91 protein-coding genes and 1 pseudogene (1 of these 92 running past the window's edge) are annotated in these 115,343 nt (G+C 73.9%); 64 read left to right on the top strand and 28 right to left on the bottom strand.

Going from position 1 to position 115,343, the window contains the following annotated elements; genetic code table 11:
• The 9 genes from ACPYO4_RS10650 to ACPYO4_RS10610 all read left to right on the top strand — a co-directional run.
• Positions 1-1,032 carry the 3' portion of a glycosyltransferase gene (locus ACPYO4_RS10650; RefSeq protein ID WP_425709214.1) on the top strand. 78 nt of this gene lie to the left of the window's left edge, so the window shows 1,032 of its 1,110 coding nt (coding positions 79-1,110); its start codon lies beyond the left edge, outside the window; it ends in the stop codon at positions 1,030-1,032.
• Positions 1,029-2,168, top strand: a complete 1,140-nt coding sequence (locus tag ACPYO4_RS10645; protein WP_425709213.1) for a glycosyltransferase — start codon at positions 1,029-1,031, stop codon at positions 2,166-2,168. Before ACPYO4_RS10650 ends, ACPYO4_RS10645 begins: the two co-directional genes overlap by 4 nt.
• A 56-nt stretch (positions 2,169-2,224) precedes the next feature.
• The gene (locus ACPYO4_RS10640) at positions 2,225-3,520 is read left to right on the top strand and encodes a nucleotide sugar dehydrogenase (protein ID WP_425709212.1); all 1,296 of its coding nucleotides are present in this window, start codon (positions 2,225-2,227) and stop codon (positions 3,518-3,520) included.
• A complete protein-coding gene (locus ACPYO4_RS10635; protein ID WP_425709211.1) occupies positions 3,521-5,551 on the top strand; it encodes a DUF6541 family protein in 2,031 nt (676 codons plus the stop codon).
• Positions 5,552-5,650: 99 nt separating this feature from the next.
• Complete coding sequence (locus tag ACPYO4_RS10630; RefSeq protein WP_425709210.1) at positions 5,651-7,744, top strand: DUF6541 family protein; 2,094 nt, start codon at positions 5,651-5,653, stop codon at positions 7,742-7,744.
• Positions 7,741-9,930: a DUF6541 family protein gene (locus ACPYO4_RS10625; RefSeq protein ID WP_425709209.1), complete on the top strand. Its 2,190-nt coding sequence runs from the start codon at positions 7,741-7,743 to the stop codon at positions 9,928-9,930. The genes ACPYO4_RS10630 and ACPYO4_RS10625 overlap by 4 nt, the downstream gene beginning before the upstream one ends.
• A 64-nt stretch (positions 9,931-9,994) precedes the next feature.
• Positions 9,995-10,984 (top strand): UDP-glucose 4-epimerase GalE, encoded by a 990-nt coding sequence (gene galE, locus ACPYO4_RS10620; protein WP_425709208.1) that lies wholly within the window; start codon positions 9,995-9,997, stop codon positions 10,982-10,984.
• Complete coding sequence (locus tag ACPYO4_RS10615; RefSeq protein WP_425709207.1) at positions 10,969-11,865, top strand: glycosyltransferase; 897 nt, start codon at positions 10,969-10,971, stop codon at positions 11,863-11,865. The genes galE and ACPYO4_RS10615 overlap by 16 nt, the downstream gene beginning before the upstream one ends.
• A 542-nt stretch (positions 11,866-12,407) precedes the next feature.
• Positions 12,408-13,157, top strand: coding sequence for a hypothetical protein (locus ACPYO4_RS10610; RefSeq protein WP_425709206.1), 750 nt, complete (start codon positions 12,408-12,410; stop codon positions 13,155-13,157).
• Positions 13,158-13,316: 159 nt separating this feature from the next.
• Here the strand turns inward: ACPYO4_RS10610 and rfbB are convergent, their stop codons facing one another.
• Together rfbB and ACPYO4_RS10600 are read right to left on the bottom strand one after the other, a co-directional pair.
• A complete protein-coding gene (gene rfbB, locus ACPYO4_RS10605; RefSeq protein WP_425709205.1) occupies positions 13,317-14,309 on the bottom strand; it encodes a dTDP-glucose 4,6-dehydratase in 993 nt (330 codons plus the stop codon).
• Between the two features lie 29 nt (positions 14,310-14,338).
• Positions 14,339-15,661, bottom strand: a complete 1,323-nt coding sequence (locus tag ACPYO4_RS10600; RefSeq protein WP_425709204.1) for a UDP-glucose dehydrogenase family protein — start codon at positions 15,659-15,661, stop codon at positions 14,339-14,341.
• Positions 15,662-15,731: 70 nt separating this feature from the next.
• On the opposite strand from ACPYO4_RS10600, the gene ACPYO4_RS10595 reads away from it, so the two are divergent.
• From ACPYO4_RS10595 to ACPYO4_RS10570, 6 genes are all read left to right on the top strand, one after another.
• Complete coding sequence (locus ACPYO4_RS10595) at positions 15,732-17,900, top strand: N-acetylmuramoyl-L-alanine amidase (RefSeq protein WP_425709203.1); 2,169 nt, start codon at positions 15,732-15,734, stop codon at positions 17,898-17,900.
• A 338-nt stretch (positions 17,901-18,238) separates the two neighbouring features.
• Entirely contained in the window at positions 18,239-19,432 is a 1,194-nt protein-coding gene (locus ACPYO4_RS10590; protein WP_425709202.1) for a C40 family peptidase, read from the top strand.
• A gap of 171 nt (positions 19,433-19,603) precedes the next feature.
• The gene (locus ACPYO4_RS10585) at positions 19,604-20,437 is read left to right on the top strand and encodes an ABC transporter permease (RefSeq protein WP_425709201.1); all 834 of its coding nucleotides are present in this window, start codon (positions 19,604-19,606) and stop codon (positions 20,435-20,437) included.
• Positions 20,434-21,816, top strand: a complete 1,383-nt coding sequence (locus tag ACPYO4_RS10580; RefSeq protein ID WP_425709200.1) for an ABC transporter ATP-binding protein — start codon at positions 20,434-20,436, stop codon at positions 21,814-21,816. Before ACPYO4_RS10585 ends, ACPYO4_RS10580 begins: the two co-directional genes overlap by 4 nt.
• Positions 21,813-23,177: a glycosyltransferase family 4 protein gene (locus tag ACPYO4_RS10575; RefSeq protein ID WP_425709199.1), complete on the top strand. Its 1,365-nt coding sequence runs from the start codon at positions 21,813-21,815 to the stop codon at positions 23,175-23,177. The genes ACPYO4_RS10580 and ACPYO4_RS10575 overlap by 4 nt, the downstream gene beginning before the upstream one ends.
• A 342-nt stretch (positions 23,178-23,519) precedes the next feature.
• Complete coding sequence (locus ACPYO4_RS10570) at positions 23,520-24,680, top strand: calcium:proton antiporter (RefSeq protein WP_425709198.1); 1,161 nt, start codon at positions 23,520-23,522, stop codon at positions 24,678-24,680.
• 9 nt (positions 24,681-24,689) lie between these two features.
• Here the strand turns inward: ACPYO4_RS10570 and ACPYO4_RS10565 are convergent, their stop codons facing one another.
• Positions 24,690-26,330: a glycosyltransferase family 2 protein gene (locus ACPYO4_RS10565; protein ID WP_425709197.1), complete on the bottom strand. Its 1,641-nt coding sequence runs from the start codon at positions 26,328-26,330 to the stop codon at positions 24,690-24,692.
• Complete coding sequence (locus ACPYO4_RS10560) at positions 26,327-26,716, bottom strand: hypothetical protein (RefSeq protein WP_425709196.1); 390 nt, start codon at positions 26,714-26,716, stop codon at positions 26,327-26,329. The genes ACPYO4_RS10565 and ACPYO4_RS10560 overlap by 4 nt, the downstream gene beginning before the upstream one ends.
• Before the next feature lie 60 nt (positions 26,717-26,776).
• On the opposite strand from ACPYO4_RS10560, the gene ACPYO4_RS10555 reads away from it, so the two are divergent.
• Positions 26,777-29,473, top strand: coding sequence for a glycosyltransferase (locus ACPYO4_RS10555; protein ID WP_425709195.1), 2,697 nt, complete (start codon positions 26,777-26,779; stop codon positions 29,471-29,473).
• Between the two features lie 414 nt (positions 29,474-29,887).
• Here the strand turns inward: ACPYO4_RS10555 and ACPYO4_RS10550 are convergent.
• Together ACPYO4_RS10550 and ACPYO4_RS10545 are read right to left on the bottom strand one after the other, a co-directional pair.
• Positions 29,888-31,180, bottom strand: a pseudogene (locus tag ACPYO4_RS10550) (glycosyltransferase family 39 protein); the annotation flags it as partial.
• Positions 31,177-32,544 (bottom strand): hypothetical protein, encoded by a 1,368-nt coding sequence (locus ACPYO4_RS10545; RefSeq protein ID WP_425709194.1) that lies wholly within the window; start codon positions 32,542-32,544, stop codon positions 31,177-31,179. The gene ACPYO4_RS10545 and the pseudogene ACPYO4_RS10550, both read right to left, overlap by 4 nt.
• A 150-nt stretch (positions 32,545-32,694) precedes the next feature.
• Between ACPYO4_RS10545 and ACPYO4_RS10540 the strand changes: the two genes are divergently transcribed.
• The 3 genes from ACPYO4_RS10540 to ACPYO4_RS10530 are packed head-to-tail and all read left to right on the top strand — an operon-like array spanning position 32,695 to position 36,055.
• Positions 32,695-33,978 carry a glycosyltransferase family 2 protein gene (locus tag ACPYO4_RS10540; protein WP_425709193.1) on the top strand — a complete coding sequence of 428 codons (1,284 nt, stop codon included), beginning with the start codon at positions 32,695-32,697 and terminating at the stop codon, positions 33,976-33,978.
• The gene (locus ACPYO4_RS10535) at positions 33,975-35,075 is read left to right on the top strand and encodes a glycosyltransferase family 4 protein (RefSeq protein WP_425709192.1); all 1,101 of its coding nucleotides are present in this window, start codon (positions 33,975-33,977) and stop codon (positions 35,073-35,075) included. Before ACPYO4_RS10540 ends, ACPYO4_RS10535 begins: the two co-directional genes overlap by 4 nt.
• Positions 35,072-36,055, top strand: coding sequence for a lysylphosphatidylglycerol synthase domain-containing protein (locus tag ACPYO4_RS10530; protein WP_425709191.1), 984 nt, complete (start codon positions 35,072-35,074; stop codon positions 36,053-36,055). Before ACPYO4_RS10535 ends, ACPYO4_RS10530 begins: the two co-directional genes overlap by 4 nt.
• Before the next feature lie 36 nt (positions 36,056-36,091).
• Here ACPYO4_RS10530 and ACPYO4_RS10525 read toward each other — a convergent pair whose 3' ends face one another.
• Complete coding sequence (locus tag ACPYO4_RS10525) at positions 36,092-38,158, bottom strand: SpoIID/LytB domain-containing protein (protein WP_425709190.1); 2,067 nt, start codon at positions 38,156-38,158, stop codon at positions 36,092-36,094.
• Positions 38,159-38,331: 173 nt separating this feature from the next.
• Here ACPYO4_RS10525 and ACPYO4_RS10520 point away from each other — a divergent pair, with 173 nt between their 5' ends.
• Positions 38,332-39,633, top strand: a complete 1,302-nt coding sequence (locus tag ACPYO4_RS10520; RefSeq protein WP_425709189.1) for a hypothetical protein — start codon at positions 38,332-38,334, stop codon at positions 39,631-39,633.
• 67 nt (positions 39,634-39,700) lie between these two features.
• Here ACPYO4_RS10520 and ACPYO4_RS10515 read toward each other — a convergent pair whose 3' ends face one another.
• Positions 39,701-40,657 carry a glycosyltransferase family 2 protein gene (locus ACPYO4_RS10515; RefSeq protein ID WP_425709188.1) on the bottom strand — a complete coding sequence of 319 codons (957 nt, stop codon included), beginning with the start codon at positions 40,655-40,657 and terminating at the stop codon, positions 39,701-39,703.
• Complete coding sequence (gene rfbC / locus ACPYO4_RS10510; protein WP_425709187.1) at positions 40,654-41,268, bottom strand: dTDP-4-dehydrorhamnose 3,5-epimerase; 615 nt, start codon at positions 41,266-41,268, stop codon at positions 40,654-40,656. The genes ACPYO4_RS10515 and rfbC overlap by 4 nt, the downstream gene beginning before the upstream one ends.
• 133 nt (positions 41,269-41,401) lie before the next feature.
• On the opposite strand from rfbC, the gene rfbD reads away from it, so the two are divergent.
• Positions 41,402-42,250 carry a dTDP-4-dehydrorhamnose reductase gene (gene rfbD, locus ACPYO4_RS10505; protein ID WP_425709186.1) on the top strand — a complete coding sequence of 283 codons (849 nt, stop codon included), beginning with the start codon at positions 41,402-41,404 and terminating at the stop codon, positions 42,248-42,250.
• Between the two features lie 15 nt (positions 42,251-42,265).
• Positions 42,266-42,682, top strand: coding sequence for a hypothetical protein (locus tag ACPYO4_RS10500; protein ID WP_425709185.1), 417 nt, complete (start codon positions 42,266-42,268; stop codon positions 42,680-42,682).
• A gap of 24 nt (positions 42,683-42,706) precedes the next feature.
• On the opposite strand, the gene ACPYO4_RS10495 is transcribed toward ACPYO4_RS10500, so the two are convergent.
• The 3 genes from ACPYO4_RS10495 to ACPYO4_RS10485 all read right to left on the bottom strand — a co-directional run bounded on the left by ACPYO4_RS10495 (position 42,707) and on the right by ACPYO4_RS10485 (position 45,208).
• On the bottom strand, positions 42,707-43,543 hold the full coding sequence (locus tag ACPYO4_RS10495) for a hypothetical protein (RefSeq protein WP_425709184.1): 837 nt from the start codon (positions 43,541-43,543) through the stop codon (positions 42,707-42,709).
• 92 nt (positions 43,544-43,635) lie between these two features.
• Positions 43,636-44,505, bottom strand: coding sequence for a glucose-1-phosphate thymidylyltransferase RfbA (gene rfbA, locus ACPYO4_RS10490; protein WP_425709183.1), 870 nt, complete (start codon positions 44,503-44,505; stop codon positions 43,636-43,638).
• 4 nt (positions 44,506-44,509) lie between these two features.
• On the bottom strand, positions 44,510-45,208 hold the full coding sequence (locus ACPYO4_RS10485; RefSeq protein ID WP_425709182.1) for a TIGR03089 family protein: 699 nt from the start codon (positions 45,206-45,208) through the stop codon (positions 44,510-44,512).
• Between the two features lie 127 nt (positions 45,209-45,335).
• Between ACPYO4_RS10485 and ACPYO4_RS10480 the strand changes: the two genes are divergently transcribed.
• From ACPYO4_RS10480 to ACPYO4_RS10470, 3 genes are read left to right on the top strand one after another with little or no spacing between them, the layout of a single operon-like run.
• Positions 45,336-45,647, top strand: a complete 312-nt coding sequence (locus tag ACPYO4_RS10480) for a WhiB family transcriptional regulator (RefSeq protein ID WP_425709181.1) — start codon at positions 45,336-45,338, stop codon at positions 45,645-45,647.
• Positions 45,648-45,650: 3 nt separating this feature from the next.
• Positions 45,651-49,280: a glycosyltransferase gene (locus ACPYO4_RS10475; RefSeq protein WP_425709180.1), complete on the top strand. Its 3,630-nt coding sequence runs from the start codon at positions 45,651-45,653 to the stop codon at positions 49,278-49,280.
• Positions 49,277-50,842, top strand: coding sequence for a DUF5719 family protein (locus ACPYO4_RS10470; RefSeq protein ID WP_425709179.1), 1,566 nt, complete (start codon positions 49,277-49,279; stop codon positions 50,840-50,842). The genes ACPYO4_RS10475 and ACPYO4_RS10470 overlap by 4 nt, the downstream gene beginning before the upstream one ends.
• Positions 50,843-50,888: 46 nt before the next feature.
• Here the strand turns inward: ACPYO4_RS10470 and ACPYO4_RS10465 are convergent, their stop codons facing one another.
• Positions 50,889-51,365: a metallopeptidase family protein gene (locus ACPYO4_RS10465; protein ID WP_425709178.1), complete on the bottom strand. Its 477-nt coding sequence runs from the start codon at positions 51,363-51,365 to the stop codon at positions 50,889-50,891.
• Positions 51,366-51,502: 137 nt separating this feature from the next.
• On the opposite strand from ACPYO4_RS10465, the gene ACPYO4_RS10460 reads away from it, so the two are divergent.
• Together ACPYO4_RS10460 and ACPYO4_RS10455 are read left to right on the top strand one after the other, a co-directional pair.
• Positions 51,503-51,946 (top strand): DUF3499 domain-containing protein, encoded by a 444-nt coding sequence (locus ACPYO4_RS10460; protein ID WP_425709177.1) that lies wholly within the window; start codon positions 51,503-51,505, stop codon positions 51,944-51,946.
• On the top strand, positions 51,943-52,245 hold the full coding sequence (locus ACPYO4_RS10455) for a Trm112 family protein (protein WP_425709176.1): 303 nt from the start codon (positions 51,943-51,945) through the stop codon (positions 52,243-52,245). The genes ACPYO4_RS10460 and ACPYO4_RS10455 overlap by 4 nt, the downstream gene beginning before the upstream one ends.
• Before the next feature lie 24 nt (positions 52,246-52,269).
• Here ACPYO4_RS10455 and ACPYO4_RS10450 read toward each other — a convergent pair whose 3' ends face one another.
• Positions 52,270-53,160 carry a hypothetical protein gene (locus ACPYO4_RS10450; RefSeq protein WP_425709175.1) on the bottom strand — a complete coding sequence of 297 codons (891 nt, stop codon included), beginning with the start codon at positions 53,158-53,160 and terminating at the stop codon, positions 52,270-52,272.
• A gap of 164 nt (positions 53,161-53,324) precedes the next feature.
• Here ACPYO4_RS10450 and ACPYO4_RS10445 point away from each other — a divergent pair, with 164 nt between their 5' ends.
• Complete coding sequence (locus ACPYO4_RS10445; protein ID WP_425709174.1) at positions 53,325-54,329, top strand: cation diffusion facilitator family transporter; 1,005 nt, start codon at positions 53,325-53,327, stop codon at positions 54,327-54,329.
• Between the two features lie 46 nt (positions 54,330-54,375).
• Here the strand turns inward: ACPYO4_RS10445 and ACPYO4_RS10440 are convergent, their stop codons facing one another.
• The 3 genes from ACPYO4_RS10440 to ACPYO4_RS10430 form a co-directional block, all read right to left on the bottom strand.
• Positions 54,376-55,248 (bottom strand): 1,4-dihydroxy-2-naphthoate polyprenyltransferase, encoded by an 873-nt coding sequence (locus ACPYO4_RS10440; protein ID WP_425709173.1) that lies wholly within the window; start codon positions 55,246-55,248, stop codon positions 54,376-54,378.
• Positions 55,249-55,298: 50 nt separating this feature from the next.
• Positions 55,299-56,597, bottom strand: a complete 1,299-nt coding sequence (locus tag ACPYO4_RS10435) for an AMP-binding protein (protein WP_425709172.1) — start codon at positions 56,595-56,597, stop codon at positions 55,299-55,301.
• A 61-nt stretch (positions 56,598-56,658) separates the two neighbouring features.
• Positions 56,659-57,627: a 1,4-dihydroxy-2-naphthoyl-CoA synthase gene (locus ACPYO4_RS10430; RefSeq protein ID WP_425709171.1), complete on the bottom strand. Its 969-nt coding sequence runs from the start codon at positions 57,625-57,627 to the stop codon at positions 56,659-56,661.
• A gap of 108 nt (positions 57,628-57,735) precedes the next feature.
• Here ACPYO4_RS10430 and ACPYO4_RS10425 point away from each other — a divergent pair, with 108 nt between their 5' ends.
• Together ACPYO4_RS10425 and menD are read left to right on the top strand one after the other, a co-directional pair.
• Entirely contained in the window at positions 57,736-58,728 is a 993-nt protein-coding gene (locus ACPYO4_RS10425) for an o-succinylbenzoate synthase (protein ID WP_425709170.1), read from the top strand.
• The gene (gene menD / locus ACPYO4_RS10420) at positions 58,725-60,443 is read left to right on the top strand and encodes a 2-succinyl-5-enolpyruvyl-6-hydroxy-3-cyclohexene-1-carboxylic-acid synthase (protein WP_425709169.1); all 1,719 of its coding nucleotides are present in this window, start codon (positions 58,725-58,727) and stop codon (positions 60,441-60,443) included. The genes ACPYO4_RS10425 and menD overlap by 4 nt, the downstream gene beginning before the upstream one ends.
• On the opposite strand, the gene ACPYO4_RS10415 is transcribed toward menD, so the two are convergent.
• Entirely contained in the window at positions 60,440-61,315 is an 876-nt protein-coding gene (locus tag ACPYO4_RS10415) for a LysR family transcriptional regulator (protein ID WP_425709168.1), read from the bottom strand. The genes menD and ACPYO4_RS10415 overlap by 4 nt on opposite strands.
• A gap of 123 nt (positions 61,316-61,438) precedes the next feature.
• Here ACPYO4_RS10415 and ACPYO4_RS10410 point away from each other — a divergent pair, with 123 nt between their 5' ends.
• The 7 genes from ACPYO4_RS10410 to ACPYO4_RS10380 all read left to right on the top strand — a co-directional run bounded on the left by ACPYO4_RS10410 (position 61,439) and on the right by ACPYO4_RS10380 (position 69,146).
• The gene (locus ACPYO4_RS10410; protein WP_425709167.1) at positions 61,439-62,683 is read left to right on the top strand and encodes an FAD-dependent oxidoreductase; all 1,245 of its coding nucleotides are present in this window, start codon (positions 61,439-61,441) and stop codon (positions 62,681-62,683) included.
• Between the two features lie 28 nt (positions 62,684-62,711).
• Positions 62,712-63,575 carry an NAD-dependent epimerase/dehydratase family protein gene (locus ACPYO4_RS10405; RefSeq protein WP_425709166.1) on the top strand — a complete coding sequence of 288 codons (864 nt, stop codon included), beginning with the start codon at positions 62,712-62,714 and terminating at the stop codon, positions 63,573-63,575.
• Positions 63,572-64,351, top strand: coding sequence for an ABC transporter ATP-binding protein (locus ACPYO4_RS10400; protein WP_425709165.1), 780 nt, complete (start codon positions 63,572-63,574; stop codon positions 64,349-64,351). Before ACPYO4_RS10405 ends, ACPYO4_RS10400 begins: the two co-directional genes overlap by 4 nt.
• Complete coding sequence (locus ACPYO4_RS10395) at positions 64,348-65,262, top strand: ABC transporter permease (RefSeq protein WP_425709164.1); 915 nt, start codon at positions 64,348-64,350, stop codon at positions 65,260-65,262. Before ACPYO4_RS10400 ends, ACPYO4_RS10395 begins: the two co-directional genes overlap by 4 nt.
• A gap of 28 nt (positions 65,263-65,290) precedes the next feature.
• Positions 65,291-66,310 (top strand): ABC transporter substrate-binding protein, encoded by a 1,020-nt coding sequence (locus tag ACPYO4_RS10390; RefSeq protein WP_425709163.1) that lies wholly within the window; start codon positions 65,291-65,293, stop codon positions 66,308-66,310.
• Positions 66,311-66,663: 353 nt separating this feature from the next.
• Complete coding sequence (locus tag ACPYO4_RS10385; RefSeq protein ID WP_425709162.1) at positions 66,664-67,698, top strand: isochorismate synthase; 1,035 nt, start codon at positions 66,664-66,666, stop codon at positions 67,696-67,698.
• Positions 67,699-67,841: 143 nt separating this feature from the next.
• Positions 67,842-69,146: a S1C family serine protease gene (locus tag ACPYO4_RS10380; protein ID WP_425709161.1), complete on the top strand. Its 1,305-nt coding sequence runs from the start codon at positions 67,842-67,844 to the stop codon at positions 69,144-69,146.
• A gap of 33 nt (positions 69,147-69,179) precedes the next feature.
• On the opposite strand, the gene ACPYO4_RS10375 is transcribed toward ACPYO4_RS10380, so the two are convergent.
• Both ACPYO4_RS10375 and ACPYO4_RS10370 read right to left on the bottom strand, forming a co-directional pair.
• Positions 69,180-69,509 (bottom strand): hypothetical protein, encoded by a 330-nt coding sequence (locus ACPYO4_RS10375; protein ID WP_425709160.1) that lies wholly within the window; start codon positions 69,507-69,509, stop codon positions 69,180-69,182.
• Between the two features lie 9 nt (positions 69,510-69,518).
• Positions 69,519-69,698 (bottom strand): hypothetical protein, encoded by a 180-nt coding sequence (locus ACPYO4_RS10370; RefSeq protein ID WP_425709159.1) that lies wholly within the window; start codon positions 69,696-69,698, stop codon positions 69,519-69,521.
• A gap of 162 nt (positions 69,699-69,860) precedes the next feature.
• Here ACPYO4_RS10370 and ACPYO4_RS10365 point away from each other — a divergent pair, with 162 nt between their 5' ends.
• From ACPYO4_RS10365 to ACPYO4_RS10275, 19 genes are all read left to right on the top strand, one after another.
• Positions 69,861-70,556, top strand: coding sequence for a demethylmenaquinone methyltransferase (locus ACPYO4_RS10365; protein WP_425709158.1), 696 nt, complete (start codon positions 69,861-69,863; stop codon positions 70,554-70,556).
• Positions 70,557-70,749: 193 nt separating this feature from the next.
• On the top strand, positions 70,750-72,048 hold the full coding sequence (locus ACPYO4_RS10360; RefSeq protein WP_425709157.1) for a geranylgeranyl reductase family protein: 1,299 nt from the start codon (positions 70,750-70,752) through the stop codon (positions 72,046-72,048).
• Between the two features lie 157 nt (positions 72,049-72,205).
• Positions 72,206-72,568, top strand: a complete 363-nt coding sequence (locus ACPYO4_RS10355) for an NADH-quinone oxidoreductase subunit A (protein ID WP_425709156.1) — start codon at positions 72,206-72,208, stop codon at positions 72,566-72,568.
• Positions 72,569-72,632: 64 nt separating this feature from the next.
• A complete protein-coding gene (locus ACPYO4_RS10350) occupies positions 72,633-73,187 on the top strand; it encodes a NuoB/complex I 20 kDa subunit family protein (protein ID WP_425709155.1) in 555 nt (184 codons plus the stop codon).
• A complete protein-coding gene (locus ACPYO4_RS10345; RefSeq protein WP_425709154.1) occupies positions 73,184-73,903 on the top strand; it encodes an NADH-quinone oxidoreductase subunit C in 720 nt (239 codons plus the stop codon). The genes ACPYO4_RS10350 and ACPYO4_RS10345 overlap by 4 nt, the downstream gene beginning before the upstream one ends.
• On the top strand, positions 73,903-75,246 hold the full coding sequence (locus ACPYO4_RS10340) for an NADH-quinone oxidoreductase subunit D (protein WP_425709153.1): 1,344 nt from the start codon (positions 73,903-73,905) through the stop codon (positions 75,244-75,246). The genes ACPYO4_RS10345 and ACPYO4_RS10340 overlap by 1 nt, the downstream gene beginning before the upstream one ends.
• A complete protein-coding gene (nuoE, locus tag ACPYO4_RS10335; protein ID WP_425709152.1) occupies positions 75,243-76,058 on the top strand; it encodes an NADH-quinone oxidoreductase subunit NuoE in 816 nt (271 codons plus the stop codon). Before ACPYO4_RS10340 ends, nuoE begins: the two co-directional genes overlap by 4 nt.
• Positions 76,055-77,380, top strand: coding sequence for an NADH-quinone oxidoreductase subunit NuoF (gene nuoF / locus ACPYO4_RS10330; RefSeq protein WP_425709151.1), 1,326 nt, complete (start codon positions 76,055-76,057; stop codon positions 77,378-77,380). Before nuoE ends, nuoF begins: the two co-directional genes overlap by 4 nt.
• Complete coding sequence (locus ACPYO4_RS10325) at positions 77,377-79,980, top strand: NADH-quinone oxidoreductase subunit G (RefSeq protein WP_425709150.1); 2,604 nt, start codon at positions 77,377-77,379, stop codon at positions 79,978-79,980. The genes nuoF and ACPYO4_RS10325 overlap by 4 nt, the downstream gene beginning before the upstream one ends.
• An 11-nt stretch (positions 79,981-79,991) precedes the next feature.
• On the top strand, positions 79,992-81,356 hold the full coding sequence (gene nuoH, locus ACPYO4_RS10320; RefSeq protein ID WP_425709149.1) for an NADH-quinone oxidoreductase subunit NuoH: 1,365 nt from the start codon (positions 79,992-79,994) through the stop codon (positions 81,354-81,356).
• 1 nt (position 81,357) lies between these two features.
• Positions 81,358-82,080, top strand: coding sequence for an NADH-quinone oxidoreductase subunit NuoI (gene nuoI, locus ACPYO4_RS10315; protein ID WP_425709148.1), 723 nt, complete (start codon positions 81,358-81,360; stop codon positions 82,078-82,080).
• Positions 82,077-83,069: an NADH-quinone oxidoreductase subunit J gene (locus tag ACPYO4_RS10310; protein ID WP_425709147.1), complete on the top strand. Its 993-nt coding sequence runs from the start codon at positions 82,077-82,079 to the stop codon at positions 83,067-83,069. The genes nuoI and ACPYO4_RS10310 overlap by 4 nt, the downstream gene beginning before the upstream one ends.
• Positions 83,066-83,365 carry an NADH-quinone oxidoreductase subunit NuoK gene (gene nuoK / locus ACPYO4_RS10305; protein ID WP_425709146.1) on the top strand — a complete coding sequence of 100 codons (300 nt, stop codon included), beginning with the start codon at positions 83,066-83,068 and terminating at the stop codon, positions 83,363-83,365. Before ACPYO4_RS10310 ends, nuoK begins: the two co-directional genes overlap by 4 nt.
• A gap of 11 nt (positions 83,366-83,376) precedes the next feature.
• The gene (gene nuoL, locus ACPYO4_RS10300; protein ID WP_425709145.1) at positions 83,377-85,344 is read left to right on the top strand and encodes an NADH-quinone oxidoreductase subunit L; all 1,968 of its coding nucleotides are present in this window, start codon (positions 83,377-83,379) and stop codon (positions 85,342-85,344) included.
• Positions 85,345-85,368: 24 nt separating this feature from the next.
• Positions 85,369-87,078 (top strand): complex I subunit 4 family protein, encoded by a 1,710-nt coding sequence (locus ACPYO4_RS10295; RefSeq protein ID WP_425709144.1) that lies wholly within the window; start codon positions 85,369-85,371, stop codon positions 87,076-87,078.
• Positions 87,075-88,664 (top strand): NADH-quinone oxidoreductase subunit NuoN, encoded by a 1,590-nt coding sequence (nuoN, locus tag ACPYO4_RS10290; protein ID WP_425709143.1) that lies wholly within the window; start codon positions 87,075-87,077, stop codon positions 88,662-88,664. The genes ACPYO4_RS10295 and nuoN overlap by 4 nt, the downstream gene beginning before the upstream one ends.
• A complete protein-coding gene (locus ACPYO4_RS10285) occupies positions 88,661-89,656 on the top strand; it encodes a polyprenyl synthetase family protein (RefSeq protein WP_425709142.1) in 996 nt (331 codons plus the stop codon). The genes nuoN and ACPYO4_RS10285 overlap by 4 nt, the downstream gene beginning before the upstream one ends.
• Before the next feature lie 239 nt (positions 89,657-89,895).
• The gene (locus ACPYO4_RS10280) at positions 89,896-90,228 is read left to right on the top strand and encodes a transposase (protein ID WP_425709141.1); all 333 of its coding nucleotides are present in this window, start codon (positions 89,896-89,898) and stop codon (positions 90,226-90,228) included.
• 139 nt (positions 90,229-90,367) lie between these two features.
• A complete protein-coding gene (locus ACPYO4_RS10275; RefSeq protein WP_425709140.1) occupies positions 90,368-90,811 on the top strand; it encodes an OsmC family protein in 444 nt (147 codons plus the stop codon).
• Here the strand turns inward: ACPYO4_RS10275 and ACPYO4_RS10270 are convergent.
• Entirely contained in the window at positions 90,721-92,304 is a 1,584-nt protein-coding gene (locus ACPYO4_RS10270; RefSeq protein ID WP_425709139.1) for an MFS transporter, read from the bottom strand. The genes ACPYO4_RS10275 and ACPYO4_RS10270 overlap by 91 nt on opposite strands.
• A 41-nt stretch (positions 92,305-92,345) precedes the next feature.
• Positions 92,346-93,242, bottom strand: coding sequence for an ABC transporter substrate-binding protein (locus ACPYO4_RS10265; protein ID WP_425709138.1), 897 nt, complete (start codon positions 93,240-93,242; stop codon positions 92,346-92,348).
• 228 nt (positions 93,243-93,470) lie between these two features.
• Between ACPYO4_RS10265 and ACPYO4_RS10260 the strand changes: the two genes are divergently transcribed.
• From ACPYO4_RS10260 to ACPYO4_RS10240, 5 genes are read left to right on the top strand one after another with little or no spacing between them, the layout of a single operon-like run.
• Entirely contained in the window at positions 93,471-95,096 is a 1,626-nt protein-coding gene (locus tag ACPYO4_RS10260) for an ABC transporter substrate-binding protein (RefSeq protein ID WP_425709137.1), read from the top strand.
• A gap of 4 nt (positions 95,097-95,100) precedes the next feature.
• Entirely contained in the window at positions 95,101-96,168 is a 1,068-nt protein-coding gene (locus tag ACPYO4_RS10255) for an ABC transporter permease (protein ID WP_425709136.1), read from the top strand.
• Positions 96,158-97,024 (top strand): ABC transporter permease, encoded by an 867-nt coding sequence (locus ACPYO4_RS10250; RefSeq protein WP_425709135.1) that lies wholly within the window; start codon positions 96,158-96,160, stop codon positions 97,022-97,024. The genes ACPYO4_RS10255 and ACPYO4_RS10250 overlap by 11 nt, the downstream gene beginning before the upstream one ends.
• Positions 97,021-98,610: a nickel ABC transporter ATP-binding protein NikE gene (gene nikE / locus ACPYO4_RS10245; protein WP_425709134.1), complete on the top strand. Its 1,590-nt coding sequence runs from the start codon at positions 97,021-97,023 to the stop codon at positions 98,608-98,610. The genes ACPYO4_RS10250 and nikE overlap by 4 nt, the downstream gene beginning before the upstream one ends.
• Before the next feature lie 23 nt (positions 98,611-98,633).
• Entirely contained in the window at positions 98,634-100,664 is a 2,031-nt protein-coding gene (locus tag ACPYO4_RS10240) for a thioredoxin domain-containing protein (RefSeq protein WP_425709133.1), read from the top strand.
• A gap of 154 nt (positions 100,665-100,818) precedes the next feature.
• Here the strand turns inward: ACPYO4_RS10240 and ACPYO4_RS10235 are convergent, their stop codons facing one another.
• From ACPYO4_RS10235 to eccCa, 3 genes are all read right to left on the bottom strand, one after another.
• Positions 100,819-101,808, bottom strand: coding sequence for a carbohydrate kinase family protein (locus tag ACPYO4_RS10235; RefSeq protein ID WP_425709132.1), 990 nt, complete (start codon positions 101,806-101,808; stop codon positions 100,819-100,821).
• Positions 101,805-103,196: a mannitol dehydrogenase family protein gene (locus ACPYO4_RS10230; RefSeq protein ID WP_425709131.1), complete on the bottom strand. Its 1,392-nt coding sequence runs from the start codon at positions 103,194-103,196 to the stop codon at positions 101,805-101,807. Before ACPYO4_RS10230 ends, ACPYO4_RS10235 begins: the two co-directional genes overlap by 4 nt.
• Before the next feature lie 120 nt (positions 103,197-103,316).
• On the bottom strand, positions 103,317-107,405 hold the full coding sequence (gene eccCa / locus ACPYO4_RS10225) for a type VII secretion protein EccCa (RefSeq protein ID WP_425709130.1): 4,089 nt from the start codon (positions 107,403-107,405) through the stop codon (positions 103,317-103,319).
• Positions 107,406-107,607: 202 nt separating this feature from the next.
• On the opposite strand from eccCa, the gene ACPYO4_RS10220 reads away from it, so the two are divergent.
• Both ACPYO4_RS10220 and ACPYO4_RS10215 read left to right on the top strand, forming a co-directional pair.
• A complete protein-coding gene (locus tag ACPYO4_RS10220) occupies positions 107,608-108,987 on the top strand; it encodes a hypothetical protein (protein WP_425709129.1) in 1,380 nt (459 codons plus the stop codon).
• Positions 108,988-109,658: 671 nt separating this feature from the next.
• A complete protein-coding gene (locus ACPYO4_RS10215; protein ID WP_425709282.1) occupies positions 109,659-110,924 on the top strand; it encodes an RDD family protein in 1,266 nt (421 codons plus the stop codon).
• A gap of 129 nt (positions 110,925-111,053) precedes the next feature.
• Here the strand turns inward: ACPYO4_RS10215 and ACPYO4_RS10210 are convergent, their stop codons facing one another.
• The 3 genes from ACPYO4_RS10210 to ACPYO4_RS10200 form a co-directional block, all read right to left on the bottom strand.
• Positions 111,054-112,193 (bottom strand): hypothetical protein, encoded by a 1,140-nt coding sequence (locus tag ACPYO4_RS10210; protein WP_425709128.1) that lies wholly within the window; start codon positions 112,191-112,193, stop codon positions 111,054-111,056.
• A 63-nt stretch (positions 112,194-112,256) separates the two neighbouring features.
• Positions 112,257-112,565: a hypothetical protein gene (locus tag ACPYO4_RS10205; protein WP_425709127.1), complete on the bottom strand. Its 309-nt coding sequence runs from the start codon at positions 112,563-112,565 to the stop codon at positions 112,257-112,259.
• Positions 112,566-112,705: 140 nt separating this feature from the next.
• Positions 112,706-112,936: a hypothetical protein gene (locus tag ACPYO4_RS10200; RefSeq protein WP_425709126.1), complete on the bottom strand. Its 231-nt coding sequence runs from the start codon at positions 112,934-112,936 to the stop codon at positions 112,706-112,708.
• 1,189 nt (positions 112,937-114,125) lie between these two features.
• On the opposite strand from ACPYO4_RS10200, the gene ACPYO4_RS10195 reads away from it, so the two are divergent.
• Positions 114,126-115,312 (top strand): IS3 family transposase gene (locus ACPYO4_RS10195; RefSeq protein WP_425708379.1). Its coding sequence is split into 2 segments (ribosomal slippage): positions 114,126-114,405 and positions 114,405-115,312, totalling 1,188 coding nucleotides; the frame shifts between segments, so codons are not numbered across the junction.
• Positions 115,313-115,343 lie beyond the last annotated feature (31 nt).

Genomic DNA, 115,343 nt, shown 5'->3' with positions numbered 1-115,343 from the left:
CACGCGATGGCCTCGCGCGGCGACACGGTCGACGTCGTCCACCTCGTGCCCGCGCACCAGGACGACGGCACCCGGCACGTGCGCCACGAGGGCCTCAAGGTGCTGCGGCTGCCGATGACCCCCTCGCGCCCCGACCAGATCGCCCAGGTCGCGGCCGCGCTGCCGTCCGTCCTCGACGGCGCCGACGTCGTCCACACCACCGCGATCTCCGCGCTCCTGCCGTTCTCGGTCGGCCGCCCGCGCGCGCCCTGGGTCCACACCGAGCACTACTCCGGCCTCACCAGCCCGGAGAACCTCGGGCTCGGCACCCGCGCCGTGCTCCCGCTCGTGCGCAGCCTTCTGGGCAGGCCCGACGTCGTCACCGCCGTCTGCGACTTCCTCGCCCGCCCGATCCGCGCCGTGCGGGGCGAGGCACCCACCGTCGTCGTGCCCTGCATCGTGCCGCCGCTCGCCGACGTGCCCGGTCGGCCCGCACCGGACGGCGAGCTGCGGCTGGTCAGCGTCGGCGGGCTCGTCGAGCGCAAGGACCCCCTGCTCGCCGTCGACGTCGTCGCCGAGCTCGGCCGGCGTGGGCACCCCGCGCACCTCACGCTCGTCGGCGACGGTCCGCTGACCGGAGCGGTCCGCGACCGCGCCGACGAGGTCGGCGTGGCCGAGCGGATCCACCTCACCGGCACCCTCGACCGGGACGGCGTGCTCGAGCAGCTCGCCGCCGCCGACCTGTTCCTCGGCCCGACCCGCGGGGACAACTTCTTCGTCTCCTGCGCCGAGGCCCTCGTCGCGGGCCGCCCCGTCGTGGTCGGCTCGACCGGCGGGCAGGGGGAGTACATCGACCCGCGCGTAGGGGCGCTGGTGGACCGCCAGGAGGCGGGCGCCTACGCGGACGCGGTCCTCGATGTCCACGACCGCACGGCCGACCTCACGGCGGCCGAGGTCGCCGCGACGATCGGGGAGCGGTTCTCCGTGCCCACCGTCGCGGCGGGCTACGCGGGCGCGCACGCCCTCGCGGCGGACGTCCGCGCCGGCCGATGAGCACGGGCGGCCCGATGACCTCCGAGCTGCCCGGCGCCGGCCGGACGATGGTCTTCCACGCGCCCTACCCGCTCGGCGAGGGGTCGACGTCGGGCTCCGGCATCCGTCCGGTGCGCATGCTCGGTGCGTTCCGCGAGCTGGGGTACGACGTGATCGAGGTGACCGGGCACGGCAAGGAGCGCGCGGCCGCCGTGCGCGATCTCGCCCGGCGGCTCAGGGGCGGGCTGCGGGTCGACCTCGCCTACGGCGAGTCCTCGACGATGCCGACCGTGCTGACCGAGCCGCACCACCTGCCGACCCACCCCGTCGTCGACCTGCGGCTCGCCCGGCTGCTGCGGCGCCACGGCGTGCCGACGAGCGTGTTCTACCGGGACATCTACTGGCGCTACCCCGAGTACACGGAGCGCGTACACCCGGTCGTCGCGGCCGGGACCCGCACGCTCTACCACGCCGAGCTGCGCGCCTACCGCCGGCTGCTCGACAGGGTCTACGTGCCCTCGCGGGAGATCGCCGAGCACGTCCCGCACCTGCGCCCCGAGCAGATGGCGCCGCTGCCGCCGGGCGGCGCGATCCGCGACGTCCCGCGCACCGACGGCCCGCTGACGATCCTCTACGTCGGCAACGTCACCTCCTACTACCGGATGCACGAGCTGCTCCGCGCGGTGCGGGACACCGACGGCGTCCACCTCCTGCTGTGCACGCCGCAGGACTCCTGGGACGCGGCCCGCAGCGAGTACGCCGACCTGCTCGGCGACCGGGTCGAGGTCGTCCACGAGCGCGGCGACGGGCTCCTGCCGCTGTTCGGCCGGGCGGACCTGTGCTCGATCGTCGTCGAGCCGTCCGAGTACCGGGACTTCGCCGCCCCGGTCAAGCTCTACGAGTACATCGGCCACGGCAAGCCGGTGCTCGCCACCACGGGCACGCTCGCCGGCCGCACGGTCCGCGGCGGCGACCTGGGCTGGACGGCGGACTACGACGCCGAGGATCTCGCGCGGGTGCTCGCCCGCCTGCGCGACCACCGCGGTGAGGTCGACGCCGTCGCCGCGCACGTCCGCGAGGCCCGCCACGAGCACACGTGGGCCGCCCGGGCCCGCACGGTCGCCACCGACCTCGCGGGGCTCGACCGGCGGGGCTGACCCCGCGCGAGGCGCCTACCATGGGAGCCTCGCCGCACCGACTCGAGAGGACCCTCATGCGCATCGCCGTCGTCGCCCTGGGAAAGATCGGGCTGCCGCTCGCCGTGCAGTTCGCCGACGCGGGGCACGAGGTGATCGGCGTCGACATCAGCTCCACCACCGTCGACGCGGTCAACGCCGCGCGCGAGCCCTTCCCGGGCGAGGCCCACCTCCAGGACAAGCTCACCGAGCTCGTCCCGGCCGGCCGCCTGAGGGCCACCACCGACTACGCCGAGGCGATCCCCGGCGCCGACGCGATCGTGCTCGTCGTCCCGCTGTTCGTCGACGACGCCACGTGGGAGCCCGACTTCGACTGGATGGACGCCGCGACGCGCTCGCTGGCCGAGCACCTCACCCCCGGCACGCTCATCTCCTACGAGACCACGCTCCCGGTCGGCACCACCCGCAACCGGTGGAAGCCGCTCATCGAGGAGATCTCCGGCCTCACCGAGGGCACCGACTTCCACCTCGTGTTCAGCCCCGAGCGCGTGCTCACCGGCCGCGTGTTCGAGGACCTGCGCCGCTACCCCAAGCTCGTCGGCGGCCTGAGCGAGGAGGGCACGCGCCGCGCCATCGAGTTCTACGAGGCCGTCCTCACCTTCGACGAGCGTCCCGACCTCGCGCGTCCCAACGGCGTGTGGGACATGGGCGGGGCGGAGGCCGCCGAGATGGCCAAGCTCGCGGAGACGACCTACCGCGACGTCAACATCGGCCTGGCCAACCAGTTCGCCCGCTACGCCGACACGGTCGGCATCGACGTCATGACGGTCATCGAGGCGTGCAACTCCCAGCCGTTCAGCCACATCCACCGCCCGGGCATCGCCGTCGGCGGCCACTGCATCCCCGTCTACCCCCGCCTGTACCTGTCGACCGACGCCGACGCCACCATCGTGCGCACCGCCCGCCAACTCAACGCCTCGATGCCCGCCTACGTCGTAGGTCGCCTGGAGTCCATGCTCGGCGACCTCACGGGCCGCCGCGTCGCCGTCCTCGGCGCGAGCTACCGCGGCGGCGTGAAGGAGACCGCGTTCTCCGGCGTCTTCGAGACCGTCACCGAGCTGCGCGCCCGCGGCGCCGAGGTGGGCGTCCACGACCCGATGTACACCGACGAGGAGCTGGCCGGCTTCGGCTGGACCCCCTTCCACCTGGGCGAGGCCGTCGACGCCGCCGTCGTCCAGGCGGACCACGCCGAGTACAAGGAGCTGACCCCGGCGGACCTGCCGGGCGTGCGGATCCTCGCCGACGGCCGCAACGTCACCGACCCCGCGCTGTGGGCCGGGACCCCTCGCGTGACGGTGGGCGGCGGGCAGTAGTTGGACCCCAGCGGAGCCACGCTGGGAGGGATCGCCGGGACCTCGGCGCTCGCGCTCCTCGCTCTGCTCGGCCCCGGCCTCGCGATCGGCCACGCGTGGCTGGGGCTGCGCCGACTCACGCTCCTCGCCGCGGCGCTGCCGCTGACGGCGGGGGTCGTCGGCGTGCTCACGCTGCTCGTGCCCCCGCTCGGTCTGCCGTGGACGGCGACGACCGCGGTCGTCCTGCTCGCCGTCACGATCGCCGCCGTCGCCTCGGGCGTGCGACGACGACGCCGCAGGACCTCGGCAGTGCCGCGCGGGGCGGCCGACCCCGATCCGGACCTCGGCCGAGGGGACCGCCTCGTCACCGGCCTCGCGCTCGTCGGCGCACTCGTCGTCCTGCTGGCGGTGGTGTCCTCCGGGCTCGGCGGACTCGGCATCGGGCAGCCGATCGAGCACCGCGACGCGATCTTCCACTACTCCGCGACCGCCCTGGTCGCCTCCGGGGACGGCAGCCCGTTCCCGCTGGGCGGCCTGGACGCGCTCTTCCCCGGCGAGAGCGGCGTCTACTACCCCTCGCTGTGGCACGGCCTCGTGGCGCTGCCGGCTCTCGCGTCCGACCCCGTGGTCGCGTCCCACGTCGTCGTGCTCGTCGTCGCCTGGTCGTTCCTCCTGGGTGTCGCCGCCCTCGCCAGGGCCGCCGCTCCGCGCGTGCCCTACGCCGCCGGCCTCGCCGTCGTCGTCGCATCCGCGTCCGTCGCCTTCCCCTACTACTCCATGCACTTCCACGGCCAGTGGCCATGGGCACTGTCGTTGGTCCTCACGCTGCCGGCCCTCGTCCTGGGCCTGCGCTGCGCGGACCGCCCACGCGACGCGCGCGCCTGGGTGGCGTTCGGCGTGGCCGGGCTCGGCGCCACGCTCGCCCACGGCTCGGCGCCGGCCGTCGTCGTCGTGGGCGCCACCGCGTGGGGCATGGCGCTGCTCGCCCGCGGGATCGGTCGCGGACCCGCCCCGCACCGGGTCGGCTCCGGCCTCGCCGTGGTCGCGCTCCCGCTGCTCGTCGCCGCGCTCGCCTGGATCGCGGTGACCACCGTGCCGCTCCTGTCCTCGATGGGCGACTTCGAGCGGATCTCGCTCGACCAGCGCGGCGAGGTGACCCAGACCCTGCAGTACGCGGTCCCGGTGCCGCCGCTGACCGGGGTCCAGGACCCGGCCTGGGTGCTCACGGCGCTGGCCGCCCTCGGCCTGCTCGTCCTCGTGCAGCACGTGCGGGGCCGGTGGATCGTCGCGACGGCGGTGCTCCTGCTCGTCCTGCGGGTCCTCGCCGCCGGCCCCGACGGGCCGCTGCGCGACCTCACGGCGCTCTGGTACAAGGACTACGACCGGCTCGAGGCCCTCCTCGTCGCTCCGATGGCGGTGCTCGCCGGCGCCGGCGGGGCCGGCCTCGTCGCGATCGTCCGGCGGCTCGTCGCCAGGGGGTCGGACGGCCCCGGTGCGGGTGGGCACGGGTCGGCATGGCCGCAGAGCGAGGTGACCGCCCCGGCCGTCGCGGCCCTGTCCCTGACCGCGGTCACCGCCGCCGTCGTGCTCGGGACGGGGGGCCTGCACGCGCCGGTGTCCGCCGAGACCGTGCGTCAGGGGCCACGCCAGGCGGTCCCGGACCGGCCGTACTCGATGGGCGTGGGGGAGGCCGCGTGGCTCCGGTCGCTCGCCGGCGAGCTGCCCGAGGGGGCCCGGGTGCTCGGCGCACCCGCGAGCGGCGCCGTCCTCGCCCCCGCGCTCGCCGGCTGGGACGTCGTGCCCCGGCCGCTGTACCCGGTGGCCGGGGACCCGGCCGACGAGCTCCTGTACGACCTCGAGCGGCTGGGGGAGGACCCGGGCGTCTGCGAACGGGTCGCCGAGCTCGGCGTCACCCACGTCTACCTCGACACCCCGGGCCACATGCTCCTGGGCTGGAGCTACCCGGACCCGCTCAGCCTGCCCGACGGAACGCTGCGCACGGTCGCCGCCCACGAGGACGCCCGGCTCATGGAGATCGCCGCCTGCGAGTGATCCCCGGACGGCGGGCGGTGTGATCAAGGCGACCGGACCCCGGCCCGTCCGCGTGGGCGCCGCGCCCCACAATGGCGAGGCCGACCGGATAGGAGAGCGATGACCTGGGCACAGTTCGCGGCGCCGACGACCCTCATGCTGGTGACGTCGATCCTGCCCGGCGCCCTCATGCTCCTCGCCGTCGGCGTCCGGGGCCTACTCGCCGTCGGGGGCGGCGCCGTCCTCACGATCTCCGCGGCCGCCGGTCTGGGCATCATCTTCGACCTCGTCGGCGTCCCGTACACGACGGGCACCCAGGCGATCGGGCTGCTCCTCTGCGTCGGAGCCGCCGCAGCCATCGGGCACGGCCTCGGTACCGCACCGTGGGTCCGGGGCCCGCGGGCCCGGCCGATCGTCCAGCCCGCCGCGCTGGGGCGCACCGCGACCGCGGTCCTTGCCGCCATGGTCGTCGTCGGCACGATCGTCCACTGCGTGAGCCTTGCCCGCGGCATGGTCGCACCCGGCCAGCCCGTCCAGACCTGGGACGGCGTCTTCCACCTCGGCGCGATCCGTACGATCGCCGACACCGGCAACGCCTCGGTCCTCGGCGGGCTCGCCCCCATGTACGACGAGCTGACGAGCCCCTTCTACCCGGCCGTCTGGCACGGGTTCGTCGCCGTCTCGCCCGGGTTCGACCTCCCGTCGACGGCGGCCAACGCCTCCTCGTTCGTCATGGGCCCGATCTGGCTGCTGTCGAGCGCCGCCCTCGCCCGCGCCGTGTGGCCGCACCGACCGGCGGCGGCCGTCGCCGCCCCGCTGGTGGCGGCCTCCTTCGTCACGACGCCCGTCGTGCTGCTCGGGGTCGTCTCGCTGTGGCCGTACGCGGCGGCCCACGTCGGCATGCCCGGCCTGCTCGCGCTCGTCGCCCTCGCGGTGCGGCAGCTGCCGCACGCCGGCCCGACGGCGGCGCTCGCCGTGCCCGCCCTCGTCGGCTTCCTCGGGGTCGGCCTCACGCACGGGTCCGCGGCGTTCACGATGATCCTGCTCGCCGGGCCGCTCGTGGCGGTGGGCATCTACCGGGCGTCGAGGCACGCGTGGCTCGCCGGCCACCGCAGACCCGTGTACATCACGCTCGGTGTCCTCGCCGCCGGGCTGGTCGCCGTCGTGGTCGCCCTGACCGTATTCCCGGTTCTCGACATGGTGCTCGGCTTCGAGCGCGGCGGACAGGACTCCTACTGGCCCGTCGCCGGCCAGCTGCTCATCGACAACCCGATGGTCTACAGCTACGACTGGACACAGTCCGTCGGGCAGGTCGCCGTCACCGCCCTGACCGTGGTCGGCGTCGTCGCCGCGTTCGGCCTGCGATCGGGCCGCTGGGTCGCCGTGGGCTGGGCGTGCGCCGTCGTGCTCACCCTGCTGACCGCCGGCCCGGAGGACAACCCGCTGCGCGCGATCGGCGGGTTCTGGTACACGCAGCCGAGCCGGGTGGTCGTTCTCGTCGGCCTCATGGCCGTGCCGCTCGCGGCGCTCGGCGCCTCCGTCGTCGCGCGCTCCCTGGCTGCGCTGTGGGCCTCGGTGACCGGCAGGGACGAGGCGGTGGAGGACCTCCGGGACGACGACGCGCCGGAGCCGGCCACCGCGCGGACCACGGAGCCGCGGCCCGTGCTCGTCGCGCTCGTGGCCGTCCTCGGCCTCGTCGTGCTCGTCACCGGCGGCCTGCGAGCCGACCTGAGGACGCAGAACATCGTCAACGCCTACGTCCCCGACCGCATCGCCTGGGGCACCATGCTCAGCCAGGAGGAGATCGACCTCGTCACCCGCGCGGGCGACGTGCTGCCCGACGACGCCGTCGTCATCGGCGACCCCTTCTCCGGCGCCGGCTACCTCTACTCGCTCGGCGGCGTCAACGTGCTCTACCGTCAGCTCGGCCAGTGGGACAGCGAGGAGCTGACCACCCTGGGGACGAGCTTCGACGACATCTACACCGATCCCGAGATCTGCGAGATCGTCCGCGACCTCGGCGTCACCCACGTCTACACCGACACGGACCCGCGCGGCCCCCAGGAGGACCAGCAGAAGTACTCCTACCGGACCGAGGGGTTGGCCTACGTGCAGCCCGCCGAGGGCTTCGAGCTCGTCGACAGCGCCGGGACCACGTCGATCTGGCGCCTCACCTACTGCGACGACCCGGCGGGTACCGGCGGCGGCGGATGAGCTGGGCGCAGACGCTGCCCGGGCTGATCGCCATGACGGTGCTCATGGTGGCCCCCGGGTGGCTGCTGCTGCGACTCCTCGGCCTGCGCGGGATCGTCGCTCTCGGCCCCGCCGCCACCCTGACGATCGCCCTGTCGGCCGGGTGGGCGGTCCTGCTCGGAGCCGCCGGCGTGCCCTGGAACCTTGGCACCCTCGCGCTGGGGCTGCTCCTCGCCGTCGCCGCGTGCGCGGGCCTGGGGCACCTGTTCGGCACGGCGCCGTGGCGCGGTGCGGGCGACGCCGAGGAGACCGAGCGGGCGGGGCCCGCACCCGAGGCCCGCGGGCTGCGCACGCCTCCCGTGGCCCGGCGAGCCCGTCCCGGGCGGGGCGGCGCGACCGTCGCGGCGCCGGCGCGTGGTGTGCTCCTGCAGCCGGCGCCCCTGGCACGCCCGCACCTGCTGCTCCTTGCCGGCGTGGCGGCCGTCGCCACCGGCCTGTACGTCCTGGCGATGGCCCGCGGCATCGGCGTGCCCGAACGGCCGAGCCAGGTGTGGGACGGGGTGTTCCACCTCAGCGCGATCCAGGCGGTCCGCGAGCACGGCGACGCGTCCTCCTTCGGTGGGCTGGCCTCGCTCTACGACTACGGGTACGCACCGTTCTACCCGGCCGGCTGGCACGGGATCGTCGCCGTCGTGCCGTTCCTCGGACCGGTCCCGGCCGCGGTCAACGCCTCGATCCTCGTCGTCGGCGTGCTGTGGACGCTGTCGATCACCGGCCTCGTGCGGGCGACCTGGCCGCGCCTGCCCGTCGCGGCCGCCGTCGTGCCCGCGCTCGCGCACTCCTTCCTCGCGCTGCCCGTCGGGCTCATCACGCAGATGGGCCAGTTCCCCTACACGTACGCCCACGTCCTGCTGCCCGGCCTCCTCACCCTCGTCGTCCTCGCTGTGCGTAACTTGCCCGACCTGCGTGCGACCGCCGCACCCGCCCTCCCGGCGGCGGTGGCGGCGTTCGGCCTCGCGCTGGTCCACGGGTCCGTCTGGTTCTCCACGCTCCTGCTCGTCGCCCCGCTGCTCGTCGCCACGGCTGCAGGGGCGTTCCGGCGCCTGCGGCACACCGGCGCGCGCCTCCCGCTCGCCGTCGCCGCGTGGTGCGCCCTGGGGCTCGCCGTCCTCGCCTCGGTCCCGCTGCTCGCCGGCGAGGTCGTCGACTCGGTGCAGGCCTTCGAGCGCGAGGGCGACGACGGCTACCGGTGGATCCTCACCTCCCTGCTCGTCGACCGACCCCTGCGGTCCTTCGGCGGGTACGACCTCGGCGGGGTCGCGACCGTGGTCCAGGTCGTCGTCGCCGGCCTCGCGATCGGCGGCGCCGCCCTCGTGTGGTGGCTGCACCGCGGACGGTGGATCGCCGTCGGGCTCGTCACGAGCGTCGCGCTGACCGCGATCTCCTGGGGGCCCGCGGACCATACGCTGCACTGGGCGACGGGGGTCTGGTACTCGGAGACCATGCGGCTCGACGCGCTCGTGATCGTCTGCGCCGCGCCGCTGGCCGCGGCGGCGCTCGCCGTGCTCGTGCGTGACGGCGTCGAGGTGGTGCGCGGGATCCGCCCGCGGGAGTCGGCGCTCGCCGGGCAGGGAGCGTCGGTCCGGCAGGGTGCGCCGCTCCGGCAGGGTGCGCCGCTCCGCGAGGCGGTCGTGGCGGGCGTGGCCGTCCTCGCGATGGTGCTCGCCTCCGACGGCCTGCGCAACACCCTGCGTACGTACCACGCGGTCGAGAGCTTCGTGCCCGATCACCTCCCGTTCCGGATGCTCGCGAACGACGCCGAGCTTGAGCTCTTCCGGCGCGCGGGGGAGGAGCTGCCGGACGACGCCGTCGTCCTCGGGGCCCGGTTCCGGGGGACGCCCTATGTGTACTCGCTGGGCGGTGTGGACGTCGTCTACCCGCACCTGGCCGGCCCCCGCTCCGCGGACGGCCGGCTGCTGCAGGCGGGCATCGACGAGATCGGCACCGACCCGGCGGTGTGCGCGGCCGTCGAGCGCCTCGGCGTCACCCACTTCTACACGAACACGCGGGACACCGGCCCCGAGCCCTGGCACCAGATGGCGCCGCTGGGCGACGCCACGCTGTTCACCTTCCGCCCCGGCGAGGGGTTCGAGCTGCTCGACACCGGTGGGCTGGGCGAGCTGTGGGAGATCACGGCCTGCGACTGAACCGGGCCCTGCCACACGCATGCGCCTGCTCCGCGCGGGGCGTCGGCGCGGATAGCCTGACGCCATGGCTGTCCTCATCACCGGCGGTGCCGGCTACATCGGCGGGCACGTGGTTGCCCAGCTCCGGGAGCGCGGTGAGGAGGTCCTCGTCGTCGACGACCTGAGCACCGGCGTCGCCGAGCGGATCGACGGCGTCACCCTCGTCACGCTCGACCTCGCCGCCGACGGGTCCGAGGAGCTCCTCGCCAAGGTCATGGCGGAGCGGACGATCGACGCCGTCGTGCACTTCGCCGGCCGCAAGCAGGTGGGGGAGTCCGTCGAGCGGCCGACCTGGTACTGGACGCAGAACGTCGGCGGACTGCTGACCGTCGTGCGCGCGATGGAGTCCAGCGGCTGCCGACGGATCGTCTTCTCGTCGTCGGCGTCGGTGTACGGCATCTCCGAGGACGACCTGCTCACCGAGACCGCCCCCACCCAGGCGCTGAGCCCGTACGGCCGCACCAAGCTCGTCGGGGAGCAGATCCTCGACGACGCCGCCGCCGCGGGCACGCTCGACCCGATGTCGCTGCGCTACTTCAACGCCGCCGGCGCCGCCGGGCCGCTGCTCGGCGACACCGCGGTCCAGAACCTCATCCCCATGGTCCTCGAGCGGCTCGACGCGGGCGAGCCGCCGCGGATCTTTGGGGACGACTACCCCACGCCGGACGGCACGTGCGTGCGGGACTACGTGCACGTCGTCGACCTGGCCCGCGCCCACCTCCTCGCGCTCGACCACCTCGTCGGGGCCGACGAGCGGCGCGCGGCGGGGGAGCCCGCCTCGCCGACGGTGGTCAACGTGGGCACGGGGGTGGGCAGCTCCGTGCGCGAGGTGCTCGCCGCGGTGCGCGCCGTCACGGGTGACGAGACGCAGCCCGTGGTCGTCCCGCGACGCCCGGGCGACCCGCCGCGGTCCGTGGCCGACGTGACGCTGGCCCGCGAGCTCCTCGGCTTCACCGCCGAGCTCGGCCTGGTCGACATGGTCGACTCGGCCTGGAAGGCGTGGCGGAGCCGGTGAACGCCGGCCGGCCCGGCGGCCGGGAGGCCGCGGCCGACGTCCACGTCGTGACGATCGCCTACAACCCGGATCGGCGCGAGCTCGCGACCTTTGCCGCCACGCTCGCGGACGCCACCGCCGCGCGCGTGCGCCTGACGATCGTCGACAACGGGCGGGCCCACGAGGCCGTCGACGAGGTCGCGGCGGCCCACGGCGCCGAGGTCGTTCGTCCGGGCGCCAACCTCGGGTACGGGACGGCGGCCAACCTCGGCGCGCGCGGGGGCGTCGAGCCGTGGCTGGTCGTCGTCAACACCGACGTCGAGTGGCGCGCGGGCTCGCTCGACACGCTGCTGGAGGCGGGGGAGCGCCACGCCCGCGCGGGAGCGCTCGGGCCGACGATCCTCAACCTCGACGGGACGGTCTACGCGTCGGCGCGCGCGCTGCCGAGCCTCGTGGTGGGTGGCGGTCACGCCGTGCTCGCGCCGATCTGGCCGGGCAACCCGTTCACCGCGCGGTACCAGCAGCGCTCGGGGATGGGGGCGCGCGAGGAACGCGCCGTCGGCTGGCTCTCCGGCGCGTGCCTGCTGCTGCGGCGCTCCGCGTTCGACGCAGTCGGCGGCTTCGACGAGGGCTACTTCATGTTCTTCGAGGACACCGACCTCGGGGACCGGCTCGCACGGGCCGGCTGGGACAACGTCTACGTCCCGTCCGCGCAGGTCGTCCACGACCAGGGCGCGAGCTGGCGCGAGCGACCGGCCCCGATGGTGCGCGCGCACCACCGCAGCGCGGAGCGCTACCTGCGCGCCCGGTACGACGCCTGGTGGCAGCTGCCGGTCCGGTCCGCCCTCGCGGGCGGCCTGCGGGCCCGCGCCCGCCTCCTCACCCGCCACTCCGGCGAGTGAGGGGATTCTTCGTGACGAATGAGGGGAGTTCTCCTCACGAATGAGGGGGGTTCTTCGGTCATTGATCGGTCGCTGGGCTCGGCGCACCCGTTGACCGGCCTCACGTCGCGCCAGCTCCTCAGGCCCGCCCGACGCATGTCCGTCCACAGCCACGAGGCACGGGCGGGCAGCAGGTGGCCCGTGCGCGCAAGTGTCTCGCCGTGCCCTTCTTCGACGACAGACGCGGTCTCCATCTCCCGACCCTGCTCTCCGAGCATCGGCACCGGATCGGCTCCACCCTGGCTCCGCCGGAGCCAGGCCATGAGCGCCTCCTGGTCCGACGCGCGACGGCGGTCGACCTCCCGGAGGACCAACCGACGTACGAACGCCGCGCCTCGATCATCGCCGCACGAGCAGTCGCCGTCAGCCGGCGCACCACGACGAGGCACGCCCTGAGTCACACGTCGGCCGCCCTTCTCCACGGTCTACGCATCCGCTCGTTCCCGGTCCTCCCGGAGCTCACCGCGCCGAGTCACACGAGCACCCGGGACACTCCGGACCATGTGCGGCACACCCTTCCGCTGCCCGACGAGGACATCGTCGAGATCGACGGCGTACCTGTCACCTCGATGGACCGCACGATCATCGACCTGTCCCGGTTCACCGTCCCGCTCGATGCGCTCGTCAGCGCCGACCACGCCCTCGCCCTCGGCAGCGCCGTCGACCGCTTCGACCGGGCCGGGACCGAGAGTCGCGCCCGAGCGATCCGCACCCGGTGGCGTCGCCGCCTCGAGAACCTCCCGGTGCGCGCCCGCGGCGCCCGGTCCGCACGGAGCGTGATCGACTGGTCCGTCGCGTGGTCCGAGTCCGCGCGCGAGACGTGGTTGCGATGGGTGGTCCTCACCTGGGGGCGTCGGGACGTCGTCGCCCAGTGCCCCGTCGTCGTGCCCGGCACCACCTACTTCACCGACCTGGCCCTCCGAGACGGGCTCCTGCCGGACGGATCTCCGCGATGGTCCCACCAGGAGTACGACGGCGAGGGCAAGTTCGGCATGACCGGGCTCGAGCGACGGACCGTGCTCCACGAGCAGGAGCGCCGTGAGCGCGCCATCACCGCGCTCGGTCACGATGTCGTCCGGTTCGATCGCGACGACGGCATCTCGGCGACCGACGCAGTTCGACGCATCAGAGCGACGCTCCGGCACTCGCTCGAGCATCCGCTCGAACCCGTCGCCGATCTACTACCGCGCCGGTCCCAGCTTGCTCGTACGCGGTGGACGGCTCCCGAACCGATCGTCCTCCGCCAGGACTGACCAACGCGCGTCGTCGAGCTCGAACCACACGGGACCGAGCGGTCTCCCACGCGTGGTGCGCCGCGGAGCCGGCCGAAGCAACGGTCCGGCTGCGTCGACCGTGAGGAAGACTCCCCTCATTCGTGAGGAAGTATCCCCTCACTCGTCGGGAGGTCGCGGTCAGTGGCCCTGCGCCGCGTACCTCGCCTCGACCGCCGCCTTCTGCGGCCGCCACCAGTCCTCGTTGTCCCGGTACCAGTCGATCGTGGCGCGCAGCCCCTCCTCGAAGCTCGTGAACCGCGGCTCCCAGCCGAGCTCGGTGCGCAGCCGGGTGGAGTCGATGGCGTAGCGCAGGTCGTGCCCGGGCCGGTCGGTGACGTGGTCGTAGTCGCCGGAGTCGCGGCCCATCTGCGTGAGGATGAGCTCGACGACCTCCTTGTTCGACCGTTCGCCGTCGGCCCCGATGAGGTAGGTCTCCCCGGGGGTGCCCTTCTCGATGATCGTCCACACGGCCGCGTTGTGGTCGTCGACGTGGATCCAGTCGCGCACGTTGGCCCCCGCGCCGTACAGGCGTGGGCGCACGTCGTCGATGAGGTTGGTGATCTGGCGGGGGATGAACTTCTCGACGTGCTGGTAGGGCCCGTAGTTGTTCGAGCAGTTCGAGATCGTCGCGGTGATGCCGAAGGAGCGTACCCAGGCGCGCACGAGCAGGTCCGAGCCCGCCTTCGTCGCCGAGTACGGGGAGGACGGGTTGTACGGGGTGCTCTCGACGAAGCGCTCAGGGTCGTCCAGCTCGAGGTCGCCGTACACCTCGTCGGTCGAGATGTGGTGCAGGCGCACACCGTGGCGACGCACGGCCTCGAGCAGCTGGAACGTGCCCACGAGGTTGGTGGTGACGAACGGGCTCGGGTCGCCGAGCGAGTTGTCGTTGTGCGATTCGGCGGCGAAGTGCACCACCAGGTCGGCCTCCGCCACGAGCGGGTCGACCGTGTCCCGGTCGGCGATGTCGCCCGTGACCAGACGGGTCCGCTCGACCCCGGCGAGGGAGGCGGTGTGGCCCGCGTAGGTGAGCTTGTCGAGGACGGTGATCTCGGCGTCGGGCCGCTCGGCGACGGTGCTGCGCACGAAGTTCGCGCCGATGAAGCCGGCTCCGCCGGTGACGAGGATCTGCATGGTCTCTCCTGATCTTCGGTGGCGGGCGGTCAGGGACGACCGATGCCGTAGTACGTCCAGCCGGCGGCGCGCCAGCGGGCCGGGTCCAGGGCGTTACGGCCGTCGACGATGATCCGCGCGGGGGCGACCTCGGCGAGCTCGTCGGGATCGAGCTCCTTGAACTGCTTCCACTCGGTGAGCAGCATGACGACGTCGGCACCGTCGGCGGCCTCGCGGGCGGAGTCCACGACCTCCAGCCGCGTGCCGCGCTTGCGCAGCACCGGTCCCGCGGCGGGGTCCGTGACCTTGACGTGGGCGCCCTCGTCGTGGACCCGGCGGGCGATGTCCAGGGCGGGGGAGTTGCGCATGTCGTCGCTGTCGGGCTTGAACGCCGCGCCGAGCACGGCGACCGTCTTGTGCCGCAGCCTGCCGCCGACCGCGCGGCGCGCCAGGTCCACCGCGTGCAGCCGCGTGCGATCGTTGATGAGGTCGACCTCGCGCAGGAACGTCAGCGCCTGGTCGGCCCCGAGCTCGCCCGCGCGGGCCATGAACGCCCGGATGTCCTTGGGCAGGCAGCCCCCACCGAACCCGATCCCGGCGCGCAGGAACTTCTTCCCGATCCGGTCGTCGTGCCCGATGGCCTCGGCGAGCGTGGAGACGTCCGCCCCGGTCGCCGTGCACAGCTCGGCCATCGCGTTGATGAACGAGATCTTCGTGGCGAGGAAGGAGTTGGCGGCCACCTTGACGAGCTCGGCGGTGGCGTAGTCGGTGACGACCAGCGGGATGTCGCGGGCGAGAAGCTCGGCGTAGACCTCGTCGAGGACGGCCTTGGCCTCGGCGGCGTCGGACTCGTCCTTCGACAGGCCGTAGACGATCCGGTCCGGATCGATCGTGTCCTGCACCGCGAAGCCCTCGCGCAGGAACTCCGGGTTCCACACGAGCAGGCCACCCGCGGGCTCGACCTGGGCGGCGAGCCGCTCGGCGGTGCCCACCGGCACGGTCGACTTCCCGACGACCAGGGGACGACGCCCGTCGACCGGCCCGAGGTGCGGCAGCAGCGAGGCGACGGCGGCGTCGACGTAGGTGAGGTCCGCGGCGTAGCCACCCTCGACCTGGGGCGTGCCCACGCCGATGAAGTGGACCAGGGCGCCCGCGACCTCGGCCGGGTCGGTCGTGAAGGTCAGCCGACCCGAGTCCACCTGCTCCTTGAGCAGCTCGTCGAAGCCCGGCTCGTGGAACGGAGCCTGGCCCGAGGAGAGCAGCGCGACCTTCGCCTCGTCGACGTCGAGGCCGACCACCTCGTGCCCCAGGCTCGCCATGCAGGCTGCGTGCACGGCGCCGAGATAACCCGTTCCGACTACAGACATTCTCATGTCTGCACGGTACCGTCGCGCGCGGCAACCGCCATATTCCACCCCGTCCTTCCCCCGAGGTGTCGTACCGATGTCTGCTGCGCAGCGCCCAGCCGTCCACTTCCTCCGACGACCACGACGGGCGGTGCTCGCGTCCGCCCTGGTCACCGCCCTGAGCGTGCCGGCGATCCTGAGCCCCGCCGTCGCCGAGCCCGACGACTCCACCACGGACGCGCCCGCCGCGCCCGCCACCACTGCCCCGGGCGCCGAGACGCCGCAGGGCGAGACGCCGCAGGGCGAGACGCCGGAGGGCTCCCCGGCCGCCGGCTCCGACCCGACGCCGCTGCAGGTGCTCACCCTGACCGACGACTCCGGTGCACCCACGGCCTCCGCCGAGGCGGGCGTGGCGGACCCCGGCCGCGTGTCCGCGAGCGCGCTGCCCGGCGGCGCCGCCCCCAACGCCGTCGACGCCGAGGTGGTCGGCGCGCAGGAGGCCGGGGAGCTCAGCGTCCTCACCGAGGAGCTCGACACCGAGGGCTTCAACCTGGCCGGCGTCACGTGGGCAGCGGGCGAGATGATCGCCCAGGACGCCTCGATCTACGTCCGTACGCGGGCGGGCGGCGAGTGGTCCTCGTGGTCCGACCTCGAGCCGGAGTCGCCGGGTGACGACACGCTGCCCGGCGGCACGGAGCCGTTCCTCACGACCGAGTCCGACGGCGTCCAGGTGCAGGTCGACCCGGGCTCGGGCGAGCTGCCCGCCGACCTGCGGCTCACGCTCGTCCCGACCGACGTGGACGGCGCCGTCGAGCTCGCCCCGGGGGGCCCGGGCACGCCGACCGTCGCCGTCGAGGAGCAGTCCGTCTCGGGCGCGCCCGCCTCCGCGCAGAGCCTGCCGGGCACCCCGGACGCGCAGGGTTCGCCGGACGCGCAGAGTGCCCCGGACGCGCAGAGCGCCCCGGACGCGCTCGCCCAGCCGGACGTCATCGCGTCCCGGCCCGCGATCATCTCCCGCGCCGGATGGGGCGCCGACCCGGCCCACTTCTTCTGGCCGCCCGTGTACGCCGAGCTGCGTGCGGCGGTCGTCCACCACACGGCAGGGACGAACACGTACACGTACGCCGAGGCGCCGGGCGTGGTGCGGAGCATCTACTACTACCACGCGCAGACCCGCGGCTGGGGGGACATCGGCTACAACTTCCTCGTCGACCGCTGGGGCCGGACCTACGAGGGGCGGACCGGCTCGCTCGCGGCAGCGCCCGACCGGATGACCATCGGCGCGCACGCGGCTCCGGCCAACCAGAACACGGTCGGCGTCTCGATCATGGGCGACTTCAGCTACGGCCCCGCGCCGCAGGCGGCCATGGACGCCGTCCGCGACGTCATCGCATGGCGCTTCTCGCTCGCCGGGGTCGACGTCGACGCCCCGACCGGCATCACCTCGCGCGGCACGGCCTATGCCTACGCCGGCCAGCCGATGCCGGCGATCATGGGCCACCGCGACGTCGCCTACCAGACCCGCACCATCTGCCCGGGCCCCTACGTGGCGGCGGCCCTGCCAGGCATGATCGCGGAGATCCGCGACATGGTGGGCAACCGGTTCTTCCTGTCGAACTCGTGGTCCACGACCGCGGACGTCGAGTTCGAGTTCGGCGAGCGCGGGCTCGAGGTGCTCGTCGGCGACTGGACCGGCAACGGCCGGGACACGGTCGGTGTCCGGCACGGAAGCACTATCGAGCTGACCAACGGCCACGACCCGGTCCCGGACATCGTCCTCGACTACGGCCGACCGGGCGACGAGCTCCTCGTGGGCGACTGGGACCGCGACGGCGTCGACACCCTCGGCGTGCGCCGCGGCAACGTGCTCTACCTGCGAAACGACCTCCGGTCCGGGGCCGCGCACGTCGAGTTCGCCTACGGCCGGGTCGGGGACGAGCTCCTCGTGGGCGACTGGACCGGCAACGGCCGCGACACGTTCGCCGTGCGCCGGGGCAACCGGTACTTCCTCACCAACGGGTTGGCTGCCGGCCCCGCCTCGACGGTCCTGGACTACGGCCGGGCCGGCGACCAGGTCGTCGTCGGCGACTGGGACGGCAACGGGACGGACACGTTCACGGTGCGCCGCGGCGCGCAGTACTTCATGCGCAACGCCCTGACCTCCGGCACGGCGGACCGCACCGTGACGTTCGGACGGGCCACCGACCGGGTCGTCGTCGGCGACTGGGACCGCAACGGCACCGACACCCTCGGGGTGGTGCGCTGACGCGCAGCCCCTCCCGCGACGACGGCGGCCCGGCAGCTCCTGCCGGGCCGCCGTCGTCGTTCGCGGTGGGTCCGCGCCTCCCACACGAGTCCCATTTGCCTCATGAGCCCCGGTGGTGTAGTGGAGGTCCATTACCGCGGATCGGAGTGTCCGCCGCGTGACACGCCGATACTTTTTCGTGATCCTCCTCACGAACACCACCAGTCACGGAAGTATCACCGTAGGGTCACGTTCGAAATCCCCCCATGCCGAGCCGGACGACCAGATCCGTGCCCGGACCGCCACTGCGTGAACCACGTCCGCCCCGGACGAGGTCGCCGGAACGAGGAGTGTCTCTGGTGCGAACGTCGAGCCGGCTCACCGCAGCCACCGTGACCGTGATGGCAGCCGCCGTCGTCCTGGCCCCCGCAGCGACCGGGGCAGCCGGCGGCGACATCGGCGGCAGCGGCGCCGAGTACCACCTCAGCGGCTCCACGCCCGGGACCACCGCCGTGACGATGACGTTCGGCCACCCCGACGGCGCGGCGTACGTCGGCGACTTCACCGGCAACGGGGTCGACACCGTGGTGGTGCGCCGTGGTGCGGAGTTCGCCGTCACGACGTCGAACACCTCCCGTCCCGCCCACACGACGATCTACTACGGCCGCGCGGGTGACGAGGTGTTCGTCGGCGACTGGGACGGCGACGGCGTCGACACCCTCGCCGTGCGCCGCGGGAACCAGTTCCACATCCGCAACTCCGTGACCTCCGGCCCGGCCGACCAGGTCGTGCACTACGGCCGCGCGGGCGACGACGTGCTCGTGGGCGACTTCAACGGCGACGGCGTGGACTCGATCGCCGTGCGCCGCGGCAACCAGTACTTCCTGCGCAACACCCTCACCACGGGTGTCGCGGACGCGGTGGTCGACTACGGGCGGTCCGACGACCAGGTCGTCGTCGGCGACTGGAACGGTGACCGGGTCGACGGCCTGGGTGTGCGGCGCGGCGTGCAGTACCACCTGCGCAACTCGCTGAGCAACGGCGTCGCGGAGCAGGTCGTTAGCTACGGCCGCACCGACGACGTCGTCATGGTGGGCGACTGGGACGGCGACGGCGTCGACACGCTCGGCGTGCGCCGGGACACCCGCACCGCCGCACCGCCGTCGCGCAGCGAGGAGCGCGAGGAGGCACCCGCCACCGACTGGCGGGGCGACCGCGTCGTCGACATCGCGCGCTCCTACATCGGCGCCCCGTACCGCTGGGGCGGCACCACGCCCGCGGGCTGGGACTGCATCGGGTTCGCCCACTACGTGTACGCCCAGCTCGGCGTCACCATCCCGCGGACCACCATGTGGGGCGCCTTCGCGCACTACGAGCAGGTGCCCGCGAGCGAGGCGCGCCCGGGCGACCTCATCTGGTGGCCCGGCCACGTCGCCATCAACCTCGGCGACGGCCAGAACGTCGCCGCCTGGAACCCGAACATGGGTACCCGGGAGGGGCCGAACTCGTGGGTCGGCGGCGAGCCGGTCTACCTGCGCGTCCTGCCCTCCTGACCGCCCTGCGCTCCTGACCCGCGGGCCCGACGCCCGGGGCGCGCCGCCGCCGCCCGCGGGCGCCCGACCGGACCTCCGCCCCGTCGCAGCCGTGCGGCGGGGCGCTGGTCTACCCTGGTCGGTGCCCCGCGCCCGCGGAGCACCGGCGGCACCACGGGAGGACGGACGCACGTGCGGTTCCTGACCGACCTGCGCGGCTCGAGGGAGCTGCTGGTCAACCTCACGATGCGAGAGGTCAAGGGCAAGTACAGCCGGACGGCGCTCGGCCAGCTGTGGTCGCTGGCCAACCCGCTCGCCGCCATGGCGATCTACACGGTCGTCTTCGCCTTCATCATCCGCATCCAGCCGGACCCGGGCGACCCGTCCGGACTGAACATCTTCGCCATCTGGCTGCTGTGCATGCTCCTGCCGTGGACGTTCTTCACCAACGTCGTCACCGGCTCGATGAACGCGCTCGTCGGCAACGAGAACCTCATCAAGAAGGTCCACTTCCCCCGCGGCGCCCTCATCGTGTCCACCGTGGCGTCGTGGATGTTCACCTGGTCGATCGAGATGGGTGTCCTCACGGTCGTGCTGCTCGTCGTCGGCGCGAACCCGCTGCCGCTCCTGCCGCTCGTGATCCTCGCGATGGGGGTCTTCGCCGTCTTCGCGACGGGCGCCGGGCTGCTGGCGTCGATCGCCAACGTCTACTTCCGGGACACCCAGCACTTCGTGACGATCCTGTTCCAGATGTGGTTCTACCTCACGCCGATCGTCTACCCGGTGCGCCTCGTGGCCGAGCAGTCGGACCGGATCGGCGACCTGGTCGGGCCCGTGTCGATCCTCGACCTCTACCTGCTCAACCCCCTGGTCCAGTTCGCCGAGGTCTTCCGCAACCTCCTGTACGACAACCGCCTGCCGGAGCTGAGTACCACGCTGGTGGTCCTGGCCTGGGCCGTCGGCGCCTTCGTCGTCGGCGCGCACCTGTTCTCCCGGCACGAGAAGGGACTGGCCGAGGCCCTGTGAGCATCCCGACCGGCGGCGCCGCCGCGATCACCGTCGACGACGTCTCGAAGAGGTTCCGCGTGTACCACGAGCGCAACCAGACGCTGAAGGCCGCCGTCATGCGCCGCCGGCGCTCCGTCCACGAGGACTTCTGGGCGCTGAAGGACGTCTCGCTGGAGATCCCCGAGGCGTCGACGTTCGCGCTCGTCGGCGACAACGGCTCGGGCAAGTCCACCCTGCTCAAGTGCCTGGCGAAGATCCTCTACCCGACGTCGGGGAGCATCACCGCCCGCGGACGGATGGCCGCGCTCCTCGAGGTCGGCTCCGGTTTCCACCCCGAGCTGTCCGGGCGGGACAACATCTACCTCAACGGCTCGATCCTGGGGATGAAGAGGCCGGAGATCGACAAGAAGTTCGACGACATCGTCGAGTTCTCCGGCGTCGAGCAGTTCATCGACCAGCCGGTGAAGAACTACTCCTCGGGCATGTACGTCCGGCTCGGGTTCTCCGTGGCGATCCACGTCGACCCCGAGATCCTCGTCGTCGACGAGGTCCTCGCCGTCGGCGACGCCGCCTTCCAGGAGAAGTGCGCCGCGAAGTTCGCGCAGTTCCGCCGGGAGGGCCGCACCGTCGTGGTCGTCTCGCACTCGATGCCCACCCTGCGCACCATGGCCGACCAGGCCGCGTGGCTCGACCACGGCGAGCTGCGCGCCGTCGGCCCGGCCTCCCACGTGCTCGAGCGCTACCTCGACTCCACGCACGCCTCGACCCGGCTCGACGAGCACGGCCGCACCCACTGGGGTTCCGGCGAGCTGACCATCGAGGAGGTCGAGGTCTTCGGGCCCGGTGGCCCGGGCAGCCCCGTCAAGCAGGGCGAGGACATGACCGTCCGGGTCCACTACGACGCGCACGAGCCCGTCACCGACCCCGTCATGGGCATCGGGGTCGAGCACACCGACGGTACGTACCTGTGGGCGTCGAACACCTTCGACCACGGCCCGCGCCTGGGGACCGTGCGCGGCCGCGGCGTCATCGACTGCGTGGCGCCACGCGTGGCGTTCGCGCCCGGCGGCTACGTGGTCGTCACCTCGCTGACCGACTCGACGACGCAGCACACCTACGACCAGGTGCGCGACTCCGCCCGGTTCGTCGTCGAGAACGGCGCCGAGCGCTGGTGGGGCGGCTACATCCAGTCCGACTCGGGCTGGCGGGTCCCCGACGGGGCTCCGGAGCCGCTTGAGCCGTCCGGGTCGAGCGGGCCGTCCGGGTCGAGCGGGCCGTCCGGGTCGAGCGGGCCGTCGGGGTCGAGCGGGCCGTCGCCGGTCGTGCCCATGGAATCGGTCGACCCGACCCCCGACCTGCCCGCGCACGGGGCCCGAGAGAGCGGAGAGACGCGATGACCGAGCGCCGACGCATCCTCGTCGTCACCCTGGACACTCTCGCCGAGCGGATGGCCGGCCCCGCGATCCGGGCGTTCGAGATCGCCCGCGCGCTGGGCCGCGAGCACGACGTCCGTCTCCTCACGTTCGGCGGGTGCTCGCGCGAGGGCGAGGGGTTCGAGACGGCGCGGACCACCGTCGAGGGCTTCCGCGCCGAGGTCGAGGCGGCCGACGTCGTCGTCGTCCAGGGGTATGTCGTCTCCACGTTCGACTGGCTGCAGGACTCGGGCGTGGTCCTCGTCGTCGACCTCTACGACCCGTTCCACCTGGAGTCCCTCGAGGTCGAGCGCTTCCGGCCCGCAGCCGAGCGGCACGCGGCGCTCGCCCGCGCGCTCACCGAGCTCGGCGCCCAGGCGCGGCGCGGGGACCTGTTCCTGTGCGCGTCGGACAAGCAGCGCGACCTGTGGATCGGCCACCTCGCGGCCGCCGGCCGCGTCAACCCCGACACCTACGACGCCGACACCTCCCTGCGCTCCCTCATCACCGTCGTCCCGTTCGGCATGGACGCCGCGGCCCCCGTGCAGCGCGCGCACGGCATCAAGGGAGCGGTCGACGGTATCGCGGCCGACGATCCGGTGATCCTGTGGGGCGGCGGCGTCTACAACTGGTTCGACCCGCTCACCGTCATCCGGGCGGTGGACCGCGTGCGCGAGGCCGTGCCGAACGTCAGGCTGTACTTCCTCGGGATGAAGCACCCCAACCCGGACGTGCCCGAGATGGCGATGGCCGTCCGCACCCGCGAGCTGTCCGACGAGCTCGGGCTCAGCGGCCGCCACGTGTTCTTCAACGAGGACTGGGTGCCCTACGAGCGGCGCGCCGACTACCTGCTCGACGCCGACGTCGGCGTCTCCGCGCACTTCGACCACGTCGAGACCGCGTTCAGCTTCCGCACCCGCATCCTCGACTACCTGTGGGCGGGCCTGCCGATCGTGTGCACCGACGGCGACCACTTCGGGGCGCTCGTCACCGCCGAGGATCTCGGCGCCGCGGTGCCGGCCGAGGACGTGGGCGCGCTCGCGGACGCCCTGAGCGGGCTGCTGACCGACGAGGCGCGCGCGGCCGAGGTGCGCGCCGCCGTCGGGCGGGTGGCCGAGGCACAGACGTGGGAGCACGCGCTCGCCCCGCTCGTGGAGTTCTGCCGGGACCCGCGCCGTTCCGCGGACGCTGAGCGGCTCGCGGCCGAGCGGGCCGCCGGAGTGGAGCCCGGGCAGGTCTCGCGGGCCACCAGGCTTCGTGCCGACGCCGGGGGAGCGTGGCGGACGCTGCGCCGCGACGGAGTGGGCGGCGTGGCACGGAAGGTCCGGCGGCGCCTCGGGCGGTAGCGGGAGCGGGAGCGGCTCCGGCGGCTCGCTTCCGACGAGTGAGGGGATCCGGCGGCTCGCTTCCGACCAGTGCGGGGGTCTGCCGACGAGTGCGGGGATCGGATCCCCTACCTCATGGGCGGATCACCGAACTCGGCGCCGGGGCCCGGGGCCCGGGCCCGGGGGCTGGGCGCATGGCGCTGAGGCCGTACCTGCGCGCAGCCGGTGGTGACCGGCGATACGGACACCTCCGCGGGAGTGTCGTAACCTGCCCGGTGCGTGCGCAGGCACGGCCACGGACGGGACGGCCCGTCGGTGTCGCACGGCACGGGGACGGCCCCGTGGAACGGGACAGATCAGCTGATGTCCACCACGGTCCGGACGGTCCTCACCCCCACCGCCATCGGGCGCCTCGCGATCGGGTGGTTCGCCGTCGTCGCTCTCGCGCTCGCCGGCCCCCTGCTCGAGCCACCCGTCCCCGCCCCGCTGCTCGCCGGCGCGCTTGCGGCGATCGTCGGCGTCATCCTCCTGTGCGCGTTCGGCGTGGTCCGGGAGGCCGAGCACCTCGCCCGGCGCCTCGGCGACCCGTACGGCTCGCTCGTCCTCACGCTGTCGATCGTCGTCATCGAGGTCGTGCTCATCTCGGCCGTCATGCTCGGCCCCGGCGACCACACGACGATCGCCCGCGACTCCGTCATGGCGGTGGCGATGATCATCCTGTGCGCCGTCGTCGGGCTGTCCCTGCTCGCCGGCGGGCTGAGGCACGGGGACCTCGAGCACAACCGGACGGGGACGTCCGCGTACCTGGCGATGCTCGTGGTCCTCGCGGCACTGGCGTTCGCCCTGCCGGCGACGATCGGCGACGGCGGGTCGTACACCGGCGGACAGGCGGTGGTCGTCGTCGGGCTGACGGTGGTGCTCTACGCGTTCTTCCTCTGGCGCCAGACGGGTGCGCAGGCGAACGACTTCCGGGAGGTCGACCCCCGCGTACGGCCCGGGGCGGACCGGGACGCCGGCGCGCACCGGGACGCCGGCGGACCGTCGAACCTGGCCGAGACCTTCGCCGCGCACCGCACCGAGATCCTCCTGCGGTTCGCGCTGCTCGTCGTCACCGTCCTGCCGATCGTCCTGCTCTCGCACGACATGGCGGCGCTCCTCGACGACGGCCTGGGCCGCCTCGGCGCGCCCGTCGCCCTGTCCGGACTGCTCATCGCCTGCATCGTGTTCCTCCCGGAGTCGATCACCTCGGTCCGAGCGGCGCTCGCCGGCGAGGTGCAGCGCGTGAGCAACCTCTGCCACGGCGCGCTGGTGTCCACGGTCGGGCTGACGATCCCGGCGGTCCTCGTCATCGGCGCGGTCACGGGGCAGCAGGTGGTGCTCGCAGAGTCGCCGGCGAACCTCCTGCTGGTCGGCGTCGCGCTGGCGCTGTCGGTCACGACGTTCTCCGGGCGGCGCGTCACCGCGATGCACGGCGCGGCCCACCTCGTGCTCTTCGCGGTCTACGTGCTGGCCGTCTTCGCGTGACGCGCCTGGTCACACGCCCCAGTACCAGGGGTCGAGCGCCGTGATCCCGGACCACCACGTGACCGCGGCGTGCTCGCGGTCGGTCACGGTCGCGTCGCGCGTGACGGACTCGTGGTGGATCACGCGCACGCCCCCGGCGCACACCGTCCGCAGGCCGACCGTGCGCAGCTTGAGGCAGTAGTCCACGTCGTTGTAGCTGAGCGGGAGCTCCTCCGACAGGCCGCCGACCTGCTCGAACGCCGCCCGCGGCGTGAGCAGGCAGGCCGCCGTGACGGCGAGGTGCTCGAGGTCCGCGCTGCCCACCCCGAGGCGCGGGACGCCGTCGGGCTCGTGGGCGAGCAGGTGCGACGGCGTGCGGTCGGCGCTCATGACGATCCCGGCGTGCTGGATGGTGCCGTCCCCGTAGAGCAGGCGCGCGCCGACGGCGCCGATCCCGTCCTCGAGCCCGATCGCCACGAGGTCGCGCAGCCAGGTGGGGTCGACGATCTCGGCGTCGTCGTTGAGCAGGAGGACGAGCTCGCCGCTCGCCGCGCCGACGCCTGCGTTGATCGAGCGCGAGAAGTTGAACGGCCCGCCGGCCTCGACCACCGAGACGCGCGGATCCAGGGCGCGGCAGTCCTCCGCGACGCCTGCCTCGGTCCCCTCGGAGGTCACGACGACGACGTCGTAGTCGGGATAGTCGGTGCGTGCCAGGAGCGTCTCCAGGACGACGTCGACCGAACGGACCGTGCCCGCGGGCGTCTCGCGGTGCCCGCCGCCGGTGGGGATCACGACGGACACGCGCGGCGTGCGGGGCAGCGGGCGCTCGAGGACGAGGTGGTCCGACGGCGGGGGGGCCGGCGCCGTGTCGACGGGCGCCTGCTCGTCGGTGCTGTCCGGCGCGGTCGCGTGCGGACGCACCACGACGGCGGACGAGCCACGCCTGGCCAGCGACCGCTCGACGGCGGCCGCGCCGGCGTCGAGGAGGTCGGCCGGGTCCGTGGCCCGGGCGAGGGAGGTCAGCGGCAGGTGGAGGACGTCGGGGCTCGGCGCGAGCGGGTCGCCCGCGCCGAGGTGCTCGGCGAGGCGCAGGTGGAGGTCCCACTCGGCGGCCTCCTCGTCGGTGAGGCCCCCGACCTCGGCCATGAGGTCGGCGCGGACGAGGGTGAGGCGGCCGAGGACGTCGAGCTGTTCGAGCGCCCGGGGCATCCAGGAGGGCTTGGCGTGGGTGCGGCCGTCAGGGAGGCGCTCGTCAGCGTGGACCACGCGGACGTCCGGCGCCGCGTCGATCGCCGAGAGGATGGTGGCGAGCACGCCCGGCTCGAGGGAGTCACCGGCGCCGAGGACACCGATCCACTCACCGCGGGCCGCCGCGGCCGCGGCCGGCAGGTCGGGGTGGCGAGGAGGCAGTGGGGGAGCGTCCTCGTCGTCGGCGCCGATCGTGTCGTCGGCGGTGTCCGTGTTCGCCGGGGCGTCGGCGGCGGGGCCGGTCTCCAACAGCTCCCACGGTCCCTCGCTCTGCGCCTCGAGCGAGGCTCGGGTGTGGATCAGCTCGTCCTCGGTGCCGGGCAGGACGAGGAGCGAGATCCGCGGCGGGGGCGCGTCGGCGGTGGCGTCGCCGTCGGGGATCGTCGTGCTGCCGTCCGGCCCGGGGCTGTCCGTCCCGGTCACGCGGCGCCGCCGGGCAGCCGGCGGCGGACCGCGCGCAGCGCCCGCGCCGGATCGGTGACGGCGACCTTCGCCCGGCCCGGCACGGAGGCGACGAACCGGCGGGCCCGCGACGGCGCCGCGGCATCCCCCGGCATAGCCGTCGACCCGGGGTTCTGGAGCTCGCGGATGTCGTCCTCGAGCTCGACGTGCCGAGCGGCGAGGTCGCGCAGGAGCCGGTCCTGGAGGGTGATCGTCGCGCGGGCCTGCCCGAGCGCGGCCTCGGCCTCGATCGTGCGGCGCGACCAGGCGTCCCGGCCGAGGAGCTCGATGCGTCCGGCGAGCGAGGCGTGCAGCTCGGCGTCCGTCGCGGCGAGGTCGTCGAGCCAGGTGGAAGGGGTCTCGGCCATGCGCCACACGCTAGTGCGCCGGTCCGGCCGCCGCCCGCACCCCTGCCTAGGATCGAGATCATGCGCGTCGCCCAGGTCTCGGCCCACTACCCGCCGAACTTCGTCTCCGGCGGCACGCTGGTCCCGCGGCGCATCGCGCGGGCGCTCGCCGCCGCCGGGCACGAGGCGCACGTCTACGCCGGGCACCTCGACGACTCCCGACGCGCCCTGTCGACCTGGGACGATACCGACACCGGCGAGCACGGCACGGTGCGGGTGCGCTGGATCGAGACCCACCCCTACACCTCCTGGTCGGACCGGAAGAACTGGGCCAACCCCGCCGTCGAGGCCGACTTCCGTGGCTGGCTCGAGCAGGTGCGGCCCGACGTCGTGCACCTGCACTCCCTGCAGACCCTGGGCGGCTCGCTCGTCCGGGCGGCCAAGGAGTCGGGCGCGGCGGTCGTCGTCACGGCGCACGACTGGTGGTGGCAGTGCACGCGCCAGTTCCTCGTCGACCGCGACCTGAGGCCGTGCTCGCTGGTCGTCGGCTGCGGGGTGTGCCGGTGCGAGCGGGGCCGCGACGACGCCGACGCCCGCCTCGCGGCGCTGGCCCCCGAGCTCGCCCACGCCGACGTCGTGCTCGCCCCGTCGGCCTCGGCCGCCGCCACGTTCCTCGCCAACGGCGTGGCCCCCGAGCTGCTCGAGGTCGACGAGAACGGGCTGCCCGGCGTCGGCGAGGGCGTCGGCGCGGGCGACCCGGCGCCGGAGCCGCGGACGGGCGACGGGCCGCTGCGCCTGCTCTTCGCCGGCGGGAACGACGCCGTCAAGGGCGGGCCGCTCCTGCTGTCTGCCGCCCGCCGCCTCGCCGCCGAGGACCCTGGGGCTGGGTGGACCCTCGACATGTACGGCACTCGCGCCGACGCCGACGCCGGCGGCCCCGTGCCGCCGCAGATCCGGCTGCGCCCCCCGTTCGCCCCCGAGGACCGCGCCGGGGTGCTCGCCGGCGCCGACGTCCTCGTGCTGCCCTCGATCATGCGCGAGTCCCACTCGATCCTCACCCGCGAGGCGCTCGGGGCCGGCCTCGCGGTCCTCGCGACCGACACCCTCGGGCCGGAGGAGGCCGTCGCGGAGGACGTCAACGGGTGGATCGTCCCCGCCGGCGACGAGGACACGCTGCTCGCCCGGCTGCGCGGCCTCGTGGCCGACCCCGCCCGCGCCCGTGCCCGCACGGGGCAGGGATCGGCGAGCCCGGTCCTCGCCCTGTCCGACCAGGTCGACGGCCTCATCGCGCGCTACGCGGCGATGTGCGGGAAGCCGGCCGGGACGGCGGAGGCGGCGTCGCCGGGTGTGTCGCCGGCGTCGCCGGGGGAGGAGGCCCACGTGCCCGACGACGAACCGCACGCTCGAGGACCGAGAACCGCACTCTCGGCGACGGCGGACTCGGGGGCGCGGGACGCCGAGCACGCCCTCATGCGCCGCGTCCTGTTCGTCAGTGGCATCCAGGGGGCGCCCCAGCGGTACCGCACCCAGCTCGCCGCCGAGGCGCTCGGGCTGCACGGCGTCTCCGCGCGGGTGCGCCACTACCGCGACCCCCGCCTGATCGAGGAGGCGCGCCGCTGCGACGCCCTCGTCCTCTACCGCGTGCCGGCGACCGACCAGATCGTGGACCTGGTGGCCCAGGTCCGGGCACGGCCCCGCGCAGTCCCGGTCCTGTTCGACATCGACGACCTCATCTTCGACCCCGCGCTCGAGGGCCAGGTTGACGGGCTGGAGGGCATGCCCGCCGACGAGCTCGCCCTGTGGTGGCGCGGCGTGCGCCGCTACCGCACCTCGATGGAGCTCGCCGACGCCTACGTCGGCTCCACGCAGACGCTGTGCGAGCACGCCACCGCGGTGACGACCATGCCGTCCTACCGGTTCCCCAACGGCGTCGGCACCCTGCTCGCCCGCCGCTCGGACCGGGCGCTGCGCCGCGAGCGCACCGAGGGGCCGGTCCGCATCGGCTACTTCTCGGGCACCACCACCCACGACGCCGACTGGGCGATGGTCGAGCCCGCCGTCATCGACATCCTCGAGCGCCACCCGTCCGTCGAGCTGTGGCTCGGCGGCCACCTGCGGCCCACCGGGGCGCTCGCCGCCCACGCCGAGCGCGTGCGGCGCCTGCCGTTCGTCCCCTGGTACGACCTGCCGGGCCTGCTGCGCGACGTCGATGTCAGCCTCGCCCCGCTCACGCCCGGGTCGATCTTCAACGAGGCGAAGTCGGCGATCAAGTGGCTCGAGTCCGCCCTCGTGGAGACGCCGGTCGTCGCGTCGCCGACGCAGCCGTTCCGCGAGTCCGTGACCGACGGCATCACCGGGTTCCTCCCGGGCGACGTCGACGGCTGGACCGCGGCCCTCGACGCGCTCGTCACGGACCCGGCCCTGCGGCGCCGGATCGGCGCCCGCGCCCGCCGCGAGGCCCTGCTCGCCTGGTCGCCGCACGTCCAGGGGCGCACCTACCTCGACCTCCTCGTCGACGCCGCGGCACGGGTGCGCTCGGACGGTCCGCGCGAGTCGGTCGGGTGGAAGCCGGTCACCGACGACGAGCCGTTCGACGCGGCCGGCGCCCACGTGGAGCCGTACGCGCTGCCGCGCTCGGGGCTACGCGTCCCCGCGGCGCTCGCCGGGAGCAGGGCCGTCCGTCTGCTCGGCTCCGCCCGTCGCGTCCAGCGCGACGCCGGCACCCGCGAGGTCCTGCGCCGCGGGGTCGGGAAGGTTCGCGGCAGGCTCGGTCGCTGAGCCCGCGGGACCGTCCGCGGAGCCGGCCTCCGGGGCCGCCAGGCCGGCTGGTTCCGCCGAGCCGACCAGGCCGGGGCCGGCCACGCCGTCGCGCGCGTCGCGCGCGGCCTGCACCCCGAGGAGCAGCAGCGAGCCGAGCGCGGCCGCGAGGGTCGCGGCCGTGAGCGCGAACAGCTTCGGCACGCCCACGTGGCTCCAGTTGTTCCACCGGCTCAGGCCGGTGGAGAACGTCTCGTAGAACTCGACGTAGAACGCGCTGAACCCGAACCACAGGCCGTAGACGGCGAGGGCGAGGCACACGAGCGCGGCGCCGACGCGGGCCGCGACCATCGGGCGGACGGCCAGGCCCCGGGTCGTGCGCTCGAGGACGATCGTCACGGCCACGATCAGCCCGACGACTGCGACGTACAGGTAGCGGCCCTGCAGGCCGGCGTGCAGCCCGGTGGAGTAGTACTCGTTGAGCGCCCCGTACAGGACGACACCGAGCACGCCGACGCTCGCCGCGACCAGGACGAGCAGGTGGCGCCGGAACCGGCCCGCGAGGACGACACCGACCACGACCAGCGCGATCGTCACGTAGCTGAGCACGTGCTGGAACCACTCCGGCAGCGGGGACTCGAGCCAGCCGTAGTTGCCCCACGAGCTGTTGACGATGCTGCGCTCGGCGCCGATCGCGAAGTCCCACAGGTTGAGGCCGAGGTGGGATGTGTCGTCCAGCGGCTCGCGCCCCGGATAGCCGTCGGGCTGGAACGTCCCGTGCACCACCAGGTTCTTCAGCCACCACCAGCCGCCGATGACGAAGGCCACCGCCAGCGACCAGAACGCCGCGAGCGCCCTCCGCCCGAGCGCCCGGTCCGTGCCGGTGGACAGCAGGAACGCCAGCGCCACGATCGGGATGAACCCGAGCATGAAGCCCTTCGTCATCAGGCCCGCGCCGAGCACGGCGCCCAGGCCGAGCACGTGGCGCCAGTCCCAGCGGCTCGTGAGCACCACGGCGCTGAGCGCGAGGACGCCGGCGCCGCACAGGTTGAGCAGGGCGTCGTTCGTCACGGCGGAGCCGACGAACAGCAGCTGGGAGGGGGCCGTGACGGCGAACGCGCCGACCAGCGAGGCCGACCGGGAGGCCCCGAGCCGCCGGGCCGCGACCACCGCGAGCGGGACGATCCCGGACATGAGCACGACGTCGAGGAGCCGCAGCGCGAGGAGCTGGCTGTCCCACGTCCACCCGTCGGCGCCCAGGACCGTGAGGTAGCCGGCGGCGAGCGCGTAGTAGCCGGGCGGGTGCTGCGTCATCTGGTCGACCTGCTCGAACAGGGTGACGCGGTTGTCGACGTCGAGGATGACCGTGCGGTCCTCGACATCGACGGGGTCCGGGACAAGGAGCACGAACGGCTCCTGGCCGGTGCTGACGGACGCCCCCGGGTGCGAGTGGGAGTTCTGCCGGATGAGCTCCAGCCCGGTGTCGACCCAGCCCGCCTCGTCCGCGGCGACATGCATGCCCTGGAGGAACGTCTGCTCGCCGGGCGCGGGCCACCCGCCGCCGTCCGCCAGGCGCAGGACCGTGTTGACGTGCTGCGGCTCGTCGGGAGCACGGAACCCGGGCGTGAGCACGGCCCACAGCGCACCGATGCCGGCCACGAGGAGGGTGACGGCGACCACCGCGACGGTGAAGACGTCCTTCGGACGCCGACGCGGGGTGGTGGTCATAGAACTCCTCCAAGCGAGAGCCACATGATGCCGACGGAGAGCCCGACGGCCACGTGCAGGGCCGTGGCCAGCCGCCGGTGGTGCAGCGACACCGCGAACGCTGCCACGGTGATCGGCAGCAGCGTGATCGCGTACCGGCCCGAGATGAGCCGGAAGGCGTGGTCGGAGGTGATCACCTCCTGCGCCTGGACGATGATGCCCGCCCCGACGGTCCCCGCGACGGCGGCGAGGCCGAGGAGGCGCTCGGCGCGTCCTGTGCCGAAGGCCACGATCGCCATGAACGGTGCGGCGGTGAGCAGCACCCACCACACGGCGGTGACGGTGTCGAGCTGCCAGCCGGTGAGCTCGCCGGGGAACTGGGAGGACTTCACGAGCCCGAACGCGTCGAGCAGCGTCGGCACGGTCTCGTCCCACGGGCTGCCCTCGACCGGCCGGGTGCTGATCCCGTACAGCGGGTTGTCCCAGGCCTGCGAGCCGCGCCCGTCCTGGAAGCGGGACCAGGCGAGCATGCACGCGCCGACGACGGCGATCGGGGAGAGGACGGTGGCCGCCCGTCGGCCGAGGGTGCGCCAGTCGCGGCGCCGCACGTCCGCCACGGCCATGAGGCCGATGAGCCCGACGACGGCGAGGAGCCCGACCGCGCTCATCACCTTGGTGCTCGCCGCCAGCAGCGCGACGAGCGTGGGCCACAGCCAGCCGATGCGGCCGTGGAGCGCCCACCGGCCGAGTACCCACAGGGCGCCGGCGCCGACGAGCATGGCCGGTCCGTCGTTCGTCACCTGCCAGCCGGAGACGATGACGGGCTCGAAGGCCAGCAGCAGCGCCGACGCGGAGAAGGCCCAGGGTCTCGGCAGTCGCCACGTGCGCAGGGCCGCGTAGACGGCGACGACGCCGGCGGCCAGCCACAGGGCGTTGGCGAGCCGGGCGCCGGTGGAGAACTCCAGCCCGACCGCCTCGGCGACCAGTCCGGTGGCCGCGGGTGTGACGTAGTAGGCGGGCGGGTGGAAGGAGTTGTAGTTCTGGCCCAGCGCCGGGTACTCGGTGGGTTCGACCTCGTCGGCGAGCGCGTCCTCGCAGGAGGGCAGGTCCGGAAGGTTGGACTGGCCGCGGCACGACCACTGGTCGAGGACGTAGTCGGAGAGCCGGTCGCCGTCGGCCGGGAGGTTGCCGTGCGCCACCTGGTAGGCGTAGTCCAGGTGCGTTTGCTCGTCGAGGGCCGACAGGGAGGTGCCGAAGAAGATCGCCGTCAGGCTCATGAGCAGGGCGAGAACGCCGACGCCGCCGGCCCAGGGCAGCTCGGGCCGCAGGCGGGCGGTCCAGGGACGGCTGTCCGTAGCCGGCTCCTCGGCACCCCTGTCATCCACGTCTCGCGCCACCAGTGATCTCCCCTTCACGCCGAGGGGTCGTCCCGGCCTCGCGCGGCCCCTACGGTACCCTGGCGTCGTTCCGGGCCAGCCCGACCGCTGCCTCGCGGGGCAGCCGCGGATGCGCCGCGACCGACACCCGAGGTACCCATGAAGCTGTTCGTCCAGATCCCGTGCCTGAACGAGGAGGAGACCCTCCCGCTCGTCCTGGCCACGATCCCGCGGGAGATCCCGGGGATCGACGAGGTCCACATCCTCGTCGTCGACGACGGGTCGACGGACCGCACCGTCGAGGTCGCGCGCAACCTCGGCGTCACGCACTTCGTGCGACACGCCCGCAACCAGGGACTGGCCCGCTCCTTCCGGGACGGCGTCGACTACGCGCTCGCGCACGGTGCGGACATCGTCGTCAACACCGACGGCGACAACCAGTACCCGCAGGAGGTCATCGGCGAGCTCGTCCAGCCGATCGTCCACAACGAGGCGGACATCGTCATCGGCGACCGGCAGACCGCGACGATCGCCCACTTCTCACCGTTCAAGAAGGCGATGCAGAAGGTCGGCTCCGACGTCGTCAACCTCGCCGCCGGCACGAAGCTGCCGGACGCCGCCTCCGGGTTCCGGGCGTACTCCAAGGAGTCGCTCATCCGGCTCAACGTCGTCACGCAGTTCTCCTACTGCATGGAGACGATCATCCAGGCGGGAAACAAGCGCCTGCGGATCGCCTCGGTGGCCATCGCCACGAACCCCAAGACCCGTGAGTCCCGGCTGTTCAAGAACATCTGGCAGCACATGTTCAAGTCGGGCACGGCGATCGTCCGCTCGTACCTCATGTTCAAGCCGCACGCGATCCTCGGCACCGTCGGTGCGATCCTGCTCATCGCCGGGCTCGTGCCGTTCGTCCGGTTCCTCGTCCTGTTCCTCATGGGCGACGCCGGGGGGCACGTCCAGTCCCTGATCTTCGGCACGGCGGCCCTCGTCGGGGCCCTGCTGAGCATCGCCCTGTCCGTCATCGCCGACCTGCTGCGGACCAACCGCGTGCTCATGGAGGAGAGCCTGGAGCGCGTGAAGTCGCTGCAGTACTCCGAGAACGCGATCGCGGCCCGGCTCGGCCAGCGGCCGACCGCCGTGACGGACGGGCCGTCGGTCGTGCTCGACGGGCGACCCGACCCGTCGTCGATGCCGGTCGGCTCGGCGGAGGTCCGCGGCCGGGCAGACATCGGGTCCGGTGCTACCGGCAGGCGCGAGCGCCTCGGTGAGGTCGCGCCCTCCGCGGACACCGCCCCCCGGGCGGACGCGCGCCCCGTGGGTGTGGCGCCCGGCGTCGACCGCAACGGCGTCCCGACGGACATCGGCGCCGGACCGGCACGTGCGAACGGCCACGACTACCAGGTGACGCCGGAGGAGCTGTCCCAGGGGCGTCCGGGCCGGTGAGGGTCCTCGGCTTCGGCACGTACGACACGTCCGTCCATCCCCGCGCCGGGGTCCTCCTGCAGGGACTCGCCGAGCGCGGCGCGACGGTCCGCGAGCTCGACCGCCCGCTCGGGCTGAGCACGGCCGACCGGGTCGACATGCTCCGCCGGCCGTGGCTGCTGCCCCGGCTCGCGGCCCGCCTGGCCTCCCGCTGGGCCGGACTCGTCGACGGCTCCTTCGCGTTCGCGGGCGAGCGTGCGCCCGACGTCGTCGTCGTCGGGTATCTCGGTCACTTCGACGTGCTGCTCGCGCGGGCGCTGTTCCCCCGGGCGACCCTCGTGCTCGACCACCTCATCTTCGCCGCGAGCACCGCCCGCGACCGCGGCGTCGACGGCCGGCTGCGCGGCGGGGCGCTCACCGCCCTCGACCGGGTCGCCACCGGCGCGGCGGACGTCGTCGTCGTCGACACGGAGGAGCACGCCGAGCTCGCGGCCCCCGCCGTGCGCGAGCGCACCGTCGTCGTCCCCGTCGGCGCCCCGGACGCCTGGGCCGAGGCCGGCCGGAACCGTGCCGGCTCCTCCGGCGGGACCCCGAGCATCGCGTTCTACGGCCTGTTCACCCCGCTCCAGGGGACTGTGACGATCGCCCGGGCGCTCGCCGAGCTGCACCGGCGCGGCACGGAGCTGCGGGTGACGATGGTCGGCACGGGCCAGGACCACGCCGAGGCCCGTGCCGTCCTCGCCGGCGTTCCCGGGATCGAGTGGCTCGACTGGGTCGCGCCCGAGAAGCTGCCGGACCTCGTCGCCGCCCACGACATCGGGCTCGGCATCTTCGGTGACACCGACAAGGGCCTGCGGGTCGTGCCCAACAAGGTCTACCAGTCCCTGGCGGCCGGCTGCGCCGTCGTCACCTCCGACACCCCGCCGCAGCGCCGGTTCCTCGGCGACGCCGCCCTCCTCGTCCCGCCCGGCGACCCGGCCGCGCTCGCCGACGCGCTCGGCGCCCTGATCGACGACCCGGCGGCGGTCGCCGACCTGCGCGCGTGGGCGAGCGAGCGCGCCCGCGACCTCACGCCGTCCGCCGTCGTCGGGCCCCTGTGGGACGTGCTGACCGCGTGAAGAAGATCCTCGCGGCGCTGCGGTCCCCGTGGGTGCGCGGACTGTTCCTCGTGGCCGCCATCGGGGCGGCCGTGCTCGCGGTCGCCAACCAGTGGGACCTCGTCAGCGACGCTCTGAGCCAGATGCCCTGGTGGATCATCGGGGTCAGCCTGCTCGTCTCGATCACCTACGTCGTGGCCACGATGCTCTCCTGGCGCGAGGTGCTGATCGACCTCGGCTCGCGACTCGGGCTCGCGCCCGCGGCGCGCCTGTTCTTCGTCTCGCAGGTCGGCAAGTACCTGCCCGGAGGCGTGTGGAACATCGTCGCCGCCGCCGAGATGGGCAAGGACATCGACATCCCGCGGCGCCGCTCGGTGTCCGGCATGGTCGTCTCCCTGCTGGTCTCCATCGTCACGGGCCTGGCCCTGGCCGCCGGGGCCGTGGCCTTCGACCCCGCGGTGCGCTCCGAGGTCGGCTGGGTCGTCTGGTTCCTGCCGGTGTTCGTCGTCGTGCTGCTCCCGCCCGTGCTCAACAGGATCCTCGGCGTCGCCCTGCGGCTCATCCGCCGACCTCCGCTCGAGCACCCGCTCTCGGCGGGCGGCGTGCTCAAGGCGTCCTTCTGGGCGGTCGTCGGCTGGCTGCTCGCGGGCACGCAGGTCTGGCTCATCGCCACCGCCGTCGGGCTGGACCCGACCCCGGGGACGTTCGCGCGCGCCGTCAGCGGCTACGCGCTGGCCTGGGTGGTGGGGTTCCTCGTCGTCGTCGTGCCCGCCGGGGTGGGCGTGCGCGAGAGCATCCTCGGCATCATGCTCGCGGGGCTGCTGAGCTCCGGCGGCGTGCTCGTCACCGTGCTCATGTCCCGCGTCCTGCTCACCGTCGTCGACCTCGGGCTCGGCCTCGGCACGGGGGTACTCGTCAGGCGCCGAGCCCCCGACGACGCGGCGCAGGTGCCGGTGGACGAGGCCGGGCCGGTCCCGCCGGAGAGCCCCACCGAGCGCTGAGGCGGGTGCGGCGGCGCAGCGGCGCGGGGCCCCCGGTTACCAGGTCTCGACGCGGTGCACGCCGAGGGTGTCCTCGGAGTCGCCGTCCCAGTCGCCGACCACGACCGAGTCGCTCGCCCGCCCGTAGTCGAGCTCGATGTCCGCGACGCCGGTGGTCAGCTCGTTGCGCACGAGGTAGGTGTTGCCGCGGCGGACCGCGAGCGTGTCGATCCCGTCGCCGTCCCAGTCGCCCACGAGCACCACGTCGCCGGCCCGGCCGTAGGTCAGCTCGCGGTCGGCGGGGCCAGAGGCGAGGGAGTTCGCGATGAAGAACCGGTTCCCGCGCCGCACGGCCAGGGTGTCGACGCCGTCCCCGTCCCAGTCGCCGACGAACACCTCGTCGCCCGCGCGGCCGTAGTCCACCACGGTGTCCGCGACCCCGGAGGTCAGCGCGTCACGCAGGAAGTACGTGAAGCCGCGGCGCACGCCGAAGCTGTCGACACCGTCGCCGTCCCAGTCGCCCACGAGCAGCGCGTCGTCGGCGCGGCCGTAGTCGAGGACGGTCGTGCCGACGCCGGTGTGGTCGTCCGCCAGGGTGAGGCGGTTGCCGTCCCGCACGCCGACCGTGTCGGTGCGGTCGCCGTCCCAGTCGCCCGCGAGCGGGGAGGACGTGGCCGCGCCCAGGGGGACCTCGTGGTTCGCCCACGCGCTCCAGGCGTCGTTGAGGAAGAACACCGACGGGTGCTCCTCGGGGACGGGGCGCCACCAGCTCGAGCGCATCCCGAGGCGGCGGGCGAACTCCGTGCTGACGTCGACGCTGCCGGTCGTGCAGTCCAGCCGCAGGCCGGTGATGCGCCCGCCGAGGTCACCCCGGCCGTCGCGCGCCGTGACCACCAGGGCCTCCACCCGGCCGCCCGCGGCACACCGGGCGTCGACGTCGGTCGCGGCCAGCGTGGTCGACCAGCTGGTCACCGGGTCGCCCGGCGCGGTGCCGGACCACGGGTCCGGCCGGGCGACGAGGTAGGGGCGCGAGCCCGCCACCGAGTAGCCGCCGTTGGAGGAGGAGAACTGCGTGAAGGCGGGGCCCCACGCGCCCCCGGGCGTCGTCTGACCCTCGAGGATCCGGCCGCGGGTGGAGGCGATCGCGGCGTCAGTGCGCGGGTGCTCGTGGCCGGTGACCCCGCCGGTGGCCGTCACCGCGGCGCGGCCGGCGTAGACCTGGCAGGACGTCGTGTCGCACAGGTCGTACGTGCCGCCGCCACGCGTCTCGTGCCGGGCGTACGTGCGGGCGGCCACCGACTGGGCCTCGAGCGCGGCGGGGTGCCAGGAGGCCGGCGACTCGCGGGGCACCACGGAGCGCAGGTAGTCCTCCATGGGCACGTGGTTGACGACGTCGAGGGTGGCGGACGTCGGCTGCACGGCGGCCTGGCCGCGGTACCAGGTGCCGCCGCCGGTCGTCGAGGTTCCCAGCACCACGCCGTCGTTCGTGGCGAGCGTGACCGGAGTCGGCGTGGTCGTCGACCAGCCCACGCTGCCGCCCCGGGTGGCCCGGTGCTCGAGGCGGAACCCGGTCGACGTTCGGGTGACGGTGAGCCGCCCGCCGGTCGGCACGCCGAGGTTCGCGCCGCCGGCGGTGGCGCGCAGGGTCTGACCGGACGGCGCCCAGGCCGTCATCGAGGTGCGCCCCGAGAGTCCGAGGAGCCGGATGCGCATCGTGGGGTCACCGATGTTCGCCTGCCGGGTACCGGGATAGTAGAAGGCGAGGATCGAGGAGCTGGAGACGCCCTGGAGGGCCGCACCCTGGGCGCCCCACTGGGACATCCCGATGCCGTGGCCCCAGCCGTGGCCCTCGATCTCCCAGGTGCCGTCGGCCGGGCGCGGGTAGACCTCGGTGGCGGTGGTGCTCGCGTCGGCGGACGCGTCGGGCAGGGCGCCGGCGTCGGGCGCGCCCACGCCGTCGGGCGACCCCACGCCGTCGGGCGAGGCAGCCCCGTCGGTGGTGGCGACGCCGACCGGTTCTACGGGGTCGGGCGTCGCGACGGCGGCGGACGGGAGGGCGAGCAGCGCGCCCGCGGTGGCGAGCGCGAGCCACGCGGTGGCACGGCGACGACGGGGGAAGGACATCGTGAGCTCCTCAACGAGCGGGACGACCGGTCGGGCGTCACCTGCAGGATTGTCTCCCACCGTGGCGCCCTGTCCAACGGTTCCGTGAAACTCGTCCGGATGTCAGTGTTCGCCCATACTCTCCTACCGTCCGGCGACGTCGGGTCGCCGCACCGAGATCGGAGTCGTCTGACATGAGATGGAGAACGGTGGCCTCGGCCGCCGCGGTGGCGATGCTGGCCGGTGCCGGCCTCGTGGGCGCAGGTGCACCGGCGGTCGCCAAGGGTGGCGATGTCGGCGGCTCCGGCCAGGAGTACTTCCTCAACGACCAGTGGACAGCGACCGCCAACATCAGCTTCACCTACGGCGCAGCGAGCGACGAGGTGTACGTCGGTGACTGGGACGGCAACGGCACGGACACCTTGGCGATCCGTCGAGGCGCGACCTTCCACTTCAGGAACACCAACTCGAGCGGCCCGGCCGACGTCCAGGTCACGTACGGGCGCCCGGGGGACACGGTCCTCATGGGTGACTGGGACGGCAACGGCACGGACACCTTCGCGGTCCGTCGTGGCGCCGAGTACCACGTGCGCAACGAGCTGGCCGGCGGTGCCGCCGACCGGATCTTCATGTACGGCCGGTCGAGCGACACGGTCCTCGTCGGTGACTGGGACGGTAACGGAACGGATACCTTCGCGGTCCGTCGTGGCGCCGAGTACTTCGTGCGCAACGAGCTCGCCGACGGCTGGGCCGACGACCAGGTCGTCTACGGCAGGCCGGGGGACGCCGTGTACGTGGGCGACTGGGATGGCGACCGTAGGGACACGTTCGCGGTGCGTCGAGGTGCGGAATACTTCGTCAAGAACTCGATCTCGGCTGGCGCGGCCGACCTGACGCTCGTCTATGGCCGCACCACCGACGTCACTCTCGTCGGAGACTGGAACGGCGACGGCACCGACACCCTCGGCGTCCGGCGCGCAGCAGCGTCCTCGACGCCTCCATCGGCGGGGGCGCGCACGTTCGGGGACGGCACGCACTCGGTCGGCCGCAACGGCGTGGCGCCAGGGACCTACCGCTCGACGTCGACGGACGGCAGCTGCTACTGGGCGCGGCTCAGCGGATTCTCCGGCTCGGACTCCGACATCATTGTCAACGGCTTGGGCGTAGCTCGTCCGATCGTCAGGATCGAGTCCGCCGACGTCGGCTTCGAGAGCGACTGGTGCGGTACATGGGTGCCGGTCGGTCAGACATATCCGGCGAGCCCGGCGACTCGTTTCGGTGACGGCCACTACGTCGTCGGCGAGCACATCGCACCCGGTACGTACCGTACTTCCGGGGGCGAGTACTGCTTCTGGGAACGGCGAGCCGGTTTCAGCGGAGAGTGGGACGAACAGCTCGGGTGGGGTGGAGGAAACGGTGCCCAGACCGCCACCATCCGGTCCAGCGACCAGGGTTTCGTGACCAGCGGCTGCGGCACCTGGACGCGTATCGGGTGACCGCGAGCGCGAGCGCGAGCGCGGGCGCGGGCGCGGGCGTCGGTGTCAGGCTGCCGCCCGCGCCGAACTACGTCGGAGCGGGACCGGTGCGGCCGAGCACTCCGTCGGCCACACCGCGCATCATCCTCCGAAACCGGTCGATCCGGCCAGGGACGACCAGGGAGTTGAACGCGACGTACTTGCCCAGCCACACCGCGTAGCCGACCGCCCACGCCGGCGGCAGCAGCCCGGAGCGCAGGAGCAGCACCGTGTTTCGGGCGAGGAAGTAGGTGCGGAAGGCGGAGTGCACGTGCACCTCCTGGGCGCGACCCGGGAGCTTGACCAGGCTGTCCCCGAGCGAGTGGTCGAGCCGCGCGGACGTCACGGCGAGCAGCCGGTAGCCCGCCCGCCGGGCGCGCAGGCCCCACTCGAGGTCGACGTGGTCGATGAACCAGTCGTCGTTCATCGCCCCCACGTCGTGCAGCGCGGCCGCCGGCAGCAGACACCCCGACGCGATGAGGAAGGCGGCGTCGATCAGGCCGTCGTCGTCCACGTCCGTCGGCAGCGCACGCCGGGGCCCCCACCGGCGCGGGACGTACACCAGCTCCTCGGAGGCGGACCGCACGTCGCCCGCTACCGGCCCCACCGCCCCGACGGGCCCCCGCCCCTGCTCCGCCCCGCGCTCGAGGCCGGCGAGCAGCTCGGGGACCATGTCCGGCGCGGGCAGGGAGTCCTGGTCGCTGAGCAGCACGTGCGTGGCCCCGGCCGACACCGCCCGCTCGATCCCGACGTTCTGCGCGTGCGCGATCCCGGTGTTCCCGCCGAGCGCGACGAGCTCGGCGCCGCGACGCTCGCACAGGTCCGCGAGTCCCGACCCGCCCGGACCGTTGTCGACGACGACGACACTCGCGCACTGCTCGCCGAGCCCGGCGACCAGCGGGTCGAGCCGGTCGAGGTCGGGGGAGTAGGTGACGACGACGGCGCACACCGCGGTCGACGTCGGGGCCGGGGTGTCGCCCCCAGGGCGCACCGGCCCGGCGCTCACCTCAGGCTCGCGTAGAAGTCGGCCGCCTCCTGGGCCGTGGGCAGCAGCCCCTGCTCGGCGACCTCCTCGAGGGTGGGCGCCGCCGAGTCCTTGTCCGAGAGCAGGAGCTCCATCGGGTTCCCGGCGCGGTCCGTGGTGGGCCACTCGATGCCGATCTCCGGGTCGAGCGGGTGGATGCCGTGCTCGCGGCCCGGAGCGTACTGGGTCGAGCACATGTACACGGCGGTCGAGCCGACCTCGAGCGAGCAGAACGCGTGGCCCAGCCCCTCGCCCACGTAGATGGCGCGCCGGTCGACGTCGTCGAGCAGGACCGAGTCCCACTGCCCGTACGTGGGCGAGCCGACCCGGATGTCGACGACGACGTCGAGGAGCGCCCCGCGCGGGCACCACACGTACTTGGCCTGCGACGGTGGCAGCTGCGCGAAGTGGATGCCGCGCAGCACGCCGGCGGAGGACACCGAGCTGTTGGTCTGGGCGAGCTCGAGGCGGTGCCCCACGACCTCCTCGAACGCGCTGGCCTTGTAGGCCTCGAAGAAGGTCCCGCGTGGGTCGGTGAACTGCTTCGGCGTGATCTCGTAGGCGCCGTCGACCTTCAGCTCGCGGATCTCCATCGCCAAGTCCTTCCGTCGCGCGGGTGGTGGGCCCGGCCGGGCCGCGTGCCGGGCCAGCCTAGTCGCCCGGCGCGCCACTACCCTGGCCGTGGTCGACGCGCGGAGGGGCCGGGCGGGCCGAGGGAGGCACGACGTGCGCTGGATGGTCACCGGGGCGGCCGGGATGCTCGGCCAGGATCTCGTCCGCCTGCTGCGCGAGCGGGGCGAGGACGTCACGCCGCTCGGCCGCGACGGCCTCGACATCACGGACCCGACGCTGGTGGCCGAGGTCGTGCGGGACGTCGACACGGTGGTCAACTGCGCGGCCTGGACCGCCGTGGACGACGCCGAGGACGCCGAGCCCGCGGCCTTCCGGCTCAACGCGGTCGGCCCGCAGCTGGTCGCCCGCGCCGCCGCCGCTGCCGGCGCCCGCACCGTCCAGGTGTCCACCGACTACGTGTTCGACGGCGTCGCGAGCGCCCCGTACCCGGCCGACGCGCCCATGGCGCCGGCCTCCGCCTACGGCCGGACGAAGGCCGCGGGGGAGTGGGCCGTGCGCGCCGAGGACCCGCGCGCGCTGATCGTGCGCACCGCGTGGCTCTACGGCGCGGGCGGGTCGTGCTTCCCACGGACGATGGCGCGCCTGGCCCGCGAGCGCGACTCGCTGTCGGTCGTCACCGACCAGGTCGGCCAGCCGACCTGGACCCTCGACGTCGCCGACCTCGTCCACCGGCTCGGCACCGCCGACGCCGCGCCGGGCACGTACCACGCGACGAGCTCGGGCCAGGTGAGCTGGCACGGCTTCACGCGGCTCGTCGTCGAGGCGCTGGGGAAGGACCCGGCGATGGTGGGGGAGACGTCGTCGGACGCGTTCCCCGCGAAGGCGCCGCGCCCCGCGTACTCGGTGCTCGGGCACGAGACGGTGCGGGCCGCCGGCGTGGAGCCGATCGGCGACTGGGCGGACCGCTGGCGTGCGGCCGCCCCCGAGGTCCTCGGGGCCTGAGCCGTGCCCCGGCGCGTGACCGCCGACCCGGCGGTGACGGCGCTGCTCGAGGTGTGCCTGACCTGGGCGTTCCGCTCGGTCGGTGTGACCGTGGCCGTGTCCGCCGCGGGTCCGACGCCCGGTGACCATCCGGACGTGCGGGTCGCCGTAGGAGGACCGCGCCTCGACGCCCCATTCGAGTACGTGCGGAGTCTGGTCGGGAGCATGTCGGCGAGCCACGCGGCAGCCACGATCTTCGACGACGTGCAGAACTACCTGGACGAGGGCGAGCTGTACGGGGTCCCTGTGCCGCCCTGCGACGCCCACCCGGGGCACCCGGCGAACCTCGACGCGCACGGCATGACGGTCCGTCTGCGCTGCAGTGTCGAGCCCGGGAGCTGGTTCGAGGACTTTCCGGGGCAGCTCGACGTGGGCGTGGTCGCGCAGCAATGATGCGCGCTCCCGCGCAGAGGGCCGTCAGCGCCCGACGACGACGAGCCGCAGCTCGCCCGGGTCAGCGCGGCGGGGCGTGACCCGCAGCGCGCTGAGCGGCGCGCAGGCGGCGATGCCGATGCCGATCAGCTCGAGCAGCTCCTCGGTGTGGATGAGCTCGGACAGGTAACGGTTGTGGACGTCCGGCGCGAGCGTGACGAGCTCCCCGGTGAGCATCTCCACGCCGATCGCGCCCGCGAAGAACACGAGGATGCCGGTGACCATCAGGCGGCGGGCGGTCCGCGGCAGCCGCAGGCCGCACACGACCACCCCTGCGACGACGGCGATCGCCAGCGGGATCCCGAGCACGAGCCAGACGTAGTTCAGCGAGGCGTCGATGCCGATCCGGTCGACGACCAGGGGCAGCCGCTCGTGCAGGCTCGAGGCCTCGTCCACGGCGAACGCGGCGAGCCCGAGCGCGAGCAGCCCCCAGGGCCAGGCGGCCCCGGTGCGCTGCCGGCGCACCAGCCAGGCGCACACCCCGCACAGCACGGCGCCCGCCGTCATGAGCATCGTCGACCAGGTGGTGGCCACCGAGCTCTCGAGTGCGACGTCGAAGATGTGGTGCCACTCGCCGCCGCCGTAGAACAGCCCGCCCCGGGTCCACCGCGTGGGGATGTAGCTGGCGATCGTCACCAGGACGGAGACCACGGAGATCGCCACGGCGACACGTCGCCACGGCGGGACGACGAGGTCGGTCGGGTCCTGCGCCGCGGCGCCGGCGGGGCCACGCACCTCGTCGACGCCGTGCGGATCGGCGGAAGGGACGCGCGTCGGCGAGGGCGCCGCAGCCTCGAGGTGTCCCGCAGGCGTCGTCACCATGAACGACATCCCAGCACGACGTCATGAGAAAGTCATGACAACCGGGGGAGAGGCGCGTCAGGCGTGTCGTCCGCCGCCCCGGCGCCGGTACCTCAGCGACCGCGCTCGATGATGCCGAGCAGGTACTCCCCGTAGCCGGACTTGCGCAGCGGCTCAGCGCGCTCGCGCAGCTCGTCGTCGGTGAGGAAGCCCATGCGCCAGGCGACCTCCTCCGGGCAGCCGACCTTGAGCCCCTGCCGGGCCTCCACGGTGCGGACGAACGCGGTCGCGTCCGCGAGGGAGTCGAACGTGCCCGTGTCGAGCCAGGCGGTGCCGCGCGGCAGGACCTCCACCGACAGGCGGCCGGCCTCGAGGTAGGTGCGGTTGACGTCCGTGATCTCGTACTCGCCGCGGGCGGACGGCTCGAGGTTCTTCGCGATCTCCAGCACGTCGTTGTCGTAGAAGTACAGGCCCGGCACGGCGAAGGAGCTGCGCGGCCGCGCCGGCTTCTCCTCGATGGAGACGGCCCGGCGGTCCTCGTCGAACTCGACGACCCCGTACGCCGTCGGGTCGGCCACGTGGTAGGCGAACACCGCCCCGCCGTCGACCTCGGTGTTGCGGCGCAGCCGGGTGCCCATGCCCGGGCCGTAGAAGATGTTGTCCCCCAGGACGAGCGCCGCGTGGTCGGTGCCGACGTGGTCGGCGCCGAGGACGAACGCCTGTGCCAGGCCGTTGGGCTCCTCCTGGACCACGTAGTCGAGGTTGATCCCGAACTGCGAGCCGTCGCCGAGCAGGCGCTCGAACTGGGCCCGGTCGTGCGGGGTGGTGATGACGAGGATGTCCTGGATCCCCGCCAGCATGAGCGTGGTGAGCGGGTAGTAGATCATCGGCTTGTCGTAGACCGGCACCATCTGCTTGCTCACGCCGATGGTGACGGGGTGCAGCCGGGTGCCGGCGCCGCCGGCCAGGATGATTCCGCGCATCGCCCTAGTCTGCCGCCTCCAGGCTCGCCCGCTCCACCTCGGCGAGTCGCGCCGCCTCCTCGGCGTGCGTCCCCGGCGCCAGGAGGACCGCGGAACCGCGGGCGAGCCAGGTGCCGAGCACCCACGGGACGTCCTCGGCGGTCCCGGTCGCCACGCGCGCGAGACGTGCCCCGGCGGCCAGGCCACGCCCGACGTCGAGGCCCCGAGCCAGCGTCGGGTCGTCCTCGACGGGGGACGGCGGGAGGACGAGCTCGTCGGGCTGGGCGAGGGTCTCCGCGGCGGCGTCGAGGCTCCCGGAGGGCAGGTCGCCCGGCCACCGCATCGCCAGCGACGGCGCGGCGAGCGCGAGGACCCCGGCCCCACCGGCCAGGGCCGACGTGGGATCGTGGGTGACGACGCCCAGGGAGCCCACGGTACCGGTGGTGCCGGGCACGGATCCGCCGCCGGTCAGGTCGGGGGTGACACCCACCAGGAGGGCGCCGAGCGTCCACAGGGGCGCACGCCACGACGGCGGGAGGTCGATCGTCAGGGAGTCGCCGGGCTCGGCGTCCAGCTCGTCGCGCAGGAGGCCCCCGATCTTCTGGGCCCACTGGCGGGCGACGCGGCCGGAGACCTCGAGCCGCCCCTCGGGGCCGTAGGCGGTGAGGGCGGGCGCCGCCCCGAGCGAGGCGAGGTGGTCGTCGACCAGCAGGGCATCGTGCACTTGACCAGGCTACGTCGGCGGGCGACACGCCGGGCGACGCGCCGTGATCCTGCTCCCTCCCCTTGACTGTGCACGGATGACACGGGTGTAATTCACGCCAACGGCGGCGACAGGAGCATTGACGATCATGTGGAACATCCTGGGTGACGGACCCTTGACCACGTCCTGGGAGGACACCGACCTCTCCGGGCTCGAGCACCTCGACACCGGGGGCGAGGGCCCCCTGTCCTGGCAGGACCGCGCGCTCTGCGCGCAGACCGACCCCGAGGCGTTCTTCCCCGAGAAGGGTGGGTCGACCCGGGAGGCCAAGCGGGTGTGCTCGTCGTGCGACGTGCGCGCCGAGTGCCTGGAGTACGCGCTGGAGAACGACGAGCGGTTCGGCATCTGGGGCGGGCTCTCGGAGCGCGAGCGCCGCCGCGTCAAGCGCCTCGCCGTCTAGCAGGTGGTCGAGCGCCCCACCGCAGCACCCGCGCGCGCGACGACGCTCGCCGTGGTCGTCACCTGCGGGGTGACTCCCTACCTTGAGCAGACTCTCTCGGCCGTCGCCGGGCAGTCCCACCACCCCGAGGTGGTCCTCGTCGTCGACGTGGCCGCCCCGGGCCGGGACATCGGCACCGGCGAGCCGCTCCTCGAGGTCGTCCACCGCTCGGGGCTCGAGGACGCCACGCGCGTCCGGCTGGTCACCGCCCCGGAGGCCGAGACCTTCGGGGCGGCCGTCAGCGCCGGGCTGGACGCCTACGGCCGGCTCGTCGAGCGCGCCGCGCGCCGGGCCGGCCGGAAGGAGAACGGGTCCGGCGCCGCCCCGACCACCGGCTCGAGCTTCCGCGCCGCCACGGGCGAGATCTCGCCGGTGACGACGGGGGAGATGCGTGCCGTCACCGACGGCGTGCTCGACCCGGGTGCCGCGACGCACCCCGACTGGCTGTGGCTGCTGCACGACGACTCCGCGCCCGCGCCCCGCGCCCTGGACCGCCAGCTCCGGGCCGCCGAGGCGGGCCGCTCGCTCGCCGTGGTCGGCGCCAAGCAGGTCGACTGGGACGATCCGGGCCGCCTCCTGGAGGTCGGGGTGCAGGCGACCCGTCGCGCCCGACGGGTCTCGGACATCGAGCCGCGCGAGATCGACCAGGGTCAGCACGACCACCGCCAGGACGTCCTCGCCGTCGGCACCGCCGGCATGCTCGTCGGCTCCGAGGTGTGGGACCGGCTCGGCGGCACCGACCCGGCGCTCGGCCCGTTCGGGGACGGCCTCGAGCTGTCACGCCGCGTGCGTGCCGCCGGCTACCGGGTCGTCGTCGAGCCCACGGCCCACGTGCTGCACCGTCGAGCCACCTACCTGGGGCTGCGCGACGCCGCTCACGGCGGGGTGCGGGTCGCGGCACCCGGGTCGGCCGACGACGCCGCGGCCGAGGACCTCCCGGCCGAGGACGCCGATCTGGACGCCGCCGGGACCGGCGGGCCGGACGAGGCCGGCGCCGCCGGAGCCGGCGCCCGCCGCGGACACCCGGCCCGCTCCTTCTCCGCCCGCCGCACCGCCCAGCTCTACAACGCGCTCCTCGCCGCCCGCGGCGCATGGCCGCTGCTCGCCCTCGGGTACGTCCTCCTCGGCCCGCTGCGCGCCGTGTGGCGACTGCTCGGCAAGGACACCCCGCTGGCGCTCGCGGAGCTCTCCTCCGTCACCAGGCTGCTCGGGCGTCTCGGCAGGGTGTCCGCCGGCCGGCGCCGGATAGCCGCCGCCGGCCGGGGGTCGCGCGCCGCGCTGCGCGAGCTCGAGGCCTCCCCGGGCGACGTGCGCTCCGCCCGCCGCGCCGTCCGGCGCCAGATGACGACCGCCCGCCGGCTCGCCGAGGCGCCCTCGGAGCTCGAGCTGGCCGAGCGCGCCGAGCTCGGCCGCAGGCGCCGGGTCACCCTCGGCCTGGTGCTGGTCGTCGCGCTCACCGTCGCGCTGCCGTTCGTGCTGCCGCTCGTGGGGGGCGGCCAGCCCGTCGGCGGGGCGCTCGCCCACCTGGGCCGGTCCGCCGGCGAGCTGTGGACGACCGCGCGCTCGACCTGGGTCGACGCCGGGGTCGGCGCACCCGGCCCGGCCGACCCGCTGGCCGCCGTCGTCGCCGCGGCCGCCTGGGTGGTCGGCCTCGTCGGGCTCTCGCCGGCCTGGGTCGCCACCCTGACCGTGCTGCTGGCCGTGCCCGCCGCCGCTCTCACGGCCTGGGCCGCCGCCGGCGCCGCGACCCGCTCCCTCCTCGTGCGCGCCGTGGCCGCCCTGGCCTGGGCCGCCGCACCGACGCTGTGGCTCGCGCTCGGGCAGGGGCGGCTCGGCGCGGTGCTCGCCCACGTCGTCCTCCCGCTCGTCGCCCTGGGCATCACGTGGATCGCCGGTGTGCGGCGCCGCGACGTCGTCCGCTCCGGCATGGTCGACGCCCGCCGGGACGACGGCGCACCCCTGCACGACGACGCACCCCCCGCCCGCAGCCGCCGCACCACCCGGGCGGGAGCGATCACGGGCGCCGCGGGTGCCGGGCTCGCGCTCGCGCTCGCGAGCGCCGGGGCGCCGATCCTCCTGCCCGCCGCGGCGCTCACCCTGATCCTGCTGGCCCCGCTCGTCCCGCGCCGCCGGGGGCTCCTCCTGCTCGTGCCCGTGCCGGCGCTGGCCCTGCTCGCGCCGACGATCGTCACCGCGCTCGAGCGCGGCCCGCTCGCCGTCGCCGTCGCGGACCCCGGCCACGGCCTGCCGTCCGACCCCGGACCCACCTGGCTCGCCCTGCTCGGCCTGCCGCGGGACCTGCCGGGCGGAGCGCCGACCGCGCTCGCCGATCTGCCCGGTCTGCTCGACCTGCCGTGGCGCGACCTGCTGATGCTCGTGCCCGGCGCGGTCCTGCTCGTCCTCGCCCTGCTCGCCCTGCTACGCCTGGGCCGGGCCCGGGCGGTCCGCGCCGGCTGGCTCGTCGCGGCGGTCGGCCTCGCCACCGCCGCCGCGACCACCCGCGTCCCGGGCGGCGTCGCCGACGGCGCCGCGCTCACCGGGTGGGCCGGGCCCGGCGTCTCGCTGGCGCTGCTCGGCCTCCTGATCGCCGTGGCCGCCGCGGCAGACGGCATCCCGGAAGCCCTCTCCGGCACCGAGCTCGGTCTGCGCCAGGGCCTCGCAGCACTCGGCGCCGTCGCGCTCGTGCTCGTCCCACTCGCCTCGGTGGGCACGTGGGTGGCGTCGTCGCGCACCTGGAGCGAGCTCGCCCCCCGCGCCGGGAGCGCCGTCCCGGCGCTGTCGGTCGAGCAGCAGAGCTCCGGCCAGCGCTCGCGGGTGCTCCACCTGCGCGCCGGCAGCGACGAGGTCGCCGCCGAGGTCTGGCGCGGCGACGGCAGGCGCCAGGCGGACGCGGCCGCCGCCGTCCGGCTCGGGACCGCGACCGGGGCGCTCGAGCAGGACCTCGCGCGCGCCGTCGCCCTGCTCACCGACGGCGGCCGGCCCGGCGCGGTCGAGGAGCTGTCCCACCACGCCGTCGGCGTCGTCGTCGTGGACCCGGAGCCGCTCCCGGGCGGCACCGACGCGGACCGCGCGGCGCTCGTCGCCCGCCTGCAGTCCGTGCCCGGTCTCGAGGTCATCACCGACGACGACTCCGGCGCCGTGCTGCGCCTGTCCCGCGACCCGGCGGTGGAGGGAAGCGCCACGTCGGTCGCGCGGGCCCGGCTCGTCGAGGAGAGCGGGCCCGAGGCAGGCACGGCTGCGGACACGGCCGTGGACGGCCCGTCGGGGCTGGACGCCGGCGGTGCCGTCACCGACGTGGCGGCCGAGGCGATCGACGTGACCACGACGATCGACGCCGGTCAGGCCGAGCGCGTGCTCGTGCTCGCCGAGACCGCGGACGAGGGCTGGGAGGCCACCCTCGACGGAGCCCCGCTCGCCCCGGTCGAGCGGGAGGGGTTCCAGGCGTTCACCGTGCCGGCCGGCGCGGGTGGGGAGCTGGTCGTCACGCACCGGGAGTCGTGGTCGGTGTGGATGGGTGCGGGCCAGGCGGTCGTGCTGGGGGTCGTGGCGCTCCTCGCGCTGCCCATGCGCGTGCGCCGGGAGGAGGAGTGGTGAGCCGAGGGACAGCCGTGCGGGCCACGGGCGCCGCCGTCGGAGCCGTGGCCGTGCTGGGCCTGACGGCGGGCGCGCTGTGGTCGGGCAGCGTCCTGCCGGTGCCCGACCAGGAGGCGCCAGGGGCGACGACCGTGGCGCTGCCGGCGGCCGAGACCCCGCTCGTGTGCGCACCCGTGCCCGTGCCCACGACCGAGGACACCGGGCCCGCCGACCCCGAGCAGGACGAGGGCGACCGCACGGTGCGCTCGACCACCCAGCTCCACGCCTGGACGGTGGGCGGGGCCCCGGTCGCCCGCGCGTGGTGGGCGCAGGACTCCGGCGCCGGCGAGGAGGTCGAGCTCGACCAGGTGGCCGCCGGCGACTCCGCCGTGCGCACCCTGGCCACCGCGTCGGCGGACCCCGGCGTCCTCACGATCGCCCCCGTCGAGGAGGACGGGGAGACCGTGCCGGGCAGCGGCGGCGGTGCCGTGGTCGTGCGCACCGACGCCGGCGACCTGCGCGGGATCGCCGCGTCGACCTGCCAGGCCCCCGCGTCGTCCGCCTGGCTCGTCGGCGGCTCCACGGAGCTCGGGTCGACGGCGCGACTCAGCCTCACCAACCCGGGACCCGTGCCGGTGACGGCGGACGTCACGGTCCACACGGCCGTCGGGGTCGTCGACGCACCCGCGCTGAGCGACCTCGTCGTCCCGGCGCGGTCGACCGTCGCCGTGCCCGTCGAGGCCTCCGTCGAGACCCCGGCGCTCGCCCTGCGCGTCGACGGGCGAGGGGGCCGCGTCGTCGCCTCGCTGGAGGACCTGCGCACGCAGGGGCTGGCGTCGGCCGGGCTCGACATCGTCACCGCGGGCGCGGGGCCCGACGACGAGGTCCTCGTCCCGGCCGTGGAGGTGGCCCCGGGGGCCGTGGGGAGCGTCCGCCTCGTCAACCCCGACGACGAGCAGGTCACCGCCTCGATCGAGCTCACCACCGCCGGCGGCTGGGCGCCGCTCGGCGGGGCCGAGGAGGTCGTCCTCGACCCGGGCGTGGTCCTCGACGTCCCACTCACCGGCGTGGAGGACGGGATCCACGGGGTGCGCGTGCGTGCCGACGGCGCCGTCGCCGCTGCTGCCGTCACCGCCCAGGAGGCCACCGCGCCGGAGGGCAGCGGGGACCTCGCGGTCGATCTCGCCTGGACCGGTGCCGGGGAGCCGGCGCGCTCGGCGGAGCACGTCCTGCCGGACGCGGCGCTCGACGTGCGGTCCCGCGTGGCCGTGACGAACCCCGGCGACGCTCCGCAGCGCGTCTCGGTGCGGGACCTCGCCCGTACGGGGCGGGGCGAGGAGGTCGAGGTCGCCGCGGGCACCACGGAGCTCCTGCCCGCCCCCGAGGGCGCCACGGCCGTGCGCGTCACGGCCGAGCCCGTCGGCGCCGCGGGGGAGGACCCGGCGGACGACCCGGCCGACGTCGGGGGCGTGCTCTCGGCCGTGCTCCTCGACGCCGAGGTGCCCACGGGCCGCCTCGTCGGCGTGCTGGGCGCCGTCCCCGACGCGCGCGCGGCCGGACAGGTCGACGTCCTCCTGCGGTGACGCCGCCGCCGGCGCCGCCCCGGCGGCCGGGCCGGGAACCGGGGCGTCAGGTGCCCGGCTGGTCCGGATCGATCTCGCCGGGCGAACGGCCGAGCATCGCGGCGACCTGCTCGACCAGCGCGGCGGTGACGAGGTCGCCCAGGTCCTGCGCGTCGGCCGCGCGCGACTCCACCGGGCGCCGGTAGACGACGATCCGGCGGGGCAGACCGGCGGCCCGGTCGCCGGGGTAGTAACGACCCAGGGCGATCGCCCGGTGCTCCCACGGCGCCGGGTCCGACGGCGGCACGTCCTCCACCGCGATCTCCACGCCCGCGAGCTCGTCCGCCCAGCCCGCCTCCAGGCGTTCGACGGCGTCGAGCAGGAGGTCGTCGAACCGGTCGGCGCGGGTGCGCCAGCCCGGCAGCTGCCACGGCAGCAGGGGGCCGCGCGGCCCCCTGCCGTGGCGGTCCCGGCGCCGGCCGTCGCGGCGCGCGGGGAGCGCAGGCAGCTGCGGGCCCGCCGGAGGGCTCGTCGACTCGGGCACGCCTCGATCCTAGGTCGGCGCGCCGCGACGCGGTGGTACGGGCAGGTCGGTACGGGCGGGCCGGCACGGGGACAGTGGCGCAGGGAACGCCGCGCCCGCCCGCGCCCGGCGCCCCGGACCAGGTAGCGTCGACCGGTGTGAGAGCCGTCCGCCAGTGCACCAAGCCGTCGTGCACCCGCTCGGCCGCGGCCACCCTCACCTACGTCTACGCCGACTCCACCGCCGTGCTCGGCCCGCTCTCGGCCACGCCGGAGCCCCACGCCTACGACCTGTGCGACGTGCACGCCGGTCGGCTGTCCGTGCCGCGCGGCTGGGACGTCGTCCGGCTGAGCACGTCCTTCGAGGCCGCCCCGCCGTCGTCGGACGACATCGAGGCCCTCGCCGACGCCGTCCGGGCCGCCGCGAGGCGCGGGCCGCGCGAGCACCGGCCGGCCGAGCGGGCCGTCGCCGTGCGCCGCGGGACGCCGGCCCCGGTGACGGGCGAGCCGCCCGCGCGCGAGCACGAGATCACCCGCCGCGGGCACCTGCGCCTCCTGCGCGGCGGCGACGACACCACCACGGACGAGAGTGAGCCGAGATGAGCGAGGACCAGGGCCCGCGCCACGCCCGCGCGGACGCGCCCGTCGTCCAGGACGAGCACGCCGGCCCCGAGGAGCCCGTCCGCGCGGTGCGCGCCGACGGCGCGTCCGTCGGCCGCGGAGGGCTCGAGCCGTGGGTGCGGGCGCTGCTGAGGTGTCCCGTCAGCGGGGGCGAGCTCACCGACGACGTCGCCCCGGACGGCACCCCGGAGCTGCGCTCGGCCGACTCGGGCCTGGCGTACCCGGTGCGCGACGGCGTCCCGGTGCTGCTCGAGGGCGAGGCGCGGGCACTGCGTCCGTAGACCGATCGCCGGCCCGCCCGAGCGTCAGTCGGTCGTGCTCTCGGCCGCGGGGTCGGTCGTGACGCTCTCCTGCGACGACGACTCGCTGTCGCCACCGCCGGCGTCGATGGAGGCCACGCGCTCCGACGTGCCGAAGACGTGGATGTCCCAGGTCAGGGAGCCGGAGAAGTCGACGAGCTCGATGCTCCGCACGACCTTGCCGTCGAGGATCCCCTGGGCGGCGGCCCGGTCGATGGCGCGGCCGGCGTCGATGACGCTCTCCTGCGAGAGCGCGAGGAGCGCGTCGTCCGCGGGAGTCGCGTTCTCCCCGGTCACGCGGTACCCGGCATCGAGGGTGACCTCGACCCGGTCGGGGCCGGCGACGAGGACGACGACGAATCCGGTGTCCGGCGGCGGTGTCTGCCCGGAGTTGTCGTCGAGGTGGACGACGGAGATGAGGACCGAGCCCGGGTAGACGTTCCGGGCGGCGTCCGCGGCCGCACGGATGTCGTCCCCGCCGGGGCGGGCGTCGTCGGGGTCGTCCGGGTCCCCGGTCGTCGGGGTCTCGGTGGTGGGCTCCGTCGGCTCGTCGGGCGCGGGCGGCGGCGTCGTCGGGCTCTCGGTGGGAGCCGCGCCGCCGGTCGGGTCCTCGTCGGTGTCGTCGGGGTCGTCCGAGGGCCGGACGGTGCCGCTCTCCTGCTCGGAGGGGTCCTCGGCCGTGTCGTCGGAGGGACCCTCCGAGGGGGTCTCCTCGCCGGTGCCGGGGTCGGCCTCGTCGCTCGGGACGTCGTCCGGGCCCGAGGGGGCAGAGGTGGCGGGCGGCGGCGCGTAGGGAGCCTGCGAGCTGACCGACGGCCCGTCCGAGCAGGCGCCGAGCGTCAGGGCGAGCGCAAGCATGCCCGCAGGCACGACGACGACCCGCGGCATGGAGCGCATGCGCATACCATGCTGGACGGTGCACCGTCGAGTCGAGCGTGACGGCCGGGGAGTTCAGCCCATGTGACCAGGCTCGCACCCTGTGCGGCGGTGGCGCGACGGAGTCCTACACTCGTGCCGCTCGGTGCCGTCTCGGCGACACGCCCAGCCACGAACGGACGACCATGGCCGCAGGATCCGGCATGAAGTCCATCGTCACCGCGCTCGTCGCGAACCTCGGCATCGCCGTGGCGAAGTTCCTCGGGTGGCTGCTCACCGGCTCGAGCTCGATGCTCGCCGAGGGCGTCCACTCGGTCGCCGACTCCTCCAACCAGGCGCTCCTGCTGCTCGGCGGGCGGCGGGCGACGAGGAAGGCCTCCGAGGTCCACCAGTTCGGCTACGGGCGCGTGCGCTACGTGGCGGCGTTCGTCGTCTCGATCGTCCTGTTCACGCTCGGTGGTCTGTTCGCCATCTACGAGGCGTGGCACAAGTTCTCCGACCCGCACCCCATCACGGACTGGCAGTGGGTGCCGATCGTCGTGCTCGTCCTGGCCGTGGTCCTCGAGAGCTTCGCGCTGCGGACCGCCCTGAAGGAGGGCGCCGCGGTCAAGGGCGACCGCTCGTGGTTCCGCTACCTCAAGGAGTCCCGGTCCCCGGAGATCCCGACGATCATCCTCGAGGACACCGGCGCGCTCCTGGGCCTCGTGTTCGGGCTCTTCGGCGTCAGCATGACCCTCGTGACCGACGACGGCCGGTGGGACGCCCTCGGGTCGGGCGCCATCGGCGTCCTGCTCGTCGTCATCGCCGTCTTCCTCGCCCGCGAGATGATCTCCATGCTCATCGGCGAGTCCGCGCTCCCCGAGCACCAGGCCGCCCTGGAGCGCGCGCTCGTCGACGGCGAGGACATCGAGCGCGTCATCCACATGCGCACCCTGCACATCGGGCCCGACGAGGTCCTCGTCGCCGCCAAGGTCGCGGTCCCCGCCGCCGAGACCGCCGCCGACGTCGCGCGGGCCGTCGACGCCGTCGAGGCCCGGGCGCGAGCCTCGGTGCCGCTGCGCCTGCAGATCTACGTCGAGCCCGCGCCGTTCGAGGACGGCCGGTCGCCCGCCCACGACCGGGAGACCTGGGAGGTCGACCCCGCGCCGGAGCCGCCGGCCGCGCAGGGGCACGCCGCCGAGCAGGAGTGACGGCGCCCGGGCGTCGCGCGCACGGGCGGCCGGGAGGCCCCACTGGTCAGGCGAGCGCGAGGCCCGCGCCGAGCAGCAGGCCGTAGCCCAGCTCGAGGAGGCCCGTGTCCCGCAGGACCACGACGAGGTCCCGGCCGGCAGCCCCGCGCAGCACCGGCGCGCAGCAGCGCCACGCCAGGGGCACCAGCGCGAGGACGAGCAGCGACCAGGGCGCCGCGATCGCGCACGCCGCACCGAGCGCGAGCGGGAGCGCCACCATCGCCACGTAGGTCCGCCGCGCGCGCCGGTCCCCGAGCCGCACCGCGACCGTCCGCTTCCCGGCGGGGACGTCGGTGGGGATGTCGCGGATGTTGTTGACCATGAGCAGGGCGCAGGCGATCAGCCCGACGCCGACGGCGGCCACCCAGGCCGTCCACGGCAGCGTGGCGGCCTGCGTCCAGGTGGTGCCGAGCGTGGCCACGAGCCCGAAGAACACGAAGACGAAGACCTCGCCGAGCCCCAGGTACCCGTAGGGTCGGGCGCCGCCGGTGTATCCCCAGGCGGCGAGGACGCACAGGGCGCCGACCGCGAGCAGCCACCACTGGCCGGCGAGCGCCACGAGCACCAGCCCGAGCACGCCCGCGACGCCGAGGCTCGCCAGTGCGGCCGCCCGCACCCTGCCCGGCGCGGCGAGCCCGCCGCCGGTGAGCCGCTGCGGCCCGGTGCGGAACTCGTCGGTGCCTCGCACGCCGTCGGAGTAGTCGTTGGCGTAGTTGACGCCGACCTGGAGGGCGAGGGCCACGCCGGCGGCGAGCAGGGCCCGGGGGAGCGAGGCGGCGCCGACCTGCGCGGCGGCCCCCGTCCCGAGCAGCACCGGGGCCACGGCCGCCGGGAGGGTCCGCGGACGGGCGCCCTCGATCCAGTCGGCGACGCTCGCCATGACACCTCCTGCTCCCGGGCGCCGGACACGTCCCGACCGCCCGGGCGAGATTAGCCCAGCGCGGGACGCGGCTTGTAGCGGGCGACGCCGGACACGGTCACGTCCGCGTGGCTGCCGCTCGCGGTGTCTGCCCCGAGTCCGAGCGCGCGCGAGGCCACCGCGGTGACGGCACGCCGGTCGACCTTGCCGGGGCCGCGCAGCGGCAGGCGGTCGACGACGACGAGCGCGCGCGGCGCGTGGGCGGGGCTCAGGTCGGCCGTCCGCGCCCGGGCGACGGCGAGCAGCTCGGGCACGCTCGTCGGTCCCGACCCGCGGTTCCCGGCGAGCACGACGACGGCCACGACGAGCTCCCCCCACTCGGGGTGCGGGACGCCGACGACCGCGGACTCGGCGAGGTCCTCCAGCTCGCCGAGCCGGCGCTCGACCGCCAGGGGCGCAACGGTGACGCCGCCGGACGTCACGGCGTCGTCGAGGCGGCCGAGGACCTCGAGCGTGCCGTCGTCGTCGAGCCGTCCGGCGTCCGTGGTCCGCAGCCGGCCGCCCACGAAGGTGCGCGCGTCGGCGGCCGCGTCGTCGAGGTAGCCGTGGGCGAGGACGGGGCCGGAGAGCCAGATGCGTGACTCGTCGTCGACCTCGGCCCGCACGCCGCGCAGCGGTCTGCCGTCGTAGACGCAGCCGCCGCCCGTCTCCGTCATCCCGTAGGTGCGCACCACCGTGATCCCGGCGTCCGTCGCGGCGCGCAGGGCGGCGGGCGCCAGGGCCGCGCCGCCGACGAGGACCGCGTCCAGCCGTGCCAGCGCGCCGGTCACCTCCGCCCCGGCGGCCAGCGCGCGCACGAGCTGGGTCGGTACCAGGGAGAGGTAGGTGCGCGGGCCCCTCCCGGGGGCGCCGTCGTCGTCGGCCTGCCGGGCGAGGTCGGCGAGCGCGGCCGGGTCGAACCCGTCGGCGGTGTCGAGCACCAGCGGGTCGAGGCCCGCGACGGCGGAGCGCGTGAGGATCTGCAGGCCCGCGACGTGCTGGGCGGGGACGGCGAGGATCCAGCGGCCCGGACCGCCGAGCCGCTCGTGCGTGGCGCGGGCGGAGGCGGCGAGCGCGTCGGCGGTCAGCGCCACGACGTGCCCCTGGCCGGTCGTCGAGCCGGAGGTGCGCAGCAGGGCGACGGTGCCGTCGGGCACGGGCCGCTCGAGGTTCTCGGCGAGGTCGGCGCGCGCCCGAACGGGGTCCGTGCCCGGGGCGACCGGCAGCAGCGGGGGGAGGTCGGCGCCGTCGAGCCGCCTCGCGAGTGCCTCGTACAGGGCCGCGACGTCGCCCGGTCGCGTGCCGCCGGGCAGCACCTCGACGCTCTCCATGCGGTCAGCGTAGGCGGGCCGCGCGGTGCGGGATCGACGGGGCCGGGCGGCGGGCCGCGCGTCAGACGGGGTAGGAGAAGCCCGACCAGTCCGGGTCGCGCTTCTCGACGAACGCGTCCCGGCCCTCCTGGGCCTCCGCGCCGCCGTAGGCCAGCCGCGTGGCCTCGCCCGCGAACACCTGCTGGCCGGCGAGGCCGTCGTCGGCGAGGTTGAAGGCGAACTTCAACATGCGGATCGCCTGCGGGGACTTCGTCGCGATGATCCGCGCGTACTCCAGGGCCTTGGCCTCGAGCTCGGCGTGGGGGACGGCCTCGTTGACCACGCCCCAGCGCTCGGCGTCCTCGGCCGAGTACTCGCGGGCGAGGAAGAAGATCTCCCGGGCCCGCTTGTCGCCGGCCTGGCGGGCCAGCAGCGTCGAGCCGTAGCCGGCGTCGAAGCTCCCGACGTCCGCGTCGGTCTGCTTGAACCGGGCGTGCTCGAGCGAGGCGACCGCGAGGTCGCAGACCATGACGAGGGAGTGCCCGCCGCCGGCGGCCCATCCGGGCACCGCGGCCACGACGACCTTGGGCATCGTGCGCATGAGCCGTTGGACCTCGAGGATGTGCAGCCGACCGGCGCGGGCCGGGTCGACCTGCTCGCGCCGCGCGGCGGCCTCCGCGAGGGGGTCGGCCTCGTCGACCTCGTACCGGTACCCGTCCGCGCCGCGGATGCGCTGGTCGCCGCCGGAGCAGAACGCCCAGCCGCCGTCCTTGGGCGAGGGACCGTTGCCGGTGAGGATCACCGTGCCCACGTCGGTGGTCAGCCGCGCGTGGTCGAGCGCCCGGAACAGCTCGTCGACGGTGCGGGGCCGGAACGCGTTGCGCAGCTCGGGCCTGCTGAGAGCGATGCGCACCACCGGCAGGTCCCGCTCGGCGCCACCGGAGCGGTCGACGCCCCGGTGGTACGTGACGTCCGTGCCCGACCACCCCTCGACGTCCCGCCAGGCCTGCGGGTCGAAGGTCTCGGACACCTGCGTGGGGATCTCGCTCACCCGGCCACGGTAGCCCGGCGCGCACCCACGTCCGCGACGCCGCGACCCCTGGTCGCCGCGCGCCCGCGTCGCCCGGCCTGGCGGTCGGCGCGCGGTTACGCTGGGCCGGTGTCCCGACCCGCCGATCCGGAGCGCCCCGCCGCGCGCGCCGTGTACTCGACGGCGCTGCGCACCCGGTTCCGGGGCATCACGCGCCGCGACGGGCTGCTCCTGCGCGGGGACGCCGGCTGGGGGGAGTTCTCGCCCTTCTGGGACTACGACGACGCCACCTCCGCCCCGTGGCTGGCCGCCGCCCTCGAGGCCGCCGACCACGGGTACCCGGACGCGTCGCGCAGCCACGTCCCGGTCAACGTCACCGTCCCCGCCGTCGGTCCCGAGCAGGCGGCCGCGATCGTCGCCGCCTCCGGCGGGTGCACGACGGCGAAGATCAAGGTCGCCGAGCCCGGCCAGACGCTCGCCGAGGAGATCGAGCGGATCGCCGCCGTCCGCGAGGCCCTCGGCCCCGGCGGCCACGTCCGCATCGACGCCAACGCCGGCTGGGACGTCGACACCGCCCTGGCCCGGCTCGCCCTGCTCGACCGCGCGGCGGGCGGCCTGCAGTACGCCGAGCAGCCGGTCGCCGGCGTCGAGGACCTTGCCGTGGTGCGCCGCCGCTCGGGCGTGCGGATCGCCGCCGACGAGTCCGTGCGCCGCGCCGAGGACCCGCTGCGGGTGGCCCGCGCCGGCGCCGCCGACGTCCTCGTCCTCAAGGTCCAGCCGCTCGGCGGCGTGCGGGCCTGCCTGCGCCTCGCCGAGGAGGCCGGGCTGCCCGTCGTCGTCTCCTCCGCCCTGGAGTCCTCCGTCGGCCTCGCGGCCGGCGTGGCGCTCGCCGCCGCCCTGCCGGAGAACACCCTCGACGGTGTCCCCCTGGCCGCCGGCCTCGCCACCGGCCACCTCCTCGAGGACGACGTCACCACCGCGCCGCTCCTGCCCACCGGCGGCCTGCTCCCGGTGCGCGAAGTCGAGCCCGACGCCGTCCCCGCCGCGGAGCCCGGGACCGAGGAGCGCTGGCTCGCCCGGCTCGCCGACGTGACCGCCCACGTGACGGCGGCGACCCGATGAGCGCGACCGGGGCCGAGGGGGAGCGGGACCAGCCGCCGGAGGCGTCCGCCCACCTCGTCGCCCGGGACGTCGTCCGGGCGCTCGTCGCCGGTGGGGTGCGCGACGTCGTCCTCGCCCCCGGCTCGCGCTCCGCGCCGCTCGCCCACGCGCTGCACTCCGCCGAACGGGCCGGCTGGCTCCGGCTCACCGTGCGCGTCGACGAGCGCGTCGCCGCGTTCGTCGCGCTCGGCCTGTCCCGCGCCGGCGAGCTCGAGGCGCCGGCGGGGCTCGAGCCGGCACGTGCCCGGCGGCCCGTCGCCGTCGTCACGACCTCCGGCACCGCGGTCGCCAACCTCCACCCGGCCGTCCTCGAGGCCGATGCCGCCGGCGTCCCGCTCGTCCTGCTCACCGCCGACCGCCCGCACGAGCTGCGCGGCACCGGCGCCAACCAGACCACCGACCAGGTGGGGCTCTTCGGTCCCGCCCTGCGCCACCTCGTCGACGTCCCGGCGGACGCGCCGGCCGGCCCGCCGCTCACCCAGCACGTGGCGCGCGCGCTCGCCGCCGCCACCGGCGCCCGGACGCGGGAACCGGGACCGGTCCAGCTCAACCTCGGCTTCCGCGAGCCCCTTGCGCCCGAGCGCACCTGGGTGCCCGGCCAGGCGCCCGCGGTCCGGCCGGTCGCCCGTCCGGACCACGCACGTTCGTCGGTGCCGCTCGGGCGCGGACCGCGCACCGTCGTCGTCGCGGGCGACGGCGCCGGCCCGGAGGCACGCAGGCTCGCCGAGCGCGGCGGCTGGCCCCTGCTCGCCGAGCCGACGTCCGGCTCGCGCGGCGGCCGGTGCGCCGTCAGCGCCTACCGCGAGCTGCTCGACCTCGCCCAGCTCGGCGGCCGCGTCCAGCGCGTCGTCGTCGCCGGCCACCCCACCCTGTCCCGGCCCGTCACCCGCCTGCTCGCCCGCGAGGACCTCGAGCTCGTCGTCGCCTCGCCGTCCGGACGCTGGCCCGACGCCGCGGGCACCGCCCGCACGGTCGCCGCCGGGTTCGACGTCGAGGGGCAGCCGGGCCCCGACGAGCAGGCCTGGCTCGACCTCTGGCTCGACGCCGGGCGCTCGGTCGTCGCCCGCCTGGCCCACCCCGCCGCCGGCCCGCCCGACGACGGGACGCTGGACGCGCTCGCCACCGCGGCCGTCGTCGCCGGCGCCGCCCGGCACTCGGGCACGCTCGTGCTCGGCGCCTCCCGCGTGGTCCGCGACATCGACCTCGTGGGCCAGCCCTGGATGGACCCGGTCCCGCACGTGCTGTCCAACCGCGGCCTGGCCGGCATCGACGGCACGATCTCCACCGCCGTCGGCCTCGCGCGCGGCACGGGCCGACCGGTGCGGGTCCTGCTCGGCGACCTCACCCTCCTCCACGACGTCGGCGGGCTCCTGCTCGGCGCCCTCGAGGACGACGTCGACGTCCAGGTCGTCGTCGCCGACGACTCGGGCGGCGCGATCTTCGCGCTGCTCGGCCACGCGGACGCCTCCCCGGACGGCTTCGCGCGCCTGTTCACCACGCCCCAGCTTGCCGACCTCGAGGCCCTCGCGCGCGGGTACGGCGCCGACTACCGGGCCCCGCGCACGCTCGACGAGCTCCAGGCGGTCCTCGCGGCGCCGATCCTGGGCCGGTCGGTCGTCCACGTGCGGATCGGCGAGCGCCGCGCCGAGACGTCCCGGGCGCGGTCGCTCATCTAGGGAACCGGCTTCTCGTAAGGCCGTGCCGAGATCGCAGCAGCGACGGCGAGGGTCGCCTCGCTTGCTCCGCTCGAGTACGCCACCCAGCTCGTCAGCTCGAGCGCACCCGTGCTGATCGCTACCCACGGCCAGGACGGAACGAAGCGTTGCGCGGTGTCCCGCGTAACAAGGAGCCCATCCGCCCTGGCAGCGTGGGCGACGAGTTCGACGTGTTCGCTGAACCGGCGGAACCGCCAGTCCACCGCAGCACTTACCGCGGCCGCTGCGGCGACGAGGTCCCGCCACTGGCCGGAGTTCTCCCACGACTCATGGCCCAGCACCCGGCGACCATGCATGTCGGCCAGCGAGCGCACCTCGCTGGCCAGCTCAGGCCGCACGGCGACACCGAGCTGCTGCCGAAGCACTTCGCGAGTGACGAGCCCGCCCGCGTCATGGTGCAGTATCCCGACGTCGAGACGCCCCTCCTTCAGGGCTCGCTCCTGCTCCGGGGTGAAGAGGTCGACGAGGTCGAGGTCGATGTGCGGATGATGCTCGCGGAGGTCCCCTATGACCTCGGTGAACCAGCTGGTGGGCAGACTCGGGGGCATCCCTACCCGCACAGTCTCTCGCTCGGCGGCCGCGGCTGCCATCACGTCGGGGATCCGAGCAATGTCCGCTGAGACTCGGCGGTAGTGCCGTAGGAGGCGCTCGCCGGCTGCTGTCGTCGTCACCCCGCGAGAGCTGCGACGAAGAAGCTGAGTGCCGAGCTCGCGCTCGAGGTTGCGGACCTGCCTCGAGAGCGAGGGTTGGGTGATCGCCAGACGTGTGGCCGCGCGGGACATCGACCCGGTCTCGGCGCAGGCCGCGAAGTACGACAGGTGACGAAGCTCCACGTTCCTAACCTATGCCTCCTGGGCATGGCCACGAGGGGAGGAGGCAATTCCGGTTGCCGACCAACCGTGTGAGCCTGTCTGTCGGCACTCGCCCGGGTGGCCGACGGACGCAAGGGAGCGTGCATGGTGGAGTACGACGTCGTCGTCGTCGGCGGTGGAGCAGCTGGGATCGCGGCTGCCGTCGGAGCGTCCCGTACGGGGGCCCGCACCTTGCTCGTCGAACGCTACGGCTACCTCGGCGGCGCGGCCACTGTCTCGAGCGTCCTTACTCACTGTGGCTTCTTCGACCAGCAGCGTCGCCAGGTGGTCGCCGGTATCGGTCAGGACGTCCTTGACCGGCTCGCCGCCCAGGACCTGTACAAGGTCCACACCGTCAGCTCCACGGGCAACACCATCGTGCTGCTCGACCTCGAGACGATGAAGCGGGTCTACGACGAGCTCGTGCTGGACTCCGACGTCGACCTCCTGCTGCACACCACGCTGGCCGGCGCGCGGGGCGCCGCCGAGGGTCCCTTCGAGCTCGACCTCCTGCACCGCGGAGGTGTCGACACGGTCGTCGCGCGCGCAGTCGTCGACTGCTCCGGCGACGGCGCCCTCGCAGGCCAGCTCGGCGCCACGATGGAGGTCTCCGCCGTCGCGGACCGACAGGCTGCGACGCAGGTCATGCGGATCGGGGGCATCGCCGACGGCGGTCCGGAGATCACACCGTCGGTGCTCGACGCCGCTGTCGGCGCATACATCGAGCGCACCGGGGCGCCAATCGACCGGACGAGCGGGATCGCCGTGCGCACCCCCGTGGTCGGCGACGTCATGCTCCTCCTCGCCGACCAGGTTGTCGACGCACTCGACCCGCGCGACCTCACCCGGGCCGAGATCGAGAGCCGTGCGGAGAGCTGGCACTACCTACGTGCACTGCGCGAGGGCATTCCCGGCTGGTCAGACGCGCACCTGCTGTCCACCGGCCCACAGATCGGCATCCGCGAGGCACGTCGCGGAGCAGGTACTACCACCGTGACCGCCGACGACGTCCGGACCGGCGCTCGCTACCCCGACACGGCGGTGGCTCGCGGCGGCTGGCCGATGGAGCTCCACCTCGAGCCGGGAGTCACACGCTACGAGCGCGTCGCCGACCGCGGACACTTCGACATCCAGTACGGCGCGGTCGCATCCGCCAGTCATGAGGGCCTATTCCTCGGCGGTCGTATCGTCTCGGCCGACCCGCACGCCTTCGGGTCGGTGCGCGTCATGGGCACCTCGTTCGGTACGGGCCACGCTGCCGGCATCGCCGCTGCCGGTTATGCCGACGGCCGGGGTCGGGACGTCGCGTGGACCCGGTCGGTGCTCGCGGAGCAGAGGGCGCTTCTGTGACGTCCGCACCGACGAGAGGAGGCGCGCCATGAGCCGCATCGTCCTGACCGGAGCCGGGGGCTCCCTGGCCGCCGACGTCATTCCCGCGCTGCTCGAGGCGGGGCATGAGGTCGTGGCGGTCGATCTCGCGCCGCCGAACGCTCGGCCCGGCCTCGTGCCGTTCCGGGCAGATGTCACCGACCTCGCCGAGATGCGCGCGGCGATCGCGGGCGCCGACGCACTCGTCCACCTCGCCGGCATCCCGCTCGAGGACGACCCCGACCGGCTGTGGGACGTCAACGTGCGCGGCACCCAGGTCGCCCTCGAGGCGGCACGGCTCATCGGCGTGCGCCGCGCTGTCCTCGCAAGCTCGATCCACGCCGTCGGATTCGTGCCGGCCCCCGACGTGGCCACCGGGCTCGATCTCACGCACGTCCCGGAGGAGGACCGTGTCCCCGACGATGTCGCCGTGCGTCCGAACACCTTTTACGGCGCCTCGAAGGCAGCGGTCGAGGCGCTCGGTTCGATGTACGCGGACCGGTGGAGACTCGAGGTCGTCCTCCTGCGCATCGCCAGCAGGCAGGCGGAGCCGACCGGAAGGCGGCACTTGCGGACATGGCTCTCGCCCGCCGATGCCGGCCGGCTCGTGCTCGCGTCGGTCGCGGCCCAGGTCGTCGGCTGCACCACTGTCTTCGGGGTCTCCGCCAACTCAGGCCGGTATGTGAGCTCCACTGGCGCCGCACGCATCGGCTTCACGCCGCAGGACGACGCCGAGGAATACCGTGACCGAGTGCTCGAGACCCCCGTCGAGCACGATCAGTCCGCCGGCTGGCTCCATCTGCTCGGTGGAGAATTCTGCTCACCGGAGCCGCCGCGCGCGTCCGGCTCAACCACCTACCCGGAGGCCCAGTGACTTCCCCAGGCTCCAGCGCGATTCAGGCGCGCGACATCTCCAAGGTCTTCTTTTCGGCCGCCGGCACGACCGTGGCGCTCGACCACGTTGCCCTGAACGTCGACGAGGGTGAGTTCGTCTGCATCCTTGGCCCGTCCGGGTGCGGCAAGTCGACGCTCCTGCGCATCATCGGCGGCCTCGAGACCGCGACCGCGGGCGAGGTCGCCATGGCGACGCCCGACCGGCCAGCCTTTGTGTTCCAGGAGCATGGCGTCTTCCCCTGGTACACGGTTCTCGAGAACGTGGCTTTCGGTCTGCGCATGAACGGTGTGGGGCGGGCGAGCCGCATCGCCACCGCCCGCGAGTGGATCCACGCTGTCGGGCTGAGCGATTTCGAGGACGCCTATCCGCACAACCTGTCCGGTGGCATGCGGCAGCGCACCGCCATCGCCCGTGCCTTCGCCACGGGTTCCGACCTCCTTCTCATGGATGAGCCGCTCGGTGCCCTGGACGCCCAGACGCGGCAGCTCATGCAGGAGCTCCTCATCGATCTGTGGGAGAAGGAGCGCAAGACGGTCGTCCTCGTCACGCACTCCATCGAGGAAGCCATCCTCCTCGGCGACCGCGTCGTGATGATGTCCGCCCGTCCCGGGCGCATCCGCCGCGAGATCGCCGTCCCGTTCGAGCGGCCCCGCACGATGGGGCTCGAGGCCACGGCAGACTTCGCCGAGCTGCGCTACGGCATCTGGAACGACCTGCGTGATGAGGTCATGGCGAGCGAGGGGGCCGGCGTATGAGCACCGGAACCGCGCGGACGGCCGAGACGGACAACCGCCACCGAGGTGCCGACGGCGAACGACGCATCGACGACTCCGTCGTCGAGCAGGCCGCGCGGGCCGAAGCGGCCCGTGCGAAGCGGCTGCGTGCCCGCGACCTCGTGCTTTCGATCGGTACGCCCATCCTGCTGCTGGCACTGTGGGAGTGGGGCGCGCGGACGGGCGCGATCGATGCACGCCTCTTCTCGGCGCCGAGCGAGGTGTTCCGTCGAACCTGGGAGATGCTCGCCTCGGGCGAGCTGGGCGATCACATCGCCGTCACCGTCTACCGGTTCGCCACGGGCTACGTCGCCGGCGGCTTCCTCGGCGTGGTCGTCGGCATGCTGCTCGGAATGTCACGGGCGGCCAACGCGGCATTCGGCCCCCTGTTCTCGGCGTTGTACGCACTCCCGAAGATCGCGATCCTGCCGCTGCTCTTCCTCATCTTCGGGCTCAACGACACCTCCCGGATCATCGCGGTCGCGGTGACGGTGTTCTTCGTCCTCCAGATCAACACCCAGGGTGGAATCCGTCAGCTCGACGCCAAGGTCCAGGAGGCGGCGACCGCCTATGGCGCCGTGGGTACCAAGCGGCTCGTGCACGTGATCCTGCCGGGCATCCTTCCGGCTGTGTTCACGGGGTTCCGGGTGGCTGCCGGCCTCGGCGTGGTCATCGTGACCGCGGTCGAGTTCGTGGCCTCGGACTCCGGTCTGGGCTACCTGATCTGGAACTCCTGGCAGCTGTTCCAGCCGGAGAAGATGTACGTCGGTCTCGTTGCCGTGGCGCTGCTGGGCGCGTTGGTCACGCTCGTGGTCAACGTCGTCGAGCGTCTTGCCGTGCCGTGGCGGCGCGACGGCGCAGGACGACGACGGAGTCGTCGCTCGAACCGGTGACCGGTTCGTTCACCCACAAGGAGAGAAGATGAGACGACAGACCCCGATCGCCGCCGCAGCCGCGGCGGGACTTGCCCTCACGCTCGGAGCGTGCGGAGGGGCCGATGACGATGGTGACGGCGGCGATGCCGAAGGACTCGAGACGGTCGACGTCATTCATGTGCCGTCGACGCTGTTCGCGCCCCTGTACGTGGCGGACGAACGTGGTTACTTCGAGGAGGCCGGCATCGAGCTGTCGCTCGACACGGTCCAGGCTGGTCAGGACGCCATCCCGCTTACCGCCGCCGGCCAGGCCGATGTCCTCATCGCAGGCTTCGGTTCGGGCCTGTTCTCAGCGGTCAATGACGAGCTGGAGATCCGCGTGGTCGGCTCCATGGGAGGTGGCGGTGGTGAGCCCGACAACTCGCCCACCGCGCTCATGGTGGCTACCGACCTCGTCGAGTCCGGCGAGATCAGTGAGATCTCCGACCTCGAGGGACGCACCGTCGCACTGTCGGGCGGCCTTGGGGGTGCCGGCGCGTACCAGTTCGCGGCGGTTCTCCTCGAGGCCGACCTCACACTTAACGACATCGAGGTCCTTAACGTGGGCTTCGGCGACATGGCGGGAGCCCTGACGAACGGCCAGGCGGATGCGGCGATGCCACCTGCCCCCTTCACCACCGCGATGGAGGAGGACGGCACCGCGGAGCAGTTCGCACTCCCGCCGGCCGGAACCATCGCCTCCGGTGTCATCTACAACGAGGAGTTCATCGACTCGGACCTCGCGCAGCCGTTCTTCGACGCGCTCGTCCGCGGCTCCCTCGACCTCCAGGACGACCCGTACGACCCTGAGATCCTCCAGATCCTCGCCGACGCCACGGGCCAGGACCTCGAGGTACTGGAGGCCAACCCGTCCTATGTGTGGGAGCCGGACCTCGCGCCCGCCACCGAGCAGCTCCAGCTCCAGCAGGAGGCGTTCCGAGCGGCAGGCCTGTTCGACTTCGACAACGATGTCCCGCTCGAGGACCTCGTCGATACGCGGTTCGCAGAGAACGCGCCGACCGAGTAGCAGCCGTCGGTCGGCAACGTCTGATCAGAACCGACCGGGGCGGGTGAGAGCCGCCCGCCCCGGTCATCCCGGGCCGGAGCAACCGGGGCAGCGAGGCTCGACGCGAGAGGGAACCACGCATGGATCACACGCCTACGGATTATCCGGCCAGCACGGTTGGTGCGCCGCTCGAGGAGGCGCTCGCACCCGGGGGTGTCCGACAGGCGGCGATCTGGCTTCGCGAGGGCCGAGGCCTCGTGGCTCGCGGGGGAGTTCGTGTCGGCCTCACCGGCCCCGATCGTCTCGCGCGACTGGAGGCCCTCTGGCGGGCTCTCGACGTCAGCGCTTCCGGTGGCCACACTCCGGTCGCCTTCGTGGCCTCGACCTTCTCCGACAGCTCGCCGACCTCGTCGATCCTTCACGTACCGGCGGACGTCGTGCGCATCGGGGACCGCGCAATAACCTGGCGCCAGACAGTGAACCTGGCATCTGTGGGCGAGGCGCTCGACGCCGATGCCGAGTGTGCCGGGGTCCTGCACGCTGCGCGTGAGCTCGAACCGGCCGGGTCATGTGCACAGGTCGACGGTGTGGGCGACCCGGACATCGACCCCGGCATGGACGAGGCCCGCTACGTCGATCTCGTGAAGCAGGTGCTCACGGACATCGCCGGGGGAGACGTGCGAAAGGTCGTCACCTCGCGTGCGCTGGTTCGGCACGAGTCGCCCGAGGTGCTCAACGCGCTTCCGGCGCGCCTCGCCGAGGCCTACCCGGACGCCTGGACGTTCGTCGTCGGCGGCCTCGTAGGAGCGACACCCGAGTTGCTTGCCGCCCGGACGGGTGAGCGCGTGCGATCGCGCGTTCTCGCGGGTTCGCTCCCGCGCGGGAGCCGACCCGACACGGACCTGGTCGCCGAGATCAGCACCTCTCGGCGGTTCGCCGAGGAGCATGCGCACGCGGCCCGTTCCGTCGTGGAGGGGCTCGCCGCCGTCCTCGAGCTCGAGGAGCGGGATCCCGCCCCGTTCGTCCTCGAGCAGCCGAACATCTACCACCTGGCCACGGACGTCGCGGGGCGCCCCAGCTCCGACCTCGGCCTGCTCGGCATCGTCGCCGCCATCCATCCGACGGCCGCCGTTGCCGGCACCCCACGCGATACGGCAATGGCGATCATCGCCCGCCGCGAGGCGCACGACCGCGGCCGGTACGCCGGTCCGGTCGGCTGGATCGACGCCGACGGCGACGGCGAGATCGGGCTCGCGCTCCGTTGCGGTCAGGTCGAGGACCACTCGATCCGCCTGTTCGCCGGCGGCGGCATCGTCGCGGGCGCCGACCCCGAGGACGAGCTCGCCGAAACCGTGGGCAAGCTGCGTCCCATGCGGGAGGCCCTCGAAGCCGCCGCTGCCCGCCACTGACGCCTACGAGCACTCCGGACACCCAGCGCGTTCCCAGGTTCGCCCGCGGGCGTCCAGCCGGCGGGCAGGTGATCCCCGGCGGGCGTCGAGCCGGGCCGTGTTGCGTGTACCTCGTCCCCACGGAAGAGCATGAGGAGCACGCCATGACCGAGCAGCACCTGCCGCCGAACGACCCGCGGACCCGGTGGGTCGCCTCGCCGACCTCGCCGCCCGCGGCCGACCCCGCCTCGGCGAGCGTCGCGCCCGCGCCGGCGAGCCGGCCCGGGACTGTGGGCGCGCCCGCCGCACGCCCGACCGGCTCGAGGCACGTCGTCCTCGCGGCCGTCCTCGCCGGCGTGCTCGCCTCCGGGACCACCGTCGCGCTCACCCGCGCCACGGACGACGCCGGGCCGGCGGCGGCGCTCGTCGCGGCGCAGGCCGCCGTGGACCGGGGTGCCGGGGCCGATCCCGCGGACGGCTCGGGCGCCACCACCGCGGACGGCTCCGGGCAGACCGGTGCCGCCCTGCCCGCCAGCGCGTCGAGCGACGCCGGCTGGAGCGACGTGGTCGCCGAGGTGACCCCGTCGGTCGTCGCCGTCTCGGTCGAGACCGAGCGGGGCTCCGGCACGGGGTCCGGGGTGATCATCGACGACCAGGGTCACGTGCTGACCAACGCCCACGTCGTCGCCGGCGCGCGCACCGTCGCCCTCACCCTCGACGACGGCCGCCTGCTCGAGGCCGAGGTGGCCGGCACCGACGAGTCCTCCGACCTGGCCGTCCTCACGATCGCCGACCCGCCGGAGGACCTGACCCCCGCCACGTTCGGCTCCGACGCGGACCTCGCGGTCGGCGACTCGGTGCTGGCCGTCGGCAACCCGCTCGGCCTGCGCTCGACCGCGACGACCGGCATCGTCTCCGCCCTCGACCGTCCGGTCGCCACCTCGGACGGCTCGGGCGAGGCCGCCGTCACCGCCGCCGTCCAGGTCGACGCCGCGGTCAACCCGGGCAACTCCGGTGGTCCGCTCTTCGACTCGGAGGGTCGGGTCGTCGGCATCACGAGCTCGATCGCCACGATGTCCGGGTCGGGCGAGCAGTCGGGCAGCATCGGCGTCGGCTTCGCCATCCCCGTGGACCTCGCCTCGCGCGTGGCCGGCGAGCTCATCTCCGACGGCAGCGCCGACCACGCGTTCCTCGGTGTCGGCCTCGAGGACGGCGAGGCGGCCGCCGGCGGCGAGGTCCGTGCCGGTGCCGCCGTCCGGGCCGTCGAGCCCGGCAGCCCGGCCGCGGCGGCCGGGCTGCGCGAGGGCGACGTCGTCACGGCCCTCGACGGTGCCCCGGTCGGCTCGGCCGAGGCGCTCACGGCGATGGTGCGGGAGCACGTCGGCGGCGACGAGGTCGTCCTCACGGTCGTCCGTGACGAGGAGGAGTCCGAGGTCGAGGTCGCCCTCGCGTCGAGCCCCGCCGGGTAGCGTCCGGGCGACTCGGGGTGCCGTCGAGTGGGCTCAGAGGTGCACTTTTCGGGCTGTGCGCGTGCATCCTTGCGCCCACTCGACGTGCATGAGGGGGCGATCGACGCGGTGGCCGGCGACGCCGGCGACCAGGGCGACCCCGACGAGGACAGCGAGGGCCGCGAGCACATTGGCGGCGTCCAGCACGAGCATGTGCGGCGTGAACTCCGGCGCCACCGGCGGGGACCTCGTCCAACCAAAGCTGACGGGCCGGAGCAGGCGGAACAGGAGGGTCCCGCAGCCCGCGACCACCAGTGCGAGCCCGGCTACGAGAACGACTGGCAGCGGTCGCCTGATCGGCGCAACCTGCCACTTGTCGGACACGTCGGCGCCCTACGTCGTCGAGCTCGGGTCGGCGGTGCTCGGCCCGGCGTCCCCGTCCGCGTACTCCCGCTGGAGGCGAACGTGATCGCGGAGGCCGTCCCGCACCGCGCTCCGCACGACGACGTACGTCACGTAGGCCCAGACGAACAGGGCGGCGACGGCGAGGAGAATGCTCGTGATCGGATCCATGCACAGCTCTGTCCAGAGGGTGGTCGGTGCCGAGAACGTCCCGGTCGGATCCTCGGATGTGCGGACGTCCTCGTCTCTTCCGTGCACGAGTATGGCGTGTCCCGGTCGGTCCCGCCCGACGTCCTCGCAGCAGTGCCCCCCGCACCTGCGAGACTGACGCCCGTGAACCGAGCCGGCCTGGACAAGGACCCCCGTGAGGTCGCGGGGATGTTCGACGACGTCGCGCAGCGCTACGACCTCACCAACGACGTGCTCACCCTCGGGCAGGTCCGCATCTGGCGGGCCGCGTCGAGACGCGCGCTCGACGCCGGGCCGGGGGACCGGGTGCTCGACCTCGCCGCCGGGACCGGCACGTCGTCGGCCGAGCTCGCCGACCGGGGCGTCGACGTCGTCGCCTGCGACTTCTCCACCGGGATGATGTCGGTGGGCAAGCGGCGGCGCCCGGACCTCGCGTTCGTCGCGGGCGACGCCACCGCGCTCCCGTTCGAGGACGCCTCCTTCGACGCGGTGACCATCTCCTACGGGCTGCGCAACGTCGTCGACCACGCGGCCGGCCTGCGGGAGATGCTGCGCGTGACCCGCCCGGGCGGGCGGCTGGTCGTCACCGAGTTCTCCACGCCGACGTGGGCGCCGTGGCGGATGACGTACCGGTTCTTCCTCACCCAGGCGCTGCCGCGGATCGCACGCCTGTCGTCGTCGAACAACCCCGCCTACGCCTACCTCGCCGAGTCCATCGAGGACTGGCCCGACCAGGCCGGCGTCTCGGACGCGATCCGCGCGGCGGGCTGGACCGGGGTGCAGCACCGGGACCTGTCCGGCGGCATCGTCGCCGTCCACCGCGCACGCCGGGCCGGGTAGGCCGCGCGCGGAGGGCCCCACGCAGGGCCGGGCGACGGACCGACGACCCACCTATTACGTGCGGTGAATGTCCCGGAATTCCGGGCAATCTGCGGCGCGACGAGGATCACCCCGGGGGTGCCGAACGGCTCCCGCTCCAGGGCTACGATTCTTCGGGCGGACCGCCCCACCACGCGAACGAAGGAGCTCGACCGTGCCTCCCGCACCAGTCGTCGACGAGGCTGACGTCCTCGTGGTCGGCGCCGGTCCGGCGGGCGCGAGCGTCGGGCACTACATGGCGCAGCAGGGGCACCGGGTCGTCGTCCTCGAGAAGGCTCGCTTCCCACGGGACAAGGTCTGCGGCGACGGCCTGACCCCCCGCGCGGTCGCCGAGCTCATCCGTATGGGCGTGCCCACGCGCGAGGAGGACGGCTGGATCCGCAACTACGGGCTGCGCACGTCCGGGGCGGGCCACCGCATCGAGATCCCGTGGCCGGAGCTGGCCTCGATGCCCTCCTACGGGCTCGCCCGGGCGCGCACCGGGCTGGACGAGACGCTCGCGCGGCACGCCCAGGCCTCCGGCGCCGACCTGCGCGAGGGCGTCTCGGTCACGGGCGCGGTCCGGCACGAGCGCACCGGGCGGGTCGTCGGCGTCACCGCCCGGCCCGTCGACGAGCGCGGCCGCCGGACCGGCGAGGAGGTCACCTACCGCGCCCCCCTCGTCGTCGACGCCGGCGGGGTCTCGGCCCGCCTCGCCACCGCCGTCGGCATCGAGAAGGACGCCGGCCGCCCGATGGGCGTCGCGATCCGCACGTACTTCCGCACCCCGCGGCACGACGACCCGATGATGGAGTCGTTCCTCGAGCTGTGGGACGGGAAGCCGGGGGAGTCGAACCTCCAGCCCGGCTACGGCTGGATCTTCGCCCTCGGCGACGGCACCGCGAACGTCGGCCTCGGCACCCTGTCGCCCACGGCCGCGCCCACGCGGCTCGACTACAAGGGGTTGTTCGCCACGTGGATGCGCAACGTCCCCGAGGAGTGGGGCTTCACCCCCGACAACCAGGTCGGCGAGCTGCGCAGTGCCGCCCTGCCCATGGCGTTCAACCGCACGCCCCACTACGCGAACGGGCTCCTGCTGCTCGGCGACGCCGGCGGGATGGTCTCCCCGTTCAACGGCGAGGGCATCGCCTACGCGCTGCAGTCCGGCCGGGTCGCCGCCGACGTCATGGGGCAGGCGCTCGCCCGCACCTCCGAGTACGAGCGCGTCAAGGCCCTGCGCACCTACCCGCGCATCATGCGCGAGGAGCTCGGCGGCTACTTCACCCTCGGCCGGGGCTTCGCCCACGTCATCAGCCACCCGCGCATCATGCGGGCGTGCGTGAAGTACGGGCTGCCGCGCCCCGTGCTCATGCAGTTCGTCATGAAGCTGCTCGCGGACGGCTACGACCCGCGCGGCGGGGACTGGATGGACCGCCTCATCGCCGCCCTCGCGAAGGCGGCACCCGCGTCATGACCACTCCTCGAGACCTGTTCGTCCGCGCCCGCGCCGATGCCGGACGTGTCGGGACGCGACACGCGAACGTCTACCCTGGAAGCGGGGAACGGCGTGCGCGGCCGAGGACACCGCGCGACGGCTGGACCGCCGCCCCGAGGACGTCGACGGAGGACGTATGACCAACCCCTACGTGCCGCTGCTCATCATGATGGTGGTCGCGGTGGCCCTGGCCCTCGGCGGACTCGGCGCCAGCGCGATCATCGGCCCGAAGAGCTACAACCGGGTCAAGGTCGCCAACTACGAGTGCGGGGTCGACCCCACGCCCCGCGCCCCCTCGGCCGGCCGCTTCCCGGTGAAGTACTACCTCATCGCGATGACGTTCATCATCTTCGACATCGAGGTGGTCTTCCTCTACCCGTGGGCGGTGGCCTTCACCGAGCTGGCCGCCTTCGGTCTCGTCGCGATGCTCGTGTTCATCGCGCTGATCACTGTGCCCTACATCTACGAGTGGCGGCGCGGGGGACTGGAGTGGGACTGACCGACCGCTGACCGTTCGGCACACCCGCCCGCCCCCCGCCACCCTCCTCCCGAAAGGACTGCTCATGGGCATCGAAGAGAAGCTCCCCGCAGGCTTCGGTCTCACCACCGTCGAGGCCGTCGCCGGTTTCGCCCGGTCGAACTCCCAGTGGCCGGTCACGATGGGACTGGCCTGCTGCGCGATCGAGATGATGGCCGCCGGCACGCCGCGCTTCGACATGGCGCGCTTCGGCATGGAGGTCTTCCGCGCCTCGCCCCGGCACGCCGACGTGATGATCGTGTCGGGGCGCGTGAGCCACAAGATGGCCCCCGTCATCCGCAACGTCTACGACCAGATGTCCGACCCCAAGTGGGTGATCTCCATGGGCGTGTGCGCCTCCTCGGGCGGGATGTTCAACAACTACGCGATCGTCCAGGGCGTCGACCACGTCCTCCCGGTCGACATCTACCTGCCCGGCTGCCCGCCGCGGCCGGAGATGCTCATCAACGCGATCCTCGAGCTGCGCAAGCAGATCAAGCACGCGCCGCTGGGCGTCAACCGGGTCGAGGCCGCCCGCGCGGCCGAGCAGGCCGCCCTCGGCGCGACCCCCACCCACGAGATGAAGGGGCAGCTGGCGTGAGCGGGACCGACGCCGGCGGCGACATCGCCGCACCCGACCCGCAGGGCCGGACCGAGCTCGACGTCGTGGCGGTGCGCCGCGGCCAGTTCGGCGTCCAGGGCTCCGGCGACACCTCCGGCTTCGGCGGGCTCGTCGTCGCCGTCACCGAGCCACCGCACGCCGAGCGCCCGTACGGCGGCTGGTTCGACGAGGTCGTCGACGTGCTCCGCGAGGTGCTCACCGAGCAGGGCATCGACCCCGACGCCGCGATCGAGCGCGTCGTCGTCGACCGCTCCGAGCTCACCCTGCACATCGCCGCGGAGCACCTCGTGGCCGTGGCCCGAGCGCTGCGCGACGACCAGGACCTGCGCTTCGAGCTGTGCCTGGGCGTCTCCGGCGTCCACTTCCCCGAGCACACCGGGCGCGAGCTGCACGCCTCCTACCACCTGCTGTCCATCACGCACACCCGCCAGCTCGTCCTCGAGGTCACCTGCCCCGACGCCCACCCGCACATCCCGTCGGTCGTCGGCGTCTACCCGGGCAACGACTGGCACGAGCGCGAGACGTTCGACCTGTTCGGCATCGTGTTCGACGGCCACCCCGCGCTCTCGCGGATCCTCATGCCCGACGACTGGGTCGGGCACCCCCAGCGCAAGGACTACCCCCTCGGCGGCATCCCTGTGGAGTACAAGGGCGCCACCGTCCCGCCGCCCGACACCCGGAGGTCGTACAGCTGATGTCCGCCCCCACCATGCCCAGCGCCCCCGGGCCCGCGCTCGCGGACGAGGAGCCGGACTTCGTCGCCGACGGCGGCGACTGGTCCGACATCGCCGCCGAGGCCGAGCGCCTCGGCGAGGAGCGCATCGTCGTCAACATGGGGCCCGTCCACCCCTCCACGCACGGCGTGCTCCGCCTCATCCTCGAGATCGACGGCGAGACGGTGCACGAGGTGCGGGTCGGCCTCGGCTACCTGCACACCGGCATCGAGAAGAACATGGAGTTCCGCACCTGGACCCAGGGCGTGACCTTCTGCACGCGCATGGACTACGTGGCGCCGTTCTTCCAGGAGGTCGGGTACTGCCTCGGCGTCGAGAAGCTCCTCGGCATCACCGACCAGATCCCCGAGCGGGCCAACCAGATCCGCGTGCTCCTCATGGAGCTCAACCGGATCAGCTCCCACCTCATCGCGCTGGGCACCGCCGGCAACGAGCTCGGCGCCACCACGCTCATGACCCTGGGCTTCCGGGGCCGCGAGAACGTCCTCGACATCTTCGAGCGCATCTCCGGCCTGCGGATGAACCACGCCTACATCCGCCCCGGGGGCGTCGCGCAGGACATCCCGCCCGGCACCGTGGAGTTCGTCCGTGAGCGGCTCGCCGACATCCGGCTGTCCGTCGTCGAGATGATGACGCTGGCGATGGAGAACCCCATCTACAAGATGCGGCACGTCGGGGTCGGCGTCATCTCGCTGCCCGGGGCCCTTGCCCTGGGGCTCACCGGACCCTGCCTGCGCGCCGCCGGCCTCCCGATGGACCTGCGGCGCACCGACCCGTACTGCGGGTACGAGACCTACGAGTTCAACGTCATCACCCGGGACCGGTCCGACGCCTACAACCGCGTGGCGGTGCGCTTCGACGAGTGCTTCGAGTCGCTGCGGATCATCGTGCAGGTGCTCGACCGCCTCGAGGCCTCCGCGGGGCAGCCGGTCATGGTCGCGGACAAGAAGATCGCCTGGCCGGCCCAGCTCTCCGTCGGCACCGACGGCCAGGGCAACTCCCTGGACCACATCCGCCACATCATGGGCGAGTCGATGGAGTCCCTCATCCACCACTTCAAGCTCGTCACCGAGGGCTTCCGGGTGCCGCCCGGCCAGGCGCACGTGGCGATCGAGCACGCGAAGGGCGTGATGGGGGTCCACCTCGTCTCCGACGGCGGCACCCGCCCCTACCGGGCGCACTTCCGCGACCCGTCCTTCTCCAACCTGCAGTCGATGGCGCTCATGAGCGAGGGCGGCCAGCTGGCGGACGTCGTCGTCATCCTCGCCTCGCTCGACCCCGTCCTCGGAGGAGTGGACCGATGACCGAGCAGACCTACGCGCCCGAGCTCGCCACGTCGCTGAAGGCCGACTTCGCGGAGATCGTCGCCCGCTACCCGCAGCCCCGCTCGGCCCTGCTGCCGATGCTGCACCTCGTGCAGTCCGTCGACGGCTACGTCTCCGCCCGGGGCATCGCCGCGTGCGCCGAGGCGCTGGGGATCACCCGCGCCGAGGTCTCCGCCGTCGCCACGTTCTACAGCCAGTACAAGCGCCACCCCAACGGCGAGTACAACGTCGGCGTCTGCACGAACGCGCTGTGCGCCGTCATGGGGGGCGACCAGATCTTCGAGACGCTCTCCGACCACCTCGGGGTCGGCCACGACGAGACCACCGCCGACGGCCGGATCACCCTCGAGCAGCTCGAGTGCAACGCGGCGTGCGACTACGCGCCGGTCGTGATGGTCAACTGGGAGTTCTTCGACAACCAGACCCCGACCTCGGCCACGCAGCTCGTCGACGAGATCGCCGCCGGACGCCCGGTCCACCCCACGCGCGGCGCCACCACGGTCGGCACGTTCAAGGAGATCTCCCGCGTGCTCGCGGGGTTCGAGGACGGCCGGGCGGACGAGGGCCCGGGTGCCGGCGAGGCGAGCCTGCTCGGGCTGCGCATCGCGCGCGCCAACGGCTGGACGTCCCCGCACGAGGGCCACGAGGCCGACCGGCACGCCCCGCTGGCCGAGGCCGCGGGCGCCGCACCCGTCGGTGACACGGGCTCGAGCGCCGCCCACCAGGTGCCCACGTCCGGCGAGTCCGACCCAGGCGCGGCCCGCCGCGCGGTCTCCGAGGAGGACAAGTGACACTCACCAGCCCCGGCACCCTCACGCCGGTCCTCTCCGACATCTGGGACGCCCCGCGCTCCTGGACCCTGGGCACCTACCGCGACCACGGCGGGTACGAGGGGTGGGAGAAGGCCCTGACGATGGCGCCCGGCGACGTCGTCGACCTCGTCAAGGGCTCCGGCCTGCGCGGCCGCGGCGGCGCCGGCTTCCCCACCGGCCTCAAGTGGTCCTTCCTCCCGCCCGCCGACGGCGGACCGCGCTACCTCGTCGTCAACGCCGACGAGTCCGAGCCCGGGACCTGCAAGGACATCCCGCTGCTCCTGGCCAACCCGCACTCCCTCATCGAGGGCATGGCCATCACCAGCTACGCCATCGGCGGCCACCACGCGTTCGTCTACCTGCGGGGCGAGACCGTGCACGTCTACCGGCGCCTCCTCGCCGCGGTCCGGGAGGCCCGCGAGGCCGGGCTCATCGGCACCGGGCTCGGCCCCGACGGCGACTACCACCTCGAGATCACCGTGCACGCCGGCGCCGGCGCCTACATCTGCGGCGAGGAGACGGCGCTGCTGGACTCCCTCGAGGGCCTGCGCGGCCAGCCGCGCCTCAAGCCGCCGTTCCCCGCCGTCGCCGGTCTCTACGCCCGCCCGACGGTCGTCAACAACGTCGAGTCGATCGCGTCCGTGCCCGGCATCCTCTCCCGCGGCCAGGACTGGTTCACCGCCATGGGCACCGACAAGTCGGCCGGCCACGGCCTGTTCTCCGTCTCGGGGCACGTGAACAACCCCGGCCAGTTCGAGGCACCGTTCGGCATCACCATGCGCGAGCTCGTCGAGATGGCCGGCGGGGTCCGCGACGGCCACCGGCTGAAGTTCTGGACGCCCGGTGGTTCCTCGACGCCGATCCTCACCGACGAGCACCTCGACGTCCCGCTCGACTACGAGTCGGTCGGCGCCGCCGGGTCGATGCTCGCCACCCGTGCCCTCATGGTGTTCGACGAGACGGTCTCGGTCGTCCGGGTCATCTCGAGGTGGACCGACTTCTACCAGCACGAGTCCTGCGGCAAGTGCACGCCCTGCCGCGAGGGCACGTTCTGGATGAAGCAGGTCATGCACCGCCTCGAGGACGGCCGCGGGCTGCCCTCCGACGTCGACCTCCTCCTCGAGGTGTCCGCCAACATCGCGGGTCGCTCGTTCTGCGCGCTCGGCGACGCCTCGGCGACCCCCATCCAGTCCGGCATCCAGCACTTCCGCGAGGAGTTCGAGGCCGGCTGCCACACGCCCGCACGGGAGCTCTTCCCCTACGAGGCGTCGGCGATCTTCCACGAGGCAGGTGTGCGATGACCCAGACGCAGGAGCAGGCCGCGCCCGCGGCCCCCGAGCTCGTCACGGCGACGATCGACGGCCGCGAGGTGTCCGTGCCCAAGGGCACGCTCATCATCCGGGCCGCCGAGCAGGTCGGCATCCAGGTGCCGAGGTTCTGCGACCACCCGCTGCTCAAGCCCGCCGGCGCCTGCCGCCAGTGCCTCGTCGACGTCTCCAGCCCGGACCGCGAGGGCAACCTCAAGGCGATGCCCAAGCCGCAGACGTCCTGCACGATGGAGCTCACGCCGGGCATGGTCGTGGCCACGCAGCACACGTCCGAGGTGGCCGACAAGGCCCAGCACGGCATCATGGAGTTCCTCCTCATCAACCACCCGCTGGACTGCCCGGTGTGCGACAAGGGCGGCGAGTGCCCCCTGCAGAACCAGGCGATGAGCAACGGCCGCGCCGAGAGCCGGTTCGTCGACGTCAAGCGGACGTTCCCCAAGCCGATCGCCATCTCCACGCAGATCCTGCTGGACCGCGACCGGTGCATCCTGTGCCAGCGCTGCACCCGGTTCTCCTCCGAGATCGCCGGCGACGCCTTCATCGCGCTCCAGGGCCGTGGCGGCGGCACCCCCGGGCGCGAGGTCCACGCGCTCAACGGCTCCCAGGTCGGTGGCTTCGACGCCGACGTCCTCGACTTCGCCGACGACGGCCTCCCGGACGCGACCGGCGTCCCCTTCGCGGGGCCCGACGGCGTCGCCGGTCTCACCTCCGGCCACGCGACGGCGCCCATGGGCGCCGCGGAGGCCGACACCTCCGGCCGCCCGTTCACGTCCTACTTCTCGGGCAACACCATCCAGATCTGCCCCGTCGGCGCCCTGACGTCGGCGATGTACCGGTTCCGGTCGCGCCCCTTCGACCTCGTCTCCACGCCGTCCGTCGCCGAGCACGACGCCGGCGGCTCGGCGATCCGGATCGACCATCGCCGCGGCGCCGTCGTGCGCCGCCTCGCGGGCAACGACCCCGAGGTCAACGAGGAGTGGATCACCGACAAGGACCGGTTCGCCTACCACTGGCAGGACGCGCCGGACCGCCTGCGGATGCCCCTCGTGCGCGACCAGGCCACCGGCGAGCTGCACGAGACCAGCTGGTCCGAGGCCCTGTCGGTCGCCGGCTCCGAGCTGGCGCGCGCCGCCGCGGCCGGCGGCGTCGGCGTGCTGCCCGGCGGCCGCCTCACCCTCGAGGACTCCTACGCCTGGTCGAAGTTCGCCCGCACGGTGCTGCGGACCAACGACGTCGACCACCGGGCCCGCCCGCACAGCGCCGAGGAGGCCGACTTCCTCGGTACCCACGTGGCGGCGACCGGGCTGGGGGTCACCTACTCCGACCTCCAGCGGGCGGGACGCGTCCTGCTCGTGGCGCTCGAGCCGGAGGAGGAGTGCGGCACGATCTTCCTCCGCCTGCGCAAGGGCGTCCTCGCCGGCACCACCCGGGTGACGACGCTGGCCCCGATGGCCACGCGCGGCACCACCAAGATGCGCGCCGACGTCGTCGAGGTCGCCCCCGGCGGCGAGGCCACGGCGCTCGACTCCCTGGGCGCCGAGCTGGTCGAGGAGCTCTCCGCCCCCGGTGCCGTCATCCTCGTCGGTGAGCGCGCGGCGGCCCTGCCGGGCGCGCTCACCGCGGCCCAGCGCCTCGCCGACCGGACCGGTGCCCGCCTCGCCTGGGTGCCCCGGCGCGCCGGCGAGCGCGGCGCCGTCGACGCCGGTCTGCTGCCGAACCTCCTGCCGGGCGGCCGCCCGGTGGTCGACCCGGCCGCGCGCGCGGACGCCGGCGCCGTGTGGGGGATCGACTCCCTCCCGGACGCGCCCGGCCGTTCGCACCGCGAGATCCTGCTCGCGGCCGCCTCCGGCGAGCTGACGGGGCTGCTCGTGGGCGGCGTCGAGACGCTGGACATGATGGACCCCGCCGCCGCGCTGCGCGCCGTCGGCCAGGTCGACGTGCTGGTCCAGCTCGAGGTCCGGCGCAACGCGATCTCCGAGCTCGCCGACGTCGTCCTGCCCGTCGCGCCGCCGGTGGAGAAGGCCGGCTCGTTCGTCAGCTGGGAGGGACGCGTGCGGCCGTTCGGCCAGGTGCTCGCCTCCCACGCGCTGCCGGACCGGCTCGTGCTCGCCGACCTCGCCCGGGAGATGGGCCGCGACCTCGGCCTGGCCACCCTCGCCGAGCTCCACGCCGAGCTCGCCGAGCTCGACCCGTGGGACGGGCCGGTCGCCGAGCCCACCGAGGCGCCGGCCCAGGTGCCCGCCCCCGGGCCGGGCGAGGCGGTCCTCGCGACCTGGAAGCTCCAGCTCGACGCCGGCCGCGGCCAGGACGGCGAGCCGCACCTCGCCGGCACCGCGCACCGGCCGGTCGTCCGGCTCTCCCCGGCCACGGCACGTGCGGTCGGCGCCGTCGACGGCGGCCGCGTCCGCGTGACCGGCCCGACCGGCTCGCTCACCCTCCCGCTGACCGTCACCCGCATGGTCGACGGCGTGGTGTGGGTCCCCGAGAACTCCCCGGGCAGCGCCGTGCGGGCGCAGACCGGGGCCGGCGCGGGCAGCGTCGTCACCGTCACCAGCACGGAGGTCCAGCAGTGATCGCCCCGGTCATGTCCACCGCATCGGCGCTGCCGACGGCGGACTTCAGCCACGACACCTGGTGGATCTCCCTCATCAAGGCCGTCATCATCGTCGCCCTGCTGCTCACCGGCGTCCTCATGGCGCTGTGGGTCGAGCGCCGCGGGCTGGGCAAGATGCAGACCCGTGAGGGCCCCAACGTCCTCGGCCCGTTCGGTCTGTTCCAGGCGGTCGCCGACGCGATCAAGCTCGTCCTCAAGGAGGACATCCAGCTCAAGGGCGCCGACCGGGTGCTGTACATGCTCGCGCCCGGCATCGCCGCGTTCTGCGCGTTCATGGTCCTCGCGGTCATCCCCATGGGCCCGGCCATCACCAACGGCGCGGACCCCACGTGGTGGACGCCGATGCAGCTGACCGACATGCCGGTCGCCGTGCTCTACATCCTCGCGATCACCGCGCTCGGCGTGTACGGCATCGTGCTCGGCGGCTGGTCGTCGAACTCGACCTACCCGCTGCTCGGCGCCGTGCGCTCCTCGGCCCAGGTCATCTCCTACGAGCTCTCCATGGGGCTCGCGCTCGTCTCGGTCTTCCTCGTGTCCGGCTCGATGGCCACGTCCCAGATCGTCGACGCCCAGACCAACGTGTGGTGGGCGATCTCCCTGCTGCCCGCGTTCGTCATCTACGTGATCTCGATGGTCGCCGAGGTCAACCGCCTGCCGTTCGACCTCCCCGAGGCCGAGGGCGAGCTGGTCGCCGGCCACTCCATCGAGTTCTCCTCGATGAAGTTCGCGTGGTTCTACCTCGCCGAGTACGTCAACATGTTCAACGTCTCGGCGGTGGCCACGACGCTGTTCCTCGGTGGCTGGCGGATCCCGTTCCTCTCGGACCACATCGTGTGGTGGGCCGCCCCGGTCGTCGGGTTCCTCGTCTTCTGGCTCAAGGTCTGGGCGTGCATGTTCGTCATGATCTGGATGCGCGGCACGCTCCTGCGCGTGCGCTACGACCAGCTGATGAACCTCGGCTGGAAGATCCTCATCCCGGCCGCGCTCGTCTGGCTGGTCGCCGTGACGATCATCCAGGGCGTGCGCCAGTTCTCCGACCTCGAGCTGTGGCAGCTGCTCGCCGTCATCGCGGGCCTGCTCCTCGTCGTCATGATCGTCACCTTCCTCCTCCCGGAGAAGAAGGAGCCCGAGCCCGAGCCGGACGAGCCCGAGCCGTTCGACGCGTTCGCCGGGGGCTTCCCCGTCCCGCCGCTGCCCGGGCAGACGCTGCCGCCGTCGCCGCGGGCGGACCGTCGGCGCGCCGCCCAGGCCGGTGAGCCCGTCGTGGCCAGCAGCGCACGGGCGAGCGCCGCCGCGAACGAGACCGCCCCCGACGCCACCACCGAGGAGGCCTGACATGGCTGACGAGAAGCGCCCCGAGCCGAGAGGCCGGATCACGGCGGACGACGTCGTCGTGCGCAACGGCGAGGAGGAGATCCGCCTCGCCCCCGACGAGCCGGGCCCGATCGGGTCCCTGCTCGCGCCCGTCGCCGGGTTCGGCGTGACGATCTCGTCGATGTTCCGACCCTCGCGCACCGTCCAGTACCCGTTCGAGAAGCCGCCGACGCAGCCCCGCTACCACGGCCGGCACCTGCTCAACCGGTACGCCGACGGCCTCGAGAAGTGCATCGGCTGCGAGCTGTGCGCGTGGGCGTGCCCCGCCGACGCCATCTACGTCGAGGCCGGCGCCAACGGCCCCGAGGGACAGTTCTCGCCCGGCGAGCGCTACGGCCGCGTCTACCAGATCAACTACCTGCGCTGCATCTTCTGCGGGTACTGCATCGAGGCCTGCCCGACCCGTGCACTGACGATGTCCAACGACTTCGAGCTCGCCGGACCCACCCGGGAGGGCCTCATCTACGAGAAGGGTGACCTGCTGGCCCCCATGGCCGACGGGATGCTCGCCGCCCCGCACCCGATGGTCTCCGGCGCCACGGACGCCGACTACTACCGTGGCGAGGTCACCGGCCCCACGGCCGAGCAGGTCGAGTGGGTCGAGACCCACCGTCCGGACGACCCCACGCTCGCCTCGGCGCGCGAGGCCGCGTCCGCCGGCGCCGCGAGGGGGAGCGAGCGATGAGCACCACCCCCGTCATGACGGTGCCCGGGGAGATCGGCACCGGCGAGACCGCCCTGTTCTGGGTGCTCGCCACGGTCATGGTGATCGCCTCGACGGGCCTGATCTTCGCCCGGCGAGCGGTCTATGCCGCCGTGTCGCTCATCCTCGTCATGCTCTGCCTCGCGGTGATGTACGTCGCGCAGGGGGCGCCGTTCCTCGGCGTCGTCCAGGTCGTCGTGTACACCGGCGCGATCATGATGCTGTTCCTCTTCGTGCTCATGCTCGTCGGCGTCGACGCCGCGGACTCCCTGCACGAGACGATCGCGCACCAGCGGTGGGTGGCCGTCGTCGCGGGCCTCGGACTGATCGCGGTCCTCGTCGGTGTCGCGCTGCAGGCGGTGGGCCTGACCGAGCCCGCCGGCCTGGCGGCCGCCAACGCCGACTCCAACCCGGTCGGTGTCGCCCGCGTCCTGTTCGGCGACTTCGTGCTGACGATGGAGCTCACCGGCGCGCTGCTCATCACGGCCGCGCTCGGCGCGGTCGTGCTCACCCACCGCGAGCGACTGTCCCCGAAGGTCACGCAGGTCGAGGTCGAGGCCGCCAAGATGAAGACGTTCAAGGAGGAGGGCGGCCGGCTCGGCCAGCTGCCCACCCCCGGCGTCTACGCGCGGTCGAACGCCGCCGACCTGCCCGCCCTGTCCGCCACCGGCGAGCCGATCGTCGAGTCGGTGCCGCGCGTGCTGCGCGTCCGCGGCCAGGAGCGCACCATCGGCGAGGTCAGCCCCGAGACGGTCGCCGCCGTCGCCCGCGCGCGCACCGAGCCGGCTCGCGGCCTGCACGGCGGCGAGGCCACCCGTGGCGTCACGCGCGCCGGCCTGCCCTCGATGCCCGGCGAGCCGGCCCCGACCCCGCTCGTGCCCGGCTCGCCCGGCCGCGAGGTCGCCGCCCGCCGCCGCGCCGCGCGCGAGGCCGCACCGAGAACCGAGACGACCGCCGAGGACGACCGATGAACCCGATGAACTACGTGGTGCTCGCCGGCATCCTCTTCGCCGTCGGCGCCACCGCGGTGCTCGTGCGCCGCAACGCGATCGTCCAGCTCATGGGCGTCGAGCTCATGCTCAACTCGGCCAACCTCGTGCTCATCACGTTCGCCCGCGTGCACGGCGACCTGAGCGGCCAGGTCGCGGCCTTCTTCGTCATGGTCGTCGCCGCGGCCGAGGTCGTCGTCGGCCTGGCGATCATCGTGTCCGTGTTCCGCACCCGTCGCACCGCCTCGGTCGACGACGTCAACCTCATGAAGAGCTGAAGGGAGCAGGAGTGAACGTCCCCACCCTTCACGCCGTCACCGAGGTCGCCGCGCCCGTGGCCGCCGACGGCCCGGCGAACCTGGCCTGGCTGCTCGTCGCCGTCCCGCTCGTCGGCGCCGCCGTCCTGCTGCTCGCGGGCCGCGCCGCCGACGCCTGGGGCCACTGGCTCGGCGTCGCCGCCTCGGCCGCGTCCTTCGTCGTCGCCGCCTGGATCGCCGTCGACATGGTCGGCCGCCAGGCGTCCGACCGCGTCATGGACCTCCACCTGTACGACCTGCTGCCGGCCGGGACGTTCGACGTCTCGCTCGGCATGCGCGTCGACCCGCTGTCGATGACGTTCGTCCTGCTCGTCACGCTGGTCGGCACGCTCATCCACGTCTACGCGGTCGCCTACATGTCGCACGACCGCGACCGCCGCCGGTTCTTCGCCTACCTCAACCTCTTCGTCGCGGCGATGCTGCTGCTCGTCCTCGGCGACAGCTACCTCGTGCTGTTCATCGGCTGGGAGGGCGTGGGTCTCGCGTCCTACCTGCTCATCGGGTTCTGGAACCAGGTCCCCGAGTACGCGGTCGCGGCGAAGAAGGCGTTCGTCATGAACCGCGTGGGGGACATGGGGCTCCTGCTGGCGATGGGCGCGATGTTCGCCGGCCTGGGCACCGTGAGCTTCGCCGGGGTCGCCGAGGCCGCCCCGGGCGCCTCCACCGCGGTGCTCACCGTGATCGGCCTGCTCCTCCTGCTCGCCGCGTGCGGCAAGTCGGCGCAGTTCCCGCTGCAGGCCTGGCTCGGCGACGCGATGGCCGGCCCGACCCCGGTCTCCGCGCTCATCCACGCCGCCACGATGGTCACCGCCGGTGTGTACCTCGTGGTGCGCTCGGGCCCGATCTTCGACCTCACGCCCGACGCCCGGATGGTCGTCGCGATCGTCGGCGCGGTCACGCTGCTGTTCGGCGCGATCGTCGGCTGCGCGAAGGACGACCTGAAGAAGGTCCTCGCCGCCTCGACGATGTCCCAGATCGGCTACATGATCCTCGCCGCAGGGCTGGGCCCGATCGGCTACGCGTTCGCGATCTTCCACCTCGTCACGCACGGCTTCTTCAAGGCCGGCATGTTCCTCGGCGCCGGCTCCGTCATGCACGGCATGAACGACCAGGTCGACATGCGCCGGTTCGGCGGCCTGTCGAAGGTCATGCCGATCACGTGGGCCACCTTCGGCCTGGGCTGGCTCGCGATCCTCGGCATCCCGCCGTTCTCCGGCTTCTGGTCGAAGGACAAGATCATCGAGACCGCCTTCGTCCCGCAGGCCGGCCACGCCGGCTGGGAGCCCTGGGTCTTCGGCCTCGTCGCCCTGATCGGCGCCGGGATCACCGCCTTCTACATGTCGCGGCTGTTCTTCATGACCTTCCACGGCAAGAAGCGCTGGACGACGGCGGAGGAGGGCTCGGAGGTCCACCCCCACGAGTCGCCGCTGCTCATGACCGTGCCGATGATCGTCCTCGCGATCGGCTCGGTCGGCCTGGGGTTCGCGCTCCAGCTCGGCGGCGGGCTCGTCGGCTGGCTCGAGCCGGTCACCGGCCACCACGAGCACGACGCCCCCGTCCTCGCGGTCCCCGTCATCATGGGCGCGACCATCGCGATCGTCGTTCTCGGCGCGCTCGTGGCGTGGGCGATGTACGCCCGCCGCGAGGTCCCCGCGGTGGCACCGGCCGGCAACGTGCTCGTCACCGCCGCCCGCAACGACCTGTACCAGGACGCCGTCAACGAGGGGATCTTCATGCGCCCGGGCCAGCAGCTCACGCGCGGCCTCGTCGAGGTCGACCAGCTGGCCGTCGACGGCGCCGTCATGGGCACCGGCGGCGCCACGGCCGGCCTCGGTCGCCTGCTCGGCAAGCTCCAGAACGGATTCGTCCGCAGCTACGCCGCACTGATGATGGCCGGCACCGTGCTCGCCCTGCTCGCCGTCCTGGCCTGGCGGCTCTAGGCCGAGGGAAGAGGAACAGAACCTGTGAACACCGCAACTCTCCCGTGGCTCACGCTGCTCGTCGCCGTCCCGGTGATGGCCGGCGCGCTGCTCTTCGTCCCCGCGCTGCGCCGGGTCGCCCGGCCGGTCGGGCTCGGCGTCAGCCTGCTCGTCCTGCTCGGCGCGATCGCCGCCGTCGTGACGGACTTCGACCTCGGCGCCGCCGGTGAGCACCAGCTCACCGAGCAGGTCGCCTGGATCCCGCAGATCGGCGCCTCCTATGCGCTGGGCATCGACGGGCTCGGCCTGACGATGGTCCTGCTCACGGCGTTCCTCGTGCCGGTCGTCCTCATCTCCGGCGTCCCCGTCCGCGCGGGCGACGACGAGGCGACCACCGAGCGTCGTACCTCGACCTACGTCGGGCTCGTCCTCGTCCTGGAGGGGATCCTGCTCGCCGTCTTCGCCGCGCGGGACGTCTTCCTCTTCTACGTCCTGTTCGAGGCGATGCTCCTGCCGATCTTCCTGCTCATCGGCATGTACGGCGGGCCCCGCCGCCGCGCCGCCGCGATCAAGTTCCTCCTGTACTCCCTCGCGGGCGGGCTGATCATGCTCGCCGGCGTCGTGGCCCTGTACCTCGAGGGCCCCGGCGGACCCGAGGGCTTCCTCGTGGAGAACCTCGCCGGCACGATGGCCGGCTCGTCCGACTGGGCGGCGCGCCTGATCTTCCTCGCGTTCCTCGTGGCCTTCGCCATCAAGGCGCCGATGGTGCCGGTGCACACGTGGCTGCCCGACGCCGCCGAGCAGTCCCCGGGCGGCGTGTCCACGCTCCTCGTCGGCGTCATGGACAAGGTCGGCACGTTCGGCATGATCACGCTGCTGCTGACGATCTTCCCCGAGCAGGTGGCCTGGGCCGCCCCGGTGATGATCGTGCTCGCCGTGATCTCGGTGCTCTACGGCGCGTTCCTCGCGATCGGCCAGCAGGACGTCATGCGTCTGGTCGCGTTCACGTCCGTGTCGCACTTCGGCTTCATCGTGCTCGGCGTCTTCGTCGGCTCCGAGCTGGCCCTCACCGGCGCGATGTTCTACATGGTCGCCCACGGCCTGTCCACGGCCGGCATGTTCCTCGGCTCGGAGTACCTCGTGCGCCGCGGGGGGACGCAGCGCATCGGCGCCTTCGGCGGCTACCAGCGCGTGGTCCCGGTCCTCGCCGGCACGTGGCTCGTCATGGGCCTGGCCTCGATCGCCCTGCCCGGCCTGTCCGGGTTCTGGGGCGAGTACATGGTCCTCCTCGGCACGTTCGAGGTCAGCTGGGTCGCCGCGGCGTTCGCCGTCCTGGGCGTCGTCCTCGCCGCCCTGTACGTGCTCATGCCCTACCAGCGCATCTTCACCGGCCCCGCACCGCTGGCCGCGACGCCCGCCCGGGCGACGGCGACCGTCGGGGCCGCCTCGGGGAACGCCGCGCCTTCGAGCGGCGCGGCCGGCACCGGGACGGCCGCGAGCGACACCGGTTCGACCGCGAGCGCGGCGCCCGACGACGACGCACCCCCTCGGCCGCTCGCGCTGCCCGACCTCGACGGCCGTGAGCGCACGGTGATGGGCCTGCTCGTCGCCGCGGTCCTCGCCCTGGGACTCTTCCCGGCGCCGGTGGTCGAGCTCGTCCGGCCCGTCGCGGAGCAGACCGTCGTCCTCGCCGACGACGCCGGTGACACCGCCTCCCAGCCCAGCCCGATCACGACCGTGGGGAGCGCCCTGTGACCGCCGCCCTGTCCGCGACCGCCTTCGTCGCACCCACCATCGCCTGGGCGCCGCTCGTCCCGGTGCTCATCGTCGGCGGGGCGGCCGTCGTCGGCGTCCTGCTCGAGGCGTTCCTCCCGCGCACGGTGCGGCGCACCGTGCAGGTGCCGTTCGCGCTGCTCGCGGTCGCCGCGGGGCTCGTCGCCGTCGTGTGGCGGCTCGCGAGCGTCCACGGCGCCGAGGCCCCCACCGAGGTCGTCACCGGCGGCGCATACGTCGAGGACCTGCCGTCGCTGGCGATCCAGGCCGTGCTGCTCGTCAGCTCGCTGCTCGCCCTGCTGGTGATGGCGGACCGCACGGAGGTCCGGGACGGCGCCTTCACCCCGCAGGCTGCGGCCCGCCCGGGATCGGCCGAGAGCGAGGCCGCCACCCGGGCCGGGCTCACGCAGACGGAGATCTTCCCGCTCACGCTCTTCTCGCTGACCGGCATGATGGTCTTCCCGGCGGCCGGGGACCTCATCACGCTCTTCGTGGCCCTCGAGGTCCTCTCCCTGCCGTTGTACGTGCTGGCCGCGACCGCGCGTCGTCGACGTCTCCTGTCCCAGGAGGCCGCGATCAAGTACTTCATCCTCGGGGCGTTCGCGTCGGCGTTCTTCCTCATGGGCATCGCGCTGCTCTACGGGTTCGCGGGCTCGCTGCGCCTCACGGACATCGCCGCGGCCGTCCCGGCCACGCCGGGGCTGGACTCGCTGCTCCTGCCCGGCGTCGTGCTCGTGCTCGTCGGCCTGCTGTTCAAGGTCGGGGCCGTGCCGTTCCACGCGTGGACGCCGGACGTCTACACCGGCGCACCGACCCCCGTCACGGGGTTCATGGCCGCGGCCACCAAGATCGCCGCGTTCGGCGCGATGCTCCGGTTCGTCTACGTCGTGGCCCCAGGGCTCGGCTGGGACCTCGAGCCGGTCGTGTGGACGATCGTCATCCTCACGATGCTCGTGGGCACCGTGCTGGGTGTCATCCAGACCGACATCAAGCGGATGCTCGCCTACAGCTCGATCGCCCACGCGGGCTTCGTCCTCATCGGCGTCTTCTCGCTGACGACCCAGGGCATCGGCTCGGTGATCTTCTACCTGCTCGCCTACGGTGTCGCGACCGTCGGCGCGTTCGGCCTCGTCACCCTCGTGCGCGAGACCGACGCCTCCGGCTCCGTCACCGGCGAGGCCACGCACATCGAGCAGTGGGCCGGCATCGGGCGGCGCCGACCGGCGCTCGCGGTGGCCATGCTCGTCTTCCTGCTGTCCTTCGCGGGCATCCCCCTCACCGCCGGCTTCGTCGGGAAGTTCGCCGTGTTCAGCGCCGGAATCGCGGGCGGCGGGGCGATCCTCGTGGTGCTCGCCGTCCTGGCGTCGGCCGCTACCGCGTTCTTCTACTTCCGCCTCGTCCAGCTCATGTTCTTCGAGGAGCCCAAGGAGCAGGGCGTGACGGTCGTGTCCTCCGAGGGCCTGACGATCGTCGCCGTCGTCGTGTGCGCCGTCGCCACGATCGCGCTCGGCGTCTACCCTGGTCCGGTGCTCGAGCTCCTGACCGACGCGGCGGTCTTCGTCCTGTGACCCGGCTCGAGCTCCTCTCCGCCCGCCTCGATCAGGTCGACCCCGCCCTGACCGAGGTCGAGGAGCGCCTGGCGGCGGCCGTGCGCGGCGCCGACCGGCTGACCGAGGAGCCGGCCGCCCACCTGTCCGACGCCGGGGGCAAGCGCCTGCGCCCGCTGCTCACGATCGTCACCGCCCAGCTCGGGTCGGGCGTCGGCGACGAGGTCGTCCGCGCGGCCGTCGCGGTCGAGCTCACCCACCTGGCCACGCTCTACCACGACGACATCATGGACTCGGCCGAGGTGCGCCGCGGGGTGCCCGCCGCGCACGTGGTCTGGGGCAACAACGTCGCCGTCCTCACCGGGGACCTGCTGTTCGCCCGGGCGTCCTCCCTCGTGGCTTCCCTCGGCGCCGAGGCGGTCATGCTGCACGCGGCCACGTTCGAGCGCCTCTGCCTCGGGCAGCTCCACGAGACCGTGGGCCCCGACGAGGGGTCGGACGAGATCGAGCACTACCTGAGGGTGCTCGCGGACAAGACGGGATCGCTCATCGCGGCCTCCGCCTTCTACGGCGCGCGTTTCTCCGGTGCGGAGGCGCACCTGGCCGACGCCGTGTCGACCTTCGGGGAGAAGGTCGGCGTGGCGTTCCAGCTCGCCGACGACGTCATCGACGTCGCCTCCGACACGGCGGAGTCCGGCAAGGTCCCCGGCACCGACCTTCGCGAGGGCGTCGCGACGATGCCGGTACTGCTCCTGCGCGCACGGCGCGCGGCCGGCACGCTCGACCCGGCGGGGGAGCGGGCCCTGGCCCTGCTCGACGGCGACCTGTCCGGCGACGCCGAGCTCGCCGCCGCGGTCGAGGCCCTGCGCGCGCACGAGGTCATGGCGGAGTCCCGCGCGATCGCGCGGCGCTGGGCCGACGACGCCGTCGCCGAGCTCGCGGTCCTGCCCGACGGCGAGGTGAAGGACGCCCTCACCGACCTCGCCACGATGCTCGTCGACCGCATCTCCTGACGAGCGAGCGGACTTCTGCTCCACGAATGAGCGCGGTTCTGCTCGCCGCGCGTGATGGTGAGCGCGGTGCTGCCCGCCGCTGTCGCGCCGGGACCCCCGGCGCCGCGGCTCCGGTTCGCCGAGCTCGACCTCGGTCAGGCGGTCGAGGTCCGCACCTGCTCTGTCGTGCGTCTGCCGATCCAGACCCCGCTCTTCCGCCACAATGGGGGATCAACGGTCTGACCGGATGAAGGGGCCCCATGCCGTTCGAGAAGAAGTACAGCGACGAGCTGCGCGAGGCAGCCGTACGCCGCGTGGTCGAACGGCGCGAGGCCGAGCCGGGCAACAGGGCGATCTTCCGCGAGGTGGCGGAGGAGTTCGAGGTGGGGGAGCAGTCCCTTCGTCTGTGGGCCAAGCGGCTCGACGACGGCATGTTCGACGCGAGCTCGCGGGCACGGTGGCGGCAGGCCCCCAAGGAGGATCTCGTCGCACGTGTCGCGGAGCTGGAGGGGGCGCTCGCACGGGCCGAGGAGGAGATCGAGATCCTCAAACGGGCCTCGGCGATCTTCGCCGCCGAGATCGCCCGGCGCTGACCGCCCGTCGGTGACCCTCCCGCGCCTCCCTCACGCCGGCGTCCCGGCATCTGGACCTGCGGGGGCATGTCCGGGTGGGGGCGGCACGCGTCGGAGCAGACTGCCGGTGAACCGCCCGACCCGAGCGTGAGGAGCACCGATGTCCGGACTCGACTACTCCAGTGCCGTGACCGTGTGTACCACCGCCGTCCGTGGCCGGTTCACCGTGCAGGGCGAGGGCTTCGCCCTGCTGGCCGACGGGTCGGTGGCCACCGGGGGCCCGGGCAGGGCGCCGGGGCCGCTCGACCTGCTCGTCTCGGCACTCACGGTCAACCTCGTCAACACGCTGCGCAGCGGGGCAAGCCCCGACGCCGATCCCGAGGACGACCTCTCGGTCCAGGTCCGCGCTCGCACGACGCGCTATCACCGCGGGCGCATCAAGGCCGGCCGGCTCCTCGTCGAGGTCGTCGTGGCGGGACTCGACGAGATCGACACGGCCGCTCTGGTCGAGCGCTACCGGGAGGGCTGCCGCATCCTGCCCGCGGTCGAGACGGTCCTCGACGTCGAGATCCGGTCCGTGCCCGCCTCCGCGATGGCCGCCTGACCCGCCTGACCCGCCCGACCGGCCGGACGGTCGCCGCGGATGGCGAGGGCGGCGCGGCCAGCATCGCCGGCGCGCTGCCGACGGAGGTCGACCAGTGCGACCGCGAGGGAGGCGAGCAGGAAGCACATCGCCACGGCAGTCGCCCGGAGGGTCGCGCCGAGGTGGGCGGCGGGAGGAGCGTCGGACACGCTCCACCCGCCGCCGTAGATCACGGTGAAGTAGGCGACCGACGCGGCCGCCACGCCGAAGCTGTTCGCCACCCGCTGGCCCAGCTGTCCGACGGCTCCGGCTGCGCTGCCCTGGGCCGGTGGGACGTCGGCGAGCATCTGGGCGTGATTCGGCGAGACGACCATGCCCGTGCCCACGCCGGAGACCAGCTGGAGGGCCGACACCGCGGCGAGCAGGGCGGTACCCGGCAGGTCGCCGTGCAGGAGCACCACGACGGCGGCCATGGCGAGGAGCGTCAGCGTCATGCCGAGCGCGGTGAGCCGGCGGCCCCACCGCGTGACGGTGCGACCGCCGATGTCCGCGCCCACCGCGGAGCCGACGGCGGCGGGCAGCAGGACGAGCCCCGCGAGCAGGGGGCTGAGGTGCTCGACCTGCTGCAGGTAGATCGTCAGGGCCAGCGAGGCGCCCGGCACCGCGGCGAACCACGTGGCCGAGATGAGCACGCCGTTGCGGAACGACGGCAGCGCGAGCAGCGCGGGACTGATGAGGGGGGAGCGGCCTGCGGCGGCCCGCGTACGGGTGCGCAGGACGAACGTGGTCGCCAGCGCGGCGGCCGGGACGAGGAGCAGCCAGCGCCCGGGCGAGTCGACCGGACGCCCCGTCGTGAGGACGACAGGGAGGAGGAAACCGACCAGGGCGCCGGACAGCAGGACGACACCACCGTGATCGAGATCGGGCCGGCGCCTCGTCGGGCGGGGCTGGTCGACGGCGCTGAGCAGGAGGTGCGCGGCAAGGACGAGGACGAGGCCGACCGGGAGGTTCATCGCGAACACGCCGCGCCACCCGAACATGCCGGGAAGCAGGAAGAGCCCACCCACGCTGGGGCCGAGCGCCGTCGCGCAGGCGACGCACACGCCGTACACGCCGAAGGCTCGTGCGCGGGCCGGTCCGGTGAACCGCCCCTGGACGATGCCCATCATCTGCGGCATCAGCAGACCCGCCGAGACCCCGAGCAGGGCGCGTCCGACGATGACCGTGTCGGCGTTCGGCGCGATCGTGCACACCACGCTCGAGACGAGGTATCCGTAGAGGCCGATGAGCGCAAGTCGGCGGCGCCATCCGTGGTCCCCGAGACGCCCGGCCGGGACGAGCGTGACGGCGAAGAGGACGACGTACGCGGCCGAGACGAGCTGGAGCCGGACCGGGCCGGGATCGAGGGCCGCGTCGATCGACGGGATCGCGATCGAGATCTTGTGCAGGTCCAGGAGCAGCATCCCGGCCGTGAACCCGCAGAACAGGATGAGGACACGGTCGCGTACGGGCACGGGCGACGGCGCCGGCCCCCGCGGCGCCGTCGCGCGCCCGGTCACCGCAGGTCGACGAACTTCGAGCTGTCGACCAGCTTCTCGTACTCGGCGTCGGCGCGGATCAGTCCCCAGCTCGCGATCCAGTCGAGGATGCGGTGGTAGTCCTCCTCCGGGTACGGCCCGGGGTGGATGTAGCGCAGCCGGCTCGGCCGCAGGTCCTCGGGGCGCAGATCCTCCACGCCCGCCGCCTGCTCGATGAAGTAGTGCAGGAACGGCCGGATGTCGTCGTGGATCGTGTCGACGGCACGGCTCACGGCCCGGTTGATCCGGTCGAAGTCGTCGGGGGAGATCGCGTCGTCCGCGACCTCGGCGCCGAAGTAGTGGGCCTCGGCGAGCACCTTGTACCCGCGCTTCTCCGCGACGCTGATCCACGGCTCCATGAGCGCCACCGCCTCGATGTCCCCGTCGGCGAGGGCGTCGAGGCGACTCTTGCCCTTGACGCCGAGGAGCTTGATGTCCGTGCGGGGCAGGAAGCCCTCCAGCGTCTGGAGCACCAGGTAGTGCGAGCCGTGGTGGAAGTTGACCCCGACGGGCACCCCGGCGAGGTCGGTGGGCACGTTGTGGGGCGAGTCGCCGCGCACGACGATCGCCTGGCTCGCGACGGCCGCGCGCCGGGCGACCACCCGGCCTCCGCGGTTGCTGTCCTGGGAGCGGCGGAGCTGCCCCCACTCGCACGCGTTGTACAGCTGGGTCGTGCCGGACTCGAACAGCGTGAAGGTGTGGAACGAGTCCTGAGCCGCAGGCTCCTCGATGAGCTCGAGGCCGTCCTCCGGCGGCGCCGGCTTCGGGACCAGCTCGACGTCGAGGCCCTCGTCCGCGAAGTAGCCCTTGTCCCTCGCCACGAAGTAGGGCAGGTAGAAGACGGCGGCGTGCGTCTCGATCTTGATCGTGCTCATGTCTCACCTCAATGGTCGTCGGTGAACGTTCTATATGGACGCTCGGGATGGACGGTAGATAACTCGACGAAGCGAACATCGTGCCATGGTTGAAATCTCAATATGCGAGAACCAGAGGGTTCTTGCGATAGAAGTTCTATGTAGATCTTTAGCGTCCCTCGTGTACGGCGACTGTCGGCCGACCGCCCGCATCGCGCGATCGGCCCGCCCACCGAGAGGAACGACCCCATGGCACGAACGACCAGAGTCCGGCGCTCCGCCGCTGTCCCGAAGGCCCTGCCGGCTGTCGCCGGCGCCGCCATGCTGCTCTCGGCCTGCGCGGCGGCGAGCGGCGCGGGCAGCGGCGAGGCCGCCGACATCGACGGGGAGCCCGTGAACGGCGGCACGCTCCACTACCGAGCAGCTCCCGGGCCGGGCGGCGGGAGCTCGATCGACCCCGCGACCGCGACCGGCTATGGCCTGGCCGTACCGCTGCGCCAGACGGTCGACTCCCTCGTCCTGCACGACGCCGACGGTGACTTCGAGCCGTGGCTCGCGACGGACTGGACCGTCAACGACGACGCCACGGTCTACACGTTCACGCTGCGTGAGGACGTCACCTTCAGCAACGGCGAGGAGCTCGACGCCGAGGCCGTGGCCGCGAGCTACCGGTCGATCGTCGACGCCGGGGCGAGCTTCGCCGTCGCCAACTCATGGATCGGTGACCTCGGCGAGATCGTCACCCCGAGCGAGTACGAGGTCGAGTTCCGGTTCGAGAGCCCGAACTCCTCGTTCCTGCAGGCCGCCTCGACCAGCGCGCTCGGGATCGTCGCGCCGGAGACGTCGGCCCGGACCTTCGAGGAGCGGCAGGAGGGGCTGACCGTCGTCGGCTCCGGGCCGTTCGTCGCGACCGACGTGCGCGCGAACGAGGGATACGTGCTGGAGCGCCGCGACGACTACGCGTGGGCACCCGAGTCGTTCCCGAACCAGGGGGCCGCCCACCTGGACGCGATCGAGGTCCACCACATCAGCGACAACAGCATCGCCGCCTCCGAGCTCCGGGCCGGCGGCCTGACGCTCCTGCACAACACGGAGCCGGCCGACAAGACCGAGCTCTCGACCAACCCGGACGTGACGATCCGTACCGAGCCCCTGCCCAGCGGCGCGATCGGCCTCGTCGCCAACACCGAGCACCCCGGCCTGGACGAGCCCGAGGTCCGCGAGGCACTGAGCCTCGCGGTCGACCGGGACGCGATCCTCGAGCGGGCGTCCGCGATCGACGTCCCGGCCTCGAGCGTGCTGAGCGCGACCAACCCCTACTGGGAGGACCTGTCCGACCACATCGTCACCGACGTCGCCCGCGCCGAGGATCTCCTCGACGAGGCCGGGTGGCTGCCCGCCGAGGACGGCGTCCGGGAGCGCGACGGTGAGCGACTGAGCTTCGACCTCATCTACACGGGCTCGACCATCTCCCACGAGCCCAACCTCGCCGTGCTGCAGTCCCAGTGGGCGCAGATCGGGGTGGAGCTCACCTTCGGCAGTCTCACCACACCGGATCTCAACCAGCGCATCGCCTCCGGCGACTACGCCTTCTCCTGGCAGCTCGCCGGTCGTCCCGACCCCGAGGTGCTGCGCACGAACTTCGCGGGGAACGACGAGGAGCTCGACGCCCTGTTCGGCGAGATCCTCTCCACGCCCGGGCAGGAGGAGCGCCGGCCGCTCGTCACCGAGGCCGCCGAGCTCGTGCTCGACCGCGGGTACTTCATCCCGCTGTACGACTTCGTCCAGCCGCTGGCCTACCGCAACGAGCTTGCTCTGCCGACCTTCGAGGCCAGCCACATGCCGCTGCTGGTCAACGCCTGGATCGAGGAGTGACCCGGTGAGTGCCACCGACCTCCAGGAGGAGGTGCTGCAGGAGGTCCGGCCCCGGCCGCGTCCGCCCGAGGACCCGCGCGAGGGGCGCAGGACCCTGCGGCTGGTCGTGGGCAAGGTCCTGCGAGCGGTCGTGGTGGTGCTCGTGGCCTACACGCTCGCTTTCGGCCTGCTGTTCGTCCTCCCGGGCGACGCGGTCCTCAGCCGGATCGGCTCGGCCGACGCGGTCGGGACGGCTGAGCTCTCGTCGGTCGAGATCGGCCCGCTGCGCGAGGAGCTCGGCCTCGAGGCCTCGCTGCCCGCGCAGTACGTCACGGGGCTGGTCGGCCTGTTCTCCGGCGACCTGGGTGACTCGCTCGTCACCGGCGAGCCGGTCACCCGCCTCATCGGGCAGGCACTCCCGCCCACGGCGCTCCTCGCGGGGCTCTCGCTCGTCATCTCCGTCGCGGCCGGTCTCGCGCTGGCCGTCGTCGCGGTGGCGCCGCAGAGCCGTCGGTTGCGCTCGGTGGTCGCCATGGTCCCGGCGGCGTACGCGAGCCTGCCGGTCTTCTGGGTCGGCATCCTGCTCATCTACGTCTTCGCGATCCTGCTGGGCTGGTTCCCGTCCTCGGGCAGCGACGGGGCGGCCTCGCTCGTGCTTCCCGCCACTGTCATCGGCCTGCTCGGCGCCTCGCAGCTCGCGCAGGTCCTCATCAGCTCGCTGCGCGCCGAGCTCGGCACCACGTACGCCGCGGTCACCGCTCCGGCGAAGGGGGCCTCGCGGTGGTACACCGTGCTGCGGCACTGCCTGCGCAACGCCGCCCTGCCCTTCCTCACGGTCCTCGGCCTGAGGGTGGCGTCCCTGCTCGGCGGCACCGTCGTCGTGGAGACCGTCTTCTCGAGGAACGGTCTGGGGCGCCTCATCGTGGACTCGGTGAGCGCCGTCGATCTCACGGTCGTCCTCGGCATGGTGGTGCTGCTCGCGATCGTCTACGTGGTGGTCAACGCGCTGGTCGACCTCCTCTTCCCGCTCGTCGACCCACGACTGCGTCGTAGCGCCGGACCGTTCCGAGGAGGCCAGGACGATGTCCGCTGACCCCACCGCCGCACCCGGACCCCACGCCGCACCCGGACCCACCAGGGTCGGATCCCACCGCAGGCGGCGCCGGTCCCCGGAGCTCGTCGTCCTCCTCGGTCTGCTGGGCGCCGTCGTCCTGATCGCCCTGTTCCCCGCGGCGCTCGCCCCCTACGACCCGCTCGAGCTCGCGGGGCCCTCGCTCGAGCCGCCCGGCGCGTCCTTCCTCCTCGGCACCGACGAGGTCGGGCGTGACCTGCTCTCGCGCATCCTGCACGGTCTGCAGATCTCGATGTTCGCGGGCGCCGTGGCCATCGCGGTCGCCCTGGGTGCGGGGGTCCTGGTCGGGGTCGTCTCGGGCGTGCGCCCGGGCGGCGTCGCCGACCGGGTGCTCGGTGTCGTCAGCGAGTCCGTCCTCGCCGTGCCGTCCATCCTGCTCTCGCTCGCCGTCATCACCGCGTTCGGCCGCGGGGCGCTCATCGCGGGCATCGCCGTCGGGATCGCCGAGGCCCCCGGGTTCGCCCGGCTCGTGCGCGGCCAGGTCATCCAGGCGCGCACGCTGACCTACGTCGAGGCGGCCGTAGGTCTCGGCGCACGCCCGTTGCGCGTGATCACGCAGCACATCGTCCCGCGGATCGCGCCGCCGCTCATGGCGTACACGGCACTGAACTTCGCGCTCGCCCTGCTCGCCATCGGCTCGCTCAGCTACCTCGGGTTCGGCGAGGCACCGCCGTCGCCCGAGTGGGGGGTCCTCATCTCCGAGGGGCAGCGACTGCTCGTCCACGCGTGGTGGGTGGCGATCCTGCCCGGCCTCGCCCTCGCACTCACCGCGATCCTGCTCAGCCGGATCGCCCATCTCCTCCAGGAGGACGCATGACCGACACGCTGACCGTCGAGAACCTCACCGTCACCTACGGCGCCGACCCGCGATCGACGCCCGCCCTCGACTCAGTCTCGCTGCACCTGCCGCGCGGGGAGGTCACCGCGGTCGTCGGCGAGTCCGGGTCGGGCAAGTCCACGCTGGCGCACTCGATCGTCCGTCTCCTGCCACGGACCGCCGAGGCCCGTGGCCGGGTGACGCTCGAGGGTCAGGACGTGCTGCGGATCGGCCGGCGCGAGCTGCGCTCCCTGCGCGGCCGGAGCATCGGGTTCGTCCCCCAGGACCCCGTGGCCTCCCTCAACCCGACCAGGACCGTGGGTGCTCAGCTGCGCGAGACCTTCACCCTGGCCGGTCGGCGCGTCGACGAGGCCCAGGTCCTCCAGGACCTCGCCGACCTGGGGCTGCCCGACCCCGAGGCGCTGCTCGAGCGGTACCCGCACGAGCTCTCGGGCGGGATGCGCCAGCGGATCCTCGTGGCCATGGCCTTCTCGCAGCGGCCCGAGCTGGTCGTCGCCGACGAGCCGACCAGTGCGCTCGACGCCCTCGTGGCACGCGCCGTGCTGGAGCGCATGGAGTCGATCCGTGCCCGGCACGGTACGACGGTCCTTCTCATCACGCACGACCTGGCCGTCGCCCGTCGGTACGCGCAGCACGTGCACGTCCTGCGGCGCGGCACGCTCGTCGAGAGCGGCCCGGTGGCGGACGTGTTCGCCGCTCCCGACCGGGCCTACACCCGGGAGCTGCTCGACAGCTCGGTGCGGATCCGCGGCGGGGAGGTCGTGAGCATCGCCGAGGCGTACGACGCCCAGGTCCACCGGCCGCTGCCGACCGTCGTGGAGGGCGCTGAGCCGGCCGTGCGGATGGACGGAGTCTCGAAGTGGTTCGGCTCCACGCTCGCCGTCGACGACGTCTCGCTCACCCTGCCGGTCGGGCAGACCCTCGCGGTCGTCGGCGAGTCGGGCTCCGGGAAGACGACGACGGGTCGGATGATCCTCGGGCTCGAGCGCCCCAGCGCGGGAAGCGTCCGGGTCCTGGGCCACGAGGTCGGGAGCCTGGGCCGGCGCGAGCTGCGCGACCTGCGCCGGCAGATGCAGGTCGTCTACCAGAGCCCCTTCGAGTCGCTCAGTCCCCGGCTCACCCTCGCTCAGGTCGTCGCCGAGCCGCTGGCGGCGCACGGCGAGGGCGGCAGGCGCTCGCGCCGACGCCGTGCCGAGGAGCTGCTCGAGCTCGTGCAGCTCCCGTCGACGCTGGCCGACCGCCGTCCCGCTGAGCTCTCCGGGGGCCAGCGCCAGCGCGTCGCGATCGCCCGGGCGCTCGCGCTGAGCCCCCGGCTCCTGGTCCTGGACGAGCCGGTGTCCGCCCTCGACGCCACCGTCCAGTCCCAGGTGATAGCGCTCCTGGGCCGGCTCCAGCGCGAGCTCGACCTCACCTACTTCCTCGTCACGCACGACCTCGGGGTCGTCACCGAGCTCGCCGACCAGGTGATGGTGCTGCGCGGCGGGCGCGTCGTCGAGGCCGGGCCCGTGGGCGACGTGGTCACCACACCGGCCGACTCCTACACCCGCGACCTGGTGACCGTCTGAGCCGGATGAGGGAGGATCGACACATGGCCAACCGCCTCGCCTCGGCCACCAGTCCCTACCTCCTCCAGCACGCCGACAACCCGGTCGACTGGTGGGAGTGGGGCGAGCCCGCGTTCGCGGAGGCCCGCCGCCGCGACGTGCCGATCCTGCTGAGCGTCGGCTACGCCGCCTGCCACTGGTGCCACGTCATGGCCCACGAGTCCTTCGAGGACGAGGAGGTCGCCGCCGCGATCGACGCCGGGTACGTCGCGGTCAAGGTGGACCGCGAGGAGCGCCCCGACGTCGACGCCGTCTACATGGCCGCCACCACCATGACCACCGGGCGGGGCGGCTGGCCGATGACCTGCCTGATCACCCCCGACGGCGAGCCGTTCCACTGCGGCACCTACTACCCGCGCGAGCAGCTCCTGCGGCTTCTCGCGGCCGCGGCCGAGGCGTGGACCGGCCGCCGGGGCGAGATCGCCGACGTCTCGGCCGCGCTCACCGACGCGCTCGAGCAGCTCGGCGCCCCCACGGAGCCGCACGCCCTCGACGAGGACGCTCTCGCCGCCGCCGTCGAGGCGTTGTCGAAAGACCACGACGAGCGCCACGGCGGGTTCGGCACGGCCCCGAAGTTCCCGCCGTCGATGGTGCTCGAGCACCTGCTGCGCCACCACGACCGGACGAGCCCCGACGGGACGAGCGCCGGCCCGGCGGGCAGCCGTGCGCTGCGCATCGCCGGCTCGACCTGCGTCGCGATGGCCCGCGGCGGGATCCACGACCAGCTCGCCGGCGGGTTCGCGCGCTACGCCGTCGACGCCGCCTGGACGGTGCCGCACTTCGAGAAGATGCTCTACGACAACGCCCAGCTCCTCGGCGTCTACCTCCACCTCGCGCGGTCCACCCCCGACGACGCCGTGGCCCGCCTCGCGGAGCGGGTCGCCAGGGGCATGGCCGACTTCCTGCTGCGGGACCTGCGCACCGACGAGGGCGGGTTCGCCTCGGCGCTCGACGCGGACACGGCGGGGGAGGAGGGGCTGACGTACGTGTGGACGCCCGCCCAGCTCGTCGACGTTCTCGGCGACGACGACGGGGCCCGCGCGGCCGCCCTGCTCGGCGTCACGGAGGACGGCACGTTCGAGGCCGGGGCGTCCACCCTGAGGCTCCTGCAGGACCCGGACGACGACTGGTGGTCCGACGTCCGGCTCCGGCTCCTCCGGGCCCGGTCGGCGCGCCCCCAGCCCGCGCGCGACGACAAGGTCGTCGCCGCCTGGAACGGACTCGCGATCGGCGCCCTCGCCCGCGCAGGGAGCGACCTCGGCGACCCGCGCTACGTGAGTGCGGCGCAGGAGTGCGCCGACCTGCTGCTGCGCGTCCACCTGGTCGACGGCCGCCTGCGCCGGGTCTCCCGCGACGGTGTCGTGGGAGACGCGGCGGGCCTGGCGGTCGACCACGGCAACGTCGCGCAGGGCCTCCTCGCGCTGCACCAGGTCGACGCCGACCCGCGGTGGCTCCGGGCGGCGGGCGACCTGCTGGACACCGCGCTCGAGGTGTTCGCCGACCCCGACGGCGGGGGCTTCCACGACGTCGCCGTCGACGCGGAGAAGCTCATCACCCGGCCCCGGGACGTCACCGACAACGCCGAGCCGTCCGGGACGTCCGCCCTCGCCGGGGCCCTGCTCACGTACGCGGCGCTCACCGCGTCGACCCGGCACCGCGCCGCCGCCGAGGCCGCGCTCGCCTCGGCCGGTGCGCTCGCACTCGAGGTGCCGCGGTTCGCCGGGTGGAGCCTCGCCGTGGCCGAGGCGCTGGCGGCCGGTCCGCTCGAGGTGGCCGTCGTCGGACCGGACACCGGGCCGGGGCGGGCCCGGCGCGACGAGCTCGAGGCCGTGGTCCGCGCGGCGACCTCCCCCGGCCTGGTGCTCGCGGTGGGGGAGCCGGACACCGACGGGATCCCGCTGCTCGCCGGGCGGGGCCTGGTGGGCGGGGAGCCGGCGGCCTACGTGTGCCGCGGTCACGTCTGCGACCGCCCCGTCTCCACGGCCGCCGAGCTGGAAGCGTTGCTCCGGCGCTGACGGGGCGACGTACGGGACGGGCATGCCGGACCGCGTCATCCCCGCTCGACGTCGAGGTCGTGCCCGGTGTGGCGAGGTCGTGCCTGCGACGCACGACCTCGCCACCTGAGGCACGACCTCGACGAGGGGAAGCCGGGGTTGCGACCTCTCCCGGTCAGGCCTGATCGAGCTCGGCGGCCGTCGGCAGGTCGGCGCCCCGGCGGCTCACCGTGATCCCCGAGGCCGCGGCGCTGCGCCGGCCGATCCGCTCCAGGTCGAGCGGCTCATCGCCCGCACCGTCGCCGCCCACCGGTCCGGCTCCGCCCGGCAGCGTGAGCAGCGAGTCGATGAGCGCGGCCATGTAGCTGTCCCCGGCGCCGACGGTGTCGACCACGTCCACCTGCGCGCGCGGGACCCGGACCGACCGTGCCTGGTCGGCGAGGATCGCCCCCTCGGCACCGAGCGTGAGCACGACGAGCCGCGGTCCGAGGGCGAGCGTGTGCGCGACGACCTCCTCGTCGGTGAGGTCCGGGAAGAGCCACTCGGCGTCCTCGTCGGAGATCTTGACGACGCTCGCATGCGCGGCGAGCGCGTCGTAGCCCTGCTGGACCTGCGCCAACGGCGGGAGCAGCGCGGCGCGGATGTTCGGGTCGAACGAGACGATCGCCCCCTCGGCGGCGGCACGGGCGGCGACCTCCCGCACGCGCGTGGCGCCGGGCTCGACGAACGCCGCGTAGGAGCCCACGTGGACGGCCTCGGGGATCTCGATCGTGGCCACGTCGGGCAGCTGCCAGGCGACGTCGAACTCGTAGGCCGGCACGCCCGCCTCGTCGACGGTGGCGACCGCCGTCGACGTGCGCCCCTCGACGACGGAGCCGTCGAGGACCTCGACCCCGGCGTCGGTGAGGTGCTCGAGCACGAGTGCGCCGTCCTCGTCGTCGCCGAGGTGGGTGAGCAGGGCGACGGGCAGGCCGAGCCGGGCCAGCCCGACCGCCATGTTCGCGGGGCTTCCCCCGGGGACGCGGCCGCTCGCTCGCGCGGGCCCCCCGGGCTCGTCGGGGAAGACGTCGACGAGGGCCTCACCGACGACGAGCACGCGCTGCCCGGCGGTGGATCCGACGGCGGGCGCGCCGTCGGCCCCCGCGGCGGGGCCGTCCCCGCTCACGCGTCGCCCGTCCCGTCGAGCAGCGCCTGGGCCGCGGCGAGGACGCCGTCGGCGACGATGGCGTCGTGGGCGGCCACGAAGGCTTCCCGGAACCGGGCGTCGGCGCCGATCCGGCCGAAGAGGTCCTCGTCGTCGAGGTAGGTGCCGGTGTCCGCGCCGAGTCGCTCGGCCGCGGCGTCGAGCCGGTCGCGCTGCCGGTCCGTCACCTGCTCGGTCAGCTCGGGCGTGCCCGCGACCACCGCGCTCGCGGCGAGGGTGAACGCCGTCGCGCGCACCGGCAGGTCCTGGGCGATGAGGTCCTCGACCACCGGGACCACGAACTTGTGGATGCGGTCGGACCCGTCGGTGGCGATCCGCACGAGCGTGTCGGCGATGGCCTCGTTCCCGAACCGCTCGAGGATGGTGTCCTGGTAGTCCGCCAGGTCGATCCCCTCGACCTCGCCGACGGTGGGCCGGGCCTCGTCGGCGATGTAGGCGGCCGCGAGGCGCCCGAGCACGTCGTCGGTCGCCGCCTCGTGCACGTAGCGGTGCCCGGCGAGCAGGCCGGTGAACCCCAGGAGCTGGTGGGTGGCGTTGAGGATGCGCAGCTTCATCCGCTCGTAGGGCACGACGTCGTCGACGAGCTGGACGCCCACCGAGCCGAGGTCGGGGCGGCCGGCGGGGAAACGGTCCTCGAGCACCCACTGGACGAACGGCTCGCCGACCACCGGCCGCCGGTCCTGCACGCCGAGCTCGCGCTCGACCATCGCGCGGTCCTCGTCCGTGGTCACCGGCGTGATCCGGTCGACCATGCTGCCCGGGAACGCGACGTTGTCCTCGATCCAGCCGGCCAGGTCCCCGCCGCGGGCGTAGGCATGCCCGAGGACGCTGCGGCGCGCGACGACGCCGTTGGACTCGATGTTGTCGCAGCTGACCACCGTGAACGGCTCCGTGCCGCGCTCACGACGCAGCGCGAGGGCGTCGACGATGTAGTCGAACGCGGTCGGTGTGCCGGACGGGTCCGGGTGCTCGCCGTACCCGCCCTCGGTGATCGTCAGGCTGACGATCCTCGTCTCCGGCGACGCGAGGCGCTCGACGAGCGCGTCCGGGTCGTCGGGTGCGTAGACGAAGTCGACGATCGAGCCGATCGTCCGCGCCTCGAGCGGCTCCCGCGAGTCGCGCAGGACGAGGGTGTAGGTGAAGTCCTGGGCGGCGAGGTCGTCGCGCATCGCCTTGTCACCGGGGAACAGGCCGACGCCGCAGATCGCCCATCCGTCGCCGTCGCCCGCCTCGAGGAGCCGGTCGACGTACATCGCCTGGTGCGAGCGGTGGAAGTTCCCGATCCCGAAGTGCACGATCCCCGTGGTGAGGCCGCTGCGGTCGTACGCGGGTGAGGTCGGTGTGGTCATGGTGGGCCCCCCGTCCGTCGTCGGGCCGCGCCCGACGAGCTCACGATCAGTGTCCCACGTCACCCTACGCCGGAGGGTGGGCGTCGCCCACCCCGGCGTCCGCCCCGGGCCGTGCCGGAACTACCCGTGGATCTTCGGCAACCAGGCGAGCTGGCCGACCTCGTTGCCGCGGTCGCGGGTGATCATCTGCGCGCGTCCTGCGTTCGTCTTCTTCGCGCGGATGCGCCCGATGACCGGCCCGTCGTCGGGGTTGCCGGACAGCAGGTAGGCGGGGGCCGCGAGGTCGGTCATCGTCTGCATGACCGGCTCGAACATCGCCCGCGAGGCACCACCGATGCGGCGCGTGATCACCACGTGCAGGCCGATGTCCTTCGCCTGCGCCATGAGCGGCTGCAGCGCGGAGAGCGGGTTGCCCGCCGAGGTGTTCACCAGGTCGTAGTCGTCCACGAGGATGTAGACCTCCGAGCCCGACCACCACGACCGGCTGCGCAGCTGGTCCGGCGTGACGTCCGGTCCGGGCAGGCGCCCCTTGAGGAACCCGGCCAGGCCCTTGAGCTCGGTCGTCGCCATCTCGTGCGTGGACAGGTAGAGCCCGAGGTGCTTCTCCGGCAGCTCGCCGAGCAGCGCGCGGCGCAGGTCGACGGCGATGATCTGCGCCTCCTTGGGGCCGTTGAGTCGCGCGATCTCCGCGGCGACGGCCCGCAGGAACGTCGACTTCCCGGACTTGGAGTCGCCGAGGAGGAACATGAGCGGCTCGGCCGACGGGTCGAGGACGACCGGCGCGAGCCGGGCCTCGTCGACGCCGAGGAGGATGCCGCCGGCCAGCTCCTGCTCGGTGGCCTGGGCGCGGATCTCGTCGAGCGAGATCAGCTCGGGCAGCAGCCGCAGCTTCGGCCCGCGCCGCCCGGTCCAGCTCTCGTTGACGCGCCGCACCATGTCGTCGACACCGGCGCCGAGGGTGCCGGAGTCGCCGTCGCCGTCGACCCGGGGCAGCGCCGTGAGGATGTGGTGCTTGGACTTCGCCAGGCCCCGGCCCGGACGGTTGGGGATGTTCTTCGCCAGCTTCCGGTCCACGTCGGAGTCCAGGGCGTCACCGAGGCGGAGCTCGAGCCTCGAGCCGATCATGTCCTTGAGCTGCATGCGGAAGTCCATCCACCGGTTCGCGGTGCCGATGATGTGGAACCCGAAGGTCAGCCCGCGCCCGGCCAGCTGCTGGAGCGGGATCTCGAGGTCGTCGAAGTCGGCCTTGATCGTCGGCCAGCCGTCCACGACGAGGAAGATGTCGCCGTAGCCGTCGTCGACCCGGCCCTCGGCGCGGCGGATCCGGTAGGTCTCGATCGAATCGATCTTGTTCGCCCGGAAGAAGGCCTCGCGCTCGTCGACCAGCTGACGCATCTCGGCGACGATCCGGCGCACCACGTCGGGCTCCCCGCGGGTGGCCACGCCCGCGACGTGGGCGAGGTCGGTCATGGCGGCGAACGTGCCGCCGCCGAAGTCGAGGACGTAGATCTGCGCCTCCAGCGGCGTCCTCGTCAGCGCGATCGAGGTGACGATCGAGCGCGCGGCCGTCGACTTGCCCGTGCGGGGCCCGCCGACGATCGCCATGTGCCCGCCGGCGCCGGACAGGTCGAAGACGAGGTCCTCGCGGCGCTGCTCGAGCGGCTTGTCCACCACGCCGAGCGGGAGCGTGAGTGCGCCCGCGTCGCGCCAGCGCGGCGAGTGCAGGCCCAGCTCGGGGGTGACCGTGAGGTCGGGCATCAGCTCGTCGAAGGTCTGCGGGACGTCGAGCGGTGGCAGCCAGACGACATGCGCGGGCGGCCCCTGGCCCTCCATGCGGCTCACGCCGATGTCGAAGGTCGAGGGCTGGTTCTTGCGCTCCTCCTCGGCCTTCTTCTCTGCCTCGGCGGCCTGGCGCTCCTCGATCTCCCGGTCCGCGTCGTCAGCGGCCTCGAGCCTGCGCTGCAGCTCCTCGGGGCTCTCGCCGAGCACCGGCGCGGCCGTGTAGGGGGAGATGTCGATGTCGATCTGCTCGACCTGCTGCTGAGCCCCGCCGCCCTCGGAGCGCTTGCGGCGGCGCCGCACGGGCGGTGCACCGGAGACGTAGGCCGCGCGGAACCGGATCATCGTCGTCGTGTCGGGCTTGAGGTACCCGACGCCGGGCATCGGCGGGAGGTCGTACGCGTCGGTTACGCCGAGCACCGTGCGGGACTCCTGCGCCGAGAACGTGCGCAGACCGATCCGGTAGGACAGGTGCGACTCCAGGCCGCGCAGGCGGCCCTCCTCGAGCCGCTGCGAGGACAGCAGGAGGTGCATCGACAGCGAGCGGCCCAGCCGTCCGATCGCGACGAAGAGCTCGGCGAACTCCGGCTTGGCGGAGAGCAGCTCGGAGAACTCGTCGCAGATGATCATCAGCGCGGGCAGCGGCTCGAGGTCGGTCCGGCCGTTCGCGCGGGCCTTCTCGTAGTCGGTGACGTTGGCGAAGTTCCCGGCCGCGCGCAGGAGCTCCTGACGGCGGACCATCTCGCCGCGCAGGGCGTCCTCCATGCGGTCGACGAGAGTGAGCTCCTCGCCGAGGTTCGTGATGATCGCGGACACGTGCGGCATGTCGGCCATGCCGGCGAACGTCGCGCCACCCTTGAAGTCGACGAGCACGAGGTTGAGCGCCTCGGAGCTGTGGGTCATCGTCAGCGCCAGCACCAGGGTGCGCAGCACCTCGGACTTGCCCGAGCCGGTCGCGCCGATGATGAGGCCGTGCGGGCCCATGCCCTGCTGGGCGGACTCCTTGATGTCGAGCTGGACCACGCGGCCCTCGGGGGTCAGCCCGATCGGCACCCGGAGGCGGTCGCGCGGCAGGCGCGGACGCCAGGCCTGCGCGACGTCGAGGTCCCGGACGTCGCCCAGGCCGAGCAGGTCGGTGAGCTCGGCGGAGACCTCGGCGGCCGCCTCGCCGTCCTCCGTGGGGTCCGCCTGGATCTGTCCCGACCGGATCGACGCGAGCCGGGCGGTGAGGCGGCGGGCGGCCGCCTCCGCTCCGGGGACGCCGAGCTGGTCGGCGATCCCGATCTGCGGCTCCGCGCCGACCTGGAGGATCTCCACCGGGGTGGCGCCGGCCAACGGGCCCTCGTCGACGGCGTCGTGCAGCAGCAGCCTCAGCGTCGACGGGGAGACGAGTGCCTCCCACGTCTCGGGCAGGTCGAGGACGGTGACGCCCATGACGCCGTCGGGCGTGAGGACGGGGTTGACCGCCGGCACGTCTCCGCCGTCGACGACGACGAGGACGTGCGGCAGCTCCGGGTCGCCGCCCGACAGGCCGAACCGGGGCCGCTCGGCGATGCCGGCCGGCAGCAGGTCGGCCAGGTGGGCGAGCGACGTGGTGAGCATGCGGGCCGGGCCGACGGCGTCGCTCACGCGCGGGGAGAGCGCGTGGGGGAGCCACTTGATCCACTCCCACTCGGGCAGCGCCTCCTCGGACGCGATGACGGCGATCCGCAGGTCCTCCGGCGAGACGAAGGTCGCCAGGTGCGTGATGACGCCGCGCGCGAGCGACCGGGCGGCGTCCTCGGAGCCGGCGACCTCGATACGGGCGAAGGCCTGGAGGTCCATGCCGAGCGGGAGGCCGCTGACCTCGCGGTGCGTGACGAGGAACCGGTGCGCGGCCGAGGCGGTGACCGGGTCGAGCTTGGCGAGCGTGGGGATCTCGGGCGACTTCAGGTCCAGGGACAGCGGCTGCGTGGCCGAGCCGATGCGGGTGAGCAGGAAGTCCTCGTCGTCGGGGCTGCGCTCCCACGTGCGGGAGCCCTCCTCGCCGACGGCCGCGAGCGAGCGCGGGTCGGGCATGCGCCAGGCGGAGTAGTCCAGCTGCATCTTCGCGGCGGTGCGCACCTTCTTGCGCAGGTCCGTGAGGTAGGCCAGGTACTCCCGGCGGGAGTCCATCACCGCCTTCTTGTGCTGGTTGCGCTGCCGGATGATGTTCATCGCGACCATGAGCACCATCGCCAGCATCATGGCGCCGCCCATGAGGACCATCCGCTGGTTGCCCGAGCCGCCCCCGAACATCATCACGCCCATCATCCCCATCGAGCCGATCATGGGGACGACCATCATGAGGATGTTCTGCATGCCCTCGGGCTCGGGGAGCTCGGGCGGCACCTGCAGCGTCTCCTCGCTCTGCGGCGGGGGTGGCGGCGCCTTGGTGGACGGACGGACCACGGACTTCCTCCACGTCGATCGCCGGACCGAGGCGCGCACCTCGCCGGGGCTGGACCGCGACGCCCCGGGGACCCAGCCCCTGCGCGCGGCCGGACGAACCGTCCGGAGCCGCCCCTAATATATGGTCTGGGGCGGCATGCGGCAGCCCCCACCGGGCGGTCCGGCCGCCGAGATCGGGCCCGCCGGACGGGGAGGGGAACGGATGACCACGACGGCCGAGCCGCGCGTGCATGCCACCGTGGTCCTCGGTCCCGTCGTGCGGGACGTGGCGGTCCCCGACGGCGCCACGGTCGCCGACGTCCTGCGCCGCCTGCGCGTCGACGCCCGCTCCCGGTCCGTGCTCGTCACCGACTCCTCCGGCTGGCGGGTCGCCGGCGAGGACGTCATCGGCGTCGACGTCCCCGACGGCGTGCTCCTCACCGTGACCCGCGGCTCCGCGGGCGCCTCGATCGAGGCCGACGAGCTCGGACGCTCCCGCACCCTGCCCGACGGCGCCGACTCCTTCGCCGTCATCGCCGCCGCCGCGGTCCTCGCCGTCGGCGGGGTCCTGCTGCTGGTCGGCTCCGCCTGGTGGGGGACCGGCGACCCCCTGCCCACCTGGTGGCGCGGCACCGTCGTCGCCCTGCTCGGAGTGGCCGCCCTCGGGCTGGCCCTGCGGCGCGCGCGGGAGGGCACGGTGCTCGTCGACCTGGCGGCGCTCTCGCTGGTGTCCGTGGCCGCCGGGGTCCTCGTCGTCCCGTCAGGCGGGCCCGCCCAGCTGCGGCTCGCGCTCGTCGTGGCACCCGCCGTGGCCGGGGCCGCGCTCGCGCTGCGCGCCGGCGTGGCCGAGCGGCGGCGCGACCGGACGGCCTCCTCCGCGGCGCTCATCGCCACCGTGTGGCTCGCGGCCGCGGCCGCCGCGCTGGCCACCCTGCAGATCGACACCGGCATGTCGGTCGTGGGGGCGCTCGTCGTCGGCGCGGTCCCGCCCCTCCTGCTCGCCATGCCGGACCTCGCGATCGACGTCCCCGACGACCAGCTCGTCGACCTCGAGCACGTCTCCCGCGACGCCACCGGCGTGCGCCAGGCGGCGCCCCGCGCGCCCGCCGAGGTCACGGCCCCGCGGGTGCGCCGGGTGGTGTCGACGGCACGGGTGCGCCAGGACCTGGTCGTCGTGCTGATGTCGCTGCTCGCGGCCGTCCTCGCGCCCTCCGTGCTCGCGATCGTGCCGATGGGCGGGATCCGGGGCTGGGCCGCGCTCGTGGCGGTCGTCCTGCTCGTGCTGTCCCTGCTGCTCGTGCCCCGCGGCGCCCGGGCCCGCACCGTGCGCGTCCTGCCGCGCCTGGCCGCATTCGTCGTCATCGGTCAGATCGGGTGGGCGGCCGTGGCGGGCGGCCGCGCGGAGGCGCTGACCGTGGGCATCGTGGCGGTGCTCGCCGCGCTCGCCGTGGCCGGGCTCGCGATCGCCGTCGCGTACGGCATGAGCAACGTGGCGCTCGCCCGCCTGGGCGACATCGTCCAGGGGCTGGCCACGCACTTCGCCCTGCCGGCCGGGGTCGTGGCCGCGGGAGCCATCCACTGGGTGAGGCAGGTGGGACTGTGACGGAGAGCGACGACCGACGACCGCGGCGGCGCGACCGCAGGGAGCCGGCTCCCCAGGGGCGACCACCGGAGGCCGGGCTACCGGAGGAGGTGGCTCCCACCCAGGATCGCGGGGCGACGGGCGAGCAGGGTACCGCACCCCGAGGCGGGGGCCGTCCTGCCGGCCGGGCCGGTTCGCGGTCCGCGGCGGGTTCCCGCCCGGCGCCCGGCGGCGGTTCCCGCCCGGCCCCCGGAGCCGGCTCACGCCCGGCGCCCGGCGGCGGTTCCCGCCCGGCGCCTGGCGCGCAGGGTGGGACCGGCGCGTCGGGCCCGATCGTCGGGTCGGGCGGCGGCCGGCGGGCTCCCCGCAGCGGCTCTCCGCTGGCCGGCGGGCCGGCCACGGGCCAGGGCTCCGGGCAGGGCGCCGCACAGTCGGGCTCGCCCGCTCCGACACAGGGTTCGTCGGCGTCGACCGGCACCGTAGGCCGGACGACCGGCGACCGCGCCCGCGCGGGTCTGCCACCCGTGACGACCCGCGCCGGCGCCGCGTCGGCGGCCGGGGCGACGGGAGCTCAGCAGCCTCCTGCGACGGCACGGGAGGAGGCCCGGCCCGACGCCGATCCTTACCGGGATCGCCAGACGCTGCGCGTGCAGCGGCGCACGGCCGCCCGTCCCGACCAGGGCGCCGGACCGATGCCCGGCACGCAGCCGGCAGCACCCGCCGATCGACCGGCGCCCGGGGCGTCGGGACCCGTCGGTGCGCAGGTGGCCGGGCCGGACGGCCCGCGGGCCGCCCTGCCGACCCCCGCCGGTCGGCGCCCCGCCCCGACCCGGGGCGACGGGCCGACGACCGGCTCCGCACCCACGACCGGCTCCGCACCCACGAGCGGACCTATACCCGCGTCGGTGCCTCCGACCGGCCCCGCCGCCGCGGGCGCTCCGATTGCCGGCTCCGCACCGGCACCGTGGGGGGCGTCCGCGCCCGAGGCGGGCGGGACCGACTGGGCCGCCCGTTTCGGCCCGGACGCCGCCGCGCCGTCGGCGCCCTCCGGGCCCGGGACCGGACCGCACCGGGGCGGGCAGGCACCGCAGGCGGGGGAGCGCGACGCGGGGACACACGGTGCAGGACCAACCTCCGTCGGGACCGCACCGGCTGCTGCCACCGCACCGGTCGCCCCCGACCGGCGTGCATCGGCCGCGGTGGCACCGTCTGCCGCGTCGTCACCGCCGGCGCCGGCCCCCGCCCGCGGTGGGGGCTCCCGGCCCGCGGGTCCGTGGCCGGCGGACCATGGAGCTACGGGGGACCGGGACCGCCGTCGCCGGCGACGTCCCGAGGGTGCCCCCGACGAGGCCTCGTCCCGCAGCGGACACCTGACCGGCGGGTCCGGCGCGGACCGGAGCCGGTTCGTCGACGGGCGCCCCACCACCGGTCCGCTCCTCCAGCTGGCGTCCTACCTGATCACCCTGGTCGTGATCGTCGGTCCGGCCGTCGGCGTCTGGTTCCTCAGCTCGTCGATCGTGCTCACCGTCCTCGCGGTCGTCGAGCTCGCGGCCCTGGTCGTCCTGCTCCGTGCGCGCACCGGGATCACGCCCGGCGGGCTCGTGCTCGGGCTGCGCGCCGCACGACGCACGAACCACCTCGCCCCGGGCCTGGCCCGCGAGGCCGCGCGCTCCGGTGTCCTCGGCGGGGCGCACCTCACCGTCGTCGGCGGACTCGTGCTGGCGCTGTCCGGTCTGTTCGATCCCCAGAAGCGCGGCCGCGCCTGGCACGACCGCGTCGGGAGCTCCCGCATCCTGCCCACCAGGCGGATCGCGCGGGAGGACGCCAAGGACCCGGACGGCGCGCGACGGGTGCGGGCGACGATGGCGCCGCTCCCCGCGGACCGGATCGACCTCGGGCGTGAGGTCACCCGGCTCGGTGACGACCCCCGCCACGGCTCGGGCACGCGCCGGGCCTGACCCGGCGCCGGACCCGCCGGCGGCGGGGCTGACCTCAGGTTGGACGTGACGAGGCCCCGACGACCGGCGCGGTCGTCGGGGCCTCGTCGTCGCCTCCTGCCCGAAGCAGGGGACGTCAGACGAGTCCGGTCACCACTCGTCCGTCCTCCGGTCGTCCCCCTTGCGGAGCTGGTCCGGCGCGGGTCGGGCGGCGGCGCGGTCGCTGCCCTTGGCCCCCTCGGGCCGGGCGATCACGGTCGGCCCGGCGGGCTCCTGCTCCGGGCTCGGCGCGAGCTCCTCGGCCGGGTCCTCCTCGTCCGTGCGCTTCCTGCGTCGGTCCGACTTGCGACCGCCGGCGACCATCCCGCCCATGGGCATGCCGCCCATCATCGGCGGCCGTCCACCGGCGCCCGCGCCTGCCCCACCGCTCCCGGACGTGGGCGTACCGCCGGCGGGAGCGGAGCCGACGACGCCGGACGGAGCGCCGCCCGCGCCGGCGGGACCGGGACCGGGGCTCGGGCGTACCGCGCCGCCCGGGTGCCCCGCCGCGCTCGCGCCGCCGGAGCCGCCGCCAGGCACACCGGCGACACCGCCGACGGGTGCCACCGCGCCACCACCGACGCCGCCGGCCCCACCGGGTGCGCCCGCGCCGCCCGGGATGCCGCCGGTCCCCGATGCTGCGCCCGCGCCGGGCGCGCCGCCCGCACCGGGCGCACCCCCTCCGCCGGGACCGCCGACCACGGGTCCGGAGCTCACGGGGCCGCCGGGTCCGCCGGGCGCCGTGCCGGGTCCGCCGGGACCGCCTGTCCCTCCGGGCGGGGCGGCGTCGACGGACGGCTCACCTATGAGGGTCCCGCCGGGGCCGCCCGGCAGGTCCATCGTCGGGATCTGCGTGTCCGGTGCGTCCCACCAGCCGGGGCCTCCCGGCCGCGGAAAAGTGTCGCCGAACCGCGGGGCGGGACGCACGTACCAGTCGGGGGTGTTGGTGTCGGGCGTCGGACGGCGCGGGCTCGTGACGATCCTGTGCTGCTCCGGCTCCGGCGGAAGGGAGTTGTATCGGGGAACACCGGTCACCTCGGGCGGCGGAGTGTGCACGCCGATCGCCGTGCCCTCCGGTGGTGGCGGCGGAATGACGTTCGGGCCGTTCGCCGTCCGAGCGCGGACCTGGCCGCCCGCGTCCTCACGCCATGGCTCGCCGCCGGCGGTGATCTCCGGCATCATCTCGGTGGCCTCGCGCACCCGGTACTCGAGATCCCACAGCGCGCCGCTCGCGTGAGAGTCGTAGCGCATGGTGTCGAACTCGTCGTAGTCGCCGCTCGCGCGGTCCTGCTCCCATCGCGCGTACGTGTCCTCTTACGTCCTCCTCGCCGTGTCGGCGCCGCTGCGCGCGTGCTCGACCGCCGAGCTCACCTCCCAGACCTCCCCCGAGCGGTGCCGGGCCCAGCGCTCCACCCGGGAGAACACCTCGACGGCGGAGTCTCCGGCGTCACCGGTGATGCCGAGCTCGCCCTGCGAGCCGCGCAGGTCGTCGGCCACCCTGACGAGCTCCTGGGCGATGCCGTCCAGGCCCTCGGGGAGGCCGAGGACGGCCGGTTCCTGAAAGGTCTCGATCCGCCGCATGTTCTCGGTGAGGAACGTGGGGGCCATGTAGTCGTTCGGCATGCTGCGTCCTTTCCTCGTCAGGCCTGCACGGCGGCGGAGACACGGGGCAGGTCGAGCCCCTCGAGCTGGGAGCGGGTCGAGGCGAGCAGTGTGGAGACCTCCTCGTCGACGTCCTGGATGCGCGACGCGGACTCGGTCAGCTACCGCGCGAGCTCCTCGAGCTGTGTCAGCAGGATCGTCATGCTGCCGGAGACGTCGTTGAGCTCCTGCACCACGGCGAACCTCATGCGCGTGGGGCCGGGGAGCTCGCCCCAGCTGGCGGCCTGCTGGTTGATCTCGTCGCTCACGCGCTGCCTGAGCCCCGCGATGTCGTCGACCGTGGTCGCGAGCAGACGTACCCGCGCCTCGAGCACGTCCGGATCCAGCTCCACCTGGTTTATCTCGTCCCCCCTCGGGCCGTGGAGCGCCCGGCCGGCTACGGCGGCGATGCGCCCCGGTTGTCGGTCGTCATTCGTGTCGTCGTCTCACCACTCGTCGGACTCGTCGGGAGTCCGCAGACGGGGCGCCGGTCGAGACTCGCCCCGGCGGCCTCCTCGGCCGGCGGGGCCGCCCATGGGCGTCGCCTCCGTGCCCGGCTGGTCGACGAGGTCCATGTGATCGGCCTCGCCGGTCCGTCCCTCCGAGCGTCGCCCATCGCCCCGGCCGCGGCCAGCCGTCGCACCGGGGACTGCTCCCCCCGAGCGTCCGCCTCGTCCTGCACCCGCGGAGGCGGCACGGCCCGCGCCACCGCGACCTGCCGCGCCCGCTGCGCCGACCCCGCCCACGAGGGGGCCGGCCATACCGGCGCGCCCGGCGGCGCCGGCACCCGCGCGGCCTGCGCCTCCTGCCCCTGCTCGGTCTGCGGCCCCTGGACGTCCGGAGTCGGGTGCCGCCGCGCGTGTGGCGCCGGTGCGTCCGGAGACGCCTGGACGGGCCGCCCCGCGGCCGGCTGAACCGCGACCGCCTGCGGCACCCGTCCCGCCGACGAGCGGACCGGCCATGCCCGGACGGGCACCGGCTCCGGCCCGGCCGACGCCAGCGCGTCCAGCTCCTGCGCGACCGCCGCCACGGCTCCCGGCCGCGCCGGCGCCGCCCATCATCGGACCGACCATGCCAGGTCGACCGGCGGCTCCGGCTGAGCCTGCGCCTGCGCGTCCAGCTCCTGCGCGACCGCCGCCACGTGCAGCAGCGCCGCCCATGCCGGCGCCACCCATCATCGGACCCACCATGCCGGGCGAGCCACCCGCGCCGGGGGCTCCGGGTAGCGCGCCGGGACCACCGACGCCGGGACCGGCACCGGGGGCGCCCGGCAGCGCGCCGGGACCCCCGACGCCCGGGCCCGCGCCCGGCGGCGGCAACGTGGGCAGCTGAGAGTCGACGGACGGAGGGCCGGGGTCGGGGATCGGGGGAAGCGGCGGCCGGTAGAACGACGGCGGGTCCCGCGGGTCGGGCCGGTCCGGTGGGTACGGCCGGTCTGGCGGGTACGGCGGGTCGGGCCGGTCCGGTCGGTATGGCGGGTCGGGTCTGCTGAGGGTTCGGTTGACTTCCTGACTGCTCTGCGGAGCGGAGAGGATGGTCCTCGTGCCGAAGATCTACTCAGAAGAGCTCAAGGCCAGCGCGTTGGAGCTGCTGGATCAGGGAATGACTCAGAAGCAGGTCTGTCACGACCTCGGGATGTCGAAGTCGGCGCTGCAGGCCTGGGTCAACGAGTCTCGCCTGCGAGAACGCGGCTTCGAGCCAGCTCGCGGGCAGAGCGCCGGGGACGGTGGTGAGCAGACGCGGATGCTGAAACGGATCCGGGAGCTGGAGCAGGAGAACGAGGTCCTGCGCAAGGCGACCGCGTATCTCTCGCGGGCCAATCTCGGTCCTGGGCAGTCGCGCCCAAAATGATCTACCCGCTGGTCCTTGACCTTGCTGCTGCCGGAATCCCGGTCGCGGTGACCTGCCGGGTGCTCGGCTTCTCCAAGCAGGGGTTCTACCAGTGGCGCGCGAACCCTGTCAGTGCTCGGGACGTCGACGAGGCGTATCTGCTCAATGCGGCCTACGACATCCACGCCGACGATCCGGAGTTCGGGCACCGGTTCATCGCCGACGAGCTCCAGGCCGCCGGTCACGTGGTCTCGGAGCGGCGCGTATGGCGGCTGTGCTCCCAGCAGCGGCTCTTCTCTGCCACAGTGCGACGGAAGAAGCGCTACGGCAGGCCCGGCCCGCCGGTATGCGATGACCTGCTCGAGCGGGACTTCACCGCCGAGAGCGTCAATGCGAAGTGGTTGACCGATATCACCGAGCATCGCACCGGTGAGGGCAAGGTCTACCTCTGTGCCGTCAAGGACGCCTGCTCGGGGAGAATCGTCGGCTACGCCCTCGATGCCCGCATGACATCCGACCTGGCCGTAGCAGCCGTACGAGACGCGGTCGCGCGCCGCCAGGGAGCGGCCGCGGTGGCTGGCTGCATCGTCCACAGTGACAGAGGCTCGCAGTTTCGTTCCCGGAAATTTCAGCTCGCTCTCAAGCATCGCGGCCTCATCGGTTCCATGGGCCGGGTCGGGGCTGCCGGGGACAACGCGGCGATGGAAAGCTTCTTCGCCACGCTGCAGAACAACGTGCTCGACCGGAAGCGATGGGCCACCCGCGACGAGCTCCGGCTCGCGATCGTGCACTGGATCGAACGGACCTACCACCGTCGCCGACGGCAACGTCGACTCGGCAAGCTCACTCCGGTTGAATACGAACTCGTCCACCACCAGGCCGTCGCGCTGGCGGCCTAACCCCGAAGTCAACGAAACCTTCAGCAGACCC

The sequence above is a fragment of the Georgenia sp. Z1491 genome (genome assembly GCF_049856175.1).
In the GTDB taxonomy this organism is placed as follows: Bacteria; Actinomycetota; Actinomycetes; order Actinomycetales; family Actinomycetaceae; genus JB111.
Note: the sequence above shows the minus strand (reverse complement) of the source record. Positions and strands in the feature narration are given on the sequence as shown.

Excerpts from the sequence above, each read along its gene's own strand:
- ACPYO4_RS10455 (WP_425709176.1), top strand. The coding sequence starts at position 51,943 with ATGAGCGAGGACCAGGGCCCGCGCCACGCCCGCGCGGACGCGCCCGTC.
- ACPYO4_RS10215 (WP_425709282.1), top strand. The coding sequence starts at position 109,659 with ATGCCCGGCACGCAGCCGGCAGCACCCGCCGATCGACCGGCGCCCGGG.
- ACPYO4_RS10540 (WP_425709193.1), top strand. The coding sequence starts at position 32,695 with ATGAAGCTGTTCGTCCAGATCCCGTGCCTGAACGAGGAGGAGACCCTC.
- ACPYO4_RS10380 (WP_425709161.1), top strand. The coding sequence starts at position 67,842 with ATGACCGAGCAGCACCTGCCGCCGAACGACCCGCGGACCCGGTGGGTC.
- ACPYO4_RS10250 (WP_425709135.1), top strand. The coding sequence starts at position 96,158 with ATGTCCGCTGACCCCACCGCCGCACCCGGACCCCACGCCGCACCCGGA.
- ACPYO4_RS10625 (WP_425709209.1), top strand. The coding sequence starts at position 7,741 with ATGAGCTGGGCGCAGACGCTGCCCGGGCTGATCGCCATGACGGTGCTC.
- rfbC (WP_425709187.1), bottom strand. The coding sequence starts at position 41,268 with ATGGAGATCCGCGAGCTGAAGGTCGACGGCGCCTACGAGATCACGCCG.
- nuoK (WP_425709146.1), top strand. The coding sequence starts at position 83,066 with ATGAACCCGATGAACTACGTGGTGCTCGCCGGCATCCTCTTCGCCGTC.
- ACPYO4_RS10575 (WP_425709199.1), top strand. The coding sequence starts at position 21,813 with ATGACCGAGCGCCGACGCATCCTCGTCGTCACCCTGGACACTCTCGCC.
- ACPYO4_RS10260 (WP_425709137.1), top strand. The coding sequence starts at position 93,471 with ATGGCACGAACGACCAGAGTCCGGCGCTCCGCCGCTGTCCCGAAGGCC.
- nuoH (WP_425709149.1), top strand. The coding sequence starts at position 79,992 with ATGTCCACCGCATCGGCGCTGCCGACGGCGGACTTCAGCCACGACACC.
- nuoI (WP_425709148.1), top strand. The coding sequence starts at position 81,358 with ATGGCTGACGAGAAGCGCCCCGAGCCGAGAGGCCGGATCACGGCGGAC.
- ACPYO4_RS10560 (WP_425709196.1), bottom strand. The coding sequence starts at position 26,716 with ATGGCCGAGACCCCTTCCACCTGGCTCGACGACCTCGCCGCGACGGAC.
- ACPYO4_RS10325 (WP_425709150.1), top strand. The coding sequence starts at position 77,377 with ATGACCCAGACGCAGGAGCAGGCCGCGCCCGCGGCCCCCGAGCTCGTC.
- ACPYO4_RS10205 (WP_425709127.1), bottom strand. The coding sequence starts at position 112,565 with ATGCCGAACGACTACATGGCCCCCACGTTCCTCACCGAGAACATGCGG.
- ACPYO4_RS10390 (WP_425709163.1), top strand. The coding sequence starts at position 65,291 with ATGAGACGACAGACCCCGATCGCCGCCGCAGCCGCGGCGGGACTTGCC.
- ACPYO4_RS10640 (WP_425709212.1), top strand. The coding sequence starts at position 2,225 with ATGCGCATCGCCGTCGTCGCCCTGGGAAAGATCGGGCTGCCGCTCGCC.
- ACPYO4_RS10525 (WP_425709190.1), bottom strand. The coding sequence starts at position 38,158 with ATGTCCTTCCCCCGTCGTCGCCGTGCCACCGCGTGGCTCGCGCTCGCC.
- ACPYO4_RS10240 (WP_425709133.1), top strand. The coding sequence starts at position 98,634 with ATGGCCAACCGCCTCGCCTCGGCCACCAGTCCCTACCTCCTCCAGCAC.
- nikE (WP_425709134.1), top strand. The coding sequence starts at position 97,021 with ATGACCGACACGCTGACCGTCGAGAACCTCACCGTCACCTACGGCGCC.
- ACPYO4_RS10340 (WP_425709153.1), top strand. The coding sequence starts at position 73,903 with ATGTCCGCCCCCACCATGCCCAGCGCCCCCGGGCCCGCGCTCGCGGAC.
- ACPYO4_RS10630 (WP_425709210.1), top strand. The coding sequence starts at position 5,651 with ATGACCTGGGCACAGTTCGCGGCGCCGACGACCCTCATGCTGGTGACG.
- ACPYO4_RS10395 (WP_425709164.1), top strand. The coding sequence starts at position 64,348 with ATGAGCACCGGAACCGCGCGGACGGCCGAGACGGACAACCGCCACCGA.
- ACPYO4_RS10495 (WP_425709184.1), bottom strand. The coding sequence starts at position 43,543 with ATGGTGACGACGCCTGCGGGACACCTCGAGGCTGCGGCGCCCTCGCCG.
- ACPYO4_RS10600 (WP_425709204.1), bottom strand. The coding sequence starts at position 15,661 with ATGAGAATGTCTGTAGTCGGAACGGGTTATCTCGGCGCCGTGCACGCA.
- ACPYO4_RS10520 (WP_425709189.1), top strand. The coding sequence starts at position 38,332 with ATGAGATGGAGAACGGTGGCCTCGGCCGCCGCGGTGGCGATGCTGGCC.
- ACPYO4_RS10555 (WP_425709195.1), top strand. The coding sequence starts at position 26,777 with ATGCGCGTCGCCCAGGTCTCGGCCCACTACCCGCCGAACTTCGTCTCC.
- ACPYO4_RS10410 (WP_425709167.1), top strand. The coding sequence starts at position 61,439 with ATGGTGGAGTACGACGTCGTCGTCGTCGGCGGTGGAGCAGCTGGGATC.
- ACPYO4_RS10370 (WP_425709159.1), bottom strand. The coding sequence starts at position 69,698 with ATGGATCCGATCACGAGCATTCTCCTCGCCGTCGCCGCCCTGTTCGTC.
- ACPYO4_RS10230 (WP_425709131.1), bottom strand. The coding sequence starts at position 103,196 with ATGACCACACCGACCTCACCCGCGTACGACCGCAGCGGCCTCACCACG.
- galE (WP_425709208.1), top strand. The coding sequence starts at position 9,995 with ATGGCTGTCCTCATCACCGGCGGTGCCGGCTACATCGGCGGGCACGTG.
- ACPYO4_RS10405 (WP_425709166.1), top strand. The coding sequence starts at position 62,712 with ATGAGCCGCATCGTCCTGACCGGAGCCGGGGGCTCCCTGGCCGCCGAC.
- ACPYO4_RS10280 (WP_425709141.1), top strand. The coding sequence starts at position 89,896 with ATGCCGTTCGAGAAGAAGTACAGCGACGAGCTGCGCGAGGCAGCCGTA.
- ACPYO4_RS10210 (WP_425709128.1), bottom strand. The coding sequence starts at position 112,193 with ATGCGCTACGACTCTCACGCGAGCGGCGCGCTGTGGGATCTCGAGTAC.
- rfbB (WP_425709205.1), bottom strand. The coding sequence starts at position 14,309 with ATGCAGATCCTCGTCACCGGCGGAGCCGGCTTCATCGGCGCGAACTTC.
- ACPYO4_RS10275 (WP_425709140.1), top strand. The coding sequence starts at position 90,368 with ATGTCCGGACTCGACTACTCCAGTGCCGTGACCGTGTGTACCACCGCC.
- rfbA (WP_425709183.1), bottom strand. The coding sequence starts at position 44,505 with ATGCGCGGAATCATCCTGGCCGGCGGCGCCGGCACCCGGCTGCACCCC.
- nuoE (WP_425709152.1), top strand. The coding sequence starts at position 75,243 with ATGACCGAGCAGACCTACGCGCCCGAGCTCGCCACGTCGCTGAAGGCC.
- ACPYO4_RS10445 (WP_425709174.1), top strand. The coding sequence starts at position 53,325 with ATGGCCGCAGGATCCGGCATGAAGTCCATCGTCACCGCGCTCGTCGCG.
- ACPYO4_RS10355 (WP_425709156.1), top strand. The coding sequence starts at position 72,206 with ATGACCAACCCCTACGTGCCGCTGCTCATCATGATGGTGGTCGCGGTG.
- ACPYO4_RS10570 (WP_425709198.1), top strand. The coding sequence starts at position 23,520 with ATGTCCACCACGGTCCGGACGGTCCTCACCCCCACCGCCATCGGGCGC.
- ACPYO4_RS10645 (WP_425709213.1), top strand. The coding sequence starts at position 1,029 with ATGAGCACGGGCGGCCCGATGACCTCCGAGCTGCCCGGCGCCGGCCGG.
- ACPYO4_RS10350 (WP_425709155.1), top strand. The coding sequence starts at position 72,633 with ATGGGCATCGAAGAGAAGCTCCCCGCAGGCTTCGGTCTCACCACCGTC.
- menD (WP_425709169.1), top strand. The coding sequence starts at position 58,725 with ATGAGCGCGACCGGGGCCGAGGGGGAGCGGGACCAGCCGCCGGAGGCG.
- ACPYO4_RS10440 (WP_425709173.1), bottom strand. The coding sequence starts at position 55,248 with ATGGCGAGCGTCGCCGACTGGATCGAGGGCGCCCGTCCGCGGACCCTC.
- ACPYO4_RS10310 (WP_425709147.1), top strand. The coding sequence starts at position 82,077 with ATGAGCACCACCCCCGTCATGACGGTGCCCGGGGAGATCGGCACCGGC.
- ACPYO4_RS10435 (WP_425709172.1), bottom strand. The coding sequence starts at position 56,597 with ATGGAGAGCGTCGAGGTGCTGCCCGGCGGCACGCGACCGGGCGACGTC.
- ACPYO4_RS10595 (WP_425709203.1), top strand. The coding sequence starts at position 15,732 with ATGTCTGCTGCGCAGCGCCCAGCCGTCCACTTCCTCCGACGACCACGA.
- ACPYO4_RS10265 (WP_425709138.1), bottom strand. The coding sequence starts at position 93,242 with ATGAGCACGATCAAGATCGAGACGCACGCCGCCGTCTTCTACCTGCCC.
- ACPYO4_RS10220 (WP_425709129.1), top strand. The coding sequence starts at position 107,608 with ATGACCACGACGGCCGAGCCGCGCGTGCATGCCACCGTGGTCCTCGGT.
- ACPYO4_RS10480 (WP_425709181.1), top strand. The coding sequence starts at position 45,336 with ATGTGGAACATCCTGGGTGACGGACCCTTGACCACGTCCTGGGAGGAC.
- ACPYO4_RS10450 (WP_425709175.1), bottom strand. The coding sequence starts at position 53,160 with ATGCGCTCCATGCCGCGGGTCGTCGTCGTGCCTGCGGGCATGCTTGCG.